The 115343-nt window shown below is 44.7% G+C and carries 90 protein-coding genes, 1 pseudogene and 1 riboswitch (1 of these 92 running past the window's edge); of the genes and pseudogenes, 54 read left to right on the top strand and 37 right to left on the bottom strand.

Features of this window, described 5'->3' with window-relative positions; all coding sequences use genetic code 11:
* The 3 genes from HC965_RS21555 to HC965_RS21545 form a co-directional block, all read right to left on the bottom strand.
* A protein-coding gene (locus HC965_RS21555) for a TonB-dependent receptor (protein ID WP_191033400.1) crosses the window boundary here: on the bottom strand, window positions 1-853 show its 5' end (the start). The gene continues 2390 nt to the left of window position 1, outside the view; only the first 853 of its 3243 coding nucleotides appear in the window; the start codon lies at window positions 851-853; its stop codon lies beyond the left edge, outside the window.
* Window positions 854-1080: 227 nt separating this feature from the next.
* Complete coding sequence (locus tag HC965_RS21550) at window positions 1081-2076, bottom strand: FecR family protein (RefSeq protein WP_191033399.1); 996 nt, start codon at window positions 2074-2076, stop codon at window positions 1081-1083.
* Window positions 2077-2174: 98 nt separating this feature from the next.
* Window positions 2175-2741 carry an RNA polymerase sigma-70 factor gene (locus tag HC965_RS21545; protein ID WP_191033452.1) on the bottom strand — a complete coding sequence of 189 codons (567 nt, stop codon included), beginning with the start codon at window positions 2739-2741 and terminating at the stop codon, window positions 2175-2177.
* Between the two features lie 324 nt (window positions 2742-3065).
* Here HC965_RS21545 and HC965_RS21540 point away from each other — a divergent pair, with 324 nt between their 5' ends.
* The 6 genes from HC965_RS21540 (at window position 3066) to HC965_RS21515 (ending at window position 10985) form a co-directional block, all read left to right on the top strand.
* Window positions 3066-5357 (top strand): NADP-dependent malic enzyme, encoded by a 2292-nt coding sequence (locus HC965_RS21540; RefSeq protein WP_191033398.1) that lies wholly within the window; start codon window positions 3066-3068, stop codon window positions 5355-5357.
* Window positions 5354-5530 (top strand): hypothetical protein, encoded by a 177-nt coding sequence (locus HC965_RS21535; protein WP_097677749.1) that lies wholly within the window; start codon window positions 5354-5356, stop codon window positions 5528-5530. The genes HC965_RS21540 and HC965_RS21535 overlap by 4 nt, the downstream gene beginning before the upstream one ends.
* 164 nt (window positions 5531-5694) lie before the next feature.
* Complete coding sequence (locus HC965_RS21530) at window positions 5695-7029, top strand: NADP-specific glutamate dehydrogenase (RefSeq protein WP_191033397.1); 1335 nt, start codon at window positions 5695-5697, stop codon at window positions 7027-7029.
* Between the two features lie 324 nt (window positions 7030-7353).
* Entirely contained in the window at window positions 7354-8814 is a 1461-nt protein-coding gene (locus HC965_RS21525) for a catalase (protein ID WP_191033396.1), read from the top strand.
* A gap of 166 nt (window positions 8815-8980) precedes the next feature.
* The gene (locus HC965_RS21520; protein WP_191033395.1) at window positions 8981-10177 is read left to right on the top strand and encodes a PCMD domain-containing protein; all 1197 of its coding nucleotides are present in this window, start codon (window positions 8981-8983) and stop codon (window positions 10175-10177) included.
* 22 nt (window positions 10178-10199) lie between these two features.
* The gene (locus HC965_RS21515; RefSeq protein WP_191033394.1) at window positions 10200-10985 is read left to right on the top strand and encodes a porin family protein; all 786 of its coding nucleotides are present in this window, start codon (window positions 10200-10202) and stop codon (window positions 10983-10985) included.
* 166 nt (window positions 10986-11151) lie between these two features.
* Here the strand turns inward: HC965_RS21515 and HC965_RS21510 are convergent, their stop codons facing one another.
* Entirely contained in the window at window positions 11152-13197 is a 2046-nt protein-coding gene (locus HC965_RS21510) for a PCMD domain-containing protein (protein ID WP_191033393.1), read from the bottom strand.
* A gap of 310 nt (window positions 13198-13507) precedes the next feature.
* A complete protein-coding gene (locus tag HC965_RS21505) occupies window positions 13508-14038 on the bottom strand; it encodes a calycin-like domain-containing protein (protein ID WP_191033392.1) in 531 nt (176 codons plus the stop codon).
* Window positions 14039-14295: 257 nt separating this feature from the next.
* Between HC965_RS21505 and HC965_RS21500 the strand changes: the two genes are divergently transcribed.
* Window positions 14296-15144 (top strand): AraC family transcriptional regulator, encoded by an 849-nt coding sequence (locus HC965_RS21500; RefSeq protein ID WP_191033391.1) that lies wholly within the window; start codon window positions 14296-14298, stop codon window positions 15142-15144.
* Window positions 15145-15315: 171 nt separating this feature from the next.
* Here HC965_RS21500 and HC965_RS21495 read toward each other — a convergent pair whose 3' ends face one another.
* From HC965_RS21495 to HC965_RS21465, 7 genes are all read right to left on the bottom strand, one after another.
* Window positions 15316-16911 carry a PCMD domain-containing protein gene (locus tag HC965_RS21495; RefSeq protein WP_191033390.1) on the bottom strand — a complete coding sequence of 532 codons (1596 nt, stop codon included), beginning with the start codon at window positions 16909-16911 and terminating at the stop codon, window positions 15316-15318.
* An 11-nt stretch (window positions 16912-16922) separates the two neighbouring features.
* A complete protein-coding gene (locus HC965_RS21490; RefSeq protein ID WP_191033389.1) occupies window positions 16923-17801 on the bottom strand; it encodes a hypothetical protein in 879 nt (292 codons plus the stop codon).
* 6 nt (window positions 17802-17807) lie between these two features.
* On the bottom strand, window positions 17808-18536 hold the full coding sequence (locus tag HC965_RS21485; RefSeq protein WP_191033388.1) for a hypothetical protein: 729 nt from the start codon (window positions 18534-18536) through the stop codon (window positions 17808-17810).
* A 10-nt stretch (window positions 18537-18546) separates the two neighbouring features.
* Window positions 18547-20712 (bottom strand): DUF4493 domain-containing protein, encoded by a 2166-nt coding sequence (locus tag HC965_RS21480; RefSeq protein WP_191033387.1) that lies wholly within the window; start codon window positions 20710-20712, stop codon window positions 18547-18549.
* Window positions 20713-20716: 4 nt separating this feature from the next.
* A complete protein-coding gene (locus HC965_RS21475; RefSeq protein WP_191033386.1) occupies window positions 20717-21952 on the bottom strand; it encodes a DUF4493 domain-containing protein in 1236 nt (411 codons plus the stop codon).
* Window positions 21953-21963: 11 nt separating this feature from the next.
* Complete coding sequence (locus tag HC965_RS21470; RefSeq protein WP_191033385.1) at window positions 21964-24486, bottom strand: DUF4493 domain-containing protein; 2523 nt, start codon at window positions 24484-24486, stop codon at window positions 21964-21966.
* A 290-nt stretch (window positions 24487-24776) separates the two neighbouring features.
* A complete protein-coding gene (locus HC965_RS21465) occupies window positions 24777-27752 on the bottom strand; it encodes a PEP/pyruvate-binding domain-containing protein (RefSeq protein ID WP_191033384.1) in 2976 nt (991 codons plus the stop codon).
* A 194-nt stretch (window positions 27753-27946) separates the two neighbouring features.
* Between HC965_RS21465 and HC965_RS21460 the strand changes: the two genes are divergently transcribed.
* From HC965_RS21460 to HC965_RS21440, 5 genes are all read left to right on the top strand, one after another.
* Window positions 27947-30058, top strand: a complete 2112-nt coding sequence (locus tag HC965_RS21460; RefSeq protein WP_191033383.1) for a prolyl oligopeptidase family protein — start codon at window positions 27947-27949, stop codon at window positions 30056-30058.
* A gap of 216 nt (window positions 30059-30274) precedes the next feature.
* Complete coding sequence (gene gdhA / locus HC965_RS21455) at window positions 30275-31612, top strand: NADP-specific glutamate dehydrogenase (protein ID WP_191033382.1); 1338 nt, start codon at window positions 30275-30277, stop codon at window positions 31610-31612.
* Between the two features lie 346 nt (window positions 31613-31958).
* Window positions 31959-33122: a Xaa-Pro peptidase family protein gene (locus HC965_RS21450; protein ID WP_191033381.1), complete on the top strand. Its 1164-nt coding sequence runs from the start codon at window positions 31959-31961 to the stop codon at window positions 33120-33122.
* 124 nt (window positions 33123-33246) lie between these two features.
* Window positions 33247-34194: a FecR family protein gene (locus HC965_RS21445; RefSeq protein ID WP_191033380.1), complete on the top strand. Its 948-nt coding sequence runs from the start codon at window positions 33247-33249 to the stop codon at window positions 34192-34194.
* A gap of 55 nt (window positions 34195-34249) precedes the next feature.
* Complete coding sequence (locus tag HC965_RS21440; RefSeq protein WP_191033379.1) at window positions 34250-37081, top strand: M60 family metallopeptidase; 2832 nt, start codon at window positions 34250-34252, stop codon at window positions 37079-37081.
* 98 nt (window positions 37082-37179) lie between these two features.
* On the opposite strand, the gene HC965_RS21435 is transcribed toward HC965_RS21440, so the two are convergent.
* The gene (locus HC965_RS21435) at window positions 37180-37749 is read right to left on the bottom strand and encodes an RNA polymerase sigma-70 factor (protein ID WP_366936473.1); all 570 of its coding nucleotides are present in this window, start codon (window positions 37747-37749) and stop codon (window positions 37180-37182) included.
* Between the two features lie 263 nt (window positions 37750-38012).
* On the opposite strand from HC965_RS21435, the gene HC965_RS21430 reads away from it, so the two are divergent.
* The 4 genes from HC965_RS21430 to HC965_RS21415 all read left to right on the top strand — a co-directional run bounded on the left by HC965_RS21430 (window position 38013) and on the right by HC965_RS21415 (window position 46630).
* Window positions 38013-41351, top strand: a complete 3339-nt coding sequence (locus HC965_RS21430; protein ID WP_191033378.1) for a TonB-dependent receptor — start codon at window positions 38013-38015, stop codon at window positions 41349-41351.
* Window positions 41352-41360: 9 nt separating this feature from the next.
* Window positions 41361-43328 (top strand): RagB/SusD family nutrient uptake outer membrane protein, encoded by a 1968-nt coding sequence (locus tag HC965_RS21425; RefSeq protein ID WP_191033377.1) that lies wholly within the window; start codon window positions 41361-41363, stop codon window positions 43326-43328.
* A gap of 163 nt (window positions 43329-43491) precedes the next feature.
* Complete coding sequence (locus tag HC965_RS21420; RefSeq protein WP_191033376.1) at window positions 43492-45060, top strand: arylsulfatase; 1569 nt, start codon at window positions 43492-43494, stop codon at window positions 45058-45060.
* Between the two features lie 46 nt (window positions 45061-45106).
* Window positions 45107-46630 carry an arylsulfatase gene (locus HC965_RS21415; RefSeq protein ID WP_191033375.1) on the top strand — a complete coding sequence of 508 codons (1524 nt, stop codon included), beginning with the start codon at window positions 45107-45109 and terminating at the stop codon, window positions 46628-46630.
* Window positions 46631-46787: 157 nt separating this feature from the next.
* Here HC965_RS21415 and HC965_RS21410 read toward each other — a convergent pair whose 3' ends face one another.
* A complete protein-coding gene (locus tag HC965_RS21410; protein WP_191033374.1) occupies window positions 46788-48224 on the bottom strand; it encodes a CCA tRNA nucleotidyltransferase in 1437 nt (478 codons plus the stop codon).
* 215 nt (window positions 48225-48439) lie between these two features.
* Here HC965_RS21410 and HC965_RS21405 point away from each other — a divergent pair, with 215 nt between their 5' ends.
* Window positions 48440-49279: a hypothetical protein gene (locus HC965_RS21405; protein WP_191033373.1), complete on the top strand. Its 840-nt coding sequence runs from the start codon at window positions 48440-48442 to the stop codon at window positions 49277-49279.
* Window positions 49280-49492: 213 nt separating this feature from the next.
* Here HC965_RS21405 and HC965_RS21400 read toward each other — a convergent pair whose 3' ends face one another.
* The 3 genes from HC965_RS21400 to ruvA are packed head-to-tail and all read right to left on the bottom strand — an operon-like array spanning window position 49493 to window position 51256.
* Window positions 49493-49630 (bottom strand): hypothetical protein, encoded by a 138-nt coding sequence (locus HC965_RS21400; protein WP_191033372.1) that lies wholly within the window; start codon window positions 49628-49630, stop codon window positions 49493-49495.
* Window positions 49631-49640: 10 nt separating this feature from the next.
* The gene (locus HC965_RS21395; RefSeq protein WP_191033371.1) at window positions 49641-50636 is read right to left on the bottom strand and encodes a DUF3843 family protein; all 996 of its coding nucleotides are present in this window, start codon (window positions 50634-50636) and stop codon (window positions 49641-49643) included.
* 11 nt (window positions 50637-50647) lie between these two features.
* Entirely contained in the window at window positions 50648-51256 is a 609-nt protein-coding gene (gene ruvA / locus HC965_RS21390) for a Holliday junction branch migration protein RuvA (protein ID WP_191033370.1), read from the bottom strand.
* 233 nt (window positions 51257-51489) lie between these two features.
* Between ruvA and HC965_RS21385 the strand changes: the two genes are divergently transcribed.
* The 10 genes from HC965_RS21385 to HC965_RS21340 all read left to right on the top strand — a co-directional run bounded on the left by HC965_RS21385 (window position 51490) and on the right by HC965_RS21340 (window position 66199).
* Window positions 51490-52389 carry a diaminopimelate dehydrogenase gene (locus HC965_RS21385; protein WP_073344842.1) on the top strand — a complete coding sequence of 300 codons (900 nt, stop codon included), beginning with the start codon at window positions 51490-51492 and terminating at the stop codon, window positions 52387-52389.
* Window positions 52390-52486: 97 nt separating this feature from the next.
* Window positions 52487-54529, top strand: coding sequence for a DUF3857 domain-containing protein (locus tag HC965_RS21380; protein ID WP_191033369.1), 2043 nt, complete (start codon window positions 52487-52489; stop codon window positions 54527-54529).
* Window positions 54530-54560: 31 nt separating this feature from the next.
* Window positions 54561-56570: a DUF3857 domain-containing protein gene (locus HC965_RS21375; RefSeq protein WP_191033368.1), complete on the top strand. Its 2010-nt coding sequence runs from the start codon at window positions 54561-54563 to the stop codon at window positions 56568-56570.
* Window positions 56571-56593: 23 nt separating this feature from the next.
* Window positions 56594-58576, top strand: coding sequence for a transglutaminase domain-containing protein (locus HC965_RS21370; RefSeq protein WP_191033367.1), 1983 nt, complete (start codon window positions 56594-56596; stop codon window positions 58574-58576).
* Window positions 58577-58640: 64 nt separating this feature from the next.
* Window positions 58641-59291 carry a hemolysin III family protein gene (locus HC965_RS21365; RefSeq protein ID WP_191033366.1) on the top strand — a complete coding sequence of 217 codons (651 nt, stop codon included), beginning with the start codon at window positions 58641-58643 and terminating at the stop codon, window positions 59289-59291.
* Between the two features lie 472 nt (window positions 59292-59763).
* Complete coding sequence (locus HC965_RS21360) at window positions 59764-60471, top strand: hypothetical protein (RefSeq protein WP_191033365.1); 708 nt, start codon at window positions 59764-59766, stop codon at window positions 60469-60471.
* 90 nt (window positions 60472-60561) lie between these two features.
* Complete coding sequence (gene rpiA, locus HC965_RS21355) at window positions 60562-61263, top strand: ribose 5-phosphate isomerase A (protein ID WP_191033364.1); 702 nt, start codon at window positions 60562-60564, stop codon at window positions 61261-61263.
* A 294-nt stretch (window positions 61264-61557) separates the two neighbouring features.
* Window positions 61558-61745: riboswitch (cobalamin riboswitch) on the top strand.
* Window positions 61746-61773: 28 nt separating this feature from the next.
* Window positions 61774-64167 (top strand): anaerobic ribonucleoside triphosphate reductase, encoded by a 2394-nt coding sequence (locus tag HC965_RS21350; RefSeq protein ID WP_191033363.1) that lies wholly within the window; start codon window positions 61774-61776, stop codon window positions 64165-64167.
* A gap of 4 nt (window positions 64168-64171) precedes the next feature.
* Window positions 64172-64630, top strand: coding sequence for an anaerobic ribonucleoside-triphosphate reductase activating protein (nrdG, locus tag HC965_RS21345; protein WP_191033362.1), 459 nt, complete (start codon window positions 64172-64174; stop codon window positions 64628-64630).
* Between the two features lie 162 nt (window positions 64631-64792).
* On the top strand, window positions 64793-66199 hold the full coding sequence (locus tag HC965_RS21340) for an MFS transporter (RefSeq protein WP_191033361.1): 1407 nt from the start codon (window positions 64793-64795) through the stop codon (window positions 66197-66199).
* Between the two features lie 267 nt (window positions 66200-66466).
* On the opposite strand, the gene rseP is transcribed toward HC965_RS21340, so the two are convergent.
* From rseP to tsaB, 7 genes are all read right to left on the bottom strand, one after another.
* Window positions 66467-67822: an RIP metalloprotease RseP gene (gene rseP, locus HC965_RS21335; protein ID WP_191033360.1), complete on the bottom strand. Its 1356-nt coding sequence runs from the start codon at window positions 67820-67822 to the stop codon at window positions 66467-66469.
* A gap of 51 nt (window positions 67823-67873) precedes the next feature.
* Entirely contained in the window at window positions 67874-69079 is a 1206-nt protein-coding gene (locus HC965_RS21330; protein ID WP_191033359.1) for a 1-deoxy-D-xylulose-5-phosphate reductoisomerase, read from the bottom strand.
* A gap of 2 nt (window positions 69080-69081) precedes the next feature.
* Window positions 69082-69942, bottom strand: a complete 861-nt coding sequence (locus HC965_RS21325; protein ID WP_191033358.1) for a M23 family metallopeptidase — start codon at window positions 69940-69942, stop codon at window positions 69082-69084.
* A gap of 109 nt (window positions 69943-70051) precedes the next feature.
* Entirely contained in the window at window positions 70052-70600 is a 549-nt protein-coding gene (gene rimM, locus HC965_RS21320) for a ribosome maturation factor RimM (RefSeq protein ID WP_191033357.1), read from the bottom strand.
* Window positions 70597-71901: a UDP-N-acetylglucosamine 1-carboxyvinyltransferase gene (gene murA / locus HC965_RS21315; protein ID WP_191033356.1), complete on the bottom strand. Its 1305-nt coding sequence runs from the start codon at window positions 71899-71901 to the stop codon at window positions 70597-70599. Before murA ends, rimM begins: the two co-directional genes overlap by 4 nt.
* Before the next feature lie 100 nt (window positions 71902-72001).
* Window positions 72002-72613 carry a DUF4290 domain-containing protein gene (locus HC965_RS21310; RefSeq protein ID WP_044654931.1) on the bottom strand — a complete coding sequence of 204 codons (612 nt, stop codon included), beginning with the start codon at window positions 72611-72613 and terminating at the stop codon, window positions 72002-72004.
* 54 nt (window positions 72614-72667) lie between these two features.
* Window positions 72668-73357 (bottom strand): tRNA (adenosine(37)-N6)-threonylcarbamoyltransferase complex dimerization subunit type 1 TsaB, encoded by a 690-nt coding sequence (gene tsaB, locus HC965_RS21305; RefSeq protein ID WP_191033355.1) that lies wholly within the window; start codon window positions 73355-73357, stop codon window positions 72668-72670.
* An 89-nt stretch (window positions 73358-73446) separates the two neighbouring features.
* On the opposite strand from tsaB, the gene HC965_RS21300 reads away from it, so the two are divergent.
* The 4 genes from HC965_RS21300 to nadD are packed head-to-tail and all read left to right on the top strand — an operon-like array spanning window position 73447 to window position 75886.
* On the top strand, window positions 73447-74325 hold the full coding sequence (locus HC965_RS21300) for a YicC/YloC family endoribonuclease (protein WP_191033354.1): 879 nt from the start codon (window positions 73447-73449) through the stop codon (window positions 74323-74325).
* Window positions 74326-74374: 49 nt separating this feature from the next.
* Window positions 74375-74941, top strand: a complete 567-nt coding sequence (gene gmk / locus HC965_RS21295) for a guanylate kinase (protein ID WP_191033353.1) — start codon at window positions 74375-74377, stop codon at window positions 74939-74941.
* 36 nt (window positions 74942-74977) lie between these two features.
* Window positions 74978-75262 (top strand): YciI family protein, encoded by a 285-nt coding sequence (locus HC965_RS21290; protein WP_191033352.1) that lies wholly within the window; start codon window positions 74978-74980, stop codon window positions 75260-75262.
* Window positions 75263-75289: 27 nt separating this feature from the next.
* Window positions 75290-75886 (top strand): nicotinate (nicotinamide) nucleotide adenylyltransferase, encoded by a 597-nt coding sequence (gene nadD / locus HC965_RS21285; RefSeq protein WP_191033351.1) that lies wholly within the window; start codon window positions 75290-75292, stop codon window positions 75884-75886.
* On the opposite strand, the gene HC965_RS21280 is transcribed toward nadD, so the two are convergent.
* Entirely contained in the window at window positions 75883-77172 is a 1290-nt protein-coding gene (locus HC965_RS21280; RefSeq protein WP_191033350.1) for an ATP-binding protein, read from the bottom strand. The genes nadD and HC965_RS21280 overlap by 4 nt on opposite strands.
* A 185-nt stretch (window positions 77173-77357) precedes the next feature.
* On the bottom strand, window positions 77358-78422 hold the full coding sequence (locus HC965_RS21275) for a metallophosphoesterase (protein ID WP_191033349.1): 1065 nt from the start codon (window positions 78420-78422) through the stop codon (window positions 77358-77360).
* 151 nt (window positions 78423-78573) lie between these two features.
* Between HC965_RS21275 and HC965_RS21270 the strand changes: the two genes are divergently transcribed.
* Complete coding sequence (locus HC965_RS21270; protein WP_191033450.1) at window positions 78574-79467, top strand: 1,4-dihydroxy-2-naphthoate polyprenyltransferase; 894 nt, start codon at window positions 78574-78576, stop codon at window positions 79465-79467.
* A gap of 83 nt (window positions 79468-79550) precedes the next feature.
* On the opposite strand, the gene rfbB is transcribed toward HC965_RS21270, so the two are convergent.
* The 5 genes from rfbB to HC965_RS21245 all read right to left on the bottom strand — a co-directional run bounded on the left by rfbB (window position 79551) and on the right by HC965_RS21245 (window position 82883).
* Complete coding sequence (gene rfbB, locus HC965_RS21265) at window positions 79551-80687, bottom strand: dTDP-glucose 4,6-dehydratase (protein WP_191033348.1); 1137 nt, start codon at window positions 80685-80687, stop codon at window positions 79551-79553.
* 21 nt (window positions 80688-80708) lie between these two features.
* Entirely contained in the window at window positions 80709-81578 is an 870-nt protein-coding gene (gene rfbA / locus HC965_RS21260) for a glucose-1-phosphate thymidylyltransferase RfbA (RefSeq protein WP_191033347.1), read from the bottom strand.
* A gap of 149 nt (window positions 81579-81727) precedes the next feature.
* Entirely contained in the window at window positions 81728-82222 is a 495-nt protein-coding gene (locus HC965_RS21255; protein ID WP_191033346.1) for a metallophosphoesterase, read from the bottom strand.
* A 14-nt stretch (window positions 82223-82236) separates the two neighbouring features.
* Complete coding sequence (locus HC965_RS21250) at window positions 82237-82737, bottom strand: DUF6169 family protein (RefSeq protein ID WP_191033345.1); 501 nt, start codon at window positions 82735-82737, stop codon at window positions 82237-82239.
* Window positions 82737-82883: a hypothetical protein gene (locus HC965_RS21245; RefSeq protein WP_191033344.1), complete on the bottom strand. Its 147-nt coding sequence runs from the start codon at window positions 82881-82883 to the stop codon at window positions 82737-82739. The genes HC965_RS21250 and HC965_RS21245 overlap by 1 nt, the downstream gene beginning before the upstream one ends.
* A gap of 189 nt (window positions 82884-83072) precedes the next feature.
* On the opposite strand from HC965_RS21245, the gene HC965_RS21240 reads away from it, so the two are divergent.
* From HC965_RS21240 to HC965_RS21230, 3 genes are all read left to right on the top strand, one after another.
* Window positions 83073-85124, top strand: a complete 2052-nt coding sequence (locus tag HC965_RS21240) for an RNA degradosome polyphosphate kinase (RefSeq protein ID WP_191033343.1) — start codon at window positions 83073-83075, stop codon at window positions 85122-85124.
* A 13-nt stretch (window positions 85125-85137) separates the two neighbouring features.
* Window positions 85138-85482, top strand: a complete 345-nt coding sequence (locus HC965_RS21235) for a HigA family addiction module antitoxin (RefSeq protein ID WP_191033342.1) — start codon at window positions 85138-85140, stop codon at window positions 85480-85482.
* A 497-nt stretch (window positions 85483-85979) separates the two neighbouring features.
* A complete protein-coding gene (locus tag HC965_RS21230; RefSeq protein ID WP_191033341.1) occupies window positions 85980-88229 on the top strand; it encodes an inorganic phosphate transporter in 2250 nt (749 codons plus the stop codon).
* Window positions 88230-88641: 412 nt separating this feature from the next.
* Here the strand turns inward: HC965_RS21230 and HC965_RS21225 are convergent, their stop codons facing one another.
* The gene (locus HC965_RS21225) at window positions 88642-89160 is read right to left on the bottom strand and encodes an HU family DNA-binding protein (RefSeq protein WP_191033340.1); all 519 of its coding nucleotides are present in this window, start codon (window positions 89158-89160) and stop codon (window positions 88642-88644) included.
* A gap of 239 nt (window positions 89161-89399) precedes the next feature.
* Between HC965_RS21225 and HC965_RS21220 the strand changes: the two genes are divergently transcribed.
* Entirely contained in the window at window positions 89400-89615 is a 216-nt protein-coding gene (locus HC965_RS21220) for a DUF4248 domain-containing protein (RefSeq protein WP_191033339.1), read from the top strand.
* Window positions 89616-89709: 94 nt separating this feature from the next.
* Here the strand turns inward: HC965_RS21220 and HC965_RS21215 are convergent, their stop codons facing one another.
* Together HC965_RS21215 and HC965_RS21210 are read right to left on the bottom strand one after the other, a co-directional pair.
* Complete coding sequence (locus HC965_RS21215; RefSeq protein ID WP_191033338.1) at window positions 89710-91506, bottom strand: ATP-binding protein; 1797 nt, start codon at window positions 91504-91506, stop codon at window positions 89710-89712.
* Window positions 91507-92000: 494 nt separating this feature from the next.
* Window positions 92001-92498 (bottom strand): hypothetical protein, encoded by a 498-nt coding sequence (locus tag HC965_RS21210; protein ID WP_223854972.1) that lies wholly within the window; start codon window positions 92496-92498, stop codon window positions 92001-92003.
* Between the two features lie 163 nt (window positions 92499-92661).
* Between HC965_RS21210 and HC965_RS21205 the strand changes: the two genes are divergently transcribed.
* The 6 genes from HC965_RS21205 to HC965_RS21180 all read left to right on the top strand — a co-directional run bounded on the left by HC965_RS21205 (window position 92662) and on the right by HC965_RS21180 (window position 96597).
* Entirely contained in the window at window positions 92662-93000 is a 339-nt protein-coding gene (locus HC965_RS21205) for an SH3 beta-barrel fold-containing protein (protein ID WP_191033337.1), read from the top strand.
* The gene (locus HC965_RS21200; RefSeq protein WP_191033336.1) at window positions 92997-93215 is read left to right on the top strand and encodes a hypothetical protein; all 219 of its coding nucleotides are present in this window, start codon (window positions 92997-92999) and stop codon (window positions 93213-93215) included. The genes HC965_RS21205 and HC965_RS21200 overlap by 4 nt, the downstream gene beginning before the upstream one ends.
* 179 nt (window positions 93216-93394) lie before the next feature.
* Window positions 93395-94204, top strand: a complete 810-nt coding sequence (locus tag HC965_RS21195) for an HNH endonuclease (RefSeq protein WP_191033335.1) — start codon at window positions 93395-93397, stop codon at window positions 94202-94204.
* The gene (locus HC965_RS21190) at window positions 94201-94644 is read left to right on the top strand and encodes an N-acetylmuramoyl-L-alanine amidase (protein ID WP_191033334.1); all 444 of its coding nucleotides are present in this window, start codon (window positions 94201-94203) and stop codon (window positions 94642-94644) included. The genes HC965_RS21195 and HC965_RS21190 overlap by 4 nt, the downstream gene beginning before the upstream one ends.
* 18 nt (window positions 94645-94662) lie before the next feature.
* Window positions 94663-95598, top strand: coding sequence for a DUF4373 domain-containing protein (locus tag HC965_RS21185; RefSeq protein WP_191033333.1), 936 nt, complete (start codon window positions 94663-94665; stop codon window positions 95596-95598).
* A 141-nt stretch (window positions 95599-95739) separates the two neighbouring features.
* A complete protein-coding gene (locus HC965_RS21180) occupies window positions 95740-96597 on the top strand; it encodes an Rpn family recombination-promoting nuclease/putative transposase (protein ID WP_191033332.1) in 858 nt (285 codons plus the stop codon).
* 271 nt (window positions 96598-96868) lie between these two features.
* Here the strand turns inward: HC965_RS21180 and HC965_RS21175 are convergent, their stop codons facing one another.
* Window positions 96869-97090: a carboxypeptidase-like regulatory domain-containing protein gene (locus HC965_RS21175; protein ID WP_191033331.1), complete on the bottom strand. Its 222-nt coding sequence runs from the start codon at window positions 97088-97090 to the stop codon at window positions 96869-96871.
* 333 nt (window positions 97091-97423) lie between these two features.
* Between HC965_RS21175 and HC965_RS21170 the strand changes: the two are divergent.
* Together HC965_RS21170 and HC965_RS21165 are read left to right on the top strand one after the other, a co-directional pair.
* Window positions 97424-100426, top strand: a pseudogene (locus tag HC965_RS21170) (SusC/RagA family TonB-linked outer membrane protein); the annotation flags it as partial.
* A gap of 20 nt (window positions 100427-100446) precedes the next feature.
* Window positions 100447-102009, top strand: a complete 1563-nt coding sequence (locus HC965_RS21165) for a SusD/RagB family nutrient-binding outer membrane lipoprotein (protein WP_191033329.1) — start codon at window positions 100447-100449, stop codon at window positions 102007-102009.
* A 281-nt stretch (window positions 102010-102290) separates the two neighbouring features.
* Here HC965_RS21165 and HC965_RS21160 read toward each other — a convergent pair whose 3' ends face one another.
* Window positions 102291-102689 carry a response regulator gene (locus HC965_RS21160; RefSeq protein WP_191033328.1) on the bottom strand — a complete coding sequence of 133 codons (399 nt, stop codon included), beginning with the start codon at window positions 102687-102689 and terminating at the stop codon, window positions 102291-102293.
* Between the two features lie 116 nt (window positions 102690-102805).
* Between HC965_RS21160 and HC965_RS21155 the strand changes: the two genes are divergently transcribed.
* From HC965_RS21155 to HC965_RS21125, 7 genes are all read left to right on the top strand, one after another.
* Window positions 102806-104443, top strand: a complete 1638-nt coding sequence (locus tag HC965_RS21155) for an ABC-F family ATP-binding cassette domain-containing protein (protein ID WP_191033327.1) — start codon at window positions 102806-102808, stop codon at window positions 104441-104443.
* An 87-nt stretch (window positions 104444-104530) separates the two neighbouring features.
* Complete coding sequence (locus tag HC965_RS21150; protein ID WP_191033326.1) at window positions 104531-105115, top strand: zeta toxin family protein; 585 nt, start codon at window positions 104531-104533, stop codon at window positions 105113-105115.
* A complete protein-coding gene (locus tag HC965_RS21145) occupies window positions 105102-105302 on the top strand; it encodes a hypothetical protein (protein ID WP_191033325.1) in 201 nt (66 codons plus the stop codon). The genes HC965_RS21150 and HC965_RS21145 overlap by 14 nt, the downstream gene beginning before the upstream one ends.
* Before the next feature lie 17 nt (window positions 105303-105319).
* Window positions 105320-105748: a DUF6769 family protein gene (locus HC965_RS21140; protein WP_022139356.1), complete on the top strand. Its 429-nt coding sequence runs from the start codon at window positions 105320-105322 to the stop codon at window positions 105746-105748.
* Between the two features lie 89 nt (window positions 105749-105837).
* On the top strand, window positions 105838-107175 hold the full coding sequence (locus HC965_RS21135; protein ID WP_191033324.1) for an efflux RND transporter periplasmic adaptor subunit: 1338 nt from the start codon (window positions 105838-105840) through the stop codon (window positions 107173-107175).
* A 73-nt stretch (window positions 107176-107248) separates the two neighbouring features.
* Window positions 107249-110419: an efflux RND transporter permease subunit gene (locus HC965_RS21130; RefSeq protein ID WP_191033323.1), complete on the top strand. Its 3171-nt coding sequence runs from the start codon at window positions 107249-107251 to the stop codon at window positions 110417-110419.
* A gap of 170 nt (window positions 110420-110589) precedes the next feature.
* Complete coding sequence (locus HC965_RS21125) at window positions 110590-111783, top strand: TolC family protein (protein WP_191033322.1); 1194 nt, start codon at window positions 110590-110592, stop codon at window positions 111781-111783.
* On the opposite strand, the gene HC965_RS26720 is transcribed toward HC965_RS21125, so the two are convergent.
* On the bottom strand, window positions 111778-113427 hold the full coding sequence (locus HC965_RS26720; protein ID WP_223854971.1) for an RsmB/NOP family class I SAM-dependent RNA methyltransferase: 1650 nt from the start codon (window positions 113425-113427) through the stop codon (window positions 111778-111780). The two genes, HC965_RS21125 and HC965_RS26720, sit on opposite strands and share 6 nt — an antisense overlap.
* Window positions 113428-113535: 108 nt before the next feature.
* Between HC965_RS26720 and HC965_RS21115 the strand changes: the two genes are divergently transcribed.
* From HC965_RS21115 to HC965_RS21105, 3 genes are read left to right on the top strand one after another with little or no spacing between them, the layout of a single operon-like run.
* A complete protein-coding gene (locus tag HC965_RS21115) occupies window positions 113536-114321 on the top strand; it encodes a DUF6249 domain-containing protein (protein WP_223854970.1) in 786 nt (261 codons plus the stop codon).
* On the top strand, window positions 114318-114869 hold the full coding sequence (locus HC965_RS21110) for an RNA polymerase sigma factor (RefSeq protein ID WP_191033321.1): 552 nt from the start codon (window positions 114318-114320) through the stop codon (window positions 114867-114869). The genes HC965_RS21115 and HC965_RS21110 overlap by 4 nt, the downstream gene beginning before the upstream one ends.
* Window positions 114850-115179, top strand: a complete 330-nt coding sequence (locus tag HC965_RS21105; protein WP_191033320.1) for a DUF5056 domain-containing protein — start codon at window positions 114850-114852, stop codon at window positions 115177-115179. Before HC965_RS21110 ends, HC965_RS21105 begins: the two co-directional genes overlap by 20 nt.
* The last annotated feature ends 164 nt before the right edge of the window (window positions 115180-115343 follow it).

Below are 115343 nucleotides of genomic sequence, written 5' to 3'. Positions count from 1 at the left end.
GGCTAATGCTCGAAATATCGTCCGTAGGCAAACCGTCCACTACATACAAAGGTTCGTTGGATGCCTGTACCGAAGTAGCACCTCTCACCCGGATTGTCACTCCCGAACCCGGCATACCCGAAGGCTGCACCACCTGGATACCGGCTGCTTTACCCTGGATAGCCTGTGCAGCGGACATAATCGGACGCTCTTCGATATCTGCCGTAGAAACGATAGAAACCGCAGTCGTAATATCTTTCCGTTTCATAAAGCCATAGCCCACTACGACTACTTCTTCCAGCACTTGTGAGTCTTCGCTCAAAGATACATTATATACATTTTGTTTATTGACCGTATGAGACTGGGAAACATAACCTATATAAGAGAAATTCAGCTTTGCACCCATAGGAGCATCCAAAGAGAAACGTCCGTCTATATCAGTGGCAGTTCCTATATTCTCCCCGTCTACTTTTACGGTAACTCCAATCAGGGGTTCTCCTTTCCGGTCGACTACTGTGCCCGTTATTTTCTTCTTATCTCCTTTTTGGGGTTCTTTCTGTTCTGTCTGAACGGTAAGCACCACTTGCTTACCCGATTCTATTTTATAACTAATAGATGAGCCTTTGAAAACTTTTTCTAAAACCGATTCTATGCTTTCATTGCGCACTGTCAATGAAATTTTCTGTTCCAGTCCGGGGAGTTTATCCGTATAAAAGAAGCTGTAGTCGGCTTCCTTCTCAATCACCCGTATCGTTTGGCGTATTGTCTGATTCTTCACCGAGAAAGTGATTTGCGCACTTACCTTTTGGGACACAGACAATAAGATACAACTGAACATAACAAGCCTGAATATGATATGTAATTGTTTTCTCATTAGTAATTAGCTTTAAATTCTTTAAAATATAAGTCTGAAAATTAGACTTTTTATTATCTTTGTGAAATCGTGATGCAAAAAGGGTATCCTTTCCCTTATCCGCATAAGGAAAATATTCTTTTTACCATCATGAATAAACCGTATTTGATTTCGGGGTGGAATTATGCTGCTACATAATTCTACCCTCTTTGTTTTATTATGAGGAGTCTTCCATGGATCGTCTTTTTTTAGTTAATACTACTTCCTATTCTCACAGTATCTCCTTCCAACTTATAAGTCAAAGGATAAGTAAGGCTTATAATGTAAAATACATTATGTAAACTGCTATTCCGGATGGTTCCGGAAAACGGCACATTCTTCAGTTTCTCCGAGTCAAACACTACTTTCACCCCATACATCCGCTCCAGGGTGGTAGCAATGTCAGCCAAAGACGCCGAATTGAAAATCAACATATTCTTCCGCCAAAAGTCGATTTCACGTATGTCCGGGATGACAGATTTAGTAAATGTCCGGTTGCCCTTATGATACTCCACTTTCTCACCCGGTTTCAGCAATGTGGCACTCGTTTGATTGGAAACCCTGACACTTCCTTCCGCCAGCAATGTAGTGACGGAAAGGTCATCACTGTATCCCTTCACATCAAAAGTCGTCCCCAATGCCTCTATCTCCAAATCATTACAACAAACGACAAAGCGTTTTTCCTTATTCTTCGCTACCTCAAAGTATGCTTCCCCGTCTAAATAAATCTTCCGTTCTTCCTTATTATATTCCGCATCATAAGAAAGATGAGTAGCCGAGTTTAACCATACTTTTGTACCGTCGGGCAAAGTGATATTCGCTTTTTGACCGTAATCCACCGCTACCATGAAAGGGTCTTGAGACACCTTATTTATATTGCCAACAAATAAATAAGTAGCCAGTGCCAGGCAAACCGGTAATAATATAGTGGCTGCTACCTTATATATAACAGGTTGCCAACGTGCCTTCTTCGGTGATAGAACTCCAGCCCCATCCAAATTCCTCTGCAAATGATTCCACATATCTTCTTCCACTGTCTTATCTATTTCAACAGCGGCATCTTTCCACATTTGTTCGCAGAGTAAATTGAATTCATCCCGAATTCCCGGTCGGCGGATCCATTCGACCAGTATCCTGATTTCTTCAGCGGAAGCCTTCTTTTTGAAGAACTTTTCTAATAGTAATATGTAATCGTGTTGCTCCATAATTTTCCTTTTCTATATATATTAGCCTTGAGCGGGAGAAAAGGACTACAACGGAGTCAGAGAAAAGTGAGGTATTAACCTTTATTAGTAATTAACGGTTAGAAATTGCAGAAAAAGCAAGAGACAGAAAAGGCTATCGTCCCCAGTTTATCACGTAAGAAGCCTAAGGAACGTTGCACTTGTGTGGCAACCGTTTTTTCTGAGATATTCAGCCGTTCGCCTATTTCACGATAACTAAGTCCTGATTTCCAATATAACATAAATATTTCCCGGCGTGCAGGAGGTAGTTCATTCAGCAGCTTCAATATATATTCTTCCAGGAATAAATAATCCAACTCTTCATCCATCTCTACGGATGCTTCGGATTGTTCACTCGACAGTTTATCTACGTAATTTTGAAGTAACAGTTCGCGCCGCACATAATGATACACCATATTCCGGGATATCTTGAAAAGATAACCGTCTAAATTTCCCTCTATATCAATGTTTAATCGCTTCTCCCAAATCTGAAGAAAAATATCCTGTGTAATATCTTTTGCCACCCCTGCATCACTTACCATAGAAAGGACAAAATTGTAAATACGGGCATTGTATGAGCGATACAACGCCTCGAAAATACTTTTATTTCCGTCCTTCAATAATTGAAGCTGCTTTGTGGTCATTATCATAATAGTAAGGTTAAAGTCATATACGGACTCAAAAATAACGAAATTACCAAAGGTTTCAACTAAAGCTCTTGTTAATATTTCAAAACTTTTTCAACCTCAATGTAGACTCTTTCTGTCATTCCTCCCCGGCAAAGATAAATGAATAATGCATAGCTTTAAAAAGAAAATGAATATAAATGTGCAAACTTTACAGGTCGTATAATAAAATCAGTCATTTTGCTATAAAATTAATAGATTTTATCCATCAAGGGCTACAATTTCTAACTTTTATTCCTACATTTGCAGCCAAATGATAACTTATTAATAAATAATACAGATACTATGGCTAAAATAACCAAAGAAGCCGCTTTGCTCTATCACTCACAGGGCAAACCTGGTAAGATTGAGGTAGTTCCTACCAAACCGTATAGTACACAAACTGATTTAGCACTCGCATACTCTCCCGGCGTGGCAGAACCATGTCTCGAAATTGAGAAAAATCCGCAAGATGCATACAAATATACTGCAAAAGGTAATCTTGTTGCTGTTATTTCCAACGGTACAGCCGTACTCGGACTGGGCGACATAGGCGCATTGAGCGGCAAACCGGTAATGGAAGGCAAGGGTTTGCTTTTCAAAATCTATGCAGGTATTGACGTATTCGATATTGAAGTCGACGAGAAAGACCCGGAAAAGTTTATCACGGCAGTAAAAGCCATCGCTCCGACTTTCGGTGGTATCAACCTTGAAGACATCAAGGCGCCGGAATGTTTCGAAATCGAACGCCGTCTGAAAGAAGAACTGGATATCCCGGTGATGCACGACGACCAGCACGGAACAGCTATTATCTCCAGTGCCGGACTGGTAAACGCGCTCGAAGTGGCCGGAAAGAAAATCGAAGATGTAAAAATCGTCGTTAACGGTGCAGGCGCTTCTGCTGTTTCCTGTACTAAATTGTATGTTTCATTAGGCGCACGCCTTGAAAATATCGTCATGGTCGACAGTAAAGGCGTAATCAGCAAGGCACGTACCGACCTGAACGAACAGAAGAGATATTTTGCAACCGACCGTACAGATGTCCATACACTGGAAGAAGCTATCAAAGGCGCGGATGTATTCCTCGGTCTGTCCAAAGGAAATGTATTGAGCCAGGATATGGTACGCAGCATGGCTTCCATGCCCATCGTATTCGCGTTGGCCAATCCTACACCGGAAATCTCTTACGAAGATGCCATGGCAGCCCGTCCCGATGTATTGATGGCAACCGGACGTTCTGACTATCCGAACCAAATCAATAACGTTATCGGATTCCCGTATATCTTCCGTGGCGCCTTGGACACTCATGCCAAAGCGATCAATGAAGAAATGAAGCTGGCAGCCGTACACGCTATCGCCAACCTGGCAAAACAGCCTGTACCCGATGTTGTAAACGCAGCTTATCATGTAAACAACCTTTCTTTCGGACCTGAATATTTCATTCCGAAACCGGTAGATCCCCGCCTTATCACAGAAGTTTCCTGTGCCGTAGCAAAAGCTGCCATGGAAAGCGGAGTAGCCCGCACGGAAATCAAAAACTGGGATGCTTACTGTGTACATCTGCGCGAATTAATGGGATATGAGTCCAAACTGACCCGCCAACTGTATGACACTGCCCGCCGCAGTCCACAACGTGTGGTCTTTGCCGAAGGTATCCACCCGAATATGCTGAAAGCAGCCGTTGAAGCGAAAGCCGAAGGTATCTGCCATCCTATCTTATTAGGAAACGACGAAGCTATCGGCAAGTTGGCGGAAGAGCTAGACCTCAGCCTGGAAGGTATCGAAATCGTCAATCTCCGTCACCCGGACGAATCTGACCGCCGCGAACGCTATTCACGTATCCTGTCGGAAAAACGTGCACGCGAAGGCTTTACTTACGAGGAAGCCAACGACAAGATGTTCGAGCGCAACTATTTCGGTATGATGATGGTGGAAACCGGAGATGCAGACGCATTCATCACCGGACTTTATACAAGATACAGCAATACAATCAAGGTAGCCAAAGAAGTGATCGGTATCCAACCGGGCTTCAAGCACTTCGGAACCATGCATATCCTGAACTCCAAGAAAGGTACTTACTTCCTGGCAGATACGCTGATTAACCGTCACCCGGACACTGAAACGTTGATTGACATCGCCAAACTGTCCGACAAGACAGTCCGCTTCTTCAATCATACTCCGGCAATGGCTATGCTGTCTTACTCAAACTTCGGCGCCGATACTACCGGAAGCCCGGTAAAAGTACACGAAGCCGTAGATTATATGCAGAAAGAGTATCCTGAACTGGCTATCGACGGTGAAATGCAGGTAAACTTTGCCATGAACCGCGAATTGCGTGATACTAAATATCCGTTTACCCGCCTGAGAGGCAAAGACGTGAATACACTGATTTTCCCGAACCTGAGTTCGGCCAATGCGGGTTACAAATTGCTACAGGCAATGGATCCGGATACGGAATTCATCGGCCCTATCCAAATGGGATTGAACAAACCTATCCATTTCACCGATTTTGAAAGCTCTGTCCGCGACATCGTTAATATCACAGCCGTAGCCGTGATTGACGCCATCGTTGTCAAGAAGAAAAAAGAAGGTAAATGAAAAGGCCGTTATCCAAATCACAAATAGTTTGCATCAGCCTGCTTTGGTTGGCGCTTTGCTATTTAGTTATCACAAAAGCCGAACGAATTGACGGCATGACGATAGTAACGCTTGTCATTTCGGCAGCGTTGGTATTCATTCCTGTCTATAAGTCGATTAAAAAGAATAAATAAATATCTTTTTTCCCATTTTTAATGCGATAAAATATCAAATTTGATGTTTTATCGCATTTTTCTTTATAAAATGTTTGCTAGTTCAATTTTTATCTTTACTTTTGCAACCGCATAAGAGAAATAGACAATCGAATTTTAAACAACCTATAAAAGAAAAAAAGATTATGAATGCAGCAAAGGTATTAGACGATCTGAAAAGAAGATTTCCCAATGAACCGGAGTATCATCAAGCAGTAGAAGAAGTTCTTTCTACTATTGAAGAAGAATACAACAAACACCCGGAGTTCGACAAAGTGAACTTGATTGAACGTTTGTGTATTCCTGATAGAGTATATCAGTTCCGCGTGACTTGGATGGATGACAAAGGTAACATTCAGACGAACATGGGTTACCGTGTTCAGCATAACAACGCGATTGGTCCATACAAAGGCGGTATCCGTTTCCATGCATCTGTGAACCTTTCTATCTTGAAGTTCCTTGCCTTTGAACAAACATTCAAAAACTCACTGACTACTCTGCCGATGGGTGGTGGTAAAGGTGGTTCTGACTTCTCTCCGCGTGGAAAGTCAAATATGGAAGTAATGCGTTTCGTCCAATCATTCATGTTGGAACTGTGGCGCCATATCGGCCCTGAAACTGACGTTCCGGCAGGTGACATCGGTGTTGGTGGTCGTGAAGTAGGTTTCATGTTCGGTATGTACAAGAAACTGGCTCACGAATTCACAGGAACATTCACTGGTAAAGGCCGCGAATTCGGTGGTTCACTGATTCGCCCGGAAGCTACCGGTTATGGTAACATCTACTTCCTGATGGAAATGTTGAAGAAACAGGGTACTGACCTGAAAGGCAAGTCTTGCCTGATTTCCGGTTCCGGTAACGTTGCCCAATATACTGCAGAAAAAGTTCTCGAACTCGGCGGTAAGGTGCTGACGATGTCTGACTCTGACGGTTACATCTTCGATCCGGAAGGTATCGACCGCGAAAAACTGGATTACATCATGGAACTGAAGAACCTGTACCGTGGCCGTATCCGTGAATACGCAGATAAATATGGTTGCAAATATGTAGAAGGAGCTCGTCCCTGGGGCGAAAAAGCAGATATCGCTCTGCCTTCTGCCACTCAGAACGAATTGAACGGCGACGACGCTAAGAAATTGGTTGCTAATGGTGTAATGGCGGTATCTGAAGGCGCAAACATGCCTTCTACTCCTGAAGCTGTTAAAGTATTCCAGGAAGCTAAGATTCTTTATGCTCCGGGTAAAGCTGCAAACGCTGGTGGTGTATCAGTATCAGGTCTTGAAATGACTCAGAACTCTATCAAATTGAGCTGGAGCGCTGAAGAAGTAGACGAAAAACTGAAGAGCATCATGAAGAATATCCACGAAGCTTGTGTTCAGTATGGTACTGAAGCAGACGGATATGTAAACTATGTGAAAGGTGCTAACGTAGCCGGATTCATGAAGGTTGCCAAAGCAATGATGGCACAAGGTATCGTATAATCAGCCAAAGATACAATAAGCTATAGTGCAAAGCTCCCGTCTTCCGTAAGGAAGGGCGGGAGTTTTTTTATGCACAAACGACTTGTCTGACACCCGGGTGTCGTGCATACTGAGACCCGGGTGTCAGTACAATCATCTTTGCAGTAAAAAAAATACCCGGCAGTATGGATTTATTCATAGTTATTCTCTATCTTTAGATAGAAATTTTCTGTTTGACAAATGAACAAAAGCCGCTTATCTTTGTAACATATTATAAACAACGGATGGAAAGAGTAAAAAGACTACGGTTTGCTTATCTTTGTTTCCGACTAAAAAGATCTATTTATGGAAAAGAAAAAACTTACTGCTGCGAACGGACGCCCCATCGCCGACAATCAGAATTCGCAAACTGCAGGTCAACGTGGACCTGTAATGTTACAAGATCCCTGGCTTATTGAAAAGCTTGCCCATTTTGATCGTGAAGTGATCCCCGAAAGACGTATGCACGCCAAAGGGTCGGGTGCTTACGGTACTTTTACAGTGACTCATGACATCACAAAGTACACCCGTGCAGCCATTTTTAGTGAAGTCGGAAAGAAAACAGAATGCTTTGTTCGTTTCTCCACCGTAGCCGGAGAACGCGGAGCGGCTGACGCCGAACGTGATATCCGTGGTTTTGCCATGAAATTCTACACAGAGGAAGGAAACTGGGATTTGGTCGGAAACAATACTCCTGTATTCTTTTTGCGTGACCCGCTCAAATTCCCGGATTTGAATCATGCTATCAAACGGGATCCCAAAACGAATATGCGCAGCCCGAATAGTAACTGGGATTTCTGGACACTGCTGCCGGAAGCATTGCATCAGATCACTATCACTATGAGTCCTCGCGGTATTCCTTATTCCTATCGTCATATGCACGGATTCGGAAGTCACACTTATAGTTTTATCAATGCGGATAACCAACGAATTTGGGTGAAATTCCATCTACGTACCTTGCAGGGTATCAAGAATCTGACTGACCAGGAAGCGGAAGCTATTGTTGCCAAAGACCGTGAATCTCATCAACGCGACCTTTTCGGAAGTATAGAAAAAGGGGATTATCCGAAATGGTTGTTCCAAATTCAGTTGATGACGGAAGAGGAAGCGGACAATTATCGCATCAATCCGTTCGACCTGACCAAAGTATGGCCGCATAAAGATTTTCCTTTGCAGGATGTAGGCATACTGGAACTGAACCGTAACCCGGAAAACTATTTCGCCGAAGTGGAACAGGCTGCTTTCAATCCTATGAATTTTGTTGATGGTATCGGTCTTTCTCCTGACAAAATGTTACAGGGACGTTTGTTCTCTTACGGTGACGCACAACGTTACCGTCTCGGAGTGAACGCGGAACAGATTCCGGTAAACAAACCTCGTTGTCCTTTCCATGCTTACCATCGTGACGGAGCTATGCGTGTAGACGGAAACTATGGCGACGCAAAAGGTTATGAACCAAACAGCTACGGAGAATGGCAAGATTCCCCGCATATGAAAGAACCACCTCTCAAAGTTACCGGTGAAGTTTATAATTATAACGAACGCGAATATGATGATGACTATTACAGCCAGCCGGGTGACTTGTTCCGACTGATGCCGGCTGAAGAACAACAACTATTGTTCGAGAACACAGCACGCGCTATGGGAGATTCAGAGTTGTTCATCAAACAACGTCATACCCGCAATTGCTACAAGGCTGATCCTGCCTACGGAACGGGAGTTGCCAAAGCATTAGGCATTGACTTGCAAGAGGCTTTGAAAGAATAAAAAATTAAGAAATTAATGGAAGGAAGGCTGTCTTTAAATTCAAAGACAGCCTTTTTTGTATACTATTCCCGACAGTTAAGGTTTCTCTTTTAACATTTTACAAAAATTGACGTCAACGCTTATAACTATCTTTGCTCCTTAATAATCCCTTAACTCATAACAATAGATGAAACTAAAAAATGTATTCGCCGGAATGATAATGTGTCTGGCAATAACTTCTTGTATTCAAGACGAAGGTTTAAACGTTGAAGCTGCCATAGATGGATGCAACGGCAGTAATATCCAATTATCTACCATCAATACTTACAGTAAAACTGTATCGATTTACGTATCAAAAGCCACAGATTTATCAGCATTGGAAATCCAGTTCGAACTGCCCGAAGGAGCCGACATAGAACCTGTCGACGCAGCGGCAAACGATCATGCTCCTAAATATGACTTTTCAAGTTCAAAAGTTCCCGTTACTTCGGAGCAGACATTAGAACAATACCAGCGTAAGTTCAGAGTGACATCCGAAAGCCGTACAACGGAAGCTGTTTATGTGATTACTGTTATCAAGTCGGAGCTTCCTACGGAGTATCATTTTGAAAATATAGAAGACGGTAATAACAAGTACCATATATTCTATGAATTCAATCTGCAAAAAGCGGAAATGCTCCAATGGGCAAGCGGTAATCCCGGCTTCAACCTCACCGGTATGGCGAGATCTCCTTTGGATTATATAACTATACAGTCACAGGGATATATGGGTAAAGGGGCAAAACTGGAAACTAAAAGTACCGGAAGTTTCGGTGCAGGGGTTAGTATGCCTATTGCGGCAGGAAATCTCTTCATCGGTTCATTCGAAGTCGGCAACGCATTAAAAGACGCAATGAAGGCTACTAAATTCGGTTTCCCTTTCTACAAACATCCTACACGGCTTTCAGGGTATTACAAGTTCAAACCGGGAACTGATTATACTTCCTATACTTTGGGAGCGGATGGAAAGAAAAACTTTTTCATAGATGCCAACATGAATGGCAAAGATAAGGGGGATATATATGCTGTTTTATATGAAGCAGATAATGTAGAGGACTTCCTGGACGGTTACAACTCTTTGAATTCTCCTAAAATAGTATCTCTTGCAAGAATCGGAGTGAAACCAGAAGAAGAAATGAAAGAAACGAGTGAATGGACTTATTTCGATTTACCATTTGTACTTCAAAATAGTAAAACAATCAATGACAATATGCTTGCTGCCGGTAAATATAAACTTGCCATCGTATTCTCTTCCAGTGTGGAAGGAGCAGCTTTCAAGGGTTCAGTAGGAAGTACATTATGGATAGACGAAGTGACAATCCATTGCGAAGAAGACAACGATTAATAATTTAAAAAGTAATTTATATATGAAAAAATATATATTGGCTAGTTTAGCTATGTTTTTTTTCGGCATTAGCCAAATCAATGCACAATCATCTAATGAACACAAAGGGCTTTTATGGTCTTCACTTCATGGGTTAGATTATCAATTCAAAGCGGGTGTGAACATAGGTGGAACATCTCCGCTCCCTCTTCCCAAAGAAATCAGAAGCCTTGACAGCTACTCTCCCGGGCTTGCTATCACCCTGGAAGCTAATATTACCAAATGGATAGACGTACAAAAAAAGTGGGGAGTCAGCTTGGGACTCCGTCTCGACAACAAAAATATGACTACCGAAGCCACAGTAAAGAACTATGGCATGGAGATTTTTAATGAAACAGGTGGAAAGGTAGAAGGACTTTGGACAGGTGGTGTTAAAACCAAAGTGAAAATGTCTCTTTTGACTATGCCTGTTCTGGCTAATTACAAAATCAGCGACCGATGGAAAATCGTTGCAGGTCCTTATTTTTCATATATGATTGAGAAAGACTTTTCAGGCCATGTTTATGAAGGACATCTGCGCTCGCCGAATGCTACCGGTGACCGGGTGAATTTCACTGGAGATAATATTGCAACTTATGACTTCTCCGAAGATTTGCGCAAATTCCAATGGGGATTGCAGGTAGGTGGAGAATGGAAAGCTTATAAGCACTTAAATATACATGCTGACTTGACATGGGGGCTGAACGACATCTTCAAGAAAGATTTCACTACGATTTCATTTGCCATGTATCCTATTTACTTAAATATAGGATTTGGCTATTCATTCTAAGAAGTAGTCTTCTATACAAAGATATATAAAGAACCGGCGAAGAATCATATAACAAGATTCTTCGCCGGTTTCTTTATATTTATATTAGAAGATTACCTTCTAATAAAAAAGGCCGTCTCATTGTTTATTGAGACGACCTCTTTCTTTATCTTTCCTATTCTAATGGTTAGAATACAACTTCAAGATTGTCAATATAAAGTACGCTACCCGGTGCGCCCGAGAAGTTATCTCCATCCTTACTGGACGAACAAACAATAGCCAACTTATATATCTTGGAAGGATCCCAGGATTTACCATTCTTATACTCGAAGTTAACGTTGAACGCAGTATAAGCAGAGCGTTCGCCTGCATCTTTTACAGAAGCGATAGCCACGATCTTATCAGATGTCAACAAGTTAGTTCCATCCAAATGATCTGCAGAATAAGATTTGATCTCATATAATACCGCATTCATTGCAGGAGCATCTTTCTTAGTGTTATCCAAAGTCACTTCATGAGCCTTTGCGGGATTACCAGGGGTATTGGCTTGATAATAATCCGGTCCGGCAGCATATTTATAAAATCCCTTGAAAGATTTGGGTTCTTTGGTACACACATTACCGAAGTGGGTACTTTGCAATGTATTCATGATATTCACGCTGAATATTCCATTATACACAGTACCTGACGTTACTTTAGGGATAGCAGTTATCAACACAAATCGTCCTTTTGTATCAGCCGTTACAAGACGTGCCGCTTTTCCACTGCCAGTTGCAGTATCGTCAGTTTCAGTCACTAGATAAGGACCTGCCTGTGGATACAAAGCATTATCTCCAGTACCATACATCGCTTTGATATATTTCAGTCCTTCATTTGATGTCACCCATCCATTTCCCGGTTCATAATATTCCTGATATTTATTGGCTTCAACATCAGTGGCATTCTTCAGTTCCCAAGGAGCATCAAAATCAACCTTAAATGAAAAGTCATTAATCACATCATAGGTAATAGTGTAAGTTGTTGTTGTTCCCTTCTCCGGTTTTACTTTTACCTGCGTCTTTTCTCCGGAGAAATCAATAGGAGTTCCCTTCACATACTCTTCATTGTTATAAAGCAGTGTTGCTCCTGTTGAAACTTCAAAAGTAGGTACTAGTTCTTTCAGTTGTTCTTTCGTTGTACCTGGAGCGACATAGAACACAACATTTTTGTCTGTAATCTCAGGCTGAACAGTTATTATATCACTATCGATAGTCATCTTTAGTAATTCATTACCTGTTCTCTGTATCGGAGCGGATGTATAGGTATAATTCACCGTATAAGTCGCCGATTTCACCATTATCTTCAATGAGAGGATTTGATTAGCCCACGTACCGGATACTGTGTATTCAACTTCCTCTTTATTCTTTTCAGCAAGCGTACCCTTAAATTCCTCAATAGAAAAAGTTCCATCTGCATTCTTTATTAACCGTGCACCAGTTACTACAAGAGGCTGAGTAGCCTTGGAAGCCGTTGGTGTACCTAACTCTGGATTGTAAGGAAATGAGATGCTAAATTTTGTAATTGAGATCTTATTATATCCTGCAGCAGTCAAATAAATACCACCTGTTGCAGACGGATAAGCCATCGAAAATCCCTCTACTTCAGGATCACAAGTAAATTCAATCTCGGAACGCGGATAATAACCTACGATTGCGTCTGAATAATCTTTATCATCAATTTCTTTAGAAATACGAGTACCTTCAAATGAAACCACAATATCCATATCTTCAGCAGGACCGCCCTCTACGCTTCCACCTTTTTGGATAACATTGATATTCAAATTAGCTTTTTCATTACTTACTGTTCCTGATACTTTGATAGTCAGATTTCCCAAAACAGCATGATTCATTGTTGTTGTAGTTTCCTGTAGAACAGCCTGTCCTTCATCACCACTCAACGATATACCGCTCACTACAATATCACCTACAGAGAAAGTTAAAAATGAAAAGTCTCTCAATGACAATTCCACTTTATCTGCTCCTTCAGCTTTTACAAAAATTCTCTGAGATATAGCTTCCGGAGTCAAGTTTGCACCGTTCATGGAAACCTTCAAGCCACCATCGTAAGTTCCGACTGTCGCATCTTGAAGCATAGGATAATCAGGACCTGCATTTTTCGGATCGTCATCACTACAAGCCGTGAATAGACTTACCGAGCACATCAATACAAATAAACACAACAAATTCTTTTTCATCAATACTCTGTTTAAGTTAATAATAATAAGTTAATTACAAAAAGAAAAGTCCATTTTCAAGAAGAGATAATATACTCTTCCTTGCTAAAAAATGGCATAAAAAAATCTCTTATACCTTATATATACATAAGGTATAAGGTCTATTTCATGAATTAAATAGTCTATTTTTAGATTATACTTGCCTTAGGCAAGTTGCCAACATGAGGTAGTAAAGAGAATAAAACAGTCTAGTAAGAGAAACTGTTCTCGCAGATCCTCATAAATAAAGTTCAAATGTTATGAGAAATTGCGAGAAACCATGTTCCAAATTTTATTTTTTCGTTCCAGTATATTGAACTTTGACGCTTAATAATACCTCTCCATCCATGCTTACAGCAACATCTATCGGCAAGCTTAGTTTATTGCCTTCTACAGTTGCATTTACAATATCAACTTTACAATCAGCAGTTACTTCCAAACCAGGGGCCAATGGAACTTTTACTCCAGTCAAATTTTCAGTACCGCTAAAAGTTGATTTTCCATCTTTTTGTGCCACGGTACATTTTCCTACTTTCAAATCACCTAAGTTCACAGGTATGGGATCATTATTTCCAAGAACAACATTTAAAGTAAATTCCTTGATAACTACATCCACAGCATTATCGCCATTCTTTTCCAAAGACAGAGATTTAGCCTCATTGGCAACTACTTGTCCCTCTATGGAAGCAACCAAAGTACCACTGTATGTACCAGCCACTATTCCCGAAGGAGTAGTATCATCGTCGTCGTCATCACCACAAGCTGTAAACAGACTCATCGAGCCAATCAGCATTGCAAACATAAAAAATGAAATTCTTTTCATAACTTTCTCTTTTAGTTAATGGTTTTATCTACGAAAGAGAATACCACTTTTATTCTCTTCGCCTTTTTCTCAAAAGATAGCGCAAAGTAACGACTATTTACGGAGTGGCACAAGGTCTATTTTTTCTGTTTTTGTTCTCTTCTTCAACAATCTCATCCCATAAAGAAACTATGCGAACTATGGACGCATTTTGTGGAAGAAACTGGTAGTCTAATTTTCCATAGTTCAGTTATCTTTGCCCGGATAGCAAAAGTAAAATGAATAAAGAATTACCTAAAATAGATTTGCCGGAAGAATGGGTGATAGGCACAGGGATTAGCAAGGAATTGCTTAGTTTGTACACCAACTTTCCCTGCCGGTTAAAAGCGGAAATTTTTGTATTGTGTATGGAAGGCGAAATAGAGGCTTCGGTCAATCTGAACCGCATCACAGTACATGCCAATAATTTCATTACAATTATGCCGGGCAGTATTTTGCAGATACACAGTGTTCGCGGAGAACCCAAACTGTATTTTGGCGGCTTCTCATCAAAATACCTGGAACAAACTAACTTAAACCCATCTCCTACTGATACTTTATTTGTAACAATAGGCAGACCGGTCATTCCATTAAAAACGGAGGGAGCCAAACTGCTGGAAGAGTATTTCCTGTTTCTAATAAAGCTTTATGCCTTTTTCGACCAAACGACTCGTAAAGGAATCACCTTGCATCTATATAATAATATACATGTAGGAATATCCGCCATGTACAAAAACCGACAGCAAAGTACCAAAGAATTTCTGTCGAAAAAAGAACTTATATACAAGAATTTCACGCAACTCGTGGTTCAGAATTATAGTCAGACACGGAATGTGGCGTGGTATGCCGGAAAGCTAAAAATAGCACAGACTCACCTCTGTACCATAGTAAAACAAGTTACAGGAAACACATGTGTAGAAATCATCTCACGCATGGTGATTATGGATGCCAAGTCACAATTGAAATCCACCAATTTCTCTATTCAGGAAATCTCCGATTCGCTCAACTTTGCCAATATGTCGTTCTTTGGCAAGTATTTTAAGCGATATGTGGGGATGAGTCCACTGGCATATCGGAATAACGGATAAAAATTGTTCCAATAAAATTTAGCCATTTTTTTCCTTTTAAAGGAACACCCTCTTCCTTTAAAAGGAACGGGGCGTTGGTTTTAAACCAAGACCCCGTTCCTTTTAAACCAACGAAAGACTATCTTTATTGTCAAATAGCACACATCATTTTAAGAAATATAACGCTAAAAACTAATCATCATAATCGTATTCCAGACTAAAATCATCCACCCATAAAGTAGCTCCCTCTCCTCCGGTGAAATAATCACCATATTTACTGGCCGAACATACCACTAAAAGATATTTAGGAACACGACTGGTAGAACGATACTCCAGTCCAAGCTCTAACTCCTTATAATCCGTTACAGTTTTGCCTGTATTAAATTCAGCATAGGCAATAACATGAGAATCATTCTTGTCAAACAACTTGCGTTCCGAATATTTAGTATATACTTCCACAGGGCTATCCCAATCTCCCAATGCGATATATATAGCACATGTATCCGGTTCTCCCTTATAAGAGGAAAAACGCTTATAGTCGGCGGGGGCATTCTTCTCACTCGGAAGATTATCTATTGGAGCAGTGGTATATTTATAGTGTATTTTTAACTTGGTAGGTCTTGCGGTAAATGGTTTGCCAAATTGCAGACGGCCATTCGTTCCTACCGTCTCTACATATTTACCCATATACAAGTTTCCAGCAGCAAATTTGCCAATTGTTCCAAGACCTACAAACTTTGAAAATAATTTTGCAGCCTTACCTTGATTATTCCAGGTTTCGCTGGTAGGTACCGAATTGCTTTCACCTAATGTCGTAGCTCCTTCATTACCTGTATCCCATATCTGATTTCCATTTTCTGCCCACGGGTTCCAGACTTTTTTAACTTGATGCCAATCGTCAAAAGTTCCACCCGGCAATGCTACAACCTCTCCTGTTGTGAAGGTTAGAATATCCCCATACTTATTATCAGAAACAGCACGACAATTATAAGTAGTGGAAGCTTTCAGATGAGGAACACGAGCTTTAAAAGTTCCACCGTCCACTGTTATATAAGAAGCATCCACCGATTTCCATTCCCCGGAAGAAACCTCGCAGATTTCAAAGCCAAAAGTAGATCCCTTCTTGCCTTGACCATACAACCAAGCCACATTTGTCCAACCATCAGCAGATGCTGTCACTACCTCACTACTTGATGGAGAAACATATAATGTCCAAATCTCCGTTATATCATGATATTTCACTGTCACCTTTTGTGCAGACATAAAATTATGCATTGTCGAGTAGTCTGATGGAATCATACTACACCCCGTAGGTCCTAATTTTAAATCTTCCACTTGAATAGCACGCAGGCTGGTTGAAGAAGTTACATAAGCAACTGCTAAATGATTCTCAATATCAAATACAGCATTACCTATTTGATCCTCCACTACAAATCGGCGTTCTATGGACTGCTGACCGATAATCGTCCATTCGTAATCCTGATATAAAGATAAGGTGACCTTTTTAGGTTTTGTCAAATCCAACATCGTATTAACTGCCAAATCTGTTTTAGCGCCATCTGTTAATTCCAATTTTGTAACTAATACCTTTTTCAGGTTTACGGTCTCATCCAGATTCAGTGTAATTGTATTAGTCTCCGTATTAATAATAGCATTACCGGATTGGCCATCTACCACTATATCCAGAATTTGGAGTTTGATTACCGGATAATCAATATCGTTCTTTATACAAGATGCCAGCAATAACAACAATACTCCCAGCAAACTATTTTTATATATTCTTCTCATACGCTTTCAAACTACATACAAAGAGTTATACCAATATTGATATTAAACAGATTGATCTTAAAATTCGCACCGCTATCACGTCGTTTTCCGGTTTCACCCAGGTTGTTTTTTTGCTTTTCCACCCGGTATTTAAATCCAACTACTCCGAACGATACTTCAGCGCATACATTTTGTACTATAAAAACAGCCAACCCGGGATTGATACCCAAATGCAGTTCGTTCACTGTGGTTTCTGTCCGCTTCAACTCATCACCTGTGCCACGGGAAAAACTGGATGTTCCTGTATTATATGAAAGAGTCGTTTCATTAAATAAGCCAAAACGTTTTCCACGATCGAGACCTACATACGAACGATGAAAGGCAGCAACTGAATAAGTATCTTCTGCATAACGCATATCTTTCAGAGATACGTCCAAGTCCTCAACATCTAGCGAAATATTATCCAGTTGGGCAATCGTATGATTATATCCCAGTTTCATACCTACTACCAGATTATCTCGTATGGCATATCCTAAGAATGGTTTAACAGAGAAAGTACGAAAGTTACAATCAAAATCTTTCAGGACAGAAAACAATAAACTACTATCGTCACTATCAAAGTTTACGTAGGAAAAGGTCAAGCCGCCAATCCATTTTTTCTTTGGAATAAAGCGGTAATTTTTGATTCCACGGTCAAAACGGCCAATGGCCTTTGTCCTTATAATATTTGTCGAATCTTGAATTTCGTCGTATTCCGCTCGTGGGAGATAAACTGTGTCACGAACAATGATTCGTTCCAAAATCAAAGAATCCCTTCCATCTAAAGCACGAAGAGTATCTCGCTGCTGCGCCTGCAAAGTAGGTATCCCTGCCAACAAGCCTATTATATATATGAAAAATACTTTGTACATCTTTGTTTATAAATAAAAGGCAATTCCTAAACCGATAGAAAACAAATTAATCCTAAAATTCGCGCTACTGGAAGAACGCTCACCTACATATACCTGGTCGGTAGTCTGCTTTACTTTACTAAAATTCAGCCCTAAAACTCCAATACTTACTTCCACAGCAGTATAGTTATTGATGAAAGCAACAATTCCCGGGGCAACTCCTATATTGAAATCCGTAGTTGTAGAATAAGTACCTGTTACGGAATCACCACCTTTACTAACTACTTTGGATTGACTTCCCCCCATGCCTAGTTGTGTCTCGCTAAACAAAGCAAATCTCTTACTGCTGCCCAAGGTTACATAATTGCGCAAAACAGCCATTGCCGAATAAGAATGCTTCAACTGATAGAGATCGTTCACGTCAAATTGATTATCTTCATCCAAATTAATGGATAAATCGCTTAGTTTCGTCAATGTTCTACCATAAGAAAAACGTCCACCGGCAGCTACATTATCTTTGAATGCATAACAAACCATCGGGCTTACTTTAAACGTATATCCATCCGAATTGAGCCCATCCATCACTAGAAATTGATAATTCTTCTCATTGTGTTCGGAATAGGAGACAGAACTTCCTACAATCCATTGTCCTTTGGGAATGAAGGTCCCCAATTTGATATCCCGTTTAAATTCCTGCGCTTGGGCACTCAAAGTGCCCAACAATGCAAGAAATAATATAAAAGCTATTTTTTTCACGTGCTTTGTATTATTCATAAATCAATTCAAAATCATCCAACCACATTGTACTATCCGTACTTCCGGCAAAGTAATCACCATATCGACTGGCAGAAGCAACAACCACAATACTTGTCGGCTTGCGTTCAAGTGAACGATAATCTAAATTAATAGTAAATTCTATCATTCCAGTACCTTCTGTCGAGTTATAATAAACTTGTTCTCCGTAAGCAATAATTCCGGTATTATTTTCAGAAGGATCGAACAATTGTCGTTCGGATGATTTTGTTTTTATAATAACAGGCCAATATTCTTTTGTATTGGGTTCTTCCACTTTCTCCCAATCTCCTAAAGCAACGTAAATAATTCCCTGATCCTGAGCACCAGAAGCTATCTGGTCTGAAGAATAATTCACTTTGCCAGAGATGTAACGCACATAACCATGCAGAGCCTTTGGACGAGAAGAAAAATCACGTCCCCACCCTAAAATCCCATCTGTTCCATCTGTTTTCAAATATTTTCCTGCAAATACATTTCCTGCAGCAAATTTACCAAATATTGAAATTCCGATAAATTGCGATTTTAGTTTTGCCGAATATACCCCACTATGACGAATAGAGGAGTCTTTTGTTGTTACATTTCCACCAAGCGTAGATGCACCATGATTACCACTATCCCAAAACATTTCTTCACCACTACCATAAATCAACATAGGACTACCGTCAGTCCAACTTTCAAAGCCACCATTTGGAAGTTGAGTTGCAGGCTCAGTAGAGAAAGTACAAATCACCGCCGAAGGAGTAACACCTGACAATGCCTGATATTCATATTCGGTACCTGGCAGTAAATCTGTTAATTCTGCAGAAAGATTCATAGTCTCACCATTTCTCACTGCATCAACATTCTCCCAGTTTGCAGTTCCCTTGATACGGTAGTTAAAACTTAAATGCTCAGTTGTCTCGTAAATCAACTCCCCACGTAAAACAGCTTTCGAGGTCCAAACATCCATAATGTGCACATCGGTTGTCAATACAGCAACATCTGATACGACGATGGACAATGTGGTTGAGTTACTTTTACCTGCAGCATCCGTAGCAGTCAAAGCTAAAGCATAAGAAGCTTCTTCCGTTGTCATTTTTTGAATAAGATCAGAAGCTAAAGTTACTGTTAATAATCCAGCACCTGTTTCCGCATCAAAAGCAGGGGTAAGCTGCAATCCTTTTTCTTCCAAAGCTAATTTTTCTTCTTCGCTCACATTAGCCAACTGAAGTGTATTGCTCTCAAATCCCCAATCCATCAATTTATCACATGAAAGAGTAGCATCTGTCAATACTGATGTAACCGCTATTTTATAAGCCAGTTCATTGGTCGAATTTAGTGCATATATATAAGGAGAAGAGAAATCAAAACCAACTCCTCTGAATGACGGCCGCTGCTTAAATTCTACTTCATCTTCTATAGTCTCCAAAGGAGTTATATCTACTGTCACTTTTAAAGCTGCTCCGCCATCTTCATATCCATCAGTATCAAAATTCAGTTTTAAATCATAACGGGTGGCAGATTCCGCAGCCACAACATCGGACCTTTTAAATTCTTTCCCGTTTTGCAAGATACCATCAAAATTCCATTGGAAAGAAGTTTCTCCTTTTGATAACATATAGTAGCCAATAGCATTCATATTCTCCTGCGTAAATTCCAAAGAACCAAACTTCGTAGAAACGGTCATTGTATAGCTTTTGAATAAGTCATCAATATTATCACTGAATTTTACAGCTGTCAATACATTAGCAATCTTACATTTAATTTCCTGATTAGTGACATTACCAGTTGTTATTTCAAAGGAGCTTTCACCTTTGTAATAGGATTTATCAAACGAAGCAGGAACTGAATCACCAGCATTTACACGTACTGTATATCCGCCGGATGTTAATTGCAGTTCTTCCGGCATCTGTGACACTCCTTTGTAGTAACGTATCAAGCCTTTGCCACTATAAATACGAATTTCGCAATTATTTTCCAATTCCGCTTGCTGTTCATTATCCAACGAACGTGTATTGACGACTTTCACATAAGGGTCAACATTGACTTTCATGCGCAATGTTCCTTCTCCGCCCAATTGCTCTGTCTCCGTACATCCTATCCATGATAAGATACACAGAAAACCGGCAAATATATATTGCAAATATTTCATTCTCATGTTCTTATTTATCCTCGGAGATTAATGTCAATGTTTTCTCAACTTGATTCATTTTCTGATCAATAGCAGTAATAATGAACTTATGTGTGCCCGGCTCTAGCAATAAAGCTGTGAATTGAGTAATTGCAAAGTCCAAATCTTTAGCGCCAATTACCTCATTACCGACAGGGAAACCTAATCCTTTTAATCCTTCTTTGTACTCACCCGGATAAGCCAAATCAAATTCACTTGTCAAACCAACATCTGACAGCATTTCTTCAGTCAAGAAGTCTGAAACAATTTTCACTTTCAGATTAGATAAACCTTCCGGGCTAATCACTTTCACATTTACATCAACAGTCGTTTTTATCGGGAAAGTTATACTTTCATCTATATTAAATCCAATACCTGCAATGGTCGGTTTTTCTCCTTCCGGTTCAGACGGATTCGGATCCGGAATAATTTCCTCATCTTGTTCTACAATAACCCCTTTTTCAATGACTGTACATTGAGCAACAACTGTCAATTTCAGAGGTACGAAACCACCTTCTATATAACCATCATCATTGACATACTTCAAGTAGAATTTGATAATACGATGTTGACCTGCTTTTGCATTTTTAACAGGATATGGTACAGATTCAGGATTTCCATCTATTTTCCCAGTCATAGTGGCCGTCATCAAATTATCACTTTCTTTATTTGCCCGAAAATAACCACTTCTTGTTTCATCTTTATTAAATTCTAAAGATGCATTTCCAATTGAAACAGTAGTCTTGACATCATCTCCCATCAGTGCTTTCAACTTATCATCATAAGTTACAGACACCTGAATATTCTGTAATCTACATACCATCGGTTCCAAGTCTTTCACTTTATTAGCTTCAATCGTAAACGATTCTTCTGCATAATAATATGGCGTCTCGAATTCTGCCGGTTGCACTTCATGAGACAAAGCCTGAACAGAATAGCTTCCAACCTTCAATGTGAATATTTCCGGCAGTTCGCTATACTTCCATTCCTGCACTAATTCTTCATCCGCATTGTAAATACGAATTAAATAATTATCCGTATTCACGTCATCCGCAGCACGTGTAACCGTAGTAGAAGAGGCATCAACAGACAAGCCCTTTAAAGAAGCCAAATTAATAGAACCTTCACCTTGCTCTGTTGAATCATTATCCATTTTCTCACGATCGCAAGCGGAAAATGAAAGGATTGCCGCTAAAGCGAAAAATAGTATGTATGTTATCTTTTTCATAATTCGTTATTTTAATAGACTAATTTGACATCATCAATATACAGTTGAGCACCTATGAATTCTCCATCACTCAAATTTCCTCCTTTTGGGTAATCATAATTGGTACTTCCTGGCTCTACTTGTGTACCTGATTGGAATAATATATACATTTTATTAGCTTTCTTACTACCTTTGGGATAATCCAATTCAATATGCTTTAAAGTATAACTGCTATTCTCTCCACATTCTGAATCAGGCAACTGTTTTTCAGAAATGATATTGCCTTCATTATCAAGAACTACAATCTTTGCAATAAACTTATCTATTGGATTTTTAGGTTTATATTTATACATAAATGTTACTCCCGACGGGCGAGAAGAGAATTCAATACCATATTGAGGAGTATATGAGCTCTTATTTAATGTTCCTAAATATAGATAACCTGCATCTCCCTTTTTAGATGCTCCACCAGCAGCGGCACTACCACTTCCCCAACCAACAGTTCTCACTAAAGCTGCATACGTTCCGGATGTACAATCTGTCGTAGGAATGGTACCCGAATTAGCTACATAACAACATCCAACATAAGGCGGAGTTGGAAATCCTAAGAACTTACTAGGAGCAGCACCATCTTGCGTTGTTTTTTCGTTCAAAGTATTCCATCCTTCTCCTGTTCCATTTTCAGCCCATGGGAACCATTTCTTCCAATAAACAAGATCCAGATTCTTGGTAATCGGATTACCATTTTTATCCGTCTGATTCCATGACCAAGATTCAAAACTTGCATTCGGAAGCTGTCTGGCTATTTCAGTGGTTATAGTTACAACGTTAGCTGAAATCACTCCATTAGCACAAATTGCTCTCACCTGATAAGTATGTTCTTTTTCCCTATCTTCCAATAATCCAGTCATTTCGGCAAGGCCTTCATCATCTACTGTGCATTTGGACGTTAGCCAATTATCGGTACCGTTTTCCATATACTGAAGTGTCAAATTATTCTTCAAATAATCTAACTCTGTAATATCATTATATACAAGATGTATTATTGCTTTAGTTGCCCAACAGTCTATGTCTGATACTTGTAAACTAAATGTTAATGGTTTTACAGAAATCACCAATTCTTCTGTACGACTACCACAACTAACCTTCATTGGTAAGTCTTTACCAATCATAGATGGTAATGTTATTGTCACTTGATGATTTATTCCTTCTGAAACTATATTAGATGGAACTATATCCAACCATATATCATTTTCTTGATACTGATATTTTATAGTTGTCAAATCACCATCTAAAGTAACTGGAATTATAAAAGAAGTAGCATTCACAGGAAGGGTTTCTACAGTACCTACAGCAAACTGATTATCCAAAACCTTCACCTTTATGACTTCCGCCGGATCATTTACCCTGCCTATCTTATCCGTCACAACAAGAGAGAATATATTTTCATTATCCCCATTGCCGTATTGCAGATTAGGGATTACTTCAGAAAAATCCAACGTAGCCATTTTATCTACATTAGCACTTAGCCCACGCATTGAAAGACCTAATGTTTTCATTTGCTGCAAGTCTTCTTCTTTCGGATTTACCAAATCAATAGAAGCTGGCCACCCTTGTGCCAATAAAGAAGCGGACTGAGTAGTCAACACACATTTCTTGATTCCATTACGTGCGGTTATTAGCATAGAAAGTGAGGAAATAGCACTACCTTCTTTTACTTCCTGCATTTCACCGGAACTATATCCTGAGGCCATAAAGAACGGTGGTTGCATATTTAATATATCATCAGACACATTAATTTCTATCGGTTTTTCTACTGTTGTATCATCAAAAGAAATCTTCAAAGTAGCACTTCCTGCATCAATATCTAATTTCAGGCGATAGAATTCACGAGCCTTCGCTTCATCAATGTCCAAGATATTTAATTTGGCAGACTGTCCGTTTTGTTTCTCCACATTAGCATATACAGTTATAACGCCCGGCTTCACATAAGCAGCGCGCACTTCATTTTTCGAGAAAACTACAGGACTACCACCAGCAGATTGCACGGTAGTAGAATAATCAGAAAAGTACTTTTTGAATGCATCCGTATATTCTACTGATACTTTTACATTCGTCAAATAGCAGGTGATATTTGCCTCAACTGTGACATCATCCTCTATTGTTATTTCTTGCGTCCCTTCATAATACGGAGATTCAAATCCTTCTTTATCCGAACTTCCATAATATGCCTTCAATGTATAAGTACCCACTGGAAGGACTGCATATTTGGGGTACTCACTAAATTTATCCCACGAAGTTTTAACGACATTCCCATCCATTAAAGCAATTGTAAAATCTCCGACATTGGGCGCCAAATCGTCGTCTTCCGTGTTATCTCCCTCATTTCCACTACTGTCTCCCTCTGTTCTAGTAGTAGTATTGATGACATTTCCACTGGCAGTTAATTGTAAACTAAGCATACCAGTTGCTTTGTTGGAGCGCTTTTGTTCGCTTTCACAAGCAGACAACAGTACTATTGCCACCAACAACAATACCTTAATAACATTTCTCATATTATTTATTTCTCTAAATTTATCCAGGACAACTAAACTCCCTTTGTAGCTTTTTCCATGAAAATTTGCCCTGCGCTAGAATGCTCTTAAAACTTAGCGCAAAAATACAGTTTTCCTTCTTTATAATAAAGTATCCAAAGAAAGTTTTATTCCCAAATATGAAAATAGGAACACAAATAATATGTGACACATGAAAAATAGACCATTTAAAAGAGGTAAAATAGAAAAGTTCCGCCTTTCAGATGAAAAACAGAACTTTTCTTATTTAAGCGAACTATGTTAACAGAACTTTATTTGTCAATGCCTGGCATCAGGACAACTCCAAGCTTTTTCTTTCCGTCCATTTTGACAATCATCGGTTTTTCGAAACGGACATGGCGAAGGAATTTTGTTTCTTCTATTGCCGGTTGGGTATTCAGAAATTCCTGATTATAGACTCCATCATTCATAAAAGCATTGATTGTGAAATACCCTACTCCGAAAGAAGTTAAGTTTTGGAAGAAGTGCGTACCCTGGCTGGGGTCTACACGATAATTGGTCAATCCGGCTTCTACGATTACACGGGCGGCAGAGATATGCGGCCATTTTACCGGGATACCGAGCCATGTGTCACTGCTTCCCCAACGTCCCGGGCCTACGAGAACATAATTCTTCCCTTCGTTCAGGAATTGTTGGTTTATCTTCTCTATCTCCCAGGCAATAGCCTGGTTATTTGAAGCACTGTAACCGTCGGTCTTGACATAGACGACATCACAGATTTCGTTCATGATGCCATGCCCTAACGAGTTGTATGAACGGAGCACAACATCTTCATCCGGAATTTCGTTCAGGTCCTCGTCCAGCATTTCTTTGCTATCAACGATAGGTCGGATTTGCAAAAGATAGAACGTACCGGTTTTATCCTGTTCACGGCTCAATGTAGCTGCAAATTCTATTTCGACAGGACGGCGCATTTCCTGTTCACTGTATTTCAATACTAATTGAAGAATACGCGCTAGCGGGAAAACATCATGTTGCAGGATATTGGCGAAAGTAATCACCTTGCGACCGCCCGGGTACAAACCGTCACGGATAATCTGGTCATATGGATCGTATGTGGAAGCAATATATCGCAAAGCACCATCATTTTCCGCTTCTTTCACGTGAAGTTTCAACAGGTTGAAGCCGTCGTCGATAGAGAAATCATGTCCTGCATTCTTCAAGTCCAAAGCATAGAAACGGGTTTGGGTTTCTTTCAGGGCAATCTCCATTTCACTGGTTTGCAATACCTGGTTCGGGTGATAAGGAGAGAAACGGAGAGTCATGCCACCGTCTACAATATATTTTCCTAATCCTAAAGCTAGGTTCACTGTTCCTTCTTCCGCTTTTTCATCACCTAACGGATAATAATTTAATGACCGGGCTACACCGGACATGGAAGGATAATAACGGTCACCGTACTGATTGCCGACTACTTCCTGCAAGATAACAGCCATTTTCTCCTGGTCGATAACATTTGAAGTAGCCTGCATATAAGCTTTACTATCCCGGAAATATACCGAAGCATAAACACCTTTAATAGCATCGGAAAGCATACGCAGCATTTCATAACGGTCATCCAGATAAGGAATCATATATGTATTGTAAATCCCGGCAAAAGGCTGATAATGAGAGTCCTCTAATAAAGAAGAAGAACGAATGGCAATCGGAGACTTCACTACATCGAAGAAAGTGAAGAAATCCTCCACCAACCTGTCCGGCAATTTTGCTTTCAGGAAATATTTCAGAATGGTATCATCGTCCGCATCAGAAAGAGCTATCTGATACAGATTATTGATATCCATAAATTCGTCGAATACGTCGGTACAGAGCACTACCGTCTTAGGGATAGCCACCCGCGCATTTTCGAACTCGTCAAATTCAGGATAGCGTTTCACCATGTTGTCAATAAAAGCCAGTCCACGCCCTTTTCCGCCTAATGACCCATCACCGATACGGGCAAAATTAGAATAACGGTCGAAGCGATCACGCTTAAAGACGGCAACGACTCCCTGATTCTTCATCTTACGATATTTCACGATAGCTTCGAAGATGATTCGGCGGTGAGCATCCACGTCTTGGAGACTGCTCCAGGTAATAGGCTTCAAGAACTCCGCCACAGGGAACATAGCCCGTGAATAAAGCCAGCGCGACACATGATTGCGGCTGATATGATATAAGAAAGATTCTGCCGGTACGGCAAACAGGATATTTTGTAGTTCCTTCAGGTTACGTACATGCGCTATCTCCTCTCCCGTATCCGGATTACGGAAAACAAAATCACCGAAACCGAAGTTATCAGAAACGATACGACGCAAATCGACATCCATCTTCTTCGAGTTCTTGTCAATAAAACTCGCACCGTATTTCGCCGCATAAGAAGAGTTTTCCGATTCGGAAGACTGGATAATCAAAGGTACAAACGGGTCGTTCTTGCGTATCTCGGCACATAGCTTGATACCTGCCAGACCGTCTTTTTCGCCCCGTTCCACTTTCGGGAAACGCACGTCGGTAATTACACCTAATATATTGTTCTGATATTTGTGATAGATTTCCATCGCTTCCTGATACGTACGTGCCAATACAATTTTAGGACGTCCGCGCATACGAAGCGTACGTTGATGCGCATTCAAGGCTTCCGTAGAGAATTCCTGGCTTTGCTTCAAAACGAACTTATACAGATTCGGAAGAATGGAAGAATAGAAACGGATACCGTCTTCCACCAAAAGAATCAACTGCACCCCCACTTCCTGTACATCATGCTCCAAGTTCATTTTATCTTCCATCAACTTAATGATAGACACCAGCAAGTCGGTATTACCCAGCCAACAGAATACATACTCAAATGCACTCAAATCCTCGTTAATGATTCGTTTCGTGATACCATGACTAAAAGGAGTCAGGATGACAATAGGAATATGTTCGTATTTCTCCTTGATGTGCCGTCCGATGTCGAAACTGTCGTTATCTCCCGTGCTCGGCATACAAATCACCAAGTCGAATGACATATTCTCCAACTGCGACAACGCTTCCTCTTCCGTAGACACCTGCGAGAAACGGGGCGGATAACGCAGAGACAATGAAGTATATTCATTGAAAATCTTCTCGTCAATGCGTCCGTCATCTTCGAGCATGAAAGCATCATAAGGATTGGCTATTAACAACACGTTAAAAATTCGCCGGGTCATCAAATTAGCGAATTGTGTATCTTTGAAGTAAAGCTGGTTTAATTTATATTTACTGAGCATAAAATAATTCTCCTTTCTTATTCAAATCGTCACTCTTCATTTGTTCAAGTCGTCATTCTTCAAAATCACATTTTGCAAAGTTAATTCTTTAAATCTCATTTTCCACCATACTTCTTTATAAAGTTTACTTGTTTATCTCCTATTATTTTGTAGATTTGTAACTTTAAGTTTATTCAAAAAGACTTTTTATTCACATGAAAAAAGTAACTTTATTAATGAGTGGAATCATGGTGATGTCATGCGCTCCCCAACAGAAAAAGCTGGTCTACCCCGAGACGGCAAAGGTAGACACAGTAGACGTGTACTTCGGCACACAAGTCCCCGACCCTTACAGATGGTTGGAAAATGACACCAGCGCAGCTACTACCGCCTGGGTAGAAGCGCAGAACAAAGTAACGAACGAGTACCTCAGTCAAATCCCTTTCCGGGAAAACCTCCTGAAACGATTGACGGAACTGGCAGATTATGAAAAAATCAGTGCTCCGATCAAAAAGCATGGGAAATATTATTTCAGCAAGAACGACGGTTTGCAGAATCAAAGCGTGTTCTACGTACAGGATTCACTGGATGGCGAACCCCGCGTATTCCTCGACCCGAACAAACTATCGGAAGACGGCACAGTAGCCCTCACCGGCCTTTATTTCTCCAACGACGGCAAGTACGCAGCTTACAGCATTTCGCGCAGCGGTTCGGACTGGTCTGAAATTTACGTAATGGACACCGAAAGCGGCAAACTGCTGGAAGACCACATCGAATGGGCAAAATTCACCGGTGCCGCCTGGCAGGGAGACGGCTTCTATTACAGTGCCTACGATGCTCCGAGCAAAGGAAAAGAATTCTCCAACGTGAACGAGAATCATAAAATCTATTACCATAAAATAGGTGAACCGCAATCGAAAGACAAACTGGTTTATCAGAACCCGGCTTATCCGAAACGCTTCTATACTTCCAGTACCAGCGAAGACGAACGCATCCTCTTCCTGACAGAATCCGGTGCCGGACGAGGAAACAACCTGTTCATCCGTGACCTGAAAAAGCCAAACTCTCCTTTCATCCAACTGACTACCGACCTCGACTACCAATACTACCCTATTGAAGTGATCGGCAATCAAATTTATATCTACACCAACTACGGCGCACCGAAAAACAGAATCATGGTAGCCGACATCAACCGCCCGAAACTGGAAGACTGGAAAGAACTCGTTCCTGAATCGGAAGCAGTTCTCTCCAACGCAGAAGTGATTGGCGGCAAACTGTTCCTCACTTACGACAAAGACGCTTCCAATCACGCCTATGTTTACGACCTCAACGGCAAGCAATTGCAGGAAATCGAATTACCGTCACTCGGCTCCGTAGGTTTCAGCGGCAACAAGGACGACAAAGAATGTTTCTTCGGATTCACGTCATTCACCATCCCCGGCGCTACCTATAAATATGACATGGACAACAATACCTACGAACTGTATCGTGCTCCGAAAGTACAGTTCAACTCGGATGATTTCGTAACCGAACAGGTATTCTACCCCAGCAAGGACGGCGTGAAAATCCCGATGTTCCTTACTTATAAGAAAGACCTGAAAAAAGACGGTAACAACCCTGTATATCTCTACGGTTACGGCGGCTTCGGCATCAGCCTCAACCCGGGATTTAGCGCTACCCGCATCCCGTTCCTCGAGAATGGCGGAATCTATGCCCAAGTCAACCTCCGCGGTGGCAGCGAGTACGGTGAAGACTGGCACATAGCCGGAACCAAAATGCAGAAACAGAACGTATTTGACGATTTCATCTCCGCTGCCGAATACCTGATCGACCAAAAATATACCAATAAGGACAAGATAGCAATCATAGGCGGTTCCAACGGTGGTCTGCTGGTAGGTGCCTGCATGACGCAACGTCCCGACCTGTTCCGCGTTGCCATTCCGGCAGTAGGTGTAATGGATATGCTTCGCTACCATAAATTCACCATCGGCTGGAACTGGGCAAGCGATTACGGAACCAGCGAAGATAGCAAAGAGATGTTCGAATACCTCAAAGGCTACTCTCCGCTGCACAACCTGAAGCCGGGTACCAAATACCCTGCAACTCTTGTCACCACTGCCGACCATGACGACCGTGTAGTTCCCGCCCACTCATTCAAGTTTGCCGCTACCCTGCAAGCAGACAATGACGGCACGAACCCCACACTTATCCGCATCGACAGCAAGGCCGGACACGGTGCCGGCAAACCGATGGCGAAAGTATTGGAAGAACAAGCAGACATTTACGGATTTATCATGTATAATCTGGGAATGAAACCGAAATTCTAAAGCATAACTTTCTATTTGTAAACACATAGAAGCCCCGTAGCCTGTTTTTGACATTACAGGTCACGGGGCTTTGTGTTTTTCAGCAGAGAAATCTGACATTTTATCATTATTTAATCAAAATATCGGCTTAAAAATAATCGAATTTGAAAAATATTCCTATATTTGCAGTGAGTTAGTTGACATTTTATCAGAATTAACCTTTTAAAATATAGTATCATGAACATCCAAAAAATCATGTCCTCTTTAGAGGCAAAGCATCCCGGTGAATCTGAATATCTTCAAGCAGTCAAAGAAGTTCTTCTCTCCATTGAAGATATATACAATCAACATCCTGAATTTGAAAAATCTAAAATCATAGAAAGATTGGTAGAGCCCGACCGCATCTTTACCTTCCGTGTGACGTGGGTAGACGACAAAGGCGAAGTGCAAACCAACCTCGGCTATCGCGTACAGTTCAATAACGCTATCGGCCCGTACAAAGGCGGTATCCGTTTCCATGCTTCCGTGAATCTTTCCATCCTGAAATTCCTCGGCTTCGAGCAGACATTCAAAAATGCACTTACCACTCTGCCTATGGGCGGCGGTAAAGGCGGTTCCGACTTCTCTCCACGTGGAAAGAGCGATGCTGAAATCATGCGTTTCTGCCAGGCATTCATGCTGGAGTTGTGGCGCCATCTCGGCCCGGATATGGATGTGCCTGCCGGTGACATCGGCGTAGGCGGACGCGAAGTAGGTTATATGTTCGGTATGTACAAGAAGCTGACCCGCGAATTTACAGGAACCTTCACCGGAAAAGGATTGGAATTCGGCGGTTCACTGATTCGTCCCGAAGCTACCGGTTTCGGTGGTCTGTACTTTGTTCATCAGATGTTGCAGGCAAAAAATATAGATATAAAAGGTAAGACAGTAGCCATCTCCGGATTTGGAAACGTTGCCTGGGGCGCAGCAACCAAGGCTACCGAACTGGGTGCGAAAGTAATCACCATCTCCGGCCCGGACGGATATATCTACGACCCGGACGGCATCAGCGGAGAAAAGATAGACTATATGCTCGAACTTCGTTCTTCGGGCAATGACATCGTTGCGCCTTACGCAGAAAAATATCCGAACGCAACCTTCGTAGAAGGCAAGCGTCCCTGGGAAGTGAAAGCAGAGATTGCACTGCCTTGTGCGACTCAAAACGAATTAAATGGAGAAGATGCTCAAAATCTCATAAAAAATGACGTACTTTGCGTCGGAGAAATTTCCAACATGGGCTGTACGCCGGAAGCCATCGACCTTTTCATCGAACATAAGACGATGTATGCGCCGGGTAAAGCAGTCAACGCAGGTGGTGTTGCCACTTCCGGACTGGAAATGTCTCAAAACGCTATGCACCTAAGCTGGAGCGCTGCCGAAGTGGACGAAAAACTCCACGCAATCATGCACGGTATCCATGCACAATGCGTGAGGTACGGCACGGAACCCGACGGATACATTAATTATGTGAAGGGTGCCAACATTGCCGGATTCATGAAAGTAGCCCACGCAATGATGGGACAAGGCGTTATTTAAATTGAAAATTGAGAATTAAAAATTAAAAAATGAGACTGTTTGGTAATAGACTACTTTAGTCAACAAAACATTTATTTTTCAACTCTCAATTTTTAATTTTCAATTTATTCAAAGACTTTGTTTAGTTGTATTTGTATTTGTGGTTTGCGCTACTCGCCTCCTGTGACAGGACGCGGGTAGCGCTATTTTTTTGAAATTAACAATATTTTCGATGGAATTAATTATCTTTGTGGCATTGTAGGGTAAATAATAGATTGTGAAATTGTTATTCGGGATAATTAACTCACAACTAATAATTTATCATTCATAGTTTTGTAAGAAATAATCATGTAACAAATAACTAAAGATGCTACAACCCGAATTAAAATTTCGCCGCGATAAAATTCGCAGTCTGATGGCGTTACAGGGCATTGACGCCGCGCTAATCACTTGTAATGCAAATTTAATTTATACCTATGGCTGCGTAGTCAGCGGTTATATTTATCTCCCTCTCCACTCACCTGCATTGCTGTTTTTCAAACGTCCCAATAATATCACAGGCGAACATGCGTTCCCTATCCGCAAACCCGAACAAATCGTCGATTTGCTGAAAGAACAAGGACTGCCGTTGCCTGCAAAACTGATGCTTGAAGGTGACGAACTTTCCTACACGGAATATTGCCGTTTGGCAAGCCTGTTCCCTGAAGCGGAAGTAGTGAACGGAACCCCGTTAATCCGCCAGGCACGCAGTGTAAAGACCCCTATTGAAATAGAAATGTTCCGCCGTTCGGGCATTGCCCATGCAAAGGCATATGACCTGATACCAAGTGTATATCGTCCCGGCATGACAGATGTCGAGTTTTCTATCGAAATAGAACGCCTGATGCGTCTGCAAGGTTGTCTGGGTATTTTCCGCGTGTTCGGACGCAGCATGGAAATCTTCATGGGTAGCGTGCTGACCGGAGACAATGCTGGTTATCCTTCTCCTTACGACTTTGCTTTAGGCGGCCAGGGACTTGACCCAGCCCTTCCGGGGGGAGCCAACAAAACTCCGCTGAAAGAAGGACAAAGCGTCATGGTAGATATAGGTGGTAACTTCAACGGATACATGGGCGATATGAGCCGTGTATTCTCCATCGGGAAACTATCGGAAGAAGCCTATGCAGCTCATCAAGTCTGCCTGGATATTCAGGAAAAGATTGCTTCCATGGCTCGCCCGGGTGTTGCCTGCGAGAAACTTTATGACGCTGCCATCGAAATAGTCACCGCAGCCGGATTTGCAGATAAATTCATGGGGACAGACCAACAAGCCAAGTTTATCGGCCACGGTATTGGTCTTGAAATCAATGAAGCCCCTGTCCTCGCGCCACGCATAAAGCAGGAACTGGAACCGGGAATGGTATTTGCCCTCGAACCGAAAATCGTCCTTCCGGGTATAGGCCCTGTCGGAATAGAAAACTCTTGGGTGGTCACCAACGAAGGAGTCGAAAAACTGACTAATTGCAATGAAGAAATCATTGAATTGAAATAATTCTTTTCATAAAATGTGCTTGATTTTCAGTCAGGCACATTTTTTTTGAAAAAAGAAAGGATTCATGTACGGGTACTATTCTTTTCGATTGTATTTATAGATAGACAAGGTAAAATAGAAATTTATGGTAACAGAACCAACTAAGCTAATCAATACAATCAAAAAGATGCTATCAAAGGGACTGACAGCGTCTGAAAAGATTGAATTATCCGAAGAGAAGCCTGTAACCCATTTGCTGAACAAACAATGGGAAACCGACTCGTCTACTCATATCAAAGACCAGGTAGACCCTACAGAAATATGGAATAACATCATCTCTACCTGCTGGCCACACGAAAGGAAGATAGCCCGTCGCAGACGTTATCTGAGAATCGGATATTCTGCCGCAGCAGTCTGCCTCGTTCTCCTCATGGGGATGTGGACTGTCGATTACTTCACCAATCCTTATATCACCGTCAACGCTTTATCCGGCAAAGAACTGACCGTAGCCACTTTGCCCGACAACTCCAAAATCTGGTTGAAAAAAGGCTCAAGCATACGCTATAAAAGCAAATTCATCAAGAATCGTAATGTAACACTTACCGGTGAAGCCTCTTTCGATGTCACCAAGTCCTCTCATCCTTTCCGCGTTCATTTCCAGGATGCACAGATAGAGGTAAAAGGAACGGAATTCAATATCAAGTCAGGTAACAAACTGGCTGAAATCACCCTCTATACGGGAAGCATCGTATTCAGTGCCGAAGCACTTCAGAACAGTATTGAAATGAAGCCTTCCGATCAAATCGTCTACAATACGGTTACCCATGAAGTTACAAACAATGAAATAGACCTGGAAGATTACGACTGGCGCTCGGAAGAATATCGCTTTGTGGATAAACCTATGAGCGAACTCATTGATTTAATAAATGAGTCGTATCAGGCAAACATTAAAATACGCGATGCACAATGTGCCCGAAACCTCTTTTCAGGAACGATACGCAAAAGCGAATCCCTGGAAGATGTGTTGGATAAAATATGCATAAGTTTCAATTTAAAAATCAAAGCGGAAAAAGACAGCATCATTTTATACTGATTAGTATCAGAGCTATCTGAATAACATTTTTATTAACCCTTAAATATTTAATGCAATGAAAAAGACATTTTTCAATGCGCTAATGCTATTGTTGTCACTATTAGCATTAGGCAGTTCATGCAGTGACGGAGAAGAAACAGAAGCAATTCCAGTATTGGAAGTCGAAACCCAAACGATGAATTTTGAAGCGAAAGCTTCTTCACAGGAAATTCAAATCACGACAAACATTCCTGATTTGAAAGTACAGGTGCAGGAGGATGCAAAAGACTGGTGTTCAGCCATCATTGATGGTGATAAACTGGTGGTATCCGTACTCGACAACAATAACGAAGGTGTGCGCAGTACTACAGTCATTGTCTACCGTAATGCAAAAAGCAAAAAAATTACAGTCAGCCAACTTGGTAACGGACTGGCGATTTTGGTGGATCCAGAATTATTCAAGTTAGAGACCGGCGATGAAACTGAAATCGAGTTCAAAGTCACGACTAATGTGGAAGGACTGGATGTGACAACTCCTAATTGGGTTTTAGTACCAGTGACAGACCCCAACGACAAAACACGTGCAGCAGTCATGATAGACCATGAATATAAATATACGGTAGAAGGTAATATAACCACAGAAAAACGTAGTGGAACTATTGTAGTCAGCGCTGTCGATCCTGAATTGAATTTAAAAGTTGAGATTCCCATCGAGCAAGCAGGTTTGCCTGAGTACGATCCGAGTGGCAGTGAAGATTTAGCAGAAGACATACAGATCACTCCCGATAGAGGATGGGCAAGTTCTGATAATGGAAGAAAAATAGAGGAAAGCTTTGACGGAAATACGAAAGGTACTCGATGGCATTGTGCTACCAATCAACCATGCCCACATACTATTATTTATTATTTCAACAATCCGGTTGCTTTAGACTATATCAAATACTATTCACGTCAGGATGGTAATGTAAACGGATATTTTGGCGAAACGGAAATTTTATATTCCAATGACCCTAATGCTAATGAAAATAGCGAATATATACATATTACCGATAAAGATTTTGGTGGAGAAGTATGCATTGGAAGTCGCGTTGATTTTCCACAAACAGTGACGGCATGCGCTATCAAATTTATAATCAAAACAGGCAAGGGACAAGCAGTGGGCACCCAACTAGAGAATAACTTAGTAGCTTGTGAAGAAATGGAATTCTATCAAAAAGATACAAATACATTCGATTGGAGAACCTTATTCACAGACGAAACCTGTTCTGAATTAAAACCGGAAGCCCAATCCGAAGAATACATTAAGAATAATTGTCCGTTCGATTTCTACAAAAATATGGCACTTCACATATTAAAAGGAACATACGACTCTGAATTCCGTATACAAAATTACGAAGCTTATCCTCATCCTGATATCCAAGCAGAAACTAATAAGACCAACCCTTATAGCCTGCTTGACAATCCTACAGGAATTGCAGTAGATGACAAAGAATCTTTAATCGTATTTGTAGGAGATATGCATGGTCAAGAAATAAGTTTGAAAGTGCAGGACTTAGATAAAGAAGCTGTTGAAAAAGATGGTTTTGGTGGTGATATATATCCCTTAATTAATGGATACAATAAACTGAAGATTAGCAATAAAGGTTTGATATATATACTGTATCACACTTCTACATTAGCAGAAGCAGAAACTGCCCAACCTATCAAAATTCACTTTGCATCAGGAAAAGTAAACGGTTACTTCGACTCGACCAGACATACGGAAGACGATTGGTATAGATTGGTAAATGCAGCGACAAACAAACATTTTGATGTATTAGGCAGATATGCTCACCTAACATTTGAAACTCAGCATTTCAGAAATACGACTAAAGAGCTTATCGACCTCTATGATGAAATAGTTTATGAAGAAATGAAATTCTTAGGACTGGAAAAATACAATCGTATGTTTAGAAACAGGATGTACTTAAATGTTATGTATAAAGCATATATGTATGCTACCAGTTACCATACAGCATATAACAACACTACAATGGGATCGATAGGCTCAGCTAGCTCCTTAAAATTAAATGTCTGGGGCCCTGCACATGAAATAGGACACTGTAACCAAACACGTCCGGGATTAAAATGGCTGAGTACGACAGAAGTAACCAATAATATCTGTGCAATGCACGTACAAACATTGTTCAGCGAGAAATATGGCTCTGAAATTCGACTCCGTGATGAAAGTCTTGCCAGCAAAGGTTTCACTAATCGTTATGAGAAAGCAATGACCAATACATTCACTACCTCTCAACCACTGGTTACAGAGTCCGATCCGTTCTGTCGTCTTATCCCCTTTTGGCAATTAGAACTTTATATGGATAAGGTATTAGGACAACAAGATTATTATAAAGACCTTTATGAATTGATTCGTACCGAAGACGATATTGCATCCATTGGCGGTAATCAGATTGAATTCGTAAGACGTGCGTCCCAAATAGCCAAATTGGATTTGGCAGAGTTCTTCACGAAATGGGGATTCCTGGCTCCTGTAAATCAATTGGTAGAGGATTACGCAAAAGGCCAGATGGTCATTACTCAAGAAGAAGCCGACGCCATCCGTGCCAAAACAAGCACATATTCCAAACCGGCGCACAACTTAGAGTATATATGTGAGCAAAATGTTGATATTTACAAGAAAGATGCTTCTATCCAAAAAGGAACAGCAACACGCGTAGACAACAAAATTACAATGACAGGCTGGCAAAATGTGGTAGCTTATGAAGTCTACCTGGGAAGCAAGTTAGTATTCGTTTCCCCCATGCAGTCATTCACTATCAGTACAGACTTGGCAACTTTGGACGGAACAACCAAAGTATATGCCATACCCGCTAAAGGAAACAACAAAGTAGAAGTGACATTTTAGATAAAACAATAGTAGGAAAAGTAACATAAACACAAAATTAACAGCCTATTATCGCTTTCCCAAGGGAAGTGGTAATAGGCTTTCTTTATATGTTTACATTAGTGAGCCAAAAAGATAAGGAATAGAATAATATTTTTCTTCAAGTATTTCAGAGCCCGCATTATATGTACTTCGACAGTACGGTCACTAATACCCAAGCGTTCTCCAATCTCACGGTAAGTCATTTTTTCAACCCTGCTGAGTAAAAAGCAATCACGCTGCCTTTCCGGCAAACTCTGAATCAAAGCATCTATAAATCTGCTTAGTTCCAAAGCATACATCTTTTCTTCAGCTTCACAGCAGTCGTTGATGTTATCTTCCGTATAGGCATCTAATACGGAAGACTTATAAAAGTCCTCATTGAAATTCCTTCTTTTCTGATTGAATATAATATTACGGGTAATAATGAAAAGATAACCCTTCAAACTTTCATTTTCTTTCAGGAAAGCACGGGTTTCCCATAATTTCACAAAAACAATCTGAACAATCTCTTTTGCATCTTCTATAGAAGAGATGTAAAGCCTGGCAAAGTTATACACTTTAGTCCAGTACATCTCATACAAAAAAGAGTATGCTTCATGATTATCTTCCTTACCCAACAATATTACTGCTTGCTCTTCGGTCATCATCAATATTTATAAGATGCAGCTAAAGTACGAAAAAAACACAAGAAAAAAAGGATAAGAAGAAAAAAAGATGGAAGTCATGTACGGGACATCGACAAATCAACTGTATTTATAACAGAGGCCTTTAAAAATTGAACAGTTAAGCAAATTCATAATTAAGAAAAACACATGGAAAAAGAAAAGTACCCTTGAAGCAGATACTGAGGAATAACATCTTCAATCTGTTATGATATTAATCTAATCTTGTATTAATCAATTTTTTAAACATGAAAAAAATACAATCCAGTAAATGGTATATGCGAATTACCATTTTATTCTTATTCATCATTCCGTTATCCGTTAGTGCAGCACAAGAGAAAGTGTCTGTAAAAGGAAAATCCATCACTATAAAAGAAGCAATCAACATTATTGAAAAAAATAGTGTATATTCTTTCTTTTTCAAATCGACGGACTTAGACAATAATAGAAAAAAAGATATTAATTGCGCAGGTACCCTTGACGAAGTCCTGTCTGAAGTTTTAAAAGGTAGCAACATTAAATACACAATCAAAGGCAAAGACGTTATCTTATCGGTAAAAGAAGTAAAAAGTACTACACCGCAACAAAGTAAAAAGAATGAAATTATCGGTGTGGTAGTAGATTACCTGACAGGAGATCCTGTCATTGGAGCTACCGTTCAGGTAAAAGGTGCCAGCACCGGAGTAATCTCAGATATTGATGGTAAGTTTAAGGTCAATGCTTCGCCCGAAGATATCTTAGTGATTTCTTATATCGGATATCAAACAATGGAAAGAAAGGTTGGCAAACAAAAACTAATCAATATAGAATTGAAAGAGGACAGCAAAGCTCTGGACGAGGTAGTTGTTACTGCTTTCGGTGTAGGACAGAAAAAAGAGAGTTTGGTAGGTTCCGTGCAACAAATCAAACCTGCCGAACTAAAAGTTCCGTCTTCCAGTTTAAGCAGCAGTTTTGCCGGCCGTTTGGCTGGTGTTATCTCCGTACAGTCCAGTAGTGAACCGGGAGCAGACGGTGCAAATTTCTGGATACGCGGAAAATCAAATCTCAATGGCAATAGTGCTTTAATCGTATTGGATGGCGTAGAAATCAGTTCCAGCGATTTGAACGCATTAGATCCTGAAGTAATCGAAGGCTTTTCTGTTTTAAAAGACGCTACCGCCACAGCACTATATGGTACTCGTGGTGCCAATGGTGTTATGATTGTGACTACCAAACGAGGAGAAGACCTATTAAAACCTATCATCAACATTAGAGTGGAAGGTTCTGCCCGTCAACTAAGCAATGTACCCGAATATGTTGACGGCATAGAATATATGAAACTTTATAACGAGGCCAAGTTGACACGTGGTGACCAACAAGGTCTATATTCTGATGATAAAATCGCAGCAACTGCCAATAGCATTGACCCGCTAAGATATCCTAATGTCAATTGGTATAAAGAAATGTTCAATAAACTGGCTTTTTCTGAACGGGCAAATGTCAATATCCGTGGTGGTAAAAAGTCTGTTCACTATTTCATGAGCGCGGCAGTCAAAAGAGATGGCGGTAATTTGAAGTCATTGAGTAAGGATTATTTCTCCTACAATAACAGCATCTCTGTGATCCGTTATGACTTTGTTAACAATCTCGACATCGACGTCACCAAAACGACGAAAGTATCTATGGGGTTGAATGCCAGCATCCGCAATTGGAATGGCCCGACCCAGAGTGCTAACGACATCTTTAATTTGGCACGTACAGCATCTCCGGTAGACTTCCCCATTGTATTTCCCGCACAAGAAAACGATACGCATCTCCGTTGGGGTGGTATGAGTGGCGGTACCAACAATGGTGGTTATAAAAACCCGATAGCCGAATATGTAAAAGGATACAAATCAAATGACCAAAGCACCTTCCAAGCTAACCTACGGTTGGAACAAGACCTTAGTTTTATAACCAAAGGGTTAAAAATCAAGGCGCTTGCTTCTTTCAAGAATCTTTCGACAACCATAGTAGAACGTAGCTCCGGCTATAATCAATACCAATATGCAAAAGATAGTGATAATCTGGAAATGATCGGTAGTGAGCAAGTAACCAATCTGACTACCAAAGGTGCCGAAAACTCTACTGGTACCCGCAAACTTTACATCCAGGCATATTTGGACTACAATCGTACTTTCGGCAGTCATGATGTCAACGCCATGTTCTTATACAATCAAGACGAAACATCCAACAATAAACCGACCTCTCTACTTGAATCCCTGCCGCAAAGAAAACAAGGTATTGCAGGACGTATCTCATACGGTTATGAGAACAAATATCTGGTCGAAGGAAACTTCGGTTATAACGGTTCTGAGAACTTTGTAAAAGGACACCGTTTCGGATTTTTCCCTTCTATTGCCGTAGGTTACAATATTTCAGAAGAGAAATTCTGGAAACCGCTTTCCAAAGTAATCAGCCGTTTAAAACTAAAAGCTTCATACGGACTTGTAGGTAACGACTATAGTTCAGAGCGTTTTGCATATCTGGAAACAATTTCATTGAATGGCGCACCTAAATACACCTTCGGTACAACCATGAATAAAGGTGCTGCAGGACCGGTATGGACTCGGTACTATAATCCCGATCTGCAATGGGAGGTTGGAAAGAAATTCAATGCAGGATTTGACCTCACCTTATTCAACGATGTGAATATTTCATTGGACGTATTCAAAGAACGTCGTGAAAAGATTTATCTGCAACGCACCAACAGTATCCCGACTTTTATCGGCATAGGTTCTACCAAAATTTATGGCAATGTAGGAGAAGTTGACAATCAAGGATTAGATTTCACAATCGACTATAACAAACAAGTCAATAAAGACCTTTTCGTTTCCGTAAAAGGAACATTTACATATGCTCATAATGAAATTAGAGCCTATGACGATCCTCCTTACCTAAGTAACCCCAACTTGTCAAGGGTAGGACATTCTATTGACCAGGCACTGGTATATGTAGCTGAGGGACTTTTCACACAAGAAGAAATAGATAGTCCGGATATGATTGAGCAGACTCTTGGATATACCCCACGGGCAGGCGATATCAAATACAAAGATGTCAATGGAGATGGAATTATAGATGAAAACGACCGTGTTTATACGGGCAATACAACTAGTCCGGAAATCATTTATGGTTTCGGTAGTTCCATTAAATACAAAAAATGGGATGTATCCTTCCTCTTTCAAGGTGCAGCCAGACGTTCATTATTCATGAATAGTTTCCATCCTTTTGGCACTAACGCCATGAGAGGAGTAATGGATTTTGTAGCCGAAGGACGTTGGACTGAAGAAAACCCGAATCCAAATGCCACTTATCCGCGCCTGAGTGTTATCGATAATCCCAATAATACAGTACCTTCTACTTATTGGATGCGCAATGGTGCTTTCCTGAAACTGAAAAATGCAGAAATCGGTTATACTCACAAATTTTTCCGTGTCTACTTGTCAGGCAGCAATTTATTGACATTCTCGCCATTCAAGTATTGGGATCCGGAAATGGGCGGCGGTTCCGGAATGAGTTACCCTACTGCACGTACATTTAATATCGGTTTCCAATTAACTTTTAAATAATTAGTTGTTATGAAAAGAATTAAAAACATATTTATAGCATTGTCTGTCATATCACTTGCCAGTTGTGATTATCTGGATATCGTTCCAGATGAGCAAACAACTAAATTCAATACATATGAAACACCTGCAGCAGCAAAAAATTATTTAAATGCTTGCTATGGATATATTCCGAATTCACGCGGTTCAGATGCACTTGACAAAACGACAGGTGGAGAAATAGCCGTTGCCGATGAATCAAAAACAGAAGCATTCAAATTTTCCAGAGGATATTATTCACCATCGGCTCCTAGTCTTGCTAAGACACAATGGGAATCATGCTACAATGGTATTCGCACCTGTTGGGAATTCCTGTCAGTCGTAGATAAAACTCCCAATATGACCGAAGAGAACCTGACTCATTATAAAGCCGAAGCCCACCTGTTGATTGCATACTACCACTGGCTGATATTACGTGCGTTCGGTCCTGCAATGATTATGGATCATGTCTATGAAGCGACCACTCCCTATATTGAATATCCCGAACGTTCTACTTATGATAAATGTGTAGAATTCATAGACGAACAAATTGATATAGCGTTAGAAGGCTTAAAGGAAGAACAATTTTTTGAAACTGAAGACTATGGACGTCTCACAAGATATTGTGCTTTGGCTCTCCGTTCACGTATGTATTTATACGCTGCCTCTCCCCTATTCAACGGAAATAGTGAATATTATAGCAACTTCAAAAACAGTAAGGGCGAACACTTAATTTCTCAGGAATATAGTGTTGAAAAATGGAAAAAAGCTGCCGAAGTGACATTAGATGCAATTAATCAAATGGAGAATGTCGGTTTCAGGCTCTATGATAAGAATGATGCCGGAAGTGCTACAGCTGCCAGACCTGGGATGAATAATTTGTATGAACGTGCCGTACGTTGGGCGTTTATAGATAACGAAGGTTCTAATCCGGAAGTTATATGGGGAGATACACGTCAAGAAACAGCCTATATGATTTCCAACCAGTCAACCCCTTATCAACAGACACACCCAAATGGAAACAAAAACTCTTGGAGCCTATTTGCCCCCACCCTAACTACAGTGGAAAGATTCTATACTGCCAATGGACTACCAATCGACCAAGATCCAAATTTTGATTATCCCAATCGTTATGAGACTAGTCTGTTGACAGCTAAAAACTACACTATCGATCCCGATTATTTGGCAGGTTGTCCTACTAAAACCCTTAAAGAGTATGCAGCCGGTGCACCTTTACTTAATGATACAGTACTAAACCTGAATCTTGGACGTGAGCCTCGTTTCTATGCATGGATTGGCTTCCATAATGGCGCTTTTGAAATTAGTCAATTTTATGGAGCAGCTATTACAGGCAACCAAGCCAACCGAATTGTTAAGTTAGACCTTAAATATGGTCAGCAGCAAGGATGGGACGGACGTGCTGCCAATTATTCCATAAGCGGATATTTGAATAAAAAGTGTGTCAGTCCTCTTTATAAGACAGGGCCAGCAGCCGATCATTATCCTTATCCGGTATTCAGAATGGCGGAAATGTATCTGAACTATGCAGAAGCTTTGATAGAAACACAAGACCCGGCCAATTTCGCCACTGCCAAAGAATATATTGACAAGGTTCGCACACGTGCCGGCATACTGGGAGTAGATGCAGCATGGAAAAAATCCAAAGCAGGTGCAGCATATGCAAACACTTACGAAGGATTGCAAGCTATCGTCCGTCAGGAACGCCAGATTGAGTTTTATATGGAAAACCACCGTTTTTGGGATTTACGCCGCTGGAAAAAGGCAGAAAGTTTGGGAGAAGTACCAGAAGGAATGAATATCAGTGGAAAAACAGACGAAACATTTCTCACCGTGAAAAAACTGAATGCAATCCGGAACTTCGCAAGAAAGAATTATCTGATGCCTATCCCTATTGGTGAAGTGAATAAAGTTCCTCAAATTATCCAGAATCCGGAGTATTAATCTGAAGTATTAAAACGTATTTCCATTAATACCCAAGCATATAAAAAACAACTTTATCATCCATATATTTATGTAATAAACATTTTTATGGATGACAAAGTTGTTTTTAATAAAATAGAGTAATACATTTGCATTTCTATTAACCCTTAATAAAACATATAGAATGAAACACCCCCTGTTATTCACAGTTTTATCTTCTACAGTCTGTATCACTACAGTATCAGCAACGAACAAAACGCCGGAAAACACAACACCGACAAAGTCAAAAACTCCTAATGTCGTATTCATCTACGCCGACGACCTCGGCTACGGAGACTTGCAATGCTACGGAGCCAAAAACGTAGAAACTCCGAATGTCAACCGACTGGCAAAATCGGGTATTCTTTTTACCAATGCTCATGCCACTGCCGCAACCAGCACGCCTTCCCGTTATTCCATGCTGACAGGAGAATATGCCTGGCGTAAAAAAGGAACGGATGTAGCTGCCGGAAATGCAGGAATGATTATCCGTCCCGAGCAATACACGATGGCAGATATGTTCAAAAGTACGGGCTACACTACCGCAGCAATCGGTAAATGGCACCTCGGCCTTGGAGATAAGGGCGGAACACAAGACTGGAACGCTATACTGCCTTGCGCACTCGGCGACCTGGGCTTCGACTACCACTACATCATGGCAGCTACAGCCGACCGTGTTCCCTGCGTGTACATCGAGAACGGAAAAGTAGCCAACTATGACCCGAGCGCTCCTATCGAAGTGAGCTATCAAAAGAACTTTGAAGGTGAACCAACCGGAAAGAGTAATCCCGAATTGCTGTATAATCTTAAACCCAGCCACGGACACGATATGTCCATCGTTAACGGAATTTCCCGTATCGGCTTTATGAAAGGTGGCGGCAAGGCACTTTGGAAAGACGAAAATATAGCAGATTCACTGACTACACACGCTATTCAGTTCATCGAAGAAAACAAGGATAAACCTTTCTTCCTCTACTTCGCAACGAATGACGTACACGTTCCCCGCTTCCCTCATGACCGTTTCAGAGGAAAGAACCCGATGGGATTAAGAGGTGACGCTATCGTACAGTTCGACTACTGTGTCGGCGAAATTATGAACACACTTGAAAAACTAGGTTTGAGAGAAAACACACTCATCATCCTTTCAAGCGATAACGGCCCGGTTGTTGATGACGGATATGATGATAAAGCAGAAGAACTCCTCAACGGACACAGCCCTGCCGGACCACTAAGAGGTAATAAATACAGTGCTTTCGAAGGTGGAACCCGTATTCCTGCTATCCTTAGTTGGCCGAAAGAAGTGAAGAAAGGCAAGACTTCCGATTTATTAGTATCCCAAATAGACTGGCTCGCTTCTTTGGCTACCCTGACCGGAGCTACTATGCCTAAAAATACTGCACCGGATAGCTACAACTTCCTCGGAAGCTGGCTGGGCAAAGAAAAGAAAGACCGCCCCTGGGTTATTGAGCAGGCTGCCAACCACACTTTATCCGTCCGCACTAAAGACTGGAAATATATCGAACCTAATAACGGGCCGAAGATGATTCAGTGGGGACCGAAAATTGAAACCGGAAACTCTAAAGAGCCACAACTCTATAAGATGCAAGAAGTAAAAGAGGTGACTAATTATGCAAAGGAAATGCCTGAAAAAGTGACTGAACTTCAAAACATTCTCCAAAGCGTACGCGAAGGAAAAGACCTGATAGGCAAATAATTCCAAACATTCATTTATTCAACCTTTTTAAAACTTACACAACCTAATGGATTACAAATCAATTTCGATCATTGGCGGCACACTGCTTCTATCTGCTTTATCCGCCAATGCACAGAAGAAAAATGCCAAACCGAATATCCTGTTCATCCTCTGTGATGACATGGGATATGGCGATTTGGGATGCTACGGCCAACCATTTATACGCACCCCCCATATAGATGCGATGGCCGGAGAAGGGATACGCTTCACACAAGCGTATGCAGGTAGCCCCGTCAGCGCTCCTTCAAGAGCTTCGTTTATGACAGGGCAACACAGCGGTCACTGCGAAGTACGCGGCAACAAAGAATATTGGAGAAACGCTCCTATCGTCATGTACGGAGAAAACGAGGAACCGTCAATAGTAGGACAGCATCCTTATGACCCGGAGCACATCATCCTGCCGGAAATAATGAAGGATAATGGCTATAACACAGGTATGTTCGGCAAATGGGCAGGCGGCTACGAAGGCTCCTCTTCTACCCCCGACAAACGGGGTGTGGACGAGTACTACGGCTATATCTGCCAGTTCCAGGCTCATCTTTACTACCCCAACTTCCTCAACCGTTACAGCAAAGCGTTAGGCGACACCGGAGTAGTACGTGTGGTAATGGACGAAAACATCAAATATCCGATGTATGGTCCTGAGTATCAGAAACGGTCGCAATATTCCGCCGACATGATTCATCAAAAAGCCATGGAATGGCTGGACCATCAGGACGGCAAACAACCGTTCTTCGGTGTGCTTACTTATACGTTACCTCATGCAGAATTGGTTCAGCCGGAAGATTCCATCTTGAACGAATATAAAGCGAAATTCGATCCGGACAAGATATTCAAAGGCAGCAAAGGTTCACGCTACAATGCTATCACGCATACGCACGCCCAGTTTGCCGGCATGATTACCCGCCTGGACTATTACGTGGGTGAGGTTCTGAAAAAGCTGAAAGAGAAAGGACTGGATGAGAATACATTAGTCATCTTCTCCAGTGACAACGGCCCTCACGAGGAAGGCGGAGCAGATCCTACTTTCTTCGGCAGAGACGGAAAGCTGCGCGGACTGAAACGCCAGTGTCACGAAGGCGGCATACGTATTCCGTTTATCGCCCGTTGGCCGGGACGTGTACCCGCAGGTGAAGTAAACGACCATATCTGTGCTTTCTATGATTTAATGCCTACTTTCTGCGACATAGCCGGCATCAAGAACTATGAGAAGAAATACCGCAACAAGGAAAAAGAAGTGGATTATTTCGATGGTATCTCTTTTGCCCCGACATTGCTAGGCAAGAAGAAACAAAAGCAGCACGACTTCCTGTATTGGGAATTCAATGAAACGAATCAAATAGCTGTGCGCATGGGTGACTGGAAACTAATCGTCAAGAAGGGAAAACCTTCTCTCTACAATCTGAAAACGGATATTCACGAGGACAACGATATAGCACTCCAACATCCTGATATTGTGGAAAAGATGAAAGCTATCATCTTTGAGCAACACACTCCGAATCAACATTTCTCTGTGACGTTGCCTAAATAACAACTGCACTGATAAAGAAATAAGTGATTATTAGATTTCAGGCTCGGATTACACGGATTAAAGCAATTTAAATCCGTATAATCCGAGCCTGAATAATATTACCAATAGGATGTCTTATTATTGATAAACTTCCTATTCTTATAAAGAATATCAATATCTATTCAGCAACAGGCGTCATCCCCATCTTCTTCGCCCGCTCCATCAGAAAAGCATAGGCAGCTTCATATTCATTAGGAATCACTCCGTCCAAGATAGCATCCTTTATCGCACTTTTCAACACACCCACTTCCCGGCAGGGTTGCAATCCGAAGATTTCCATAATCTCCTCCCCGCTCACAGGTGGCTGGAAATTACGTACCCGGTCTTTCTCTTCCAAGTCCTTCAGTTTCTGACGTACCAACTGGAAGTTATTCAGGAAGCGCTGTTTGCGCTCCATATTCTTAGAAGTAATATCCGCTTCGCAAAGCCTCATCAAGTCATCAATATCGTCTCCCGCCTCGAAAAGCAAACGACGTACCGCCGAATCCGTCACCACATCATCCGCTATCACAATAGGACGCATATGCAGGCTAACCAACTTCTGCACATACTTCATCTTCTCATTCATCGGCAACTTCATCTTCCGAAAGATAGAAGGAATCATTTTCTCGCCTATGAAATTATGATTGTGGAACGTCCATCCCGCTTTCGGTTCCCAGCGTTTCGTCGCCGGTTTGGCAATATCGTGCAGCAATGCTGCCCAACGCAACCAAAGATTATCAGTCTTCTTGCTGATATTATCCAACACTTCCAGCGTATGATAAAAATTATCCTTATGAGAACGTCCGTTCCGTGTCTCCACTCCTTGCAAAGCAGCAAATTCAGGGAAAATCAACGGCAACAACCCGCTACGGTCCAAGTCGATGAATCCTTTGGATGGAATCGGTGAAAGAATAATCTTATTCAGTTCGTCCGCAATACGCTCACGGGATATAATTTCAATCCGCTCCTTATTGCGGCAAAGAGAGTCGAAAGTATCATCATCAATATAAAAGTTCAACTGCGTGGCAAAACGGATACAACGCATCATGCGCAACGGGTCATCACTAAAAGTAATATCCGGGTCGAGAGGAGTACGAATCGTCTTCTCCTTCATATCTTCCAACCCGCCGAACGGGTCTACCAATTCACCGAAACGTGCCTTGTTGAGACAAACTGCAAGGGCATTGATTGTAAAATCCCGACGGTTCTGGTCATCTTCCAGCGTGCCGTCCTCTACAATCGGTTTGCGCGAATCCCGTTGGTAGGACTCCTTGCGGGCACCGACAAATTCGACTTCCGTACCTCTATATTTTACTTGTGCCGTTCCGAAATTCTTGAAAACAGAAACGTGCGCACCCCGTCCCAATCGCCGTCCGAGTGCTTCCGCCATTGCAATTCCACTGCCTACAACTACTACATCTATATCTTTAGAGGGACGTTGCAGAAAAATATCACGAACATAACCGCCCACCACGTAACACTCCAAACCAAGTGCGTCGGCTGTTTCGGCTATCTGTCCGAAGATAGGTTCGCTAAATTGCTGCTTCAATTCCTCTTGAGTCAACTCTATCATTCTTTTTAGTTATAAGTTTTGAGGGGGCAAAATTACAAAAATAAGGGATATATTTGTACTTTTGTCGCTAATAAGTGAAAATAGAACCTCTCCCCGACCCTCTCCCAAAGAGAGTGGGTAGAGAAACGACTCAAAAACGATTGATTAACAAAGCTAACTCACACGCTCCCTCTTTTTGGGAGAGGGCTGGGAAAAGGCTTAAAATAGAATTTGTGATGAAAAAACTGATTATCCTCTTTTGCGGTACGCTGGCACTGGCTGCCTGCGGAAACGGCCTGGAAAAAAAAGCCAATGAGAAACTGATGGTTGCCAAGGCTGCCTACGAACGTGGCGACTACGAAGAAGCCAAGTTGCAAATCGACAGCATCAAAATCCTGTATCCCAAAGCCTTCGAAGCCCGCAAAGCGGGACAAGCACTGATGCTCGACGTCGAAACAAAGGCACAGCAGAAAACGCTTGCTTACCTCGACAGCGCCTTTCAGGCAAAAACCGATGAATTCAACGCCATCAAAGATAAATTTATCCTCGAGAAAGATGCCGAATACCAGCAGGTAGGCAACTACCTTTGGCCTACCCAGACCGTAGAAAAGAACATGCACCGCTCCTTCCTCCGCTTCCAGGTAGACGAGCAAGGCAACATGAGCATGACTTCCATCTATTGCGGCGCAGGCAATATCCATCATGTAGGAGTGAAAGTGATTGCCCCCGACGGCAGCTTTGCCGAAACTCCGGCTTCTAAAGACAGCTACGAAACGACCGACCTGAACGAGAAGATAGAAAAAGCGGACTATAAACTGGGAGAAGACGGCAACGTTATCGGATTTATCAACCTCAACAAGGACAAGAATCTCCGTGTAGAATATCTCGGCGACCGTACCTACAAAACAACCATGAGCCCGACCGACCGCCAGGCTGCCGCAGGAGTCTACGAACTGGCACAGATTCTTTCTGCCATGCAACAGATAAAGAAAGAACAGGAAGAAGCCAACCTGAAAATCGGATTTATCAATAAGAAGAAAGAACGGAAAGCACAGGAAGAAGCGACCGATAAATAAAGGAAGCATCTCCGGTCAAAGATAAGAATAGATAAAAAAAGACGGGAACAGTTGTTATTTTTCATATCAAACAACTGCTCCCGTCAACTATATTCTAACGTTCCCCATTCCCCGCTTCGGAGAAACGGCGTTTCCTCGCAAAGAGAAACGGCATAACCTGCCTTCATAAAACGGCGTAGTCCCGCCACCAAAAACGGCGTTTCCTGCGCGAGCTTATTTCACCCTTCTATTCAACTGATTATTAGCCTTTTCCTGTTTCGACTTTCCCACCCGTTTACCGGAATTAGTCTTTTTTCCTGCTCCGGGCTTTGCCTTTCCGGCAAAAGGATTGTTATTTTTTTTGATTGGCATACCTTATTTCTTATTCTCCTTCATAATACCCGCCCAAGAACCAGCGAGCCACAAAATCCCAGTTCTCATGCAGCAACGCCTTTCCATTCTCGAACGGGAATTGCGCTTCCGGCAACAGATCATGTTCCATTCCATACTTCAGCAAGTCAAACGGACACAAGCCCTCTTCGCAGAACAGCTCGTATGCTTCCTCTTCGGCCGACTCAGCATTGTAAAGCGGATTATTCTCCACGGCAAAATACGCGGCAACATCAGGACCTATCAACAACCCCTTCGGGTTACCATAAACGACAAAATTACCAAAGTCCGCCAAATCCGGCAACAGGGCATCTTCCTCATCTTCCCACTTCAAAGAATGTACAAAGAAGAATTTCAGAGCATCATATGAATCAAAGAACATGAGCGGTTCCCCTTTGCTGGCTTCAAAGAAACGTTCCACATTCGTCGGCATCTTCTCTCCCGGCAAAGCCACAGGCAGCGGTTCGCGCTTCTTCTGCATCAGTTCCGTTTCCATCATCCACCCCGGAGCGAGATGCTCGCTGATAGGAGCCGATTCGAAAGCAGCATCCAAGCGTTCGTAAAGAACATCCGCAAAATCCAGCAAATCCCTGTCCAACGGATTCTCCACCCAGTCAAAATCTTCACCGACCGGCGAATTGATAGCCCACAAAAGGAAAGCGATGTCCTCACGATTGATTTCGTCCGGCAGGTAACTATCCGTCAACGAATAGAACGGCAGATAACGTCCATAATTCTCCTTATGCCAATGAATGAACTGGCGCCAGTTTCCCGCATCCGCCACACAATCTTCCAGGTACAAGGCACACGTCAGAGCTACCCGTCGCTGGTCTTCCGCCCGGTCTTCGCCCCCTTCGTATAAGGAAGACTTCACCACCAACGGCAATAATTCATTAGCCAAATTGAGATACCATTCATCCGTATCCACCACCTTCGCACGACCATGAATTTCAGTCCACGGACGCATATAAATCTTCTGTTGCTTCATCACCTTACTGTTTACAATCGTTTCAAAGCCAGTTTAATCACCTTTTCTACCGGAGCATCCGGCTCTTCCTTCAATATAGCCATCACCACCTTCTGTGAAGGCGCAGCGGCAAAACCGAGCATCGTCAATGCGGCCACAGCCTCTTCCATCACTTCCGCGTTGGCAGCTTGCAGCAACGTGCCACCCGCACCGGCAACACCTCCGGCAGCAGACATACCCATCGTCTTGATTTTATCCTTCAAGTCGACAATCACACGCTGCGCAGTCTTCAGCCCGATGCCTTTCACCGTTTTCAGCATATTCGCGTTCTCGGTACTGATTACATTCACCAGTTCGGCAGGCGAAAGAGCAGAGAGAATCATACGCGCCGTATTCCCGCCAATGCCCGAAACAGAAATCAGCAGCAGGAAAATCTCCCGCTCCTGCTTCTCGGCAAAGCCATAAAGCACATACGCGTCCTCACGAATCGCCTCATAAATATACAACTTACAGGTTTTCTTTCCCTGAATAGCCGAATAAGTATTCAAGGATATATTGGCGGCATACCCCACCCCGTTACAGTCAATCACTGCGGTTGCCGGACTAAGTTCGGCAAGCTCGCCTCTAACATACTCTATCATAATGCCTACAAAGATAAAACTTTCCCGCCACAGATTCTCCTGTTTTTTACAGATTATTCTTTTCAGCAGCCCGACAGTTAAAATCTGAGGGCATCAACCGGCGTATTTCATGCAAACTGTAGCGAATCTAAAAAAAAATAAAAATAATGCCGCCCGTAAACAATCCTTCCTTATATTTTGTTTACTTTTGTGGCAGAAATAAAGAAAAATGTTCATATAAAACCAAGAAAAGAATGAAAAAAGTAAGAGCCGCCATCGTTGGCTATGGCAACATTGGACACTATGTACTTGAAGCGCTGCAGGCAGCGCCTGATTTCGAAATAGCCGGAGTCGTTCGTCGTGCAGGAGCAGAGAACAAGCCGGAAGAGTTGGCAAACTATGCAGTAGTAAAGGACATTAAAGAGCTGGAAGGCGTAGACGTGGCAATTCTTTGCACGCCGACCCGCAGCGTTGAGAAATATGCAAAAGAATACCTGGCTATGGGCATCAATACCGTAGACAGCTTCGATATTCACACCGGCATCGTTGACTTGCGCCGCACACTGGATGCAGCCGCCAAAGAGCACAAAGCCGTATCCATCATCTCCGCAGGCTGGGATCCGGGAAGTGACTCCATCGTGCGCACCATGCTCGAAGCGATTGCCCCGAAAGGCATCACCTACACCAACTTCGGCCCGGGTATGAGTATGGGACACACCGTAGCCGTGAAGGCTATCGACGGAGTGAAAGCCGCTCTTTCCATGACCATCCCTACGGGCACAGGTATCCACCGCCGCATGGTGTATATCGAACTGAAAGACGGATACAAATTTGAAGAAGTAGCCGCAGCCATCAAGGCAGACCCGTATTTCGTGAACGACGAGACACACGTGAAACTCGTTCCAAGCGTAGACGCGCTGCTCGACATGGGACACGGTGTAAATCTGACTCGCAAAGGTGTATCGGGAAAAACTCAGAATCAGTTGTTCGAATTTAATATGCGTATCAACAACCCCGCACTGACCGCACAAGTACTGGTATGCGTGGCACGCGCTTCCATGAGACAACAACCGGGATGCTACACAATGGTGGAAGTTCCGGTAATCGACCTCCTTCCGGGCGACCGCGAAGAGTGGATCGGACACTTAGTATAATATTTTATCCATCCGATAAATAAAAAAATAGAGAAAGGTGTACCGCCTTTCTCTATTTTTTTTATCTTTGTGAGAATACTACCAAAAACACAATATAATGGGAAAACTATTCATTCTATGCGCATTTCTGTTTCATCTCCTGTCGTCCGCCTATGCGCAACAAAATGCGACACCCCCGATAGCCCCCAACCTGAAATACGGAAAACCTTCCAAAGAAGAACTGTCTCTCGCCACATACGCCCCCGACACTACCGCCACAGCCATTTATCTCTTTCACCAGGGACAAAGTGACTTCACTTACCACGACGGCTTCCAGCTAGTCACCGAGCACTGGGTGCGCATCAAAATACTGAAACCGCAGGGAGTATCCTATGCCGACGTCAGTGTCCCCTACTACTCCCCCACCGACAAGGATGAGGGAAAGGAAAGAGCCAGCGAAATAGAAGGCTGTTCCTACAACATGGAAAACGGGAAATGCGTCAAGACATCCATGAAACGGGAATCCGTCTCCATCGAGCGGATAGACAACCGCTACAAAATGCTGAAATTCTCCCTGCCCGCCGTCAAAGAGGGCACCGTCATCGAATATCACTACAAGCTCTTCTCCGACTACTTCTCCCACATCGACAACTGGATGATGCAGGAAGAACTGCCCGTGCTCTACAACCAATATAAAATCACCATCCCCAACGTATTCATCTACAACATCGAACTCCGCGGGAAGGACTACATAGAAACCAAACAAAGGCAATCCGCCATCCAAGCCACCCAACGCCAAAACCCCGGCATAGCAAGCGTGAACAGGGACTTCAGCATCACGGCACAGGAAACGATCTTCACCTCACGCAATCTTCCCGCCATCCGTCAGGACGAATCCTATTGCTGGTGTCCCGAGGATTACAAGGTACAAATCAGCTTCGACCTGCAAGGCACTCAATTTCCCGGCAGCGAATACAAGCCATACAGTCAGAAGTGGGAAGACGTAGACCGTCAACTGCTCAAACCGGAACACGAGCAGTTCGGTGCTCTCCTTTCCTTCACCAACCCCTTTCGTGAAGAGACTAAACAAGCCTACAGGAGCGAAATGAATTTTGAAGAAAAAATCATCGCCGCTTTCCATGTACTAAAAAAGAAAATGACCTGGAACGGGAGATACCATATTTACAGCAAAGAACTCAATAAAACCATCAAGAAAGGAAGCGGCACCAACGCCGACCTCAACTTTGTCTTCATCAGCATCCTGAAGGACTTCGGGCTGAACGCCTGTCCGGTGGTTCTAAGCCGCCGTTCATCGGGAATACTGCCGCAAAACTTCCCTTCCCTGCAAAAGCTGAACACATTTGTCGTAGCCATTTACGATGTCGTCAAACAGGAATATGTCTTCCTTGACAGTTCTATGGACGTCCCCGCCATCAACGTTCTTCCACTCGACTTGTGCGTCAACGAAGCACGTATACTCTCCCCCCAGGTAGAAGAAGCCAAGAAATGGGTGAACCTGATGGCTCTCTCGGACAACAAGGGTTTCATGAAGATTGAAGCCCGTGTAGAAGGAAATCTCATAAAAGGTCATCGCACCACAGTGCTGCACGGACAGGAAGCCGTAGAGTATCAGAAAAAAGAACACAGCAAACAGGACAGCATCCCTTCGGACGCAACAAACACCGACATCGGCTCGAAAGACAAGCTCACCGTCAGCAACCTGAAAGTGAAGGATAATGAAAACAATCCGGCACTGGTGGAAGAAGAATTAGACTTCATCCTACAGGCCGACCATACGGACGACCACCTTTATATCAACCCGATGCTTTTCCCGCAGATAAAGACCAACCCGTTCATCCAGGCAGAGCGTGTGCTCCCCATCGAGCTACCGTATCCGTATAAGTTTACGATGTTATGCACGCTGACGCTCCCCGAAGGGTACGAAGTGGAAGAACTTCCCCAACAACAATCCATCCGTGCGGAAGGTGACGGGATGCAGTGCAGATATATGATTCAAAAAAAAGAAAACACTATCACGCTCAATTACATTTTCACGCTCAAGAGCTTTATATTCCTATCGGAACATTACAGCCAACTGCAAGAAATGTGGAGCAAAGTTATCGAGAAAAACAACGCCTTGATTGTACTCAAGAAAATATAAATTCATCATAAACTCTTAAATCTCAATCAGCATGAGAACTATACAGACACTTTTCTTTCTATTGTTGGCGTGGCAAGGCTTCGCCCAGCAAACGGTCACAGACGTCATCACCCCCAGTATGAAATACGGCAAACCTTCCGAAGAAGAACTGAAGATGGACACCTACACGCCGGACACCGCAGCAACGGCAGTCGTGCTATACTCCAAGACCACAGCCCGCTACGACCTGATACACAATGATTTCCGGCTCGTGTACACCTACGAGACAAAAATAAAGGTACTGAAATCCGAAGGCACATCCTATGCGGACATTATTATACCTTATTATTCTAATGAGAAGAGCAGCAGCATAAAAGAAAATATCACGCAGCTCGACGCTTCCGCCTACAACCTGGAAAACGGAAAGATAGTACGCACCAAAATGAAACGCGACCTCGTCTTTGAAGAAAGGTTCAACAAGTCGTATATGCAGATAAAATTCTCGATACCTGCTGTCCATGAAGGGACGGTATTCGAATATAAATATCAGCTCAGCTCCGACTTGTATTACAGAATCAACCACTGGGAAGCTCAAAGAAGTATCCCTGTGCTCCACACGCAATATGACATTACCATTCCCGAATACTTCCAGTTCAATCTTGACATGAGAGGTTCAAACTTCCTCAATCCGAAAGACCAGTCGGAAAGCATCTCCTACACGATTCAGTATCAGGGCGGACAGACAGAACAACTCATCTGCACGGGACGCCATTTGAGCTTTGTCGGCAAGCAGTTGCCCGCTCTCCGTCCGGACAAATACACCTGGTGTGCGGACGACTACCTGAGTGGTGTCGGTTTCGAGCTTCGTGGAATCAGCTTCCCGGGTTCACTCTACAAGTCGTTTACAAATACTTGGGAAAGCATCGACAAGATGCTACTGGAAGACGAGGACTTCGGCTCGCTGCTCAAGATGCGTAATCCCTACCGGGACGAGATGGCATCATTATCCCTTGACAAACTGACGGACAGGCAGGATAAGATTGCCGCCATCTATACCTTCCTCAAAAAGAAAATTTCATGGAATGGGCAATACGGACTTTACGGCAATGAGGTGAGAAAGGCTGTCAAGAACGGGACAGGAAGCAATGCGGAGATTAACTTCGTGTTGATGAGTATGCTTCGCGACGCGCAGATTCCTTGTTATCCGGCGGTAATGAGCCGCAAGAATCTGGGAATCCTTCCTCTCTCGCATCCTTCCATTCAGAAGCTCAATACGTTTGTAGTCGGCATAGCGGATACGGACAGTACTTTCGTATTCCTCGACGGTTCCGTCACCGACGGGTTCATGAACACGCTGCCACCGGTATTGATGGTAGACCGTGCCCGCCTTCTTAGCAAGGCAGACGGTGGCAACTGGATAGACCTCAGCAATCTCGGTAAGAACCAAATCCGTTCGGCCGTCAATGCGCAGATTCATGCCGACGGTAGGATAACGGGTACCCGCCAAACGGGATATACCGGTCAGCACGCCGCCAACTTCCGCAAGAATTACCACGCTGCAAAGGACAGCGCGGAGTTTATCACCAAACTGGAAACGGAAGAGAATATCAAAGTGAAGAAGTTCTCGACAACGGGAGTGGATGCTTTCTCGCCCACTGTCCGGGAGAATCTCGAATTTGAGAAACAGGCAAACGTGAACGATGAGCTTATTTATATCAACCCAATGGTTTTTATGCACGTCAGCAAGTGCCCGTTCACGCAGGCCGAACGCCAACTGCCGCTGGAAATGCCGTATGCCGAGCAAGTCATATTGGTGACCAACCTTACCATTCCCGAAGGATACGCAGTCGATGAACTGCCCAAGCCTATGAACGCGTATACGGAAGACAAACAAGGGTTCTGCCGCTACCTCGTACATCAGAACGGTAACCAACTCGTCTTCACTTATTCCTTCAGTTCCAACAAGTTGATTTATCTCATCAATGAATACAAGGGTGTGAAAGCCTTTTGGGAATTGATTGCCGAAAAGAATAACGAGATATTGGTACTCAAAAAAATATAACCGGCTTTTTATATAAAAATACCATGAAATATCCCAGTCACACCAGCTCTATAAAGCACTTTATAAAGAAAGTATCCGCCCTGGCTTATGTCGTCTTTTGCCTGAGTTTTCAGGCAGAACCCGTCCACGCACAGGAGATTTTCAAGGATGCCAACTCCGTCATTGCAGACGCCCGGACAGAAATCCTCTGCAAATCCATGACCCAATCCATAGAAAAGGAAAGCCGGACTATCATCGTGCTCAACCGTAAAGGACTAGAGGATGCCGTTTTCTATTGCGGATGCGACATGTTCCGTTCCCTGCAAAAATTCTCAGGAGAAATCATCAACGCTTCCGGTCAGAGCGTACGCAAGATTAAGAAATCCGAACTTCAGAAAAGCGAATACAGTTCTTCGCTCACCACGGATGATTATTTTTATTATTATGAGTGCAATTACCCTTCTTTCCCTTTCACCGTGAAATATGAATGGGAAATGAAATGCAACAACGGACTGATTGGTTACTCCACCTTCATCCCGCAAATGAGCTTCAACCAAGCCGTAGAAAAAGCGACTTACCGCATCGAACTTCCTGCCGGACAAGGTTGCCGCTATCGCGAATTGAACACACAAGGAGTGGGAAAACAAAGTAAAGAAGCCGCAACCAAAGAAACTGAAACCAAAAGCATAGAAGGCCAAGGCATCCAAGTGAAGGAATCTACCGGTGCCGAAGGACAACAAATCATCGAAGTGACCGCCCTGAAATTACCTCCCATTCTCAAAGAGCCTTTCGGCCCGAGCTTTGCGGAGTTGTTTCCCCGCGTCTACTTCGCTCCTTCCGCTTTCAAATACGACAAATCCGAAGGGGACTTGAGCACCTGGCAAAAATACGGAGAATGGCAATACAAACTTCTCGACGGACGCGACCTGCTCACCGAGCCTTTCCGCGCCAAACTGCACGAACTGACGGCAAACTGCTCCACCGACCGTGACAAAGTGAAAGCCGTCTACGATTATCTCGCCAAGACCACCCGTTACGTCAGTATTCAGTTAGGTATCGGCGGTTTGCAGCCCATCGCTGCCACCGATGTCTGCCGCACTGGGTTCGGTGATTGCAAAGGCTTGTCCAATTACGCCCGTGCCATGCTGAAAGAATTGGGCATCCCCTCTACTTACACCGTCATCAGCACCACGAACGAACGGCTTCTCCCCGATTTCTCGAGTGCCAACCAAATGAATCACGTCATCCTGCAAGTTCCGCTTCCGCAGGACACGCTTTGGCTGGAATGCACTAATCCGCAACTTCCTTTCGGCTACGTCCACCAGGGCATTGCCGGACATGACGCACTGTTGATAGAACCGGCAGGCGGCAGAATACACCGTCTGCCTACTTATCCCGATTCGCTGAACACGCAATGCATCGTTGCCGACATCACGCTCTCCCCCACGGCTGAAGCTAAAATATCGGTCAACGAAATATCCCGGTTATTCCAGTATGAAAGCGAAGCAGGCATCGTCTATCTACAACCCAACAAGCAGAAAGACCGCATCCGTTCGGACATCAACCTGTCGCAGGCGGACATTCTGAACCTGCAAATCAAAGAATGCAAAGAGACGGCTCCGTCCATCACCTTCAACTATTCCGTCAGCAGCAACCAGTACGGAAATAAGACGGGAAACCGCCTGTTTATCCCTGCCAATATTTTCAGAAAAGGGTTCAGCGTCCCTTCCGTCACGAAGCGTACGTATCCCATCCACATCAACTACGGCTACTCGGACACGGACAGCATCCGCATCCATCTGCCGGACGGATACACCATCGAGGGACTTCCGAAACCAATTGACGTGGAAAGCAAATTCGGCAGTTTCCATTCTACCGTCGAGGTGAAGGAGAAGGAGATATGTATCGTTCATCATTTATTCATGCCGAAAGGGATTTATGCTCCCGATGAATACGTGGCATTCATCGCTTTCCGCAAGTTGATTGCAGGGCAATACGGTGGCAAAATCATTCTAAAAAAGGAATAAAGGAAATCATACGTTACGGAAAATAAAAGTATCTTTGCGACTCACAATTCAAAAAAAGAGAACATTGAAGAACAAACGATACAGTAACGGAGAAGAATGGGCAAATACGCTTAGTCATGGGGCAGGTATCCTGCTCGGTGTTGTGGCAGGATATTTCCTGCTGGAAAAGGCTTCGGGAAACGCCGAGCCGCAATGGGCAGTGCCTTGTGTCATTGTCTATCTGGCAGGTATGTTGTCGTCTTACGTCAGTTCGACGTGGTATCACGGCAGTCGTCCGGGGAAGTTGAAGGAATTGCTTCGCAAATTCGACCACGGAGCTATCTATCTGCATATCGCAGGAACATATACACCTTTTACGCTGCTCACCTTGCGTCATGCAGGTGGTTGGGGTTGGGGAATATTCTCTTTCGTGTGGCTGTCCGCCGTAGCCGGGTTTATACTTAGCTTCACGAGACTGAAGGAGCACAGCAATCTCGAAACTGTCTGTTACGTAGGTATGGGGGCTTCGATATTGGTTGCTTTGAAACCTTTATTGGACCAGTTGGAAATAACAGGCGCCACCTCTGCTTTTTGGTGGTTGATAGGCGGTGGTATTTCTTATATCGTAGGAGCCATTTTCTATTCATTGCGCAAACCTTATATGCATGCCACTTTCCACCTGTTTTGCCTGGGCGGAAGCATAGGGCACATCATTGCCATATGGCTGATTCTGTAACGAAGGGTAGGGAGAAAAAAAAAGGCTATCCATCACGGACAACCAATCTTTGTTAACCTTAAATCTAATACTATGAAAAACACAGTACAAAGATACGGACTTTCCGCATATCTCCAAATTTACGGAGCAAATCGGGGTGATTTATAACACGGTTTAATAGAATACAGAGGTTCGTTAACATTTAGGTCTGTTAGGTTAAAAATTAACTAATAGTTAATTGAGAATCCCTTAACGCTATAAATATTCAGTGTAATTATTTAAATTTACCGCATACAAAAAAGAATACTATATGAAAAGTTCTTTATTTCTAACCTGCTTATGCATAGTTTTTCTCGCGATACCGCAAGTTTCGGAAGCACAGAGGGTTTCGAAAAAAGTTCCTATTATTCAGGAAGATGACACGGTGAGGGTATATTCGGCTTTTTCACTCTAGTTCCTTCAATCCGAAAGGCTTGCCAATCAGAAAAGTATAGTGCTGACAAAAGCTGAAATCAAGCAATTCAACCAACTGTTTGAAAGCACTAAACAGTCTCACCGACAACCTTACTCACCACCTACCCGGGAAGGTATTTTTATAGAAGTAAGACCCCGTGAAGGAAAAAAACACGGATATTACATCAGTCCTAAAAAATATGCACCTATAAGTACAACGGATTATGGCTTCGATGGATACAAGATTCCCAAAAAGAAACGTCCACAAATCAAACAATTGTTAGAGCACTACCAGCAACAATTACCGGATACCCTGAAGTTCATGCAACACAACTACCAACAGGCGAATCTGACAGTAACCCCACTCAACAAATGTACATTCAACTCTATGAAGAAAATGGTTACACTCTTTTTCCATACCCGTGTGGATTCTTCGACCATAGTCTCCATACAATACAGAGTTTACAAAAGTAAGAAATGGGGCATATCCGTTTGGAGAGAAATACCGCTTTGGGAATACATGTCTTATCTCGAAACGGACAAAGAAGGAAATATCCGCATCTACAATGACTCAAAAGACGTCCATACCTTTACAGACCAGCAATATCCTGAATCCGAAGAAATTCTTTCGGAAATATTTCCGGAATGGAAAAACATGAGCAACTCCGAACGCATGAAAATGCTTGATGATTACTTCGAGCGGTATGCTACACTAATCCGCAATAATAAAAAAGAGCGTATCATATAAATTTCCATATAAACGTATCATATATATAGAAGAAACAAAAAAGCTACATTATCCGTTATATTTATACTACCAAATAAAAAGAAAAATTCGATGGACTGGGAAAATTATCTGATAAAGCACCTTCAATGGTCGGATTCCATTATCAACCGGGCAGCCAAAGAACACGTAGCTCGTGAGATTGCCGCTACGGCAAAAGACGGTGAAACCATCGGAGCCGGTTCCGGCTCTACAGTCTACCTCACCTTGTTCGAACTGGCACGGCGGATTCGCGAGGAACACTTGCGCATCGAAGTTATCCCCGCGTCCAAAGAAATCTCAATGACCTGCATCCAGCTAGGTATCCCTCAAACCACCCTTTGGAACAAACGTCCCGACTGGACTTTCGACGGCGCGGACGAAGTCGACCCTCAGCAAAACCTGATAAAAGGTCGTGGCGGAGCTATGTTCAAAGAGAAGCTGCTTATCAGAAGCAGCCGCAAAACATTTATCATCGTCGACCCCAGCAAACTTGTCCGACAACTGGGTAGCAAATTCCCCATTCCCATCGAAATATTTCCCGACTCACTATCTTATGTAGAAAACGAACTGCAACGACTGGACGCTTCGGAAATCATCCTTCGTCCCGCCCACGGAAAAGACGGGCCAATCTTTACAGAAAATGGTAACTTCATCCTCGATACCCGCTTCAATTTCATAGACACGTCACTCGAAGAACGACTGAAGAAAATCACCGGTGTCATAGAAAGCGGACTATTCACAGGTTATGACATTGAAGTAATCGTAGCAGAATAAATTACCTAAAATTACCACGTTCAGCACAGTTCAAAAATAACAATGAGAACAGAAAGTTTTTTCACTTTTGTATAGAACATAAGAAAATAATTTCCGACTTTTGCAGTTGATATAAGGGGAAAGCGCATCGGATCATGTCCGATTTCGCGAAAAGGAGAAAGCAAAAACGGAATACTTCACAAGTTAAATTCAAAAAAAAAGTTTTCCAAAATGGAAAACTTTCTGTATCAGCGAGAAAGAAAAGTTTCCCGAAATTTAATGTTAAAAGCTAACCAAGCTATTAGAATATCTTCTATCTTTGTATCCGTTTTCGGAGCTAAAAAGAGGTTTAGTCAAAGAGGGAACGCTGTGCAAATCGGCGACAGTACCCGCTGCTGTAATTCTCTGTGAATCCGCACGATAGGCCACTGCACCGGATAGTGTGGGAAGGTGTTGCGAGGGAGGGATAAGTCAGAAGACCTGCCGGAATCAAATAAACCATATTATTAATCACTTTCGGGAGTTAAAGTTATGAACTACGCGGAAATTTGTATCATCAAACGTGATGGTAAAAGAGAAGATTTCTCTATCAGTAAGATTAAGAATGCAATCAGCAAAGCATTCAGTGCAACCGGTTTTCAGGATGAGCAGCAGTTGGTGGCTGACATCACGATGAATGTTATCAGTCAGTTTGCCACTCCTACCATTACCGTAGAGGAGATTCAGGACTTAGTGGAAAAAGCATTGATGAAAGTGCGACCGGAAGTAGCGAAGAAATACATTATCTATCGCGAATGGCGGAATACGGAACGGGACAAGAAAACCCAGATGAAGCATGTGATGGACGGCATTGTCGCTATTGACAAGAATGATGTCAATCTGAGCAACGCCAACATGAGCAGCCACACTCCTGCCGGACAGATGATGACTTTCGCTTCTGAAGTGACTAAAGATTATACATATAAATATTTGTTGCCGAAGCGTTTTGCCGAAGCACACCAGTTGGGCGACATTCACATCCACGATCTGGATTACTATCCGACAAAGACGACGACTTGTATCCAATATGACATGGACGACCTTTTCGAACGTGGATTCCGCACAAAGAACGGCAGCATCCGTACCCCGCAAAGTATTCAGAGCTATGCGACACTGGCTACTATCATTTTCCAAACGAATCAGAACGAGCAACACGGCGGACAGGCAATCCCCGCTTTCGACTTCTTCATGGCGAAAGGGGTGGCGAAGTCTTTCCGTAAACATCTGGCTTCGTTCATCAATTTCTATGTAGCGATGGAAAATGGCAGTCAGGCGGACGAGAAGGCAATCCGCACGTTAATCAAGGAGTATCTTCCGTCTATCAAGTCGACTGAGGCAGAACGCGAGACATTACGCATCGCATTGATAGCTCTACAAATCATTATAGACAAGGAGCACTTGGCACGCATCACGGAGAAAGCATACCAGCAGACCCGCAAGGATACGCACCAGGCAATGGAAGGATTTATCCATAACCTGAACACGATGCACTCACGCGGTGGTAATCAGGTGGTATTCAGCTCTATCAATTATGGAACGGACACTTCTGCGGAAGGCCGTATGGTGATTGAGGAATTACTGAAAGCTACGATTGAGGGCTTGGGCACACGGGGCGAGGTTCCTGTATTCCCGATTCAGATTTTCAAGGTGAAGGACGGGGTGTCTTACTCGGAAAAGGATTTTGAGAAAGCGATGAAAACGGAGAATATAGAGGATGCGATGAAAGACAGTTACGAAGCTCCGAACTTTGACTTGTTGCTGAAGGCTTGTCAGACTACTGCGAAAGCGTTGTTCCCGAACTTCATGTTCCTCGACACGCCTTTCAACACGAATGAGAATTGGAAGGCGGACGATCCGAAACGTTATATCTACGAATTGGCTACGATGGGTTGCCGTACACGCGTATTTGAGAATGTGGCGGGAGAAAAGTCTTCTTTGGGACGCGGTAATCTTTCTTTCACTACGCTGAATATGCCGAGACTGGCTATCGAAGCCCGCATCAAGGCAGAGAATCTGATAGAGGACGAACGCAATGCGGATGCTATCGAGCAGAAAGCGAAGGAGATTTTCATCGAATCCGTACACACGATGTCTGCTTTGGTGGCGGATCAGTTGTATGAGCGTTACCAATATCAGCGCACGGCACTGGCTCGTCAGTTCCCGTTCATGATGGCAAATAACGTATGGAAAGGTGGCGCAGAGTTGAATCCGAACGAGCAGGTAGGCGATGTATTGCGCAGCGGTACGTTGGGAATCGGCTTTATCGGCGGACACAACGCGATGGTGGCTCTTTACGGAAAAGGACACGGACACAGCCAAAAGGCATGGGACACGTTGTATGAAGCGGTGATGGAGATGAATAAGGTAGTGGACGAATACAAAGAAAAATATAATCTGAATTACTCTGTACTGGCTACTCCGGCAGAAGGTCTTTCAGGACGTTTCACGAAGATGGACCGCCGGAAATACGGTAAGATTCCGGGAGTGACGGACCGTGATTACTACGTAAACTCATTCCACGTGGACGTGAAAGAGCCAATCAGCATTGTGGAGAAGATTAGGAGCGAAGCTCCTTTCCATGCTATCACGCGTGGCGGACACATCACGTATGTGGAGCTGGACGGTGAAGCGCAGAAGAATGTGCGTGCCATCGCTAAAATTGTGAAGGTGATGCATGACGAAGGAATCGGCTACGGTTCTATCAATCATCCGGTGGACACTTGTCACAACTGCGGCTACAAAGGGGTGATTTTCGACAAATGCCCGGTTTGCCAAAGTGAAAGTATTCTCCGTATGCGTCGTATCACGGGTTATCTGACGGGCGACTTGAGTTCATGGAACTCTGCCAAACGGGCGGAAGAAAAAGACCGTGTGAAACATCTGTAAAACAATGAATTTATTAGGAACTTATCCTGAAACAATAGTGGACGGTGCAGGCATCCGGTATTCTATTTATCTTGCCGGATGCGCTCACCACTGCCACGGTTGCCACAACCCGGAAAGCTGGAATCCGGAAGCGGGGGAACTGTTGACGGAAGAGAAGGTTTCGTCTATCATCAGGGAGATTAAAGCGAATCCGTTGTTGGACGGGGTGACTTTCTCCGGTGGGGATCCTTTCTTCCATCCCGAAGAATTTCTGTCGCTTGCCAGGCGGGTGAAAGAAGAGACGGGGATGAATGTGTGGTGCTACACCGGGTACACGTATGAGGAGATTCAGGCGGAACCACGGTTGAAAGCTATTCTTCCTTACATTGATGTTTTGGTGGACGGACGTTTCGAGCAGTCGCTCTTTTCTCCTTATCTGGAGTTTCGGGGGAGCAGTAATCAGCGGATTCTGAAATTGAGGTAAATCTGCAATAGAACTTACACTGAAATTGAAGTAAATCTGAAGTTAAGATTAGGACTTCTCCACCACTAAAAAAACTTATTTTTCAAAGGAAACAAAAACACCTGTACGGTTGTTTTGTTTACTTTTACGGACAGAAGAGATTTCTACAAGAATAAGTTTTTTATGGTACAAACAATAAATACAACTCATAATATATCTGACGAATCCGACGGATTGCCGATGCCTAAACGTATTTGGGCGGTGGTATCCGTCGGATTCGCTCTTTGCATGTCTGTACTGGACATCAATATAGTTAATATCGTATTGCCTACGCTTTCGCACGACTTCGGGACGACGCCTGCCGTGACGACATGGATTATCAATGGGTATCAGTTGGCAATTGTTATTTCACTGTTGTCTTTCTCCGCTTTGGGGGAGATGATCGGTTACCGGAAGGTGTTTCTTTCGGGCATCGGGTTGTTTTGTATCACTTCGCTGATTTGTGCGCTGTCCGATTCGTTTTGGACGCTGACGGTGGCGCGTATTTTTCAAGGGTTCAGCGCTTCCGCCATCACGAGTGTGAATACGGCGCAGTTGCGGTATATTTACCCGAAAAGTCAGATTGGGCGAGGGATGGGAATTAATGCGATGGTGGTGGCTATATCGGCGGCAGCCGGGCCTTCCGTGGCGAGTGGTATTCTTTCTATTGCCAGTTGGCATTGGTTGTTTGCTATCAATGTGCCGTTGGGAATTACGGCGCTGGTACTGGGCATCAAGCATTTGCCGAAGCAGGAAGAGCTTTCGAAACGGAAGTTCGATTATATCAGCGCCATAGCGAATGCGGTTACTTTCGGGTTGCTGATTTATACGCTGGATGGGTTTGCGCATCATGAGAAAATGGATTTCCTTGTTGTTCAGTTGGTGGTGTTGGCGGTGGTCGGGACGTTTTATGTGCGTCGGCAGTTGACACAGGCGACTCCTCTCCTGCCGCTCGATTTGCTGCGGATACCGATTTTCCGGTTGTCTATCCTTACTTCCATTTGTTCGTTTATTGCGCAGATGTCGGCAATGGTATCTTTGCCGTTTTTCCTTCAGAATACGTTGGGACATAGCGAGGTGATGACCGGGTTGTTGCTCACTCCGTGGCCGTTGGCAACGCTTGTCACGGCACCGTTGGCGGGGTATCTCGTCGAACGGATTCATCCGGGGATACTGGGGAGCATCGGGATGGTTCTGTTTGCCGTCGGGCTTTTCTCGCTTTCAAGTCTGACTGCCGAGTCGTCTGATATCAGTATTATTTTGAGGTTGATGTTATGCGGTGCGGGATTCGGGTTGTTTCAGACGCCTAATAACAGTACGATTATCTCTTCAGCTCCGACGCAACGTTCGGGCGGAGCTAGTGGAATGTTGGGGATGGCTCGCTTGATGGGGCAGACTACGGGAACGACGTTGGTAGCTTTGCTTTTCAGCTTTGTCACACATGACCGAAGTACGGCTGTCTGCTTGATGGCAGGAAGCGGATTTGCTGTCGTGGCGGCTATTGTCAGCAGTTTGAGGTTGTCACAGCCTTCTACGCTTAAAAGTAAATAAGCTCATAAGAATATTTGAAAATGCGGATTGAGGGGATGGGCATAAAGACTCTCCTTTCAACGAAGGAACTGTCCAGCAAGACAGGTTTAAAACGATTCACCCACGCTACAAACTCTTGTAACGTGGGTGAAATTGTTATTTTCAGACTTGTTAGACAACCACTTTTTGTTTATAAGGGTTTCATCACACTCTCAATCTGCATTTCAATGATAGACTATTTTACGTCTAAGGCATTTACTCTAATTTATTCTATTGCACTTTCAAGTGCTAGAAGAAGAACCTTAATATATCATTGAAGTTGGCCCAAATCAACAGACCGAAAAGGAGAATCATTCCCGCCATTTGAGCGTATTCCATGAACTTGTCGCTCGGTTTGCGACGGGCTATCATTTCATAGAACAGGAACAGGACATGACCGCCGTCAAGTGCGGGGATGGGCAGGATGTTCATGAAAGCCAGGATAATGGAAAGGAAGGCTGTCATGTACCAGAATTGATGCCAGTCCCATGTTGCGGGGAAGATGCTGCCTATGGTTCCGAAACCACCCAGTTGCTTCGCTCCTTCTTTGGAGAAAAGGTATTTCATGTTGCCAACGTAGCCTTTCAGGGTTTTTACACCGAGGGATACACCGGCGGGGAAGGATTCGAGGAAGGCGTATTGTTTCTTCACCATTGGCAGCAGACGGTCTGTCACCAGGCAGGCAGATACTCCCATAAGGTAGGCGGAGTCTACACGCATGCTTAATGTATCTGTCGCGCCACCACGTACGTAGGTCAGTGTGATGAGACGTGGGTCGATGCTGTCTTTGAGCAGAGTGGCTTCGTTTTTCTTGCGCTCTGCCATCGTTTCTTTGAAGTCGGAGAAGGAGATTGGTTTTCCGTTCAGGGCGATGATGCTGTCACCCGGCAAGATGCCTGCCTGCGCTGCGGGAGAGTTCACCATTACGCTGTCGATTACGTATGGGAAACGGTAGGATGCAAAGCGGACGCTGTCTGCCAGCAGGCGTTGCATCAGGTCTTCGGGAATGTAAACGGAGGCTTTTGCGCCGTTACGGAGAACGCTTACTTCACGGGCATCGGCTATTTGGCTGAGCATATCGCCATCATAACGTTCGAAAGGAACGCCGTCGGCAGAGATAAGTACGTCACCGTCCTGGAAGCCGACTGATTTGGCGGTTTCGTTGAAGTCCATACCGAGGGGGGCTTCCTGTACCTTTATATATTGGTCGCCCCAGGCAAAGAGTATCATTGAGTAGATGAAGAGTGCCAGCAGGAAGTTGAACAGTACGCCGCCGACCATGATTAACAGGCGTTGCCACGCCGGTTTGGAACGGAATTCCCACGGTTGTTCGGGTTGTTTCATCTGTTCGGTATCCATTGATTCATCAATCATACCGGCTATCTTTACGTAGCCGCCTAACGGCAGCCAGCCTACGGCATATTCTGTATCACTTTTCTTCGGTTTGAACTTAAATAGAGTGAACCAAGGGTCAAAGAATAAGCAGAATTTTTCTACGCGTACCTTAAACAAACGGGCAAAGAGAAAATGCCCGCCTTCATGAATGACAACGAGCAAAGATAAGCTCATTATCAATTGCAGGGCACGAATCAAAAATGTTTCCATGTTTATTATTTACTATTTACAATTTACTAATTACTATTTACAAAATACTATTTACGAATTACTGGGTTTTACACAGAGACTTTGCCGGCACACGAGTTCGGAAGCTATTCTTCGTGCTTCTGCGTCGGTGGCTACATAGTCGTCATATGTAGGATTCGCTATAAACATAGCGCGTTCCATGGTCTTTTCTATTACGTCGCTCATGCCGAGGAAGCTGATGCCGTCTTTCAGAAAGGAGGCTACTACTACTTCGTTGGCGGCATTGACGATACAAGGCATATTGCCACCCCGGTACATGGCTTCATAGGCCAGGGCGAGGTTGCGGAATCGTTTTGTATCGGGTTGCTCGAACGTCAGGTTTGTACACTTGGCAAAGTCGAGACGTTCGAAAGAAGAGCTGATACGGTCGGGGTAAGAGAAAGCGTACTGGATGGGCAGGCGCATATCGGGCATGCCTAGTTGGGCTTTCACCGCACCGTCCTCAAACTGCACCATCGAGTGGATGACGGATTGGGGATGTACCACTACTTCGATTTGGCTGGGCTGGACGCCAAACAGCCATTTGGCTTCGATTACCTCGAAACCTTTGTTCATCATGGAAGCGGAGTCGATGGTTATCTTGGCTCCCATCTCCCAGTTGGGATGCTTCAGGGCTTGCGCTTTGGTAACAGATTTCAGTTGTTCCAGGGTGCAGGTGCGGAAAGGTCCGCCTGAAGCGGTGAGTATTACTTTTTCTATCGGGTTGCCGACTTCTCCTGCCAAACACTGGAAAACTGCCGAGTGTTCAGAATCTACGGGCAAAATCGGTGTGCGATATTGCTGCGCTAATTGATTAATCAGTTCGCCGGCTACGACGAGCGTTTCTTTATTTGCCAGCGCGATGGCTTTCTTGGCACGGATGGCGTTAATGGTCGGTTTCAGTCCGGCGTAACCAACCATGGCTGTCAGTACCATGTCGATGGGGCCGGCTTCCACAATCTGACAGATGGCGTCGGTTCCTGCATATACCTTGATGGGCAGGTCGCTCAATGCTTCTTTCAGTTCGGAATACTTTTCCTCGTTGGCTATCACGACGACTTCCGGTTGGAACTTCCGTGCCTGGGCAATCAGTAGTTCAACGCGGTTGTTGGCTGTCAGTGCATAGGCTTCGTACAGGTCGGGATGTTCCTCGATAACCTGCAATGCTTGTGTACCGATAGAGCCTGTGGAGCCTAAGATGGCTATTTGTTTCTTCTTTTTATTCTTTTCTATATTCATTTTTAAAATACGATATATTTTTCCGGATTCACCGGATGACCTTTGTACCAAAGTTCGAAATGCAGATGCGGACCTGTGCTAAGGGTTCCGCTGTTTCCTACTAAGGCAATGGCTTCACCACCCTTCACACGTTCGCCTTCTTTTTTGAGCAGGGAACCGCAGTGTTTATAAATCGAGATTAAATCCTGATTATGCTGTACGCCAATCAGATAACCTGTTTCGGCGGTGTATGTGCTGAGGATAACGGTTCCGTCCATCGTAGCCAGCACACTCTCGTTGGGGTTGGCGGCAATGTCCGTGCCGAAATGTTTCTTTTCCGCGTTGAAGTGGTCGGAAACCATTCCACGGGTGGGGCGATACAGGATTAATCCCGTTACGTCCGGTTGGGAGGTGATGGATGTCAGGTTGTATTTCTCGTTCTCCTCGTACTGACGGCGGAATTCTTCTTCGCGCTTGGTGCGTTCCATCAATGTGTCTTCGCGGACGGCGGTCAGTGAGTCGAGCGTCTGCACGCTGTCGATGGGGACTTTACCGCTGAAAATATCCTGGATGTTCATGATGTAAAGGTTCTGCCGGTTGAGAACCTCTTGCAGGGAGTCCACACGCAGGGCGTTGACTACGATTTGGGAACGGACTTCACTGTTCATGTAGCCCGGAAGGTAGTTGCGTAAAGGAGTAAAGGCAATGATGCAGGCGGCAATCAGGAAAAGTACTGCCAGTACGCAGAGTAACACCGAAAGACCATTGAGTTTGGATACACGAAGTCCTACAATCTCTTCAAGCGTATTCTCATTGACAATCGTCAATTTATACTTGAACTTGAAATTTTTCCAGAAAGCTTTACTTCGTCTTTTCTTTGGCATCGCAGGTATTTACTATTTTACGATTTACTATTTACTATTTTTGGTTGATGAATTGCTTATCTTTTCATTGATAAGCTGTTCATTGTTTGGTTGATGAACGATGCATCGTTTATTCGTCGTCATCGCCATTCTCCAGTTCATCCAGGTTCAGTAACCCTTCGGGAAGCTCTACGGTGATGAGTTTTTGTTCCTGGTCTATCCCTAGGATAAATTCTTCCTGGGCGGGAACTAACAGTTCTTCATCGTCTTTTTCGACTACAAAGAGGGTATTGACGGTGGTTGTATCTACATCGACCACTTCACCCAAGGGCCCGTGATGGATGTCTTCCATTTGGAAACCGATAAAGAAGTTCCAGGACAATTCACCGTCTTCGGCTTCTTCAGCGTGCTTCGCGGGGAAGTAGACTTCTATATTGGTGAACATCCGGGCACGTTCGGCGGTATCTATTCCTTCCAGTTTCACCAGGGCGGTGGAGTCTGAACGGAAGCGGTATTCTTCGATGAAGAAGGGCACGAAGATGCCGTCGAGCAGGCAGACCAGATAATCGCAGTCCGCCCGGTCGAAAATATCGTCCGTGAAGGTGAACTGTAACTCGCCGTGGATGCCGTGCGGTTTGTTGAATAATCCTATTTTATATACTTCTTCTTTTTTTATCATATTCGGGTGATTCGGGCTCCGATGGCGTTCAGACGTCCTTCGATGTTCTGATAGCCGCGGTCTATTTGTTCAATATTACTAATAGTGCTGGTTCCTTCGGCGCTCATGGCGGCAATCAGAAGGGCGATACCGGCACGTATGTCCGGAGACGTCAGGCGGGCACCGCGCAGCTTGAAGCCGTGGTTGTGTCCGATGACTACGGCACGGTGAGGGTCACAGAGAATGATTTGCGCACCCATATCTATGAGTTTGTCCACGAAGAACAGGCGGCTTTCGAACATTTTCTGATGGATGAGTACGCTTCCTTTGGCTTGGGTGGCTACTACGAGCATCACACTCAGCAAGTCGGGCGTCAGTCCCGGCCAGGTTGCGTCGGCTATCGTCATGATGGAGCCGTCGATAAAGGATTCTATCTCGTATGTCTCTTGTGCGGGAACGTAAATGTCGTCTCCTCTTTGTTCGAGCTTGATGCCCAGGCGACGGAAGTTCTCGGGGATGATACCCAGGTTTTCGTAAGAGACGTTCTTTATGGTTATCTCGCTTTTTGTCATGGCTGCCATGCCGATGAAGCTGCCGACTTCAATCATATCGGGCAGTACGGTGTGCTGTGCGCCATGCAGTGCTTCCACGCCTTCGATGGTGAGGAGGTTGGATGCGATGCCGCTGATTTTTGCTCCCATGTGGTTGAGCAGGCGGCAGAGTTGTTGCAAATACGGTTCGCAGGCAGCGTTGTAGATGGTGGTAGTGCCTTTGGCAAGGACGGCGGCCATCACGATATTAGCGGTTCCGGTGACGGATGCTTCGTCGAGCAACATATAGTTACCGCGAAGTTTGTCGGCGGTGATTTCGTAGATTCCACGTTCCTCGTCGTAGCGGAAATTCGCGCCCAGGGCTTGAATGCCGACGAAGTGAGTGTCCAGACGACGGCGACCGATTTTGTCTCCACCCGGCTTGGATATCAATGCTTTGCCGAAGCGTGCAACCATCGGGCCGATCAGCATCACAGAACCTCGCAGGCTGGAGCATTTCTTCAGAAATTCATCGCTTTCGAGATAAGCGAGGTCTACGTTTTCAGCCTTAAAGCTATAAGAGTCAATGCTTTTCTTTGCAACTGTCACGCCCATCTCGCGCAGGAGTTGGATAAGGTTGTTGACATCCAAAATGTCAGGTATATTGTTCACTGTCACTTCCTCACCGGTCAGCAACGTGGCACAGATTATCTGCAAAACTTCGTTTTTGGCACCTTGCGGATGAATTTCCCCGCAGAGCCGATGTCCTCCTTCAATTACAAATGAAGCCATTGATATTTAGTTTTAAGTATTAAGTATTAGCGTCATGTTTCAAAGTAGTAGGCGTTAAATATCAGGTATTTACTTCATACCTAATTCCTAATACTTTTTTCTAATATCTTCTCTTAGTGTTCTGACGGTTATTGGTATAGTTCGTCTTCGGACGATAGTTCTGATTCAAACGTTCTGCCATCAGGCGGACGATATCATCCGTCATCTGGAGTTTGCCGTCGGAAAGTTCGTAGAGGTCTTCGGCAATCTTCTTGTCGTCTACCGTATCCTTGTTCCATGCCATGTAGTCCTTCTTCATGTGGTTGCAGATGAGGGCTACGAGGTTTCTCTTTTCGTTTCCTTCGGGAAATTCGATGGCTTTCTTTATCAGGATTTCCAATGTGCGTCCGTAGTGACGGTAACGCATACGGGAGGTGTAATAAGGAATGTGGTCGGGACGTGTCACCAGGTTATCTTCACGGATGATTTCATAAGGATAGTCGATATCCAATTCGAAACCGGACATGATGGCGAGGTGGTCCCACAGCTTGTGCTTGAAATCGGGCACATCACGCAGATGAGGGAACATATTTCCCATGATGTTGATGATGGTGTTGGCACAACGCTGACGTTCTGCACGGTCCTGGATAGTCAATGCATAATCGACCATGTTCTGGATGCTGCGTCCGTATTCAGGAAGCGGCATTCTTTTCTGTTGAGTGTTATATTGCATATCTTTAATGGATAATTCTACAATGGATGATGGATAATTCATAACAGGCAAGTCTTATAAAAGTTTTTTAGGCATGGAAGCTACGAATTCTTTCAGGTAGAAAGGTTCGAAGTAGGCTACGTCTTTGTAATCTTCGGTGGCTACTGCCTTCTCTGCGAGGGGGAACATCATTTTTGCCAGCGGATGGATGTCGTCGATAAAATGCGCGTTGGGATGCGTAATCTTTTCGCGGCATTTGGCGGCTCCGTTGCCATAGAAATAGACTGGCTGGCGGTCGAGATATTCGAGGTAAGACGTTTCGTCGACGATGTCGGCGGCGATGGCACGTTTCACGTTCAAGCTCCGGTCGTAGATGGCTGCATAGACTTCCATGCGGCGTGCATCTATCATCGGGCAGAGCAACGCGTCTTCGGGCAGGTCGTGATACAACAGCACGGGGACGCTCAATACTTCGAGCGTCTGTACTCCTATCAAGGGGACATTGCGTCCGTAACAAACTCCTTTTGCCATCGAAACTCCTATCCGAAGTCCTGTGTAAGAACCCGGGCCGCAACTCACCGCGACCGCATCCAACGGGATGGCATGACTGTCTATGAACGACAACGCTTCATCTACAAATACTCCCAGAGACACGGCGTGTGAAGGGCCTTTCAAGTCTTCTTTCACAAAAATCGTCTGTCCGTCTTGACTGGCCGCTACCGAGCAAACAGAGGTAGAGGTTTCAATATTCAGTATACACGACATAAAAATCAGGTTATTAAATTGTCGCAAATTTACGTGATTATTTCCAATTCTTAAAATATTCGTGTACTTTTGCACAAAACTTTAAGGTTATGATACAGTCTATGACAGGATACGGCAAAGCTACGGCCGAACTCCCCGACAAAAAAATAAATGTAGAACTAAAGTCGCTCAATAGCAAAGCTATGGATTTATCCACCCGCATTGCTCCGGCTTATCGTGAAAAAGAGATTGAAATCCGTAACGAGATTTCTAAAGTGCTGGAACGTGGAAAGGTTGACTTCAGCCTGTGGATTGAAAAGAAAGAGGGTGCGGATAATGCTACTCCTATCAATCAGGCAATGGTTGAGGGTTACTACAAGCAGATTTTGGCTATCTCGGAGAATCTTGAAATTCCTGTACCTGCCGACTGGTTCCAGACTTTGCTCCGCATGCCGGACGTTATGTCGAAAACGGAAATTCAGGAACTGACGGAAGAGGAATGGAATGCTGTGCATGCCACCGTGCTCGAAGCTATTGGTCATCTTGTAGATTTCCGCAAACAGGAAGGTGCCGCGCTGGAGAAGAAATTCCGTGAGAAGATTGCGAATATCAGCAGCCTGCTCGAGAAAATCGCTCCGTACGAGAAAGAACGTGTGGACAAGGTGAAGGAACGTATCACGGATGCTCTCGAAAAGACATTGAGCATGGATTACGACAAGAACCGTCTGGAACAGGAATTGATTTATTATATCGAGAAGTTGGATGTCAACGAAGAGAAACAACGTCTCGGCAATCACTTGAAATACTTTATCAGCACCATGGAAAGCGGTAGCGGACAGGGCAAGAAGTTAGGTTTCATCGCTCAGGAAATGGGACGCGAAATCAATACGTTAGGCAGCAAGTCCAATCACGCTGAAATGCAGAAAATCGTCGTTCAGATGAAGGACGAACTGGAACAGATTAAAGAACAGGTGCTGAACGTGATGTAAAGGTTTTCATTCATTCTTAATTTTTCATTTTTAATTCTTTGTCAAATTTATGCCGGGCAAATTAATTATCTTCTCCGCTCCGTCAGGTTCGGGAAAATCTACTATCATCAATTTTCTGCTGACGCAGAACTTGAATCTTGCGTTTTCTATCTCTGCCACCAGTCGTCCACCGCGCGGAACTGAGCAACACGGGATTGAATATTTCTTTCTTACTCCCGAAGAGTTTCGCTGCCGCATAGAGAATAATGAGTTTCTTGAATACGAAGAAGTGTACAAAGACCGTTATTACGGCACGCTGAAAGCGCAAGTGGAGAAGCAACTGGAAGCAGAACAGAATGTAGTATTCGACGTTGATGTGGTAGGCGGATGCAATATTAAGAAGTTTTACGGTGACCGTGCTTTATCGGTATTTATCCAGCCGCCTTCGGTAGAAGAATTGCGCTGCCGCTTGGAAGGTCGCGGAACGGATGCTCCGGAGATAATTGAAAGCCGTATCGCCAAGGCGGAATATGAATTAGGATTTGCCCCGCAATTCGATTGTGTCATAGTGAATGACAATCTGGAATTAGCCAAAGTGGAAGCATTGAAAATTATCAAGGAGTTTTTAAATTCTTGATGGTCCTTTTGTTATTGAATATAAAATTGAAAGCATATGTTTATATTAATATTAACATATAAAGCTCCTATCGAGAAGATTCTTGGACTGCTGGATGCACATTGTCGTTACCTTGACAAGTATTACGCAACCAAAAATTTTCTAGCTTCCGGCCCGCAAGTTCCCCGTGAAGGAGGAATTATACTTTGTCGGGCAAAAAGCCGGGCAGAGGTAGAGGAGATAATAAAGGAAGACCCTTTCAACGCAGTTGCCGACTATCAAATAATAGAATTTGAAGCAAATAAGGCTGTACAGCAATTTCAAGAGCTATTGGATAAATAAACTGTAATATAAGGCAGGGGATATTTTATGAAAAAGCTAAAAACCGGAATCTTCAGCGGGTCTTTCAATCCGATTCATATCGGACATCTCGCTTTAGCCAACTACCTCTGCGAATATGAGGGACTGGATGAAATTTGGTTTATGGTGACACCGCAAAATCCTCTGAAAACACAGGCGGAGCTATGGAGTGACGAACTCCGTCTCAAGCTCGTGGAACTTGCCATTGACGACTATCCCCGCTTCAAAGTCTCTGATTTTGAATTTCACCTGCCCCGTCCTTCTTACAGCGTACATACATTAGAAAAGTTACGCGAAACGTATCCCGAACGCGAATTTCACTTCATTATTGGTTCGGACAACTGGGCACGTTTCGACCGCTGGTATCAGTCGGAGCGAATCATCAATGAGAACCAAATCATTATCTATCCCCGCCCCGGCTTCCCCGTAAATGAAACGGAACTGCCGGAAACTGTACGGCTCGTCCATTCTCCTGTGTTCGAAATCAGTTCCACGTTTATTCGTGAAGCACTGGATGCAGGAAAGGATATCCGGTATTTTTTGCATCCAAGGGTTTGGGAAGCAATCAAGAATATGGGAAACAACAAAGATTTGGGAAGTAATTAAAGTACATACCCAACTGAGTATAGCGGATAATTCGTCATCCAATCCTGCTCGCGGTAATCTGACATAGAAAAACGAACTCCACGCAATGTTGCATTCTTTTCAATAAAAGAGCGCAAACTTTTAGACTGCAAATTCTCTTCCGCTTTTACTTCGACCGGAATAATTCGAATATCTTTTTGCAACAGAAAATCCAATTCCCCCCTGGAAGTATCCGAGGACCAATAGTATATATTCAATCCTTTTACAGACTTCAATTGTTGTAACACATATTGCTCTGTTATTGCTCCTTTGTAATCAGTAAACAGCACATTCCCCTCCAACAAAGCCTGAGGTGGCAATCCACTCATCGCTCCCATTAATCCTGTATCCAACAAAAACAACTTGAAAGCCGAGAAGTCTTCATAAGCCGACAAAGGGATTCCACCTTTCTTCACCCGATTCACCTTATAAATAAGCCCCGCATCCATCAACCACTCAATAGCTAATTCAAAATCTTTAGCTCTTGCTCCTTCTTTTACTATTCCGTAGATAAACTTACGATTTTCTTTTGCTAACTGTGCCGGTACCGAACGCCATACCATACGAATACGCGGAACTTCAGCGATTGGCGCATGTTTAGAAAAGTCACGGTCGTAAGAATCCAAAATATTCTGTTGCAACTGACGCACTTCCGTATAGTCTTTATGCTCTACAAAGGCATTTACTACTTCAGGCATTCCGCCAATAAAATAATATTGCTTCAGAAAATCGACAAACTTAGAACGAAAAGTAGAAATCAAATTCCAATCTTGCTTCGCAAGTAAACGGGCAAAAGATTCCTGCCCCACAGCTTCCAAAAACTCGGAAAAGGAAAGTGGATACAAATCTATAAAATCGACTTTTCCGACCGGAAAAGAATCATTCCTGTGCATAGCAATACCTAGCAGAGAACCTGCCGCAATCACATGATATTGCGGCGCTTTCTCCTGAAAATATTTCAAAGCCGTCAATCCGCGAGATGCTTCCTGAAGTTCATCAAAAATTATCAGTGTATCAGTATCTACTACTACCCCGGTGACCAACTGTATCGCCATCAAAATACGTTCAATATCAAAATCCTTCTGAAAAACGTCTTTCATCACTTCATTATCCTCGAAGTTGATGTAAGCAAACTGCTTATATGAGGTCGCAGCAAATTCCTTCATCAACCACGTTTTTCCCACTTGGCGTGCACCACGAATAATCAAAGGTTTCCGTGAAACCTTCTCTTTCCAATCATGCAACTGCTGCATTGCGTCTCTTCTCATACTCTTTCCTTTTATTATCAACGATTTATGAGATACAAATATAAATAGCAAAAAGGAGATTCACAAAAAGTCGTGCAGAAAAATGTGACATTTAACACAAAGTCGTACAGAAAAGTGTAGTATTCATCCGAAAAGTCGTACCAAAAAGTGTGATACTCAACAAAAAGTCGTGCAAGAAAGTGTATTTACTCCGTCAGCCGATGTAGTGTTATCATTATTATTTCTGCCGGAGCGCCGATACGAATCGGCATTTGTGAAGTGCCGATGCCATTGGTAACTATCAAAGGAATTTTTGCGAAATTATATGCCAAGCCGGTTAAGAAACGGTTGCCGTAGTGCGAATTCAGTATCGGAGCCACTCCGAAGATACGGACTTGTCCGCCATGTGTATGTCCTGCCAGGGCAAGGTCTGTATTTGCTATTGAAACATCCTCTATATAATCCGGTGTATGCACCAGTAGAACCACGAAATCTCTGGGAGAAAGCGCAAGAGTCGGTGATACACCATTGCGTGTAAGGTCGAAAGGATTGCGCACTCCGGCAATGATAATCTGCTGACCGTCCTTGCGAAGCGTATCCACTGCGTGTTCCAACACACGCATTCCATAATGCTCCATTGTACGCACAATGTCATCGTGACAACGTTCGTAGTCATTATTCCCCATCACTCCGTAAGTCCCCATTGGTGTCTTTACCCGAGAAAGCGCGGCAAATAAAGGCTCTACGTATTCGCAACCTTCCTGATAGTCGCCACCCATCAAGAGAACATCTGCCTTTTGAGCAATCAGGAGACGGACAAGGTCGTTCAAGCCTTTTTCTTTAAACAGGCTCTTGTAGTGCAAGTCGGAAATGAAAGCGATGCGAAAACCTTCGAATGCTTCGGGAACATCACGGTGTGTAAAGTCATACTTTACTACACGGTCTATGCCCGTATAGCCGGAAGGAACATCAACTGACGAAGAAGTTATTTTCGTGCCACGGAGCACCCAGTCATTATGTTTCTCGTCGGTGACAGCTTCCTGTTTCTTAGGTTGGCTGTTCTCACTTTTCGAGACATTCAGGTCTTTGAGTTGCGAATGGTCGGGGGTGAATAAATCCGCTATGACACCCGCAGTATCAGCGATGTCCGCAGAAACAGAATCAACATTCAGGACAGGACGCGGCAAAGTAGCCACTACATTCTTTTTCGACTTACAGGAAACCAGTACAAGCAGTGCTAACAGAATAAACGGGTATATTGTTTTTTTCATCTTCTCTCTCTTATATTCTTTATAGTTTGAAGTTTTTTGAGACGCAAAGATACAAAAAATCATGTATCTTTGTCCGTCAAAACTCTTTATAATGTATAAAAGCATGGAAGCAGTAAAACATAAAAACAGGGAAGGTGTAAAACCTAAAAGCATGGAAGTTGTGAAACGTAACTCACTGCAAGCATGGATATTAGCAGCACGTCCAAAAACACTCACAGGAGCTATCACCCCCGTATTGATAGGTACGGCACTCGCCACGATGGACGGGCATTTTCACTGGTTGCCCGCACTTATCTGCTGCCTGTTTGCGAGTTTGATGCAGATTGCCGCCAATTTCATCAATGACCTTTTCGACTTTCTCAAAGGAACTGACCGTGAAGACCGATTGGGGCCTGAACGCGCCTGTGCACAAGGATGGATTTCTCCACAAGCGATGAAAACAGGAATTATTATGACTGTTGCCCTTGCCTGTCTTATCGGTTGCACACTGCTTTTCTTTGCCGGATGGGAACTTATTATTGTTGGAGTACTCTGCGTATTGTTCGCTTTTCTTTATACTACAGGACCTTATCCCCTCTCCTACAATGGTTGGGGAGATGTATTAGTCATTGTCTTTTTCGGATTCGTACCCGTAGGCGGAACTTACTATGTGCAAGCGTTGACATGGACACCGGACGTCACTGTCGCTTCTCTTGTCTGCGGATTGCTTATCGACACTTTGCTGGTAGTAAACAATTATCGGGACCGCGAAGCGGATGCACGGAGCGGAAAACGAACGGTTATTGTCCGTTTCGGCGAGAAGTTCGGACGCTATTTCTATCTGACACTGGGGATTGCGGCTTCTCTCCTCTGCCTGTTTTTCCTTTTTGAAGGACATATCTATGCCGCGCTTCTCCCGCAGCTCTACCTGATTCCTCATTTCTTCACCTGGAGACGGATGGTAAAGATATACAGTGGTAAAAAATTAAACAGCATATTAGGCGAGACTTCGCGTAATATGCTGCTTATGGGCATTCTTTTATCTATCGGAATGTTGTTAAATTGAGAATTGAGAATTAAAAATTGAAAAATAGCTACGCTAATACCGCAACACTATTATTTCTCAATTTTTAATTCTCAATTCTCAATTTATTTTCCGTACATCTTTTCGTAATATCCCTGATAATCGCCACTGGTAACTTCTTCCACCCAGGCTTGATTTTCCAAATACCATTCAATAGTTTTCACTATTCCAACTTCGAATTTTGTTTCGGGATACCAGCCTAAAGCATCGGTAATCTTCGTCGGGTCGATAGCATAACGCTGGTCGTGTCCCAAACGGTCTTTGACGAAAGTAATCAGGTCTTCGTTCATCCAATCGATGGAAATCTCACCGTTGGCATCTTTCACTTTCTTCTTGAGAATCTTGCGATATTCGGGGTTCTCCGCCATCAGACGGTGAATGGTAGAGATAGTCAGCTTCACAATTTCGAGATTTGTCTTCTCGTTGTGTCCGCCTACGTTGTACACTTCTCCTTCCTTGCCTTCACGCACTACGACGTCGATTGCTTTGCAGTGGTCTTCCACATAAAGCCAGTCGCGCACGTTGCTGCCGTCACCGTAGACAGGCAGATGCTTTCCTTCGAGGATATTCTTGATTATCAATGGAATCAATTTCTCAGGGAAATGATACGGTCCGTAGTTATTTGAACAGCGGGTAATCGTAACCGGCATCTTATACGTGTCGTGATAAGCCATCACGAACATATCCGCGCTCGTTTTGGAAGCACTGTACGGGCTGTGAGGGCAAAGCGGGGTAGCCTCGGTGAAATACCCTTCGGCTCCGAGCGAACCGTACACCTCGTCGGTAGATACCTGATGATAGCGTACACCCTTTCTCCAGGTCGGGTAACCATGTTCGTCTTTACCCATCACCCATGCGCGACGTGCGCAATCCAGCAAGTTCTGTGTCCCGAGAATATTTGTAATCAGGAACAGTTGCGGATTTTCGATGCTGCGGTCTACATGACTTTCGGCAGCAAAATTCACCACATAGTCAAAACGATACTCAGCAAAAAGACCGTCTACCACATCGCGGCTGCAAATATCTCCCTTGATAAAAAAGCAGCGTTCGTTGTCGATGTCTTTGGCAATCGTTCCTAAGTTACCCGCATACGTCAGAGCGTCCAGTATCACGACTTTGACGTCGTTATACTTGCCCAAGATGTACTTAATGTAATTCGCACCGATAAAACCTGCGGCACCGGTCACTAGATAAGTTTTCATATTTTATTTATTATGTTGATTTTAGGGTTGTTTCGCCAGTTCGATGAGGTACTTGCCATACTCGGTCTTTTCGAGTCGTTGTCCCAACAGAAGCAACTGTTCCGTCGGAATCCATCCCTGACGCCAGGCTATTTCTTCGATACAACTCACGTAGAACCCTTGACGATTCTGAATGGTAGCGACAAAGTTGGAAGCTTCCAGCAGACTGTCGCAATTTCCCGTATCCAGCCAAGCGAATCCGCGTCCGAACAGCTCCACTTTCAACGTACCTTCTTCCAAATAAAGGCGGTTCAAATCCGTTATTTCATATTCTCCACGTGCCGAAGGGCGAAGAGCCGCCGCTTTTTCCGTCACGCTGGCATCATAAAAGTAGAGTCCGGGCACGGCATAATTGCTTTTCGGCACTTCGGGCTTTTCTTCCAAAGAAATCACATTTCCCTGTTCGTCAAACTCCACGACACCATAAGCGCGCGGGTCTTTCACGTAATAACCGAAGATGCAAGCTCCTTTCTCCGTACTGGCAGCCCGGCGAAGCATAGCGGAAAATCCCTGTCCATAGAACATATTATCACCAAGAATCAAGCATCCCGGTTCGCCGTTCAGAAAGTCGGCACCCAGGACGAAAGCCTGTGCCAGTCCGTTGGGTTGTTCCTGAATCTTATAAGAGAAGGACATTCCCAACTCCTCACCCGTTCCCAGCAAGTCGCGGAACATCGGCAAGTCACGTGGAGTCGAGATTATCAGCACCTCACGTATTCCCGCCAGCATCAACGTAGACAATGGATAATAAATCATCGGTTTGTCATACACAGGCATAATCTGTTTGGAAATCGCTTTAGAAAGCGGGTAAAGACGGGTAGCACTTCCCCCGGCGAGAATAATTCCTTTCATGTTCGTCTAAGTTAAATCATTAACTGTGTGCAAAGGTCGGAAAGAAATCTGAAATGACAAAAATAATGTGGCAATATTTCAATCTGTCAACCTGTCTATTTGCTGTCCTGTCGTTTAATTGGACAGCATCACATTGGCGAATTAACACATTATTTATCCGCCAGCTCGATAACTTCCAGGTCACTGAACGCCCCTTGGTCAATTACAAACCGCACCAACGTCCGCACCTTATGAAAGCCGGACATCCCTGCCGCCCCCGGATTGATATGCAGCATATCGAGCGTTTTGTCATACTTTACCTTTAATATATGCGAATGTCCGCTGATAAAAAGTTTTGGCGGACGCGCCATCAGACTGCCGATTATCGAAGGATCATACTTCCCCGGATAACCGCCGATATGCTTTATCAGCACCTCCGCGCCATCCACCGTGAAGCGGTTCACCTGCGGAAACAGCTTCCTGATTTCCTGCCCGTCTATATTTCCATAGACCGCGCGGAACGGCCGGAACGCTGCCAGCTTCTCCGCAACTTCCACTGAACCAATGTCTCCGGCATGCCAAATCTCGTCACACGGCTCGAAGTATTCCAGGTATTTCTTGTCCCAGTAAGCGTGAGTATCTGATAATAATCCAATTCTTGTCATCTTCTTGTCATCATTTAAGAAAGTTTATCTTTCATTTCCTCCGTAAAAAGTTCAAAAGCGTCCCTTATCTCATCTATCTGAGGATGAGTGATTTTTAAAATAACAGAAGCGAAATAACAAATCGAATCCGACTCTACTTTTGCCGTAAAATGCATATATTCCCCCCGTTTCTCATATTCATGAAACCAAATATCAAAAAGACGGTCACGAATAGCCTGCCGACCATCCGAAGTATCGCAGACATAGAGTAGTACATTACTATTTTCCTGAAAAAACACCTCTACGATAGCCCATACTGTTTTGCGAACCAACGAATCTTTGAGAACATGATTGCCATTCTTCTCTACAATAAAAAACTGGTAGGTATTTTCATCAAAAAAGGTGTAATCCTCCACGAAACCCGCCTCATACGTTAATCCATATCGGGTATGAAAAATCAGTGAATTTCCATCACTTGCAATTTCGACTTTGTAAGGTGAGATTCGGTTAATTTGTTCAATAGGAAGGCAGTACATCAGCAGAACTTAACCAACTTGAAATCTTTGTCCTTCAATTCGGACACAGAACGCCCGCTCTGAACCTGTTCAGTCCAAATACGTTTGCGTATAGCAGCCTCTTTTATGGCTTTCACCGCTTCTTCTTTCGATTTAAATTTCTTCATTGTCATCTTTCCAACGGCTTATTTATGATGCAAAAGTACGAATTTATCCGCAACAAGCAATGTTTTTCACCAATTTATTCACTCGTCCTCCTACATCTTACTAAACAAAAGAAAATGAATCTTGTTTTTCATCTTTATTTCTTTGTTTAATCCCACAAAGATACTATATTTGGAAAAATCTTAAAGCACATGGAAAGCAAATATAATTATTTTAAGCGAGATATCAGTTGGCTATCATTCAACTACCGCGTATTGATGGAGGCTCGGGACGAGCATCTCCCGCTCTACGAGCGCATTAATTTCATTTCCATCTACTCTTCCAACCTCGAAGAATTTTACAAAATCCGTGTGGCCGACCATAAAGCGGTCGCTTCGGGAGCAACGGAAAGCGACGAAGAAACCGTACAATCCGCCCGCGAACTCGTAGAAGAAATCAACCGGGAAGTCAACCGGCAACTGGACGACCGTGTGCTTATCTACGAACAAAAGATACTGCCTGCCCTGCGCAAAAACCATATCATATTTTACCAGGACAGACACGTAGAACCGTTCCACCAGCAGTTTATCAAAGACTTCTTCAAAGAAGAAATCTTCCCCTACCTGCAACCGGTACCCGTATCCAAAGATAAAATCGTCTCCTTCCTGCGAGACAACCGGCTTTATCTTGCCATCCGTGTTTATCTGAAAAATGCCCAGCGCACCCCCTACTACTTCGTCATGAAGCAACCGTACGCCAAAGTCCCCCGCTTCATCGAACTCCCGTCTCACGAGAAGAACCACTACCTGATGTTCACCGAAGACATCATCAAAGCGAATCTCAACCTCATTTTCCCCGGCTACGACATCGACTCGAGCTACTGTATCAAAATCTCCCGCGACGCCGACATACTGATTGACGACACCGCCAGCAGCGCCGACCTCGTAGCCCAACTGAAGAAAAAAGTAAAGAAACGCAAGATAGGTGACGTCTGCCGTTTTGTCTATGACCGCGCCATGCCGCAAGACTTCCTGGACTTCCTCGTAGACGCCTTCCGCATCCACCGTGACGAGCTCGTCCCCGGCGACAAGCACCTGAACCTGGAAGACCTGCGCCATCTGCCCAACCCGAACAAAGCCCTGCGCGGCATTGAGAAACCGAAGCCGATGAAGCTCACCATCCTTGACGAAAAAGAATCCATCTTCAACTACGTCGCCCAGAAGGATTTGCTTTTATATTACCCTTACCACTCCTTCGAGCACTTCATCCACTTCCTCTACGAAGCCGTGCACAACCCGGAAACCCGTGAAATCATGGTGACACAATACCGCGTAGCCGAAAACTCCGCCGTCATCAACACCCTGATAGCCGCCGCCCAAAACGGCAAGAAAGTCACCGTATTCGTAGAACTGAAAGCCCGTTTCGACGAAGAGAACAACCTCGCCACCGCCGAAATGATGCAAGCCGCCGGCATCAAAATAATATACAGCATCCCCGGCCTGAAAGTCCATGCCAAGGTAGCCCTCATCCGCCGCCGCGGCCTGAACGGCGAAAAGCTACCCAACTACGCTTACATCAGCACCGGCAACTTCAACGAAAAGACCGCCACGCTCTACGCCGACTGCGGACTTTTCACCTGTCGCAAGGAGATAGTGAACGACCTCTACAACCTCTTCCGCACCCTCCAAGGCAAAGAAGACCTGAAGTTCAGCACCCTCCTCGTCGCCCGTTTCAACCTCATCCCCGAGTTGAACCGCCTCATCGACCGTGAAATCTCCCTTGCCGACGAAGGCAAGCAAGGCCGTATCATCCTCAAAATGAACGCCCTTCAAGACCCCACCATGATAGACCGCCTCTACGAAGCCTCCGAACACGGCGTACAAATCGACCTCATCGTCCGTGGTATCTGCTGCCTCATCCCCGGTCAGTCATACAGTCGTAACATCCGTGTCACCCGTATTGTAGACAGCTTCCTTGAGCACGCCCGCATCTGGTACTTCGGCAACGACGGCAGCCCCAAAGTCTTCATGGGTTCTCCCGACTGGATGCGTCGCAACCTCTACCGCCGCATCGAAGCCATCACGCCCGTCCTCGCCCCCGACCTGCGCGACAGCCTGATTGAAATGCTCAACATCCAACTCGCCGACAACCAAAAAGCCTGCTGGGTGGACGACCAACTGCAAAATGTATTCAAAAAGAGAACACCCGGCACCCCCGCCGTCCGGGCACAATACACCTTTTATGACTGGTTGAATAAAAAATAAAGAATAGAAAATCATGATTAAAATAGATGGCATAGACCCTAAAATGATAGCTAATAACTCAATCCCTTTTGAGCCAACGCATCCAGGAGAAATACTGAAAGATGAAATTGAGTTCAGAGGTATCTCCCAAAAGAAACTCGCTAAAGAAATGGGCGTATCTTATACAGTATTAAATGAAATATTGAACGCAAAACGTCCATTAAATACAGAGTATGCCATGCTCATAGAAGCCGTATTAGATTTGGATGCCGAACCATTGCTTAAAATACAAACGCGCTATAACCTGCAAATGGCAAAAAGAGATAACAAATTTATGGAGAAACTAAATAAGGTGCGTAAAATTGCAGCAATGCTATAACAAATAATACAATATTAATACATATAATACATACTACAATATCTTTCACCCGTTAGCTGCCCCATTACGCAGCTAACATACCGTACCCCTACACCTACACATCCACCTTACTCCCGTCCCCCCTATACAACACCTCCCAAAACGTCCAAACACCCTCACCCCCTATACCCAAAATCTCCCCCGCAAAGCCCCACCCACGCCGCAAGGTCTCCCGGCCTACTTTTTTCTCCGTCAAGCGAGTGCCCGTAACGAAGCGTTAAGAAGGGCAGACTGTTTGAGCGAAGCGAGTTTCTGCCCTTTAGCGTAGTGAAGGAAGCGAGTAGGAGAAAAAAGTCAGCCTTGAACTTTTCTTTGGTTCTTTCTTTTCTTTCAAGAGAAAAGAAAGAACACTCCCTCCAACATCGTAACACAAATGTAACACATATGACACCTCCCTGCAACCTGAAATCCCGTCCTTTGCATCCGAAAAAGTAACATACACACACCTATATTATCTTATGGAGACAATTTATTTATGTATTATCATCTTCCTCTTCGTCCTTGCCGTGTTCGACCTCATCGTCGGCGTGAGCAATGACGCAGTCAACTTTCTGAACTCCGCGGTGGGCGCCAAAGCCGCCTCGTTCAAAACCATCCTGTTCATAGCCGGCATCGGCATTTTCATCGGCGCCTCCCTGTCCAACGGAATGATGGACATTGCCCGTCACGGCATCTACCAACCCGAGCACTTCTACTTTGCAGAAATCATGTGCATCCTGCTCGCCGTCATGCTGACCGACGTAGTGCTGCTCGACGTATTCAACTCCATGGGCATGCCCACCTCCACCACCGTGTCCCTCGTCTTCGAGCTCCTTGGCGGAACGTTCGCCCTCTCCCTCATCAAAGTACACAACAACGACACCCTCGGCCTGGGCGACCTCATCAATACCGACAAAGCCCTCTCCGTCATCATGGCCATCTTCGTGTCCGTCGCCATCGCCTTCTTCTTCGGAATGCTCGTCCAGTGGATAGCCCGCGTCATCTTCACCTTCAACTATAAGAAAAAGATGAAATACAGCATCGCCCTCTTCGGCGGAATCGCTGCCACCTCCATCATCTACTTCATGCTCATCAAAGGACTGAAAGACAGCTCCTTCATGACCCCCGACAACAAACTCTGGATACAAGAAAACACCTGGCTTCTCATCGCCACGTTCTTCGTATTCTTCACCATACTGATGCAAGTGCTCCACTGGCTCAAAATCAACGTCTTCAAAGTCGTCGTCCTCATGGGCACGTTCGCCCTCGCCCTCGCCTTCGCCGGCAATGACCTCGTCAACTTCATCGGCGTGCCCCTCGCAGGCTTCTCCTCCTTCATGGACTACACCGCCAACGGGGCAGGCAACGCCAACGGCTTCCTGATGACCTCCCTGCTAGGTCCTGCCAAAACCCCGTGGTACTTCCTCATCGGCGCCGGTGCCATCATGGTCTACGCCCTCTGCACCTCCAAGAAAGCCCACGCCGTCATCAAGACCTCCGTCGACCTCTCCCGCCAGGACGAAGGCGAAGAAACCTTCGGAAGCACCCCGATAGCCCGTACCGTAGTGCGAATCAGCATGACACTGGCCAACAGCATTTCCCGCATCATGCCGTCAGGCACAAAAGACTGGTTCAACTCCCGCTTCCGCAAAGACGAAGCCATCATCGCCGACGGAGCCGCCTTCGACCTTGTCCGCGCATCGGTCAACCTCGTACTGGCAGGTCTGCTCATCGCCGTGGGAACTTCGCTGAAACTCCCTCTCTCCACCACCTACGTCACCTTCATGGTAGCCATGGGTACGTCGCTTGCCGACCGTGCCTGGGGACGCGACTCCGCCGTCTACCGCATCACCGGCGTATTGAGTGTCATCGGTGGCTGGTTCATCACCGCCGGAGCAGCCTTCACCATCTGTTTCTTTGTCGCCCTCGTGCTCCACTTCGGTGGCAACATCTCCATTATCGCCCTTATCGCCCTCGCCGTATTCATCCTGATACGCAGCCAAGTGATGTACAAGAAACGCAAAGCGAAAGCACAAGGCAACGAAACCCTGAAACAACTCATGCAGACCTCCAACACCGAAGAAGCCCTTCAACTGATGCGCCAGCACACCCGTGAAGAGCTCTCCAAAGTACTGGAATACGCAGAAACGAACTTCGAACTCACCGTCACTTCCTTCCTGCACGAGAACCTTCGCGGCCTGCGCCGTGCCATGGGTTCCACGAAATTCGAGAAACAACTCATCAAGCAAATGAAACGCACGGGAACCGTAGCCATGTGCCGTCTCGACAACAACACCGTGCTCGAAAAAGGACTCTATTACTACCAGGGCAACGACTTCGCCAGCGAACTGGTGTACAGCATCTCCCGCCTCTGCGAACCGTGTCTGGAGCATATCGACAACAACTTCAACCCCTTGGACGCTATTCAGAAAGGCGAATTCAGCGACGCCGCCGAAGACATCACCTACCTGATTCAGCAATGCCGCAAGAAACTTGAAAACAACGAGTACAGCAACCTGGAAGAAGAAGTCCGCCGTGCCAACGACCTCAACGGCCAACTTTCCCTGCTGAAACGCAAGGAACTCCAACGCATCCAAAGCCAACCGGGAAGCATCCGCGTGAGCATGGTCTACCTGACAATGGTTCAGGAAGCGCAGAACGTAGTGACTTACACCATCAACCTGATGAAAGTAAGCCGCAAATTCCAAATGGAAAGCGAAATGCCATAAGAACAAAATTTGATTGGGGAATCAAATTAGCATGGGGAACACCCAACAGAAAGGGCGGAGAAACAAATGTTTCCACGCCCTTTTACTTTTCCTCTTTTTACGCCATGCGGACTTTTATCTCCCCTCAGGCTACGTGCAACCACACGTTTTTTCGATTTTAACTACCTACTATTATTCCTCAACGTGCGCTAATCCTTCTCCACCCTACCGTTTCTCCGACGGCGGAAACGCAAAATGGCTTCAAGAATATCCAGCAATTTCTCCAGTAATAATTTCATGATTTCTTTTCTCTTTTTTTAAAAGGTTCATACTAACAATCAGCGCCGGTCAAGAGGTTATTGCCGGTCAAGGCACCATCAAAAGCTATCGACGCCTTATTCTATCGGGTGCTCTTTATGCAGCCGACCATTCCTTATGCAGCCGGGTCCGGAGTTTCTCCGCCGTCCGGGTCTTTCCCATCATCAGGATCTTTGCCGTCGTCAGGGTCTTTGCCCGTGTCGGAGATGAACATGCCCGCTACATCCTTGATGTGCACAAATTCCACTCCGGTAGTCAGCGCACGGGTGGCACTTCCGTTGGCGGCACGGGTATATTCGGGTGTAAACTGGCAGCGCAGCGCAGTAATCTGCGAACTGCTGACTTTACTCTCTTGCTCCACCCCTTTCCCGACAGCTTTGGCTATCATGGTAAACGTGCCCAATCCTTCGAGACGGACGGTGCGGCTGTTGAGCAACTGTTCACGCATTACGGACATGAGGTTACGAATCACGTTGTGCACGTCGCCCGCCGTCAATGAAGCCTTTTCGGCAATCATTTCCGCCATCTTCTGCGTGCCCACCATTTTTCCGAATTTTACCAGGCGGGGATAATAAAGTTTCTGTCCTTCCTTGTTGGCTAATGTCGCCTGATAGGGTTTGTAAATTAATGGCATACTGTTTTTCCTTTCTTTTTTTAAATGAGTAATAATTTCCGTGTAACCGATTACGAGGGCAAAGGTAACCGGGAAGAAAAAAGGCAGTACACACGATGTAACAACTCACAACGGGAGGCGACAAGTACACACTATTCCGCACGGATAGTCCCGCCACAGACACTTCTGTACAAAGCAGAACGAACCGGCAGAAAAAGCCGTATCTTTACATATAAATAAGGTACATTAAAAAATTATCAATGATGAGTCGCATACAGACATACAGTAAAAGCCAGCTAGCCGCCCTTTACCTGCCCAATATCCAGTCCGCATCCGCACGCCGCACGCTCCGCAGTTGGATTGCCAAGAACCCGGAGTTGCAAGAAGCACTTGCCCGAACGGGATACAGCGAGAAAGCAATACTGCTCACTCCCGCACAAGTCGGATTATTTTTCAAGTTCTTGGGGGAACCTTGAAGACTAGGCGCTCCCCTGAAAACTGAGAGAACTTTGAAAACTGCGAGAACTCTGGAAACTAAGAGAACTTTGGAAACTAAGAGAGGTGTGAAAACTAGGCGCTCCCTGAAGGCTGAGAAAATTCAGAAAGCCGGTCGGACAACGAACCTGCCTCCCCGTCCGCACTCACAAAAGGCAGTGTAAACCAAAAAGTGCTCCCTACCCCCTGTTGGGAGTCAACACCAATCTCTCCGCCCAGTTTATGGATAATCGTTTGACAAATAGCCAGTCCCAGTCCCGTGCCCTGCGCGAAGCTGTTAAGTTTGACAAAACGTCCAAAGACATCGCCGATATGCTCCGCAGGAATCCCGCATCCGGTATCCGTCACATAAAAATATAAGAAATCATCTTCTTGCAGATAAAAACCGAATTCGATACTCCCCGCCTGGGTGAATTTCATGGCATTATTCACCAAGTTGATAATGACCTGTCGCAGACGAGTCTCATCGGTCACTATGCTACATTCAGGCATTCTTTGATTGTAGAAGATACGGACATCGTTGTTCTTGTTCCGTGCCTTGGCAGTGTTTTCCAGTTCAAAACACAGGTCGTGGATATTCGTGGGATAATAGGCAAGTTCCAATGTTCCCGCTTCTATCTTGGAAAGGTCGAGCACGTCACTGACAAGTTGAAGCAGCAAGTTATTATTATTTTCGATGATATGCATATATTCCTGTTTATCAGCCTCATCAATATCGGGTTCCGCTATCAGTAGTCCCGAGAAACCAACGATAGCATTCAGAGGAGTACGGATTTCATGACTAATGTTGGCAAGAAAGGCCGATTTCAGCTTACTGGCTTCTTCGGCTTTCACTTTTGCCTGAATAAGCGTTTCTTCTATCGTTTTCCGCTTGGTAATCACCAGCGAAGAACCTACCAAAGTGACAGGTTTTCCTTTCTCATCCCGTTCGTCCACGATGGCACGCACTTCCACCCACTCGTAACAGTCGGGATGTTCCGGCCGCGGAAATACCCTGAATTCTTCTTTCACTTTCTGAATTTCACCGCCGAGTAGTTTTTTGATAGTTCTCTCCACACGATACTTATCGTCCGGGTGAATCTTCGAAAAATAAGAAGCTACGGGAATTGTTATCTGCCCCTCGCAGGCAGTGGCTTCCTCTTTCATTATATAAAGGTAGCGGTCGATGTCACAAACAAACACGCCCGTGTCGAGTTCCCATTTCCATGGAGTAATATTGGCTACGTCCAGCGCGGCGGCCAGTTTATGATTAGTGGAGCGCAGCATATTCTGTGTAGACGACAACTGGGTATTATCCACACAAAAGACATCAATGCAGCCCTTCGTCCCGGAGCATTTCACCATCACGGTGAGATATACCTTCTTCTTCTCGAGATAATGCTGGAAAGTCAGTCCCTTCGCCGCGTCCATCGAATTGTACAAGTCGAGCAATCCGGAACCAACAGAGATATTCAGTTCACTGTATTTCTTTCCTACGATTTTTTCTTTCGGCAGGATATATGCCTCAAAAATCGGATTCACTTCCTCGTATACGAAATCCACAATCCGTCCGGTGTCATCGCAAACCAGCCTTTCACGGGCATACAGTATCGGCATATTTTCGGCCATACTACTGTAGTTCCTCATTACTTCCAGCCGTTTACTCCGCTCCGCCAGTGTTCTCCTCAACCACACTACATAAAGGGTAGTCATGAGCAACAGCAAAAAAAGAAGAATGATATAATAGGTATGCTCACCTTCCGGGATTTGCCGCAACTGATTCGCCCCGCAGCAAACTTGTGCCCCGCCTAACGTAAAGGCTGCCAATACCGATGCCTGTTTTATTATTTGTACTTTCACGCGCTTATCTTTTAATTGATTATTTCGTCCCATTCAGTAAGTTCTAGGAGAACTTGGTGAAACACCCAACGCACTTATTCACAATACATTACTTAATAAGTGATAATATTTCACCCATTTAAATAAAATTTTAGACAGAAAACAGGCAGGTAGGAAAAGATTCCTAATCTGCCTGTTCATCGTTCTTTGCTAGACGTACAAATTTTAAAAGTACAATCATGGTAGAAACTAATACACACAAAAAACTTCAAATATGGTTCAATAAGTTCTCAACTGCCTTTTAAAAAATCAACAGAAGTTATATTCTCATTAAAAAAAACTATTTTCTGTTTTTCGGATGTTTTAGTTTTGACTTTACAATTATATGATTACTTTTGCAAAAGTTTTACGGTAAAAGCTCTGTATCACCACCTTTCGACTATAAAACCCAAGCGGATTCATAGACGAAAAGGAACCGGAGCAAGAACCGGTACGAATGAAAAGTCTATCATAAACCTTTCACCAAGTTCTCCTAGGACTTACTCGTTTCAGTCCTGCTCTTTTTTCCGTTCCGCTTCATTGTTCGCCTTTTCCAATTCCTCTTCAGTCAGAATCTTATCCTCTCCGAATTGAATTTTCACATGTACACAATGCTTATCATCAGCCGTACACTCCACTTCAGCACAATCTTTCACGATATTCCCCACCATTGCATATACGACTTTTGGGAAGTCAATAATATTCGTCGATTCTTCAATAATACAGTTGGAATAAATAAAAATAGTCGTCCAGTTGGGCGTCGTGTCGATGCCATCGAAAGCGCAACCGCAAATTCGTCCTACCGAAGAACGTGAACATTCCGAATGTTCCTGCACGAATTTCTCCGGGATGCCATTCAGTTGTTCCATCTTAAGCATGGGCTCTACGACGGCTTTCTTGACATCATCGTCACTATGCCGCACACCGACTGTCTTATTCGGTTTGTTCTTGTTGTTTGACTTTTCTTCATTTAACTCTACAATCTTGATACCATCGTTCATATTCATACAATTTTTAAATTTTCTACAAAAGTCAACTATTTCTTTTAACATATATGTTCATGCTTGACACATTCGTATTTTTTTCTTTTTATGCGTCACGGTTGAACACCTTTTACATCCCCCGTTTTCTACCTTTGCCGCCGTAATCAAAAATAATAGACCGAATAAAATGACCGAAATTGAAAAGAAACATTCCCCTCAACGGGTGCGGCTTATGAAGCAAGCCGCCGTCATCCGGCAAAACAACGGCATGAGTCGCCACGATGCCCTTGTCACCGCCCACCGGATAGGAGCACTCATCCGGCAGATGCATCACGACACCGTCCGCTTCTGCTACACCAAGCAGGACGGAACCGTGCGCCACGCCAGCGGTACACTCACCGACTACGAACATAGTTTTCACCGCCCTTACACGCCACGTCCGGAAAACACGTTCGTCGTCTACTACGACACCGAAGCCAAAGGATGGCGCACGTTTCACGCCGAAAACTTCCTATGCATCGAATGAGCCGCGAAGAACGGGCAGAGTGGGAAGCACTATGCAGGCAGTACAACGTAGATTCGTTGTACGAGGCCATTCAAGGTTGCCGGGAAGAGTTGAAGTTTCTCGCCCATTGCGCCGCACGGCTCGAACCCCGGACGGACGAGGAAGCGGATGAGGAAGCGGACGAGGAAATTTACGAGGAAATTTACGAGGAACCCGACGAGGTTATTCACGAGTAGCCCTACAAGAAAGCCCACGAGCAGCCCACGCCGTTTAACACAACCCGAAAACGCCGTTCTTCTCTACCGGGAAACGCCGTTTAACGCTCGCAGGCTACGCCGTTCTTCTCTTCGGACACAGAAGATAAGCTGTCTTTTTTAACAAAGTATAAATTCATTAACAAATCTCATTATCAAGTATGGAAAATTGGAGATTCTTTGAAGAAAATCCCGACTACATGATTTCAGACCATGGTCGGGTATTGAGTCTTAAACGCAAAGTGAAGGTGATTCTTCGCAGTAAAATCCTCGCAAAAGGCTACGAAACCATTCAGCTTCAGCAAAAGGGGATTGTGGTCTTACATTGTGTACACCGCCTGGTAGCGAAAGCATTTATCCCGAATCCGGAGCATCTGCCGCAGATTAATCATATCGACGGAAACACGATGAACAACCACGTGTCAAACCTCGAATGGTGTGACGCATATACCAATGCGATGCATGCCGTCCGCACGGGATTACGCCCCGTCGGAGTCGGTTCACAAAGTGTTCCCTGTGCCATCACGGATGACGCGGGAAAGATTCTGCGGGCCTATCCGTCCATAGTGGCCTTGAGCAGAGAGGAACATCTGAATATCTCGTCTCAAAATTGGCTGAGACTCCAACTGCGCCACCCTGAACGTGTCCGGCAACACGCCCTGCGCACTCAGCAACACCGGAGTGACGCGTTTATCATAGACACTCCCACACCGGACTACGGACTACTCATACCTGATTCTGAGCCGCATATACCGGACTTCGAGCTGCACACACCGGACTCTAAACTACACGTACCGGACTCTAAACTACACGTACCGGACTTCGAACTGCACACATCATCACCCCTCACTCCCGTGCGCCATCCGGTGACCAAGCAATATTACCGCCAACTGTCCGCCGAGGAAGCCATCACCTTCGGATTTACCCCGCACGCCTCATCACGCAGACAAGAAAGGAAGGTGGAGCAATGAAAGACGCCATCATCATCCACTGTTCTGCCACCCGTGCGGGACAGGACATCACTGCCGCCGACATCGACCGGTGGCATCGTGAACGCGGTTTTTGGTCTATCGGCTATCATTTCGTCATCCGTCTCGACGGGACTATCGAATCGGGCAGGGACGTCACTCTCGACGGGGCGCACTGCATGGGCTGGAATCAGCGGGCCATTGGCATCTGCTACGTCGGCGGACTGGACAAGGACAGTCGTCCCGCCGACACACGGACGGAAGCGCAACGTGCGGCACTCGTCCGGTTGGTGGAAGCGCTGCGGCTTGTCTTTCCCAGCATCAAGCAGGTGATAGGCCATCGTGACACCAGTCCCGACCTCAACGGAGACGGCATCATCTCGCCCAACGAGTATATGAAGGCTTGTCCCTGTTTCGATGTACGCAAGGAGTTCAATCTTTAATTTTTTATAATTTCTACTATGGCCCGCATTTCCAAACCCGGATTAGATTATTTCCCTCTCGATGTCAATTTCCTACAAGACAGAAAGGTGCGCCGCATCTCCAGCCGTCATCATGCCGCGGGGATTGCCGCGCTCACTTCGCTGCTTTGCCTTATTTATAAGGAGAAAGGATATTATGTAGTATGGAACAAGGATACGTTGTTCGACATCGCCCAGGAAGCGTGTTGCGGTGAAGAGGAGATGCAGGCCATCATTGACGATTGCCTGTCGGTAGGATTGTTCGACACCTATATATATAAGGAGTACGGCGTGCTCACCTCGCAAGCCATCCAGGAGCAATATCACAAGATTATCACGGACAGCCGGAGAAAATACAAATTGCCGCTAGAGCTTTTTTGGCTCATTAGTGCGGAAAATGAGGAAGATTCCGGCGAATCTGCTGCAAATACGGGCGAAATTGCTACAACAATCCCACAAACAAAACAGGAAATGGACAGAGAGAAGGAGATAAAAACGGAAACGGAGAAAGGAAAAGAAAAGGAATATGAGATAGAGAAGAAAAAGGAGAAAGAGACGGAGAAACAAGAAAAAGCGGAAAAGCAGATGGAGAGCGAGATACCGCCTGCTGCGCGAAACGGTGTCGCACAGGCTGCGCCTGTTGATGTAGGTGGTTTGTCTTTGGGCGGAAGTTCAGAGTCGTTGCTACGAATGAATCTGGAAGCCATCGGCGTCCATAATGAACAGACGGTGAAAGCTGTCATCGGCCTTGCCCGGCGAAAAGAGTTGGGTGGGCCCGGCGGTACGCTGTGGAAAATCCTCAGTTCCGAATATCGCTCCACGCTGCTCAAGAAGAACGAGCCGGGAGATTACATTCTTTGGGCGCTTAATCATCCTGCGGAGTTTGAGAGCACGTACAATGGGGTGCTGATGAAAAGGACGAGGGGGAGATTGTAATGAAACATTTCTCCAAAAATTAAGCCGGAAAACAGAAGAAAGCCAATGTTTTATTGTACCTTTGTGAGACGAAGAAAAGCCTCTTTCATAGTGTAAAGAGAAACCATCTCCTTACAACATAAAAGAGCAACAACCAAAACAATGAGCAAATTTATCAATCCGTTCACCGACTACGGATTCAAACTAATATTCGGCAGAGAAGTATCCAAGGATTTATTAATCGAATTTCTGAACGACCTTCTCGAAGGTGAACGAGTGATAACAGACTTACAGTTTTTGAATAATGAGCAATTGCCATGCTATCCGGAGGGACGAGGTATCATCTACGATGTGTATTGCACCACGGACACGGGAGAAAAGATTATCGTTGAAATGCAAAACCGCATGCAAAGCAACTTTAAAGAACGCTCGATTTACTATTTATCCCGCGCCATCGTCAATCAAGGACAGGTAGGCAATGAATGGAAATTTGAAATAAAAGCCGTCTATGGAGTTTTCTTGATGAACTTCGTGATTGACAAGAACATAAAACTCCGCACGGACGTTATATTGGCTGACAGGGAAAACGGAAATCTCTTTTCGGACAAATTCCGGGAAATTTTCATTGCTCTCCCGCTCTTCGACAAAAGTGAAGAGGAATGTGAAACGAATTTTGAACGTTGGATTTATATATTGAATAATATGGAAACTTTAAAACGCCTGCCGTTTAAGGCACGAAAAGCTGTCTTCGAGAAACTGGAAGATATTGCTGATGTGGCTTCTATGTCTCCCGAAGACAGAGAGCGATACGACAATAGCGTCAAGGTATACCGCGATTATTTAGTAACAATGGATGCCGCTGAACAAAAAGGGATAGAAATCGGTGAAAAAAGAGGTTTGAAGGAAGGAAAAGAAAGAGCCCAGCTAGAAATAGCCAAAAACCTAAAAGCTAAAGGAATGGATAACAACTCTATTGCTGAATGTACTGAGCTACCTATAGAAACTATCGAATCCTTATAGAACACTGATCCCGCTCTCACCTATAACCACGGCCAAATTCTCCCAATTTGGCCTTTATTATCTCCCGCCAATCCCCAACCAATCGGGTAGACCCCCGGCATCCGCCACCAAAAACGGGAAAACAGCCTAGACCACCAATTCCACAAAAGCGTGTAAAGGTAATTTCAGTAACTGAAAACAGAGTGATATGTTAAATTGCGAAATCCGAAAAAGAAAAGCTGATTAGCAATAAGATAGAGGAAAAGAGAAAGAGGAAAAGAGAGAAAAAAGGCTAATAAGTCTTAGAAGAACTTGGTACATTGTTGATTGTAAACTTACCGTCAATATCAGTGATAGTGCCGAGGGTAGTGCCATTCACCAATACTGAAGCACCTACGACAGGCTGCCCATCTTCTTCAGAAGTTACCAAACCGGTAACACTGGATGTCTGCGCTGTCATCAGACCTATGCCTATAAAAAGGAAGGTCATTAAGAACATCAATTTTCTTTTCATAAATTCTCTCTTAAATTTAACCTATAAACAGATTTTTTGTCTCTAACAGGTTGCAAAGATAACACAAATTATGAAAAAGCGAAAAAAGTGTTACACTTTTAACTAAAAACTATCATACTGTAAGCACGAGAACACCGTAAAACGAGAGTTTAAAACAAAACGTTTTTGATTTAGCAACTTTTAAAACATCATCACTAGCAGAAAGAAAGTGTTAAAAACAGGGGTTTTGAAAACAAAAACATCAAAAATCCACCCGTTCGGGTAACTTTTCGTCATTTTCCACCTATAAATGTACTAAAGGACTATTAACGATAGTAAAAGCGGAAAGCCCGATTACCAAGTTCTTCTAAGACTTTGCGCGTTTCCTATGTAGGAATGGTTTCACAAGACGTGACTATCAAGCCCGGAGTTATCAAAGTAGTATTAAAAAGTGATGCCAAGGCCTTGGATGAGGTGGTAGTCACGGCGATGGGTATCTCACGTGAAAAGAAAGCGCTGGGTTACGCCGTTCAGGACGTGAAGTCCGACGACTTGACTCGCGCGGCAAACACCGACCTTGCCGGAGCTTTGCAAGGTAAAGTATCGGGTGTGGACATCGCACCGTCTTCCGGTATGCCGGGTGCATCGTCCAAAATCACTATCCGCGGTTCGCGCTCGTTCACGGGCGACAATACACCGCTCTACGTTATCGACGGTATGCCCATCGCTTCGGCAGCCGACGTGACCACTACGGACTACGCCAACGGCGGTGCTTACGGTACCGACTACGCGAACCGTTCGGTAGACATCGACCCCAACGACATCGAAAGCATCAACATCCTGAAAGGTCAGGCAGCGTCTGCACTTTACGGTATGCGTGCTTCCAACGGTGTGATTCTCATCACCACCAAAAGCGGTAAAGGCGTTGCCAAAGGCAAACCGGTTATCAACTTCCGCAGCAACTTGTCTTTCGACGTAGTGTCTACACTGCCCGAACTGCAAAAGGAATACGCGCAAGGTAGCGGCGGCGTTTACGCTCCGTACTCCGGCCATAGCTGGGGACCGAAAATTTCGGACCTCGCCAACGACCCCACTTACGGCGGCAACACCGACAATGCTTTCACGCAACAGGGTGGCAAACGCCAGGGACAGTACTACGTTCCCCAACGTGCCGCTGCCGGACTTGACCCATGGGCTACTCCGAAGGCTTACAACAACATGAAGGACTTCTTCGATACGGGTATCACCTGGAGCAACAATATCAACGTGTCGCAGAACATGGATAAGGGTAACTACTCTTTCTCTTTGGGTAACAGCCATCAGGAAGGTATCATCCCGACAACGGGCATGGACAGATACAACGCGAAACTGTCTGCCGAAGTGCAACTCAGCCCGAACTGGTCGACCGGTTTCAACGGTAACTTCGTGACTTCCAAAATCAAGAAGCAGTCTACTGCCAACTCAGGTGTGACGGCTACTATCTACAACGCTCCGGTGAGCTACAACATGAAAGGTATCACGCCGCATATCGAAGGCGACCCGTACACGCAGAATACATACCGCCAGGCATGGATTGACGATGCTTACTGGGCAGTCAACAACAATACCTTCACCGAACGTTCACAACGTTTCTTCGGAAATGCGTTCGTGAAGTTCACTACGAAATTCGGCACGGACAACCACAAGTTGGACGTGAAATACCAAATCGGTGACGACGCCTACACGACCAACTACAGCGAAATCTACGGATACGGCAGTACGATGGCAGACTATGGTGAGGACATCGAATATCACTACAGCGTAAACGAAATGAACTCGCTCCTGACGGCTTCTTACCGCTGGGACATCAATCAGGACTGGGTGTTCGACGCCTTGATAGGTAACGAGCTTGTAGAGAAAAAGACTCAGTACAACTATACCTACGGCGCGAATTTCAACTTCCCCGGATGGAATCATCTGAACAACTCTTCTATGTTCCTGAGCGATAAGTCATACATCAAAAAACGTACGGTAGGTAACTTCGCCAACCTGTCTCTCGCATGGAAAAACATGGTGTATCTGAGCGGAACAATCCGTAACGACGTCGTTTCGAATATGCCGCGCGGCAACCGTTCGTTCACTTATCCTTCCGTTTCACTCGGTTTTGTATTCACAGAACTGGAGCCGCTGAAGAACAACATTCTTACGTTCGGTAAGATTCGCGCTTCTTACGCGGAAGTAGGTATGGCAGGCGATTATATGCAGAGCTATTACTACACTCCGAGCTACGGCGGCGGATTCTTCAACGGTACGCCGATTGCTTACCCGATTGGGGGAACAATGGCTTATATTCCTTACTATAAGGTATATGACCCCAACTTGAAACCGCAGAACACGAAATCTTACGAAATCGGTGCCGACCTGACGTTCTTCAACGGATTGTTCTCACTGAACTATACCTATTCTCGCCAGAACGTGAAAGACCAAATCTTCGAAGTGCCTTTGTCAGGTTCTACGGGTTATGACAGTATGATTATGAACGGTGGTAAGATTCACACCGACTCTCACGAGCTCACGCTGTCAGTATCTCCGGTGAACAAGCGCAACTTCAAACTGGATTTCGCCTTCAACTTCTCGAAGATTGACAACTACGTAGACGAATTGGCTCCGGGCGTGGAAAGCATCTATCTCGGTGGTTTCGTCACTCCGCAGGTGCGTGCCGGTATCGGTGAAAAATTCCCGGTTGTATATGGTAGCACCTACAAGCGCAACGATGCCGGACAAATCGTAGTAGACGCGAACGGTCTGCCACAGGTAGGCAAAGACGACGTTATCGGCAGGGTTTCTCCTGATTTCCGTCTGGGATTCAACACGAATATCGAACTGTACAAGTTCCGCATCGCTGCCGTATTTGACTGGAAACAGGGCGGACAGATGTACTGCGGTACGGCAGGTGAAATGAACTTCTACGGTGTATCCAAGGAAACAGCGGACAAGCGTAAGAACAGTTTCGTAGTTCCCAATTCTGTGAAAGAGACAGGCACGGACGCGAAAGGCAAACCGACGTATGCCGCCAACGACATCGCCGTGACAGACGCACAGTCTTACTATACCCGTCTGCGTTCTATCAACGAATCTTACATCTATGATTCGTCTTTCATCAAGTTGCGCGAACTCTCGGTGAGCTATCCGGTATTCAGCAACAAATGGCTGAAAGTAGACGCGAACGTATTTGCCCGCAATCTGATCGTGTGGTCGGAACTGAAAGGATTTGACCCTGAAGCATCGCAAGGTAACGACAATATGGGTGGCGCGTTCGAGCGTTTCTCTCTGCCGGGAACTGCCAGCTATGGTTTTGGTGTAAATGTGAAATTCTAATTAGCTAAACGAAAGAAATTATGAAAAGATACAATAAAATAACAGGTGTACTGGCGGTTGCCACGCTGTCTCTGTTCTCCGCTTGCTCTGAGGACACGATGGACAGAATCAATAAGGACCACGACCACACCACCAGTGTTGCTGCGAGATTTATCTTGACAGACGTAATTACTTCCACCGCTTTCTCCAACTCCAGCGGTGACCTCAACACGTATGCTTCCGCTTACGTGGAATATGAAACAGGCGTTGACAACCAGCTTTTTTACGCTGAAGTACGCGAGAACGAACCGTCGTCTTCATCTACCTATAATAATGTGTGGAACGGCATCTACTCTACTCTCAAAAACGCGCGCATCATCATCAACCAGTGCAGCGCAGGCGGAAGAGACCACGGCAACGACCTCACCAAAGGTATGGGCCAAGTGATGGCTGCCTACAACTGCGCTTTGCTGACGGATTTCTTCGGCGATGCTCCTTGCAGCCAGGCTGCCTTGGTAGACGAAAACGGCTCGCCGGTCTACCTGACTCCGAAAATGGATACGCAGCAGGAAATCTATACGCAACTGATGGCGTATCTGGACGATGCTATCGTGAATCTTCAGAAAGATGACTTGGCGGACGTTTCGCTTCAGGATTTCCTGTACGCAGGAGACGCGGACAAGTGGCTGAAGTTTGCTTACGGACTGAAGGCTCGTTACACCATGAGACTGATTGCCCGTTCGAGCAACAAGAACGCGGATTTGGAAAAGGTGCTCGAATATGTGAGCAAGTCATTCGAGTCGGCCGACGACCAGGCTGCTTTCGCTATCTATGACGCCAGCAACATCAACCCGCTCTACGGCTTCTACGCATCACGCGCGGCACTCGGAGCGAGCCAAAGCTTGTGCAACAAGTTGACATCTATCGGTGACCCGCGTGCAGACCGTGCGTTCTTCTCTCCGGTGGCTAGCCAGAAACGTACACAGGTAAGTGCCGGTGACGCTGCTTTGATGCCTGCTCCTAACGGTACGCCGGACCAGAGTACTTCAAAATATGGTATTTCCGCATTTATGTATGCCAAGATTGCGCCTACTTTGTTGATGAGCTACCACGAACTGCTGTTCCTCAAAGCGGAAGCATTGGCTCGCTTAGGACGTGACGCGGAAAGCGCGCTGAAAGATGCGGTAGTTGCCGGATTGCTGAATGCTGAAAACAGTATCAGTATCGCTATCAAGGAATTAGGAAGCAGTCTGACGCCTAATGCTTCAGTTCCGTTCACCGACACAAATGCCAAAGAGTATTTCGACAATGTAGTGAAGGCTAGATACACAGCCAATCCGCTACAGGAAACAATGATTCAGAAGTACCTGGCTCTGTGGGGCACTTCGGGCGAAGCTACTGAAACATACAATGACATCCGTCGTATGAAAGGTCTGAACGAGAACTTCATCACGTTGTCCAACCCGCTCAACACGACTAAATTCCCGCTGCGCTATCCTTACGGAAACAGTGACACGACTGCCAACCCGGAAGTGAAAGCTGCTTATGGCAATGGTGACTATGTATATAGTGAAGCTGTTTGGTGGGCAGGCGGAAGCCGATAATCGTACTTTACATCTCTCAAAGGAGAGACTTTACATAGAGTCGTTTCTGAACTCTAACAAATTTACAGAAGCGAACAAAAATAGGCCAACCGTGAGGTTCGCCTATTTTATTTTTATCATACCGTATTTCTACCGGATGGTTCTTTTTTTCTTCTGTTGCCTATTAATTTTCTTTAAGTAAAAATTTCCGGCTAATGCTAAAGCAATGTTTCCTGCTAATGCTAAAGTCAGTTTCCAACCATTACAAAAGTCAGTTTCCAACCATTGCAAAGCAAGGTTCCTTACCACTGCAAGTCGGGCAAGTATTTACTCAGTGTAGTGCGGAGGATGCCCAAGGTAATGGGTTTCACCAATACTTCCGTCGCTCCCGCGTTCATCGCGTTTTCCTTGTCGGAGCTGAAAGCATAGGCTGTCTGCATGATGATAGGTATTTCGGTATTGGACTCACGGATTATCTTCGTCGCTTCCAATCCGTTCATAACCGGCATTTTGATGTCCATAAGCATCGCTTTGGTTCTTCCATGGTGTTCTTTAAACAACTGTACCATTTCTTCTCCATTTCTAGCCCATTCGATATCACATTTTTTACCTATGATGGCTTTGATTAATTTGAAGTTACTGTCATCATCTTCGGCCACCAAAATCAGTGGACGGAATTCATTGGGTTGTACGCCTTCCATATTGTTTTACTATTGTTATTTTATCTGTTTTTCAGATTAGTACTTTTTTCAGCCCGCAAGTTATAAAAAAGATTCATATATTTCGCTATCTTTGCGCTTCAATTTAAAAGAATAGTATGATTTCTGTTGACGGATTGGCCGTAGAGTTTGGCGGCGCTGCTTTATTTAGTGACATTTCCTTCGTTATTAATGAGAAAGACCGCATCGCCCTGATGGGTAAGAACGGGGCTGGTAAAAGTACACTGCTGAAAATTTTGGCGGGTGCGCGGCAGCCTACCCGCGGCAGGGTTTCGGCTCCCAAAGATTGCGTGGTAGCGTATCTGCCGCAGCACTTGATGACGGAAGACGGACGGACGGTGTTTGAAGAAACAGCACAGGCGTTCGCGCATCTGCACGAGATGGAAGCGCAAATCGAGCGGTTGAACAAGGAGTTGGAGACGCGGACGGATTACGAGAGCGACAGTTATATGGCACTGATTGAGGAAGTATCGACGCTGAGTGAGAAGTTTTATTCGATTGATGCCACGAATTATGAGGAAGATGTGGAGAAGGCTTTGCTCGGACTGGGGTTCAAGCGGGCGGATTTCCAGCGTCAGACGAGTGATTTCAGCGGCGGATGGCGGATGCGTATCGAGCTGGCGAAGTTGCTGTTGCAGAAACCGGACGTGTTGTTGCTCGATGAGCCGACGAATCACTTGGATATTGAGTCCATCCAGTGGCTGGAGGATTTTCTGATAAATAATGGTAAAGCGGTGATTGTGATTAGTCACGACCGCAAGTTTGTGGATAATATCACGACGCGTACTATCGAGGTGACGATGGGGCGCATCTATGACTATAAAGTGAATTACTCGCAGTATCTGCAACTGCGCAAGGAGCGCCGGGTGCAGCAACAGAAGGCGTATGACGAGCAGCAGAAGTTTATCGCCGAGACGACGGAGTTTATCGAGCGGTTCAAGGGAACGTATTCGAAGACGTTGCAGGTGCAGAGCCGTGTGAAGATGCTGGAGAAACTGGAGTTGCTGGAAGTGGACGAGGAAGATACTTCGGCATTGCGGTTGAAATTTCCGCCTTCGCCCCGTTCGGGCAGTTATCCGGTGATAATGGATGGTGTCGGGAAGACGTATGGTGACAAGACGGTGTTCCGCAACGCGAATCTGACGATTGAGCGCGGGGATAAGGTGGCTTTTGTCGGCAAGAACGGTGAGGGTAAGTCTACGCTCGTGAAGTGTATCATGCGGGAAATCGAGCATGACGGTACGCTGACGCTGGGACATAATGTGCAGATTGGGTATTTCGCGCAGAATCAGGCTTCGCTGATGGATGAGAATCTGACGGTGTTTCAGACGATTGATGATGTGGCGAAGGGCGAGATTCGGAACAAGATTCGGGATTTGCTGGGTGCTTTCATGTTTGGCGGGCCGGAGGAGTCGATGAAGAAAGTGAAAGTGTTGTCCGGTGGTGAGCGCACGCGGTTGGCGATGATAAAGTTGCTGCTGGAACCGGTCAATCTGCTGATTCTCGATGAGCCGACGAATCATCTCGACATGAAGACGAAGGATATTCTGAAGCAGGCGCTGCTCGATTTTGACGGCACGCTGATTGTCGTTTCGCACGACCGTGACTTCCTCGACGGACTGGTGACGAAGGTGTATGAGTTTGGCAATCAGAAGGTGACGGAGCACCTTTGCGGCATCTACGAGTTCCTCGAAAAGAAGAAAATGGATTCGTTGCAGGAGCTGGAAAAGAAATAATAAATGATAAAAAGAAGGTATCGGCTGTAGAGGAAAGAAAAGTATTTGTATATTTGTAACATTATTTATAGCAGGTACTTAGAAAAAATGGATGAAGCAAGGCGGTTATACATTATAAGCGGATGTAACGGGGCTGGTAAAACCACCGCTTCCTACACCGTACTGCCTGAAATCCTGCTATGCAAAGAGTTTGTAAATGCGGACGAGATTGCCAAGGGGTTGTCTCCTTTTAACCCGGAAAGTATGGCGATAGAAGCCGGACGTCTGATGTTGAAACGCATTGATGAACTATTAGCCGCCAAAGTTAGTTTCTCTATCGAAACTACATTGGCAACGCGCTCATACACCCGGCTCATCAACAGAGCACAGAGTGACGGATACAAGGTCAGTTTGATTTATTTTTGGCTGAACTCACCGGAACTTGCTGTCAACCGTGTGTTGCAACGGGTCAATGAAGGAGGGCACAATGTGCCTATGGACGTTATCTACCGCCGCTATCAGGCAGGTATTAATAATCTGTTTCAGATATACATGCCGCGCGTAGACTATTGGTTGTTGGCTGACAACAGTGTTTCTCCTCGGGTGATTGTAGCTGAAGGCTCCCGACACGGCGAGGAACAGATATATGAACTTGAACTTTTTAAATGCATCAAGAATTATGTCAGAGAATGAAAGGCAGGAATTGAGCGATAAATTACGGCGTGGACTTCAGTTGGCGGAAAAACGACTGTTGGAGAAAAATGCACGAAACGGTAAACTCTTGAGTCAGGGGACACCGGATGGAAAAGTTATTTATGTCTCGGCAACAGAATTGCTGGAACGCTTGCAAGAAAAAGAAAAAGAACCACTAAAAGAATAATTTCTCTAAAAGAAAGGATGAAAGGGAAGAAACGAATTATAGTAACTCTGCTGTTTTTTATCAACATCATCATGTTGGTGGCGGCAGTTATTCCCCATCATCACCACCCCAACGGAATGATTTGCATGAAACAGGACTTGCCGGTCGAACAGCAGTGTCCCATGCACAATCACCATCACCACCAAAACCATCAGCCCGGAAGCGATTCCTGCTGTAACAGCGAATGCCTGACAAGGTTTCAATCGCCTATCCCATCCATACACACTGACAGCGGACCGGATTACGTATTCATCGCTACACTGTTTACGGATGTAATCATAGAACATTTACTGCGACCGCAAGAGAGACGGGTCAAGAACTACTACGTCTACCGAGACTCTCTGCATGGTACGGATACTCCCCGTGCCACTTCTCTTCGCGCCCCTCCCTACTCTGTTTTTGCGTAAAAACGTGAATGCAAATCTGTTGCATCCGCGTTACTTTATCTTTGTAGCGTAAATCAAAAACAGTAAAATTTAGTAGGAAAATATCATTTATGAAGAAATTTATTTTTATCGGAGTCCTGGGACTGTTCGTCTTGGGGGCTTGCAATAGTACCGTCACACACACACACAACGAGCATGACCACGAAGCGGAGGGACATAATCATGCGACAGAAAGTCACAACCATGCGGCTGAAGGTCACGAAGGTCACGACCATGCGGCTGAAGGTCACGAAGGTCACGACCATGCAGCAGAAGGTCACAACCACGAAGCTGAAGGCCACGACCACAGCGCCCACGGCGGCGAATGTAGCGGCGACCACAGCCACGGAGCAACCGACAGCCACAAGGAAGGCGCAGAAGCCCACAGTGATGAAATTATTCTTCCGAAAGCGAAAGCCGACGCAGCCGGAGTGAAAGTGAGCGCCGTTGAGCCTGCTCCTTTCCAACAGGTGATCAAGACCAGCGGACAAGTGCTGGCTGCGCAGGGAGACGAATCGGTTGCCGTAGCTACAGTAGCCGGCGTTGTTTCTTTCCGTGGCAAGGTGACGGAAGGAATGAGCGTCGGCAACGGCACTCCTCTCATCACGATTTCTTCGCACAACATTGCCGACGGCGACCCGGTGCAGCGTGCACGTATCGCCTACGAAGTGTCGAAGAAAGAGTACGAACGCATGAAAGCGCTTGTCCAAAACAAGATTGTATCCGACAAGGATTTTGCGCAGGCTGAACAGAGTTACGAAAACGCACGCATCAGCTACGAAGCCCTCTCCAAGAACCATTCGGCCATCGGACAGAACATCACCGCTCCTATTGCCGGATACGTGAAAAGTATTCTCGTGAAAGAAGGAGATTACGTGACTATCGGCCAGCCGTTGGTAAGCGTGACGCAGAATCGTCGCCTGTTCCTTCGCGCGGAGGTATCTGAGAAGTATTACACGTATCTTCGTACGATTAATTCGGCAAACTTTCAGACACCATATAATAACCAGGTGTACGAACTGAAAGCATTGAACGGCCGACTGCTCTCTTTCGGCAAGGCTGCCGGAGATAATTCCTTTTACGTGCCTGTCACGTTTGAGTTTGACAATAAAGGGGAGGTGATTCCCGGTTCTTTTGTAGAAGTATTCCTGCTTTCTTCGCCGATGGAGAATGTGATTTCGCTTCCGCGCACTGCGCTGACAGAGGAACAGGGCATTTACTTCGTATATCTGCAACTTGACGAAGAAGGTTATAAAAAACAAGAAGTTACGATTGGTGCCGACAATGGCAAGAGTGTGCAAATTCTTACAGGTGTGAAGCCCGGCGACCGCGTGGTGACCGAAGGGGCTTATCAGGTGAGACTGGCAAGCGCAAGCAATGCGATTCCCGCACACAGCCACGAACATTAATCGGCAACGTGCCGCAGCCGGATTTCCTTGCGGCGCATCTATCCTTTTTTTATAACTCAACTAATGAATTATCATGCTTAATAAAATTATACATTACTCCCTGCACAACCGTTTGGTTGTACTCTGTGCGGCTATTCTCCTGCTCATCGCGGGGACATACACCGCCATGCATACGGAAGTAGACGTATTCCCCGACCTCAACGCCCCCACGGTGGTCATCATGACCGAAGCGAACGGCATGGCTGCCGAGGAAGTTGAACAACTCGTCACTTTCCCTGTTGAAACTGCCGTAAACGGCGCTACCGGTGTACGTCGTGTGCGTTCTTCTTCTACCAATGGTTTTTCTGTTGTGTGGGTGGAGTTCGACTGGGGGACAGATATTTATCTTGCCCGCCAGATTGTAAGCGAAAAGCTGGCGGTAGTCAGCGAATCGCTGCCAGTCAATGTCGGCAAGCCGACTCTCGGCCCACAATCTTCTATCCTGGGCGAAATGCTTATCGTCGGACTGACTGCCGATTCGACTTCGATGCTCGACCTTCGGACCATTGCCGACTGGACGATTCGTCCCCGTCTGCTGTCTACCGGTGGTGTGGCGCAGGTAGCTGTGCTCGGTGGAGATATTAAAGAATATCAGATTCAATTGGACCCGGAACGGATGCGCCACTATGGCATCTCGATGGGCGAAGTCATGGCCGTGACGCAGGATATGAACCTGAACGCGAACGGTGGTGTGCTCTATGAGTTTGGAAATGAGTATATTGTACGTGGCGTACTGTCCACCACGCAGACCGAACAGCTCGGCAAAGCGGTGGTGAAGACGGTGAACAGTTTCCCTGTCACGCTGGAAGATATTGCGAATGTGACCATCGGCCCGAAAGCCCCGAAACTGGGTACGGCTTCGGAACGTGGCAAACCGGCGGTGCTAATGACCGTTACCAAACAGCCTGCCACCAGTACGCTGGAGTTGACGGACAAACTGGAGGCGTCTTTGAAAGACCTTCAGAAGAATCTGCCGCCGGACGTGAAGGTGTCAACGGATATTTTCCGTCAGAGCCGTTTTATCGAGAGTTCCATCGGCAATGTGAAGAAGTCGCTTTTGGAAGGAGGTATTTTTGTCGTCATCGTCCTGTTCCTGTTCCTGGCGAATGTGCGGACTACGCTGATTTCATTGGTGACATTGCCGCTTTCGTTGCTGGTTTCCATATTGACGTTGCATTACATGGGGCTGACTATCAACACGATGAGTCTCGGAGGTATGGCGATAGCCATCGGTTCGCTGGTGGATGACGCGATTGTCGACGTGGAAAATGTGTACAAGCGGCTACGGGAAAACCGGTTGAAGGCGGAAGCGGAAAGACTGAGTACAATCCAAGTGGTTTTCAATGCTTCGAAAGAGGTGCGTATGCCGATTCTTAATTCGACGCTAATTATTGTGGTCAGCTTCGTGCCGTTGTTTTTCCTGAGTGGCATGGAGGGCAGGATGCTCGTGCCGCTGGGGATTGCTTTTATCGTGGCGCTGTTTGCTTCTACGGTGGTTGCGCTGACGTTGACTCCGGTGCTTTGTTCGTATCTGTTGGGAAGTAACAAGACGAATAAGGAGATGAAAGAGTCTTTTGTGGCGCGTTGGATGAAAGGTATTTATGGGAAGGCGCTGACTTGGGTGTTGGCACACAAGCGGGTGACATTGGGCGGAACAATTGCGCTCTTTCTCATTGCGTTAGGGGTGTTCTTTACGCTGGGACGCAGTTTCCTTCCTTCTTTCAATGAGGGTTCGTTTACTATTAATATCAGTTCTCTGCCGGGTATTTCGCTGGAAGAGAGTAATAAAATGGGGCAGCGTGCGGAAGAGTTGTTGATGACGATTCCGGAAATACAGACGGTGGCCCGCAAAACGGGGCGTGCCGAGTTGGATGAGCATGCGTTGGGCGTGAATGTGTCGGAGATAGAGGCTCCGTTTGAATTGAAAGACCGTCCGCGCGGTGAATTGGTGGCAGAGGTGCGCGAGAAGTTGGGAACGATTACGGGAGCGAATATTGAAATTGGTCAGCCTATCAGCCATCGTATCGACGCTATGCTGTCGGGGACGAAGGCGAATATCGCGATTAAGTTGTTCGGGGATGACTTGAATAAGATGTTCTCGTTGGGCAATCAGATTAAAGGGGCTATCAGCGATATTCCCGGTGTGGCGGACTTGAATGTGGAGCAGCAGATTGAGCGTCCGCAGTTGAAAATTCAGCCGAAACGGGAGATGTTGGCTAAGTTCGGAATCACGCTGCCGGAGTTTTCGGAATATGTCAATGTGGCTTTGGCGGGAAAGGTGATTTCGCAAGTTTACGAGCAGGGGAAGAGTTTCGATTTGATTGTGAAGGTGAAGGATGATGCCCGCGACGAGATGGAGAAGATTCGCAATCTGATGGTGGATACGAATGATGGCCGCAAGGTTCCTTTGAGTTATGTGGCAGAAGTGGTGTCGGCCATGGGCCCGAATACCATCAACCGCGAGAATGTGAAACGGAAAATCGTGATTTCTGCCAATGTGGCCGACCGTGACTTGCGCAGTGTGGTGAATGATATTCAGAAGGAGATTGATTCGTCGGTACAGTTGCCCGAAGGGTATCATATTGAGTATGGCGGACAGTTCGAGAGTGAGCAGGCGGCCAGCCGGACGTTGGCGCTGACTTCGTTTATCAGTATTGCTGTCATTTTCTTATTGCTTTACCATGAGTTCCGCAGTGTAAAAGAGTCGGGAGTTATTTTGCTGAATCTGCCGCTTGCGTTGATTGGTGGTGTTTTCGCATTGGTGATAACGACTGGTGAGGTCAGTATCCCCGCCATCATCGGTTTTATCTCTCTGTTTGGTATCGCGACTCGTAACGGTATGTTGCTGATTAGTCATTACAACCATCTGCAACAGGAAGAAGGCCTGAATGTCTACGACAGTGTGATTCAAGGCTCTCTCGACCGTTTGAACCCGATTTTAATGACGGCTTTGTCGTCTGCGTTGGCATTGATTCCATTGGCTTTGGGCGGCGATTTACCGGGTAACGAAATACAGAGTCCGATGGCCAAGGTCATCTTGGGCGGACTGTTAACGTCTACGTTCCTGAACGGTTTCATCGTCCCAATTGTTTACCTACTGATGCACCGGCTCCAGCGCCAGCGTAGCGCTGGAGCAAAGTTCCCCTGCGGCACCGATGGAGCCAGCGTAGCGTTGGAGCAAGATTTCCCTGCGGTACCAAAGTAGCCAGCGTAGCGCTGGAGCAAGATTTCCTTGCGGCATGAAGGCATTTTAGGCACGGATTACACGGATTACACGGTTGTTTTATAAACCGCATTTCCAAAAACCGTGAAATCCGCGTTATCCGTGCCTAAAAATTATCATTTAACGTGATACATTATAAAAAACAAGAAAGTATGAAACGAATTATCATTATAAGTTCTTTTGCCGCCACTGCGCTCTTTGCCCTGACAGGCAATATGCAGGCGCAGAGCAGTATAGACCAAGTTTTAAAAAATATAGAAACAAATAATAAGGAGTTGCAGGCGAACGGGCAACTGATTCAGTCGCAAAAACTGGAAGCTAAAACGGATAATAATCTGCCTGACCCTACACTTTCTTATGCGCATCTTTGGGGGGCGAAAGATAAGAGTGAGACAATCGGCGAACTGGTTGTTTCACAGAGCTTCGATTTTCCGAGTTTATATGTGACACGCAATAAGTTGAACCGCTTGAAAGCGGGGGCTTATGACAGTCAGGCAGATGTTTTCCGCCAGGAGAAATTATTGCTGGCGAAAGAACTTTGCTTGGATATTATTATGCTCCGTCAGCAGAAGAATATCCTGGAAGAGCGTCTTCGTAATGCGGAAGAGCTCTCGAAGATGTATGCCAAACGTCTGCAAACGGGGGATGCGAACGCGCTCGAGACGAATAAGATTAATTTGGAACTGTTGAACGTTAAGACGGAAACGTCGCTGAACGAAACGGCACTTCGCAATAAGTTGCAGGAGCTGAATACGTTGAACGGAAATATCCCGGTAGTTTTCGAGGAAAATCAATACCCGTCTGTGCCTTTCCCGTCTGACTATCAGATTCTGAAATCCGAAATGATGTCCGCAGACCGCACGTTGATGGCTCTCGGCAACGAAAGTTTGGTTGCCCGCAAACAGATTGCTGTCAATAAGTCTCAGTGGTTGCCGAAACTGGAGCTGGGTTACCGACGGAATACGGAGACGGGAGTACCGTTCAATGGCGTGGTAGTCGGCTTTTCTTTCCCGCTTTTCGAAAACCGGAATAAGGTAAAGATTGCCAAAGCGCAAGCGCTGAATATCGACTTGCAAAAGGATAACGCAACATTGCAAGTGGAATCCGAACTGGCACAGCTTTACCGCGAAGCCAAAGCGCTGCACGCTTCGATGGAAGAGTACAGCAAGACTTTCCAGTCACAACAAGACTTGGCATTGCTGAAGCAGGCGTTGACCGGCGGGCAAATCAGTATGATTGAGTACTTCGTAGAAGTATCTGTAATCTATCAAAGTCACCAAAACTATCTGCAACTGGAGAATCAGTATCAGAAAGCGATGGCACGGATTTACAAGAGTAAACTATAATGTTTTTATCTCATCCGGTAAATATCCGCTTCGGATACGCCACTCTTGCGGATAAAGATTATTTGCACGGTTGCCGATATTCTTTACGAAGCCGAGAGGGATATTCCGATAGGTAAGTAAAACATAACCGCGAGGGGCTGTTACCGATAAGGTAATGGCCTCTTTTCGTAAGTAGGCAATCGCTTGTTCGTAAGTTACTTCTTCGGTCGCAAAAGCTGTGCGGCGCAGCAGTGCGGAACTCATTGCCAAAGCATGGTCGGGGATTAAATCTTTTCCTTTCACCTCTCCCACTCCGACACCTGCCGACACGATTTTCAGGCTTTGCTTCATCGCCGCCAGTTCGTCAGCGTATTGTTGTGGGAAGATTTGAATGGTTGTTCCCTCTGTGGATAATAGATAACCGGCGGATTCCTCTTCATTCAACCAGCTCTTGGCTACATTCAGATGTTCTTTGGTGACAAGTGACGGCGTTGCTCCACTTTTCTTATCCTTTTTCTTTGAAGTTTTGCCTTTAGCAAAAGAAAAAGCGGGTGTGGCGTCTTCTTCCGTTTCCGGTTTGCGAAGGGCGGCTAAGAAAAAGCCTTCGCCTTTGGTTTTATGGGGGAAGAAATGGTAGACTGGCGCTTTTTGCACGGAGTTCTCCGAACTTCTTGCAGCCCTTGAATTTGCGGAATCTATTGTAGTCTCTGAGTTCACAGAACCTATTGCGTTCTCTGAATCTACATAATTTCTTGTATTCTTTGAATTTTCAGAACCTCTTGCAGTCTCTGAGTTCTCAAAATTTCCTGCAATCCCCAAATCTTCTGAATTTCTTAACAGCTTCGAATTGTTAGACTCGTCCCGTAAAAGATTTCCTGTAATATTCCAGTCCTTCCCTACCTCAAGAGCCAACGGTTCTGCCCCAAATTCTTGCTGAATCCAACGAACGTTTTCTTCATCTTCTTTTGTATTATACGTACATGTACTATATATAAGGATTCCACCAGGTTTCAAGCTAGGCCAAATATCTGCGATAATTCTCCGTTGCCGTTGCCAGCATATCGCTACATTTTCCGGACTCCATTCTTCAACTGCCACGGGGTCTTTACGGAACATACCTTCGCCCGAACAGGGAACATCAGTCAAAATCACATCAAAGAAAGAGGGTAAAGATGAAAAGTCAGCAGGGTCATTATTGGTTACCACTACATCCGGGTGTCCCCACTTAGTGAGGTTCTCCGCCAAAATCTGCGAACGGTTTCTGATAACTTCATTGGCAACCAGCAGACTTCCTTCAGGAAGCACACTGCGGGCATGAGTCGATTTTCCACCGGGAGCAGCACATAAGTCCAACATCACCACCGGTTCTGTGACATACTGTCGGAGCACTTGTTCTACAAACATGGAAGACGCTTCTTGAACATAATAACAGCCTGCATGAAACAGAGGGTCGAACGTAAACGTAAGACGCTCATCAAGATAGAATCCTTCGGAAGCCCAAGGGACTTTGTTTAATGAAGAATGGGGTATAGAGGATGAAGCTTTTCCATTATTCAATCTTATGCTGACAGGCGGTTCCTGTTGCAAGGCAGCAGCCAGTTTGTCGTATTCTTCGTCGCCCAATAAAGAGCGGGTGTAATCTATGAAAGAAGCGGGTAAATTCATTTTCGTTTATTAATTTTCGCAAATATCAAAAATATTTCGTCTCTTTGCAACTTTCTTGGATATTAACTACGTCTAACAGACAAAGAAACAAATTAAAAAACTATTTATATGAAAAATTTTCTACTTGCATTGATGGTCGTACTGACCACTTGCACATTGGCTATCGCCCAAAATAATACGACTGTTACACAAGATTCCGTCGGGAACATAAAAGTCAGCGTAAAGAAAGGTAGTAAAGCGGACGCGAATAACACTGCTGTGACAGTGGTTGGCGTAGACACTACGGATGCCGATTCTACCGACATTGACGCTGATTCAAGCAGTACGAGTCACGGTAGTGCCAGCTTCTCAATCAATACGGATGACGATGACTTTCCATTCAATAACTTCGGAGATGCCGTTAGTGGTGGGATTCTAGTAGCAATTATCGCAATAATTGCCACATTCGGATTTCCGGTTTTCATTTTGTTCGTTATCTTCTTCTTCCGCTACAAGAACCGGAAAGCACGCTATCGCCTTGCCGAACAGGCACTTGCGGCAGGACAACCGTTACCGGCAGACTTTATCCGTGAAAACAGGACAGTCGACCAACGCTCACAAGGTATCAAAAATACATTTACGGGCATCGGACTTTTCATCTTCTTATGGGCCATCACAGGGGAATTTGGAATCGGAACTATCGGACTGCTAGTTGCATTTATGGGAGTCGGACAATGGATCATTGGTGACAAACAGAAGAAAAATTCGGAAGCATCCGATGCTTGGATGCGCAATATCGGTTCCATAGAGAAAGGTAATGGGCTTAATGAAGCAAAGAACGCTGAAGCAAAGCACGAAGAAGCAAGGAACGAAGAAGGAAAGCACGCAGAAGAAAAGCCCGAAGAAGAAAAATGAGCCAACTCAACGATATATCGCTAGTCGCGCAGGTCGTGGTGTTCAAGAACACCAGGGCCTTCGACCAGTTGGTGGGGAAGTATCAGTCGCCTGTCCGGCGGTTCTTCCTGAATCTGACTTGCGGCGACAGCGAATTGAGTGACGACTTGGCACAAGATACATTCATCAAGGCATATACGAATATTGCTTCTTTCCGAAACTTATCAAGTTTCTCTACGTGGCTGTATCGTATTGCATACAATGTTTTTTATGACTATATTCGCAGCCGGAAAGAGACGGCTGACTTGGATACAAGGGAAATAGACGCCATCAACAGTACCGAGCAGGAAAATCTCGGTCAGAAAATGGATGTCTACCAGTCGCTCAAGACGCTCAAAGAAGTGGAAAGAACCTGCATCACGTTGTTCTACATGGAAGATGTAAGCATCGACAAGATTGCGGGGATAACAGGAATACCGGCAGGGACGGTGAAAAGCCATCTGTCGCGTGGTAAAGAGAAATTAGCAACGTATTTAAAACAAAACGGTTATGAAAGAAGTAGACAATGATAAGCTCTTGCGCGATTTCTTCGCAGAAAACAAGCAGGAAATAGCGGACAACGGATTCAGTCGCCGTGTCATGCACCACTTGCCCGACCGCAGCTATCGGTTGGCACGTCTTTGGAGTGCTTTCGTAATGGCGATTGCAACTGTACTTTTCGTTTGGCTGGGCGGTTTGGAAGCTGCTTGGGGAACCATCAGGGAAGTGTTCGTCGGTATGATTAATCATGGCGCTACAAGCCTTGACCCGAAATCAATTATTATCGCTACCGTCGTCCTGCTGTTTATGGCGACACGTAAAGTGGCTTCGTTGGCATAAAACAGTACGAAAAAGTTAATATTTAACAGTCCCTGTTGACAAGGAAGGAAGACGGAAAGAGAAAACGCCGTTCTTGACAGACAGACAAGGGCAATTCCCATATCGAGTAGGAGGAAAATAAAAGTAGTTTTCTTCCTACTTTCATTTTCCGACCTCTCACACCA

The sequence above is a fragment of the Bacteroides sp. GM023 genome, from assembly GCF_014750685.1.
Classification (GTDB): Bacteria; Bacteroidota; Bacteroidia; order Bacteroidales; family Bacteroidaceae; genus Bacteroides.
This window is presented reverse-complemented; position numbering and strand designations above follow the sequence as displayed.

Coding starts and splice junctions, on each gene's coding strand:
- HC965_RS21550 (WP_191033399.1), bottom strand. CDS start 2,076: ATGGAGCAACACGATTACATATTACTATTAGAAAAGTTCTTCAAAAAG.
- HC965_RS21540 (WP_191033398.1), top strand. CDS start 3,066: ATGGCTAAAATAACCAAAGAAGCCGCTTTGCTCTATCACTCACAGGGC.
- HC965_RS21535 (WP_097677749.1), top strand. CDS start 5,354: ATGAAAAGGCCGTTATCCAAATCACAAATAGTTTGCATCAGCCTGCTT.
- HC965_RS21530 (WP_191033397.1), top strand. CDS start 5,695: ATGAATGCAGCAAAGGTATTAGACGATCTGAAAAGAAGATTTCCCAAT.
- HC965_RS21525 (WP_191033396.1), top strand. CDS start 7,354: ATGGAAAAGAAAAAACTTACTGCTGCGAACGGACGCCCCATCGCCGAC.
- HC965_RS21520 (WP_191033395.1), top strand. CDS start 8,981: ATGAAACTAAAAAATGTATTCGCCGGAATGATAATGTGTCTGGCAATA.
- HC965_RS21515 (WP_191033394.1), top strand. CDS start 10,200: ATGAAAAAATATATATTGGCTAGTTTAGCTATGTTTTTTTTCGGCATT.
- HC965_RS21510 (WP_191033393.1), bottom strand. CDS start 13,197: ATGAAAAAGAATTTGTTGTGTTTATTTGTATTGATGTGCTCGGTAAGT.
- HC965_RS21505 (WP_191033392.1), bottom strand. CDS start 14,038: ATGAAAAGAATTTCATTTTTTATGTTTGCAATGCTGATTGGCTCGATG.
- HC965_RS21500 (WP_191033391.1), top strand. CDS start 14,296: ATGAATAAAGAATTACCTAAAATAGATTTGCCGGAAGAATGGGTGATA.
- HC965_RS21495 (WP_191033390.1), bottom strand. CDS start 16,911: ATGAGAAGAATATATAAAAATAGTTTGCTGGGAGTATTGTTGTTATTG.
- HC965_RS21490 (WP_191033389.1), bottom strand. CDS start 17,801: ATGTACAAAGTATTTTTCATATATATAATAGGCTTGTTGGCAGGGATA.
- HC965_RS21480 (WP_191033387.1), bottom strand. CDS start 20,712: ATGAGAATGAAATATTTGCAATATATATTTGCCGGTTTTCTGTGTATC.
- HC965_RS21475 (WP_191033386.1), bottom strand. CDS start 21,952: ATGAAAAAGATAACATACATACTATTTTTCGCTTTAGCGGCAATCCTT.
- HC965_RS21470 (WP_191033385.1), bottom strand. CDS start 24,486: ATGAGAAATGTTATTAAGGTATTGTTGTTGGTGGCAATAGTACTGTTG.
- HC965_RS21465 (WP_191033384.1), bottom strand. CDS start 27,752: ATGCTCAGTAAATATAAATTAAACCAGCTTTACTTCAAAGATACACAA.
- HC965_RS21460 (WP_191033383.1), top strand. CDS start 27,947: ATGAAAAAAGTAACTTTATTAATGAGTGGAATCATGGTGATGTCATGC.
- gdhA (WP_191033382.1), top strand. CDS start 30,275: ATGAACATCCAAAAAATCATGTCCTCTTTAGAGGCAAAGCATCCCGGT.
- HC965_RS21450 (WP_191033381.1), top strand. CDS start 31,959: ATGCTACAACCCGAATTAAAATTTCGCCGCGATAAAATTCGCAGTCTG.
- HC965_RS21445 (WP_191033380.1), top strand. CDS start 33,247: ATGGTAACAGAACCAACTAAGCTAATCAATACAATCAAAAAGATGCTA.
- HC965_RS21440 (WP_191033379.1), top strand. CDS start 34,250: ATGAAAAAGACATTTTTCAATGCGCTAATGCTATTGTTGTCACTATTA.
- HC965_RS21435 (WP_366936473.1), bottom strand. CDS start 37,749: ATGATGACCGAAGAGCAAGCAGTAATATTGTTGGGTAAGGAAGATAAT.
- HC965_RS21430 (WP_191033378.1), top strand. CDS start 38,013: ATGAAAAAAATACAATCCAGTAAATGGTATATGCGAATTACCATTTTA.
- HC965_RS21425 (WP_191033377.1), top strand. CDS start 41,361: ATGAAAAGAATTAAAAACATATTTATAGCATTGTCTGTCATATCACTT.
- HC965_RS21420 (WP_191033376.1), top strand. CDS start 43,492: ATGAAACACCCCCTGTTATTCACAGTTTTATCTTCTACAGTCTGTATC.
- HC965_RS21415 (WP_191033375.1), top strand. CDS start 45,107: ATGGATTACAAATCAATTTCGATCATTGGCGGCACACTGCTTCTATCT.
- HC965_RS21410 (WP_191033374.1), bottom strand. CDS start 48,224: ATGATAGAGTTGACTCAAGAGGAATTGAAGCAGCAATTTAGCGAACCT.
- HC965_RS21405 (WP_191033373.1), top strand. CDS start 48,440: ATGAAAAAACTGATTATCCTCTTTTGCGGTACGCTGGCACTGGCTGCC.
- HC965_RS21400 (WP_191033372.1), bottom strand. CDS start 49,630: ATGCCAATCAAAAAAAATAACAATCCTTTTGCCGGAAAGGCAAAGCCC.
- HC965_RS21395 (WP_191033371.1), bottom strand. CDS start 50,636: ATGAAGCAACAGAAGATTTATATGCGTCCGTGGACTGAAATTCATGGT.
- ruvA (WP_191033370.1), bottom strand. CDS start 51,256: ATGATAGAGTATGTTAGAGGCGAGCTTGCCGAACTTAGTCCGGCAACC.
- HC965_RS21385 (WP_073344842.1), top strand. CDS start 51,490: ATGAAAAAAGTAAGAGCCGCCATCGTTGGCTATGGCAACATTGGACAC.
- HC965_RS21380 (WP_191033369.1), top strand. CDS start 52,487: ATGGGAAAACTATTCATTCTATGCGCATTTCTGTTTCATCTCCTGTCG.
- HC965_RS21375 (WP_191033368.1), top strand. CDS start 54,561: ATGAGAACTATACAGACACTTTTCTTTCTATTGTTGGCGTGGCAAGGC.
- HC965_RS21370 (WP_191033367.1), top strand. CDS start 56,594: ATGAAATATCCCAGTCACACCAGCTCTATAAAGCACTTTATAAAGAAA.
- rpiA (WP_191033364.1), top strand. CDS start 60,562: ATGGACTGGGAAAATTATCTGATAAAGCACCTTCAATGGTCGGATTCC.
- HC965_RS21350 (WP_191033363.1), top strand. CDS start 61,774: ATGAACTACGCGGAAATTTGTATCATCAAACGTGATGGTAAAAGAGAA.
- nrdG (WP_191033362.1), top strand. CDS start 64,172: ATGAATTTATTAGGAACTTATCCTGAAACAATAGTGGACGGTGCAGGC.
- HC965_RS21340 (WP_191033361.1), top strand. CDS start 64,793: ATGGTACAAACAATAAATACAACTCATAATATATCTGACGAATCCGAC.
- rseP (WP_191033360.1), bottom strand. CDS start 67,822: ATGGAAACATTTTTGATTCGTGCCCTGCAATTGATAATGAGCTTATCT.
- HC965_RS21330 (WP_191033359.1), bottom strand. CDS start 69,079: ATGAATATAGAAAAGAATAAAAAGAAGAAACAAATAGCCATCTTAGGC.
- HC965_RS21325 (WP_191033358.1), bottom strand. CDS start 69,942: ATGCCAAAGAAAAGACGAAGTAAAGCTTTCTGGAAAAATTTCAAGTTC.
- rimM (WP_191033357.1), bottom strand. CDS start 70,600: ATGATAAAAAAAGAAGAAGTATATAAAATAGGATTATTCAACAAACCG.
- murA (WP_191033356.1), bottom strand. CDS start 71,901: ATGGCTTCATTTGTAATTGAAGGAGGACATCGGCTCTGCGGGGAAATT.
- HC965_RS21310 (WP_044654931.1), bottom strand. CDS start 72,613: ATGCAATATAACACTCAACAGAAAAGAATGCCGCTTCCTGAATACGGA.
- tsaB (WP_191033355.1), bottom strand. CDS start 73,357: ATGTCGTGTATACTGAATATTGAAACCTCTACCTCTGTTTGCTCGGTA.
- HC965_RS21300 (WP_191033354.1), top strand. CDS start 73,447: ATGATACAGTCTATGACAGGATACGGCAAAGCTACGGCCGAACTCCCC.
- gmk (WP_191033353.1), top strand. CDS start 74,375: ATGCCGGGCAAATTAATTATCTTCTCCGCTCCGTCAGGTTCGGGAAAA.
- HC965_RS21290 (WP_191033352.1), top strand. CDS start 74,978: ATGTTTATATTAATATTAACATATAAAGCTCCTATCGAGAAGATTCTT.
- nadD (WP_191033351.1), top strand. CDS start 75,290: ATGAAAAAGCTAAAAACCGGAATCTTCAGCGGGTCTTTCAATCCGATT.
- HC965_RS21280 (WP_191033350.1), bottom strand. CDS start 77,172: ATGAGAAGAGACGCAATGCAGCAGTTGCATGATTGGAAAGAGAAGGTT.
- HC965_RS21275 (WP_191033349.1), bottom strand. CDS start 78,422: ATGAAAAAAACAATATACCCGTTTATTCTGTTAGCACTGCTTGTACTG.
- HC965_RS21270 (WP_191033450.1), top strand. CDS start 78,574: ATGGAAGTTGTGAAACGTAACTCACTGCAAGCATGGATATTAGCAGCA.
- rfbB (WP_191033348.1), bottom strand. CDS start 80,687: ATGAAAACTTATCTAGTGACCGGTGCCGCAGGTTTTATCGGTGCGAAT.
- rfbA (WP_191033347.1), bottom strand. CDS start 81,578: ATGAAAGGAATTATTCTCGCCGGGGGAAGTGCTACCCGTCTTTACCCG.
- HC965_RS21255 (WP_191033346.1), bottom strand. CDS start 82,222: ATGACAAGAATTGGATTATTATCAGATACTCACGCTTACTGGGACAAG.
- HC965_RS21250 (WP_191033345.1), bottom strand. CDS start 82,737: ATGTACTGCCTTCCTATTGAACAAATTAACCGAATCTCACCTTACAAA.
- HC965_RS21245 (WP_191033344.1), bottom strand. CDS start 82,883: ATGAAGAAATTTAAATCGAAAGAAGAAGCGGTGAAAGCCATAAAAGAG.
- HC965_RS21240 (WP_191033343.1), top strand. CDS start 83,073: ATGGAAAGCAAATATAATTATTTTAAGCGAGATATCAGTTGGCTATCA.
- HC965_RS21235 (WP_191033342.1), top strand. CDS start 85,138: ATGATTAAAATAGATGGCATAGACCCTAAAATGATAGCTAATAACTCA.
- HC965_RS21230 (WP_191033341.1), top strand. CDS start 85,980: ATGGAGACAATTTATTTATGTATTATCATCTTCCTCTTCGTCCTTGCC.
- HC965_RS21225 (WP_191033340.1), bottom strand. CDS start 89,160: ATGCCATTAATTTACAAACCCTATCAGGCGACATTAGCCAACAAGGAA.
- HC965_RS21220 (WP_191033339.1), top strand. CDS start 89,400: ATGATGAGTCGCATACAGACATACAGTAAAAGCCAGCTAGCCGCCCTT.
- HC965_RS21215 (WP_191033338.1), bottom strand. CDS start 91,506: ATGGGACGAAATAATCAATTAAAAGATAAGCGCGTGAAAGTACAAATA.
- HC965_RS21210 (WP_223854972.1), bottom strand. CDS start 92,498: ATGAATATGAACGATGGTATCAAGATTGTAGAGTTAAATGAAGAAAAG.
- HC965_RS21205 (WP_191033337.1), top strand. CDS start 92,662: ATGACCGAAATTGAAAAGAAACATTCCCCTCAACGGGTGCGGCTTATG.
- HC965_RS21200 (WP_191033336.1), top strand. CDS start 92,997: ATGAGCCGCGAAGAACGGGCAGAGTGGGAAGCACTATGCAGGCAGTAC.
- HC965_RS21195 (WP_191033335.1), top strand. CDS start 93,395: ATGGAAAATTGGAGATTCTTTGAAGAAAATCCCGACTACATGATTTCA.
- HC965_RS21190 (WP_191033334.1), top strand. CDS start 94,201: ATGAAAGACGCCATCATCATCCACTGTTCTGCCACCCGTGCGGGACAG.
- HC965_RS21185 (WP_191033333.1), top strand. CDS start 94,663: ATGGCCCGCATTTCCAAACCCGGATTAGATTATTTCCCTCTCGATGTC.
- HC965_RS21180 (WP_191033332.1), top strand. CDS start 95,740: ATGAGCAAATTTATCAATCCGTTCACCGACTACGGATTCAAACTAATA.
- HC965_RS21175 (WP_191033331.1), bottom strand. CDS start 97,090: ATGAAAAGAAAATTGATGTTCTTAATGACCTTCCTTTTTATAGGCATA.
- HC965_RS21165 (WP_191033329.1), top strand. CDS start 100,447: ATGAAAAGATACAATAAAATAACAGGTGTACTGGCGGTTGCCACGCTG.
- HC965_RS21160 (WP_191033328.1), bottom strand. CDS start 102,689: ATGGAAGGCGTACAACCCAATGAATTCCGTCCACTGATTTTGGTGGCC.
- HC965_RS21155 (WP_191033327.1), top strand. CDS start 102,806: ATGATTTCTGTTGACGGATTGGCCGTAGAGTTTGGCGGCGCTGCTTTA.
- HC965_RS21150 (WP_191033326.1), top strand. CDS start 104,531: ATGGATGAAGCAAGGCGGTTATACATTATAAGCGGATGTAACGGGGCT.
- HC965_RS21145 (WP_191033325.1), top strand. CDS start 105,102: ATGTCAGAGAATGAAAGGCAGGAATTGAGCGATAAATTACGGCGTGGA.
- HC965_RS21140 (WP_022139356.1), top strand. CDS start 105,320: ATGAAAGGGAAGAAACGAATTATAGTAACTCTGCTGTTTTTTATCAAC.
- HC965_RS21135 (WP_191033324.1), top strand. CDS start 105,838: ATGAAGAAATTTATTTTTATCGGAGTCCTGGGACTGTTCGTCTTGGGG.
- HC965_RS21130 (WP_191033323.1), top strand. CDS start 107,249: ATGCTTAATAAAATTATACATTACTCCCTGCACAACCGTTTGGTTGTA.
- HC965_RS21125 (WP_191033322.1), top strand. CDS start 110,590: ATGAAACGAATTATCATTATAAGTTCTTTTGCCGCCACTGCGCTCTTT.
- HC965_RS26720 (WP_223854971.1), bottom strand. CDS start 113,427: ATGAATTTACCCGCTTCTTTCATAGATTACACCCGCTCTTTATTGGGC.
- HC965_RS21115 (WP_223854970.1), top strand. CDS start 113,536: ATGAAAAATTTTCTACTTGCATTGATGGTCGTACTGACCACTTGCACA.
- HC965_RS21110 (WP_191033321.1), top strand. CDS start 114,318: ATGAGCCAACTCAACGATATATCGCTAGTCGCGCAGGTCGTGGTGTTC.
- HC965_RS21105 (WP_191033320.1), top strand. CDS start 114,850: ATGAAAGAAGTAGACAATGATAAGCTCTTGCGCGATTTCTTCGCAGAA.